107 protein-coding genes, 1 tRNA gene, 1 riboswitch and 2 other annotated features are annotated in these 113,464 nt (G+C 39.0%); of the genes, 13 read left to right on the top strand and 95 right to left on the bottom strand.

What is annotated here, in order from left to right; genetic code table 11:
• The 20 genes from AC1DSK_RS12575 to AC1DSK_RS12480 form a co-directional block, all read right to left on the bottom strand.
• Positions 1-325 (bottom strand): hypothetical protein (locus AC1DSK_RS12575; RefSeq protein WP_477598255.1); only part of this gene is annotated, 325 nt, incomplete at its 3' end.
• A 1,522-nt stretch (positions 326-1,847) separates the two neighbouring features.
• Entirely contained in the window at positions 1,848-3,251 is a 1,404-nt protein-coding gene (locus AC1DSK_RS12570; RefSeq protein WP_477547013.1) for a reverse transcriptase domain-containing protein, read from the bottom strand.
• Positions 3,252-3,686: 435 nt separating this feature from the next.
• A complete protein-coding gene (locus tag AC1DSK_RS12565) occupies positions 3,687-4,280 on the bottom strand; it encodes a recombinase family protein (protein ID WP_477547014.1) in 594 nt (197 codons plus the stop codon).
• A 512-nt stretch (positions 4,281-4,792) separates the two neighbouring features.
• A complete protein-coding gene (locus AC1DSK_RS12560; RefSeq protein ID WP_477598253.1) occupies positions 4,793-5,392 on the bottom strand; it encodes a hypothetical protein in 600 nt (199 codons plus the stop codon).
• Complete coding sequence (locus tag AC1DSK_RS12555) at positions 5,340-5,756, bottom strand: hypothetical protein (RefSeq protein WP_477547016.1); 417 nt, start codon at positions 5,754-5,756, stop codon at positions 5,340-5,342. Before AC1DSK_RS12555 ends, AC1DSK_RS12560 begins: the two co-directional genes overlap by 53 nt.
• 287 nt (positions 5,757-6,043) lie before the next feature.
• A complete protein-coding gene (locus AC1DSK_RS12550; RefSeq protein ID WP_477547017.1) occupies positions 6,044-7,510 on the bottom strand; it encodes a restriction endonuclease subunit S in 1,467 nt (488 codons plus the stop codon).
• Positions 7,503-8,927, bottom strand: coding sequence for a class I SAM-dependent DNA methyltransferase (locus AC1DSK_RS12545; protein WP_477547018.1), 1,425 nt, complete (start codon positions 8,925-8,927; stop codon positions 7,503-7,505). Before AC1DSK_RS12545 ends, AC1DSK_RS12550 begins: the two co-directional genes overlap by 8 nt.
• Positions 8,928-9,058: 131 nt before the next feature.
• The gene (gene hsdR / locus AC1DSK_RS12540) at positions 9,059-12,265 is read right to left on the bottom strand and encodes a type I restriction-modification system endonuclease (protein ID WP_477547019.1); all 3,207 of its coding nucleotides are present in this window, start codon (positions 12,263-12,265) and stop codon (positions 9,059-9,061) included.
• A 645-nt stretch (positions 12,266-12,910) separates the two neighbouring features.
• A complete protein-coding gene (locus AC1DSK_RS12535; protein ID WP_477547020.1) occupies positions 12,911-13,717 on the bottom strand; it encodes a helix-turn-helix domain-containing protein in 807 nt (268 codons plus the stop codon).
• Positions 13,718-14,084: 367 nt separating this feature from the next.
• Positions 14,085-14,561 carry an HNH endonuclease gene (locus tag AC1DSK_RS12530; protein WP_477547021.1) on the bottom strand — a complete coding sequence of 159 codons (477 nt, stop codon included), beginning with the start codon at positions 14,559-14,561 and terminating at the stop codon, positions 14,085-14,087.
• Positions 14,562-15,183: 622 nt separating this feature from the next.
• Positions 15,184-15,540: a GIY-YIG nuclease family protein gene (locus AC1DSK_RS12525; protein ID WP_477547022.1), complete on the bottom strand. Its 357-nt coding sequence runs from the start codon at positions 15,538-15,540 to the stop codon at positions 15,184-15,186.
• 621 nt (positions 15,541-16,161) lie between these two features.
• Positions 16,162-17,133, bottom strand: a complete 972-nt coding sequence (locus AC1DSK_RS12520) for a tyrosine-type recombinase/integrase (protein WP_477547023.1) — start codon at positions 17,131-17,133, stop codon at positions 16,162-16,164.
• Positions 17,134-17,290: 157 nt separating this feature from the next.
• Positions 17,291-17,364, bottom strand: a tRNA-Arg gene (locus AC1DSK_RS12515).
• Positions 17,365-17,435: 71 nt separating this feature from the next.
• Positions 17,436-17,945, bottom strand: a complete 510-nt coding sequence (locus tag AC1DSK_RS12510) for a metallophosphoesterase (RefSeq protein WP_477532741.1) — start codon at positions 17,943-17,945, stop codon at positions 17,436-17,438.
• 12 nt (positions 17,946-17,957) lie between these two features.
• The gene (locus AC1DSK_RS12505; protein ID WP_477547024.1) at positions 17,958-18,554 is read right to left on the bottom strand and encodes an XTP/dITP diphosphatase; all 597 of its coding nucleotides are present in this window, start codon (positions 18,552-18,554) and stop codon (positions 17,958-17,960) included.
• Positions 18,551-19,309: a ribonuclease PH gene (gene rph / locus AC1DSK_RS12500; RefSeq protein ID WP_477547025.1), complete on the bottom strand. Its 759-nt coding sequence runs from the start codon at positions 19,307-19,309 to the stop codon at positions 18,551-18,553. The genes AC1DSK_RS12505 and rph overlap by 4 nt, the downstream gene beginning before the upstream one ends.
• A 100-nt stretch (positions 19,310-19,409) precedes the next feature.
• On the bottom strand, positions 19,410-20,207 hold the full coding sequence (gene racE / locus AC1DSK_RS12495) for a glutamate racemase (RefSeq protein WP_477547026.1): 798 nt from the start codon (positions 20,205-20,207) through the stop codon (positions 19,410-19,412).
• A 10-nt stretch (positions 20,208-20,217) separates the two neighbouring features.
• Complete coding sequence (locus AC1DSK_RS12490) at positions 20,218-20,682, bottom strand: MarR family winged helix-turn-helix transcriptional regulator (RefSeq protein WP_016426748.1); 465 nt, start codon at positions 20,680-20,682, stop codon at positions 20,218-20,220.
• Between the two features lie 76 nt (positions 20,683-20,758).
• Positions 20,759-20,983: a helix-turn-helix domain-containing protein gene (locus AC1DSK_RS12485; RefSeq protein WP_016426747.1), complete on the bottom strand. Its 225-nt coding sequence runs from the start codon at positions 20,981-20,983 to the stop codon at positions 20,759-20,761.
• 62 nt (positions 20,984-21,045) lie between these two features.
• Entirely contained in the window at positions 21,046-21,492 is a 447-nt protein-coding gene (locus AC1DSK_RS12480) for an acyl-CoA thioesterase (RefSeq protein ID WP_477547027.1), read from the bottom strand.
• A gap of 127 nt (positions 21,493-21,619) precedes the next feature.
• On the opposite strand from AC1DSK_RS12480, the gene AC1DSK_RS12475 reads away from it, so the two are divergent.
• Positions 21,620-21,778 carry a hypothetical protein gene (locus tag AC1DSK_RS12475; RefSeq protein ID WP_477598251.1) on the top strand — a complete coding sequence of 53 codons (159 nt, stop codon included), beginning with the start codon at positions 21,620-21,622 and terminating at the stop codon, positions 21,776-21,778.
• Positions 21,779-21,857: 79 nt separating this feature from the next.
• Here AC1DSK_RS12475 and sdhB read toward each other — a convergent pair whose 3' ends face one another.
• From sdhB to AC1DSK_RS12460, 3 genes are read right to left on the bottom strand one after another with little or no spacing between them, the layout of a single operon-like run.
• Positions 21,858-22,631, bottom strand: a complete 774-nt coding sequence (gene sdhB, locus AC1DSK_RS12470) for a succinate dehydrogenase iron-sulfur subunit (RefSeq protein WP_016426745.1) — start codon at positions 22,629-22,631, stop codon at positions 21,858-21,860.
• A 5-nt stretch (positions 22,632-22,636) separates the two neighbouring features.
• Positions 22,637-24,391, bottom strand: a complete 1,755-nt coding sequence (gene sdhA, locus AC1DSK_RS12465; RefSeq protein ID WP_016426744.1) for a succinate dehydrogenase flavoprotein subunit — start codon at positions 24,389-24,391, stop codon at positions 22,637-22,639.
• 51 nt (positions 24,392-24,442) lie between these two features.
• A complete protein-coding gene (locus tag AC1DSK_RS12460; protein WP_477547029.1) occupies positions 24,443-25,054 on the bottom strand; it encodes a succinate dehydrogenase cytochrome b558 subunit in 612 nt (203 codons plus the stop codon).
• A 275-nt stretch (positions 25,055-25,329) separates the two neighbouring features.
• Here AC1DSK_RS12460 and AC1DSK_RS12455 point away from each other — a divergent pair, with 275 nt between their 5' ends.
• On the top strand, positions 25,330-25,743 hold the full coding sequence (locus AC1DSK_RS12455) for a YslB family protein (RefSeq protein ID WP_477547030.1): 414 nt from the start codon (positions 25,330-25,332) through the stop codon (positions 25,741-25,743).
• An 86-nt stretch (positions 25,744-25,829) separates the two neighbouring features.
• On the opposite strand, the gene AC1DSK_RS12450 is transcribed toward AC1DSK_RS12455, so the two are convergent.
• The 14 genes from AC1DSK_RS12450 to zapA all read right to left on the bottom strand — a co-directional run bounded on the left by AC1DSK_RS12450 (position 25,830) and on the right by zapA (position 41,058).
• A complete protein-coding gene (locus AC1DSK_RS12450; RefSeq protein WP_477532048.1) occupies positions 25,830-26,201 on the bottom strand; it encodes a DnaJ family domain-containing protein in 372 nt (123 codons plus the stop codon).
• Between the two features lie 59 nt (positions 26,202-26,260).
• On the bottom strand, positions 26,261-27,484 hold the full coding sequence (locus tag AC1DSK_RS12445; protein ID WP_147640314.1) for an aspartate kinase: 1,224 nt from the start codon (positions 27,482-27,484) through the stop codon (positions 26,261-26,263).
• 103 nt (positions 27,485-27,587) lie between these two features.
• Positions 27,588-27,767: riboswitch (Lysine riboswitch) on the bottom strand.
• An 88-nt stretch (positions 27,768-27,855) separates the two neighbouring features.
• Complete coding sequence (gene uvrC, locus AC1DSK_RS12440) at positions 27,856-29,646, bottom strand: excinuclease ABC subunit UvrC (RefSeq protein WP_477547031.1); 1,791 nt, start codon at positions 29,644-29,646, stop codon at positions 27,856-27,858.
• A 98-nt stretch (positions 29,647-29,744) separates the two neighbouring features.
• Positions 29,745-30,059 (bottom strand): thioredoxin, encoded by a 315-nt coding sequence (gene trxA / locus AC1DSK_RS12435; protein WP_477547032.1) that lies wholly within the window; start codon positions 30,057-30,059, stop codon positions 29,745-29,747.
• A 249-nt stretch (positions 30,060-30,308) separates the two neighbouring features.
• Positions 30,309-31,283 carry an electron transfer flavoprotein subunit alpha/FixB family protein gene (locus AC1DSK_RS12430; RefSeq protein WP_342543301.1) on the bottom strand — a complete coding sequence of 325 codons (975 nt, stop codon included), beginning with the start codon at positions 31,281-31,283 and terminating at the stop codon, positions 30,309-30,311.
• Between the two features lie 37 nt (positions 31,284-31,320).
• Positions 31,321-32,094, bottom strand: coding sequence for an electron transfer flavoprotein subunit beta/FixA family protein (locus AC1DSK_RS12425; RefSeq protein WP_477547033.1), 774 nt, complete (start codon positions 32,092-32,094; stop codon positions 31,321-31,323).
• A 25-nt stretch (positions 32,095-32,119) separates the two neighbouring features.
• The gene (locus AC1DSK_RS12420) at positions 32,120-32,893 is read right to left on the bottom strand and encodes an enoyl-CoA hydratase (protein WP_477547034.1); all 774 of its coding nucleotides are present in this window, start codon (positions 32,891-32,893) and stop codon (positions 32,120-32,122) included.
• A gap of 18 nt (positions 32,894-32,911) precedes the next feature.
• The gene (locus tag AC1DSK_RS12415) at positions 32,912-33,493 is read right to left on the bottom strand and encodes a TetR/AcrR family transcriptional regulator (protein ID WP_477547035.1); all 582 of its coding nucleotides are present in this window, start codon (positions 33,491-33,493) and stop codon (positions 32,912-32,914) included.
• An 88-nt stretch (positions 33,494-33,581) separates the two neighbouring features.
• On the bottom strand, positions 33,582-35,279 hold the full coding sequence (locus tag AC1DSK_RS12410; protein ID WP_477547036.1) for a long-chain-fatty-acid--CoA ligase: 1,698 nt from the start codon (positions 35,277-35,279) through the stop codon (positions 33,582-33,584).
• 217 nt (positions 35,280-35,496) lie between these two features.
• The gene (locus AC1DSK_RS12405) at positions 35,497-35,910 is read right to left on the bottom strand and encodes a DUF350 domain-containing protein (protein ID WP_016426732.1); all 414 of its coding nucleotides are present in this window, start codon (positions 35,908-35,910) and stop codon (positions 35,497-35,499) included.
• A gap of 99 nt (positions 35,911-36,009) precedes the next feature.
• Positions 36,010-38,373 carry an endonuclease MutS2 gene (locus AC1DSK_RS12400; protein WP_477547037.1) on the bottom strand — a complete coding sequence of 788 codons (2,364 nt, stop codon included), beginning with the start codon at positions 38,371-38,373 and terminating at the stop codon, positions 36,010-36,012.
• A 13-nt stretch (positions 38,374-38,386) separates the two neighbouring features.
• Complete coding sequence (polX, locus tag AC1DSK_RS12395; RefSeq protein WP_477547038.1) at positions 38,387-40,087, bottom strand: DNA polymerase/3'-5' exonuclease PolX; 1,701 nt, start codon at positions 40,085-40,087, stop codon at positions 38,387-38,389.
• A gap of 166 nt (positions 40,088-40,253) precedes the next feature.
• Positions 40,254-40,793 carry a CvpA family protein gene (locus tag AC1DSK_RS12390; protein ID WP_477547039.1) on the bottom strand — a complete coding sequence of 180 codons (540 nt, stop codon included), beginning with the start codon at positions 40,791-40,793 and terminating at the stop codon, positions 40,254-40,256.
• A 4-nt stretch (positions 40,794-40,797) separates the two neighbouring features.
• On the bottom strand, positions 40,798-41,058 hold the full coding sequence (zapA, locus tag AC1DSK_RS12385; protein WP_016426728.1) for a cell division protein ZapA: 261 nt from the start codon (positions 41,056-41,058) through the stop codon (positions 40,798-40,800).
• A 90-nt stretch (positions 41,059-41,148) separates the two neighbouring features.
• Between zapA and rnhC the strand changes: the two genes are divergently transcribed.
• Positions 41,149-42,087 (top strand): ribonuclease HIII, encoded by a 939-nt coding sequence (gene rnhC, locus AC1DSK_RS12380; protein WP_477547040.1) that lies wholly within the window; start codon positions 41,149-41,151, stop codon positions 42,085-42,087.
• 150 nt (positions 42,088-42,237) lie between these two features.
• On the opposite strand, the gene pheT is transcribed toward rnhC, so the two are convergent.
• The 3 genes from pheT to AC1DSK_RS12365 form a co-directional block, all read right to left on the bottom strand.
• Positions 42,238-44,649 (bottom strand): phenylalanine--tRNA ligase subunit beta, encoded by a 2,412-nt coding sequence (pheT, locus tag AC1DSK_RS12375; protein ID WP_477547041.1) that lies wholly within the window; start codon positions 44,647-44,649, stop codon positions 42,238-42,240.
• 12 nt (positions 44,650-44,661) lie between these two features.
• Complete coding sequence (gene pheS / locus AC1DSK_RS12370; protein WP_108585314.1) at positions 44,662-45,699, bottom strand: phenylalanine--tRNA ligase subunit alpha; 1,038 nt, start codon at positions 45,697-45,699, stop codon at positions 44,662-44,664.
• 44 nt (positions 45,700-45,743) lie between these two features.
• Positions 45,744-45,978 (bottom strand) — a binding site (T-box leader).
• Positions 45,979-46,029: 51 nt separating this feature from the next.
• Positions 46,030-46,800, bottom strand: coding sequence for a TrmH family RNA methyltransferase (locus AC1DSK_RS12365; protein WP_477547042.1), 771 nt, complete (start codon positions 46,798-46,800; stop codon positions 46,030-46,032).
• A 93-nt stretch (positions 46,801-46,893) separates the two neighbouring features.
• Here AC1DSK_RS12365 and sspI point away from each other — a divergent pair, with 93 nt between their 5' ends.
• Positions 46,894-47,103, top strand: a complete 210-nt coding sequence (sspI, locus tag AC1DSK_RS12360) for a small acid-soluble spore protein SspI (RefSeq protein WP_016426722.1) — start codon at positions 46,894-46,896, stop codon at positions 47,101-47,103.
• Between the two features lie 34 nt (positions 47,104-47,137).
• Here the strand turns inward: sspI and AC1DSK_RS12355 are convergent, their stop codons facing one another.
• The 8 genes from AC1DSK_RS12355 to AC1DSK_RS12320 all read right to left on the bottom strand — a co-directional run bounded on the left by AC1DSK_RS12355 (position 47,138) and on the right by AC1DSK_RS12320 (position 53,127).
• Positions 47,138-47,584, bottom strand: a complete 447-nt coding sequence (locus AC1DSK_RS12355) for a small multi-drug export protein (protein WP_477547043.1) — start codon at positions 47,582-47,584, stop codon at positions 47,138-47,140.
• On the bottom strand, positions 47,584-48,084 hold the full coding sequence (locus AC1DSK_RS12350) for a hypothetical protein (protein WP_477598248.1): 501 nt from the start codon (positions 48,082-48,084) through the stop codon (positions 47,584-47,586). Before AC1DSK_RS12350 ends, AC1DSK_RS12355 begins: the two co-directional genes overlap by 1 nt.
• A complete protein-coding gene (locus tag AC1DSK_RS12345) occupies positions 48,081-48,290 on the bottom strand; it encodes a helix-turn-helix transcriptional regulator (protein WP_477547045.1) in 210 nt (69 codons plus the stop codon). Before AC1DSK_RS12345 ends, AC1DSK_RS12350 begins: the two co-directional genes overlap by 4 nt.
• Positions 48,291-48,427: 137 nt before the next feature.
• Positions 48,428-49,393: an ornithine carbamoyltransferase gene (gene argF / locus AC1DSK_RS12340; RefSeq protein WP_477547046.1), complete on the bottom strand. Its 966-nt coding sequence runs from the start codon at positions 49,391-49,393 to the stop codon at positions 48,428-48,430.
• A 144-nt stretch (positions 49,394-49,537) separates the two neighbouring features.
• Positions 49,538-50,182: a hypothetical protein gene (locus AC1DSK_RS12335; protein ID WP_477547047.1), complete on the bottom strand. Its 645-nt coding sequence runs from the start codon at positions 50,180-50,182 to the stop codon at positions 49,538-49,540.
• 344 nt (positions 50,183-50,526) lie between these two features.
• Complete coding sequence (locus tag AC1DSK_RS12330; RefSeq protein WP_477547048.1) at positions 50,527-51,177, bottom strand: hypothetical protein; 651 nt, start codon at positions 51,175-51,177, stop codon at positions 50,527-50,529.
• Positions 51,178-51,481: 304 nt separating this feature from the next.
• Positions 51,482-52,570, bottom strand: coding sequence for a M42 family metallopeptidase (locus tag AC1DSK_RS12325; RefSeq protein ID WP_016426715.1), 1,089 nt, complete (start codon positions 52,568-52,570; stop codon positions 51,482-51,484).
• Positions 52,571-52,641: 71 nt separating this feature from the next.
• Entirely contained in the window at positions 52,642-53,127 is a 486-nt protein-coding gene (locus AC1DSK_RS12320; RefSeq protein WP_016426714.1) for a dUTP diphosphatase, read from the bottom strand.
• A 99-nt stretch (positions 53,128-53,226) separates the two neighbouring features.
• Between AC1DSK_RS12320 and AC1DSK_RS12315 the strand changes: the two genes are divergently transcribed.
• Positions 53,227-53,613, top strand: coding sequence for a hypothetical protein (locus AC1DSK_RS12315; RefSeq protein WP_016426713.1), 387 nt, complete (start codon positions 53,227-53,229; stop codon positions 53,611-53,613).
• Between the two features lie 171 nt (positions 53,614-53,784).
• Here the strand turns inward: AC1DSK_RS12315 and AC1DSK_RS12310 are convergent, their stop codons facing one another.
• The 24 genes from AC1DSK_RS12310 to citZ form a co-directional block, all read right to left on the bottom strand.
• Complete coding sequence (locus AC1DSK_RS12310) at positions 53,785-54,066, bottom strand: DUF1294 domain-containing protein (RefSeq protein WP_477547049.1); 282 nt, start codon at positions 54,064-54,066, stop codon at positions 53,785-53,787.
• A gap of 268 nt (positions 54,067-54,334) precedes the next feature.
• Positions 54,335-54,694: a 50S ribosomal protein L20 gene (rplT, locus tag AC1DSK_RS12305; protein WP_016426710.1), complete on the bottom strand. Its 360-nt coding sequence runs from the start codon at positions 54,692-54,694 to the stop codon at positions 54,335-54,337.
• Between the two features lie 51 nt (positions 54,695-54,745).
• A complete protein-coding gene (gene rpmI, locus AC1DSK_RS12300; RefSeq protein ID WP_016426709.1) occupies positions 54,746-54,946 on the bottom strand; it encodes a 50S ribosomal protein L35 in 201 nt (66 codons plus the stop codon).
• A gap of 30 nt (positions 54,947-54,976) precedes the next feature.
• Positions 54,977-55,483, bottom strand: a complete 507-nt coding sequence (infC, locus tag AC1DSK_RS12295) for a translation initiation factor IF-3 (protein ID WP_016426708.1) — start codon at positions 55,481-55,483, stop codon at positions 54,977-54,979.
• A 315-nt stretch (positions 55,484-55,798) separates the two neighbouring features.
• The gene (gene thrS / locus AC1DSK_RS12290; RefSeq protein ID WP_016426707.1) at positions 55,799-57,721 is read right to left on the bottom strand and encodes a threonine--tRNA ligase; all 1,923 of its coding nucleotides are present in this window, start codon (positions 57,719-57,721) and stop codon (positions 55,799-55,801) included.
• Between the two features lie 57 nt (positions 57,722-57,778).
• Positions 57,779-58,012: a binding site (T-box leader), on the bottom strand.
• A gap of 59 nt (positions 58,013-58,071) precedes the next feature.
• Positions 58,072-58,815: an ABC transporter ATP-binding protein gene (locus AC1DSK_RS12285; protein WP_016426706.1), complete on the bottom strand. Its 744-nt coding sequence runs from the start codon at positions 58,813-58,815 to the stop codon at positions 58,072-58,074.
• Position 58,816: 1 nt separating this feature from the next.
• Positions 58,817-60,448, bottom strand: coding sequence for an ABC transporter permease (locus tag AC1DSK_RS12280; RefSeq protein ID WP_477547051.1), 1,632 nt, complete (start codon positions 60,446-60,448; stop codon positions 58,817-58,819).
• 73 nt (positions 60,449-60,521) lie between these two features.
• Positions 60,522-61,598: a Fe(3+) ABC transporter substrate-binding protein gene (locus AC1DSK_RS12275; protein ID WP_477547052.1), complete on the bottom strand. Its 1,077-nt coding sequence runs from the start codon at positions 61,596-61,598 to the stop codon at positions 60,522-60,524.
• Between the two features lie 364 nt (positions 61,599-61,962).
• Positions 61,963-62,904 carry a primosomal protein DnaI gene (gene dnaI, locus AC1DSK_RS12270; protein WP_477547053.1) on the bottom strand — a complete coding sequence of 314 codons (942 nt, stop codon included), beginning with the start codon at positions 62,902-62,904 and terminating at the stop codon, positions 61,963-61,965.
• The gene (locus AC1DSK_RS12265) at positions 62,891-64,285 is read right to left on the bottom strand and encodes a replication initiation and membrane attachment family protein (protein WP_477547054.1); all 1,395 of its coding nucleotides are present in this window, start codon (positions 64,283-64,285) and stop codon (positions 62,891-62,893) included. The genes dnaI and AC1DSK_RS12265 overlap by 14 nt, the downstream gene beginning before the upstream one ends.
• A 21-nt stretch (positions 64,286-64,306) precedes the next feature.
• Entirely contained in the window at positions 64,307-64,777 is a 471-nt protein-coding gene (gene nrdR / locus AC1DSK_RS12260; RefSeq protein WP_016426701.1) for a transcriptional regulator NrdR, read from the bottom strand.
• 104 nt (positions 64,778-64,881) lie between these two features.
• Positions 64,882-65,265 (bottom strand): adenosylmethionine decarboxylase, encoded by a 384-nt coding sequence (gene speD, locus AC1DSK_RS12255; protein ID WP_016426700.1) that lies wholly within the window; start codon positions 65,263-65,265, stop codon positions 64,882-64,884.
• A gap of 224 nt (positions 65,266-65,489) precedes the next feature.
• Positions 65,490-66,512: a glyceraldehyde-3-phosphate dehydrogenase gene (locus tag AC1DSK_RS12250; RefSeq protein ID WP_477547055.1), complete on the bottom strand. Its 1,023-nt coding sequence runs from the start codon at positions 66,510-66,512 to the stop codon at positions 65,490-65,492.
• Between the two features lie 126 nt (positions 66,513-66,638).
• Positions 66,639-67,229 carry a dephospho-CoA kinase gene (coaE, locus tag AC1DSK_RS12245; RefSeq protein ID WP_477547056.1) on the bottom strand — a complete coding sequence of 197 codons (591 nt, stop codon included), beginning with the start codon at positions 67,227-67,229 and terminating at the stop codon, positions 66,639-66,641.
• 15 nt (positions 67,230-67,244) lie between these two features.
• Positions 67,245-68,117: a bifunctional DNA-formamidopyrimidine glycosylase/DNA-(apurinic or apyrimidinic site) lyase gene (gene mutM, locus AC1DSK_RS12240; protein WP_477547057.1), complete on the bottom strand. Its 873-nt coding sequence runs from the start codon at positions 68,115-68,117 to the stop codon at positions 67,245-67,247.
• 15 nt (positions 68,118-68,132) lie between these two features.
• A complete protein-coding gene (gene polA / locus AC1DSK_RS12235; RefSeq protein WP_477547058.1) occupies positions 68,133-70,760 on the bottom strand; it encodes a DNA polymerase I in 2,628 nt (875 codons plus the stop codon).
• 143 nt (positions 70,761-70,903) lie between these two features.
• Positions 70,904-71,887, bottom strand: a complete 984-nt coding sequence (gene hflC / locus AC1DSK_RS12230) for a protease modulator HflC (RefSeq protein ID WP_477598245.1) — start codon at positions 71,885-71,887, stop codon at positions 70,904-70,906.
• Positions 71,887-72,846 carry an FtsH protease activity modulator HflK gene (hflK, locus tag AC1DSK_RS12225; protein ID WP_477547060.1) on the bottom strand — a complete coding sequence of 320 codons (960 nt, stop codon included), beginning with the start codon at positions 72,844-72,846 and terminating at the stop codon, positions 71,887-71,889. The genes hflC and hflK overlap by 1 nt, the downstream gene beginning before the upstream one ends.
• Positions 72,847-73,112: 266 nt before the next feature.
• Positions 73,113-74,651, bottom strand: a complete 1,539-nt coding sequence (pnpS, locus tag AC1DSK_RS12220; RefSeq protein WP_477547061.1) for a two-component system histidine kinase PnpS — start codon at positions 74,649-74,651, stop codon at positions 73,113-73,115.
• A complete protein-coding gene (locus tag AC1DSK_RS12215) occupies positions 74,648-75,361 on the bottom strand; it encodes a response regulator transcription factor (protein ID WP_016426692.1) in 714 nt (237 codons plus the stop codon). Before AC1DSK_RS12215 ends, pnpS begins: the two co-directional genes overlap by 4 nt.
• 54 nt (positions 75,362-75,415) lie before the next feature.
• Positions 75,416-75,892, bottom strand: coding sequence for a MaoC/PaaZ C-terminal domain-containing protein (locus AC1DSK_RS12210; RefSeq protein ID WP_477547062.1), 477 nt, complete (start codon positions 75,890-75,892; stop codon positions 75,416-75,418).
• Between the two features lie 110 nt (positions 75,893-76,002).
• Positions 76,003-76,941: a malate dehydrogenase gene (gene mdh / locus AC1DSK_RS12205; RefSeq protein WP_477547063.1), complete on the bottom strand. Its 939-nt coding sequence runs from the start codon at positions 76,939-76,941 to the stop codon at positions 76,003-76,005.
• Between the two features lie 216 nt (positions 76,942-77,157).
• Complete coding sequence (gene icd / locus AC1DSK_RS12200) at positions 77,158-78,426, bottom strand: NADP-dependent isocitrate dehydrogenase (RefSeq protein ID WP_016426689.1); 1,269 nt, start codon at positions 78,424-78,426, stop codon at positions 77,158-77,160.
• A 134-nt stretch (positions 78,427-78,560) separates the two neighbouring features.
• The gene (citZ, locus tag AC1DSK_RS12195) at positions 78,561-79,676 is read right to left on the bottom strand and encodes a citrate synthase (protein ID WP_477531951.1); all 1,116 of its coding nucleotides are present in this window, start codon (positions 79,674-79,676) and stop codon (positions 78,561-78,563) included.
• A gap of 262 nt (positions 79,677-79,938) precedes the next feature.
• Here citZ and AC1DSK_RS12190 point away from each other — a divergent pair, with 262 nt between their 5' ends.
• Positions 79,939-80,898: an AI-2E family transporter gene (locus tag AC1DSK_RS12190; RefSeq protein ID WP_477547064.1), complete on the top strand. Its 960-nt coding sequence runs from the start codon at positions 79,939-79,941 to the stop codon at positions 80,896-80,898.
• On the opposite strand, the gene AC1DSK_RS12185 is transcribed toward AC1DSK_RS12190, so the two are convergent.
• From AC1DSK_RS12185 to AC1DSK_RS12150, 8 genes are all read right to left on the bottom strand, one after another.
• Entirely contained in the window at positions 80,885-81,268 is a 384-nt protein-coding gene (locus tag AC1DSK_RS12185; protein ID WP_477547065.1) for an FxsA family protein, read from the bottom strand. The two genes, AC1DSK_RS12190 and AC1DSK_RS12185, sit on opposite strands and share 14 nt — an antisense overlap.
• A gap of 196 nt (positions 81,269-81,464) precedes the next feature.
• The gene (pyk, locus tag AC1DSK_RS12180; protein ID WP_477547066.1) at positions 81,465-83,228 is read right to left on the bottom strand and encodes a pyruvate kinase; all 1,764 of its coding nucleotides are present in this window, start codon (positions 83,226-83,228) and stop codon (positions 81,465-81,467) included.
• Between the two features lie 21 nt (positions 83,229-83,249).
• Entirely contained in the window at positions 83,250-84,209 is a 960-nt protein-coding gene (gene pfkA, locus AC1DSK_RS12175) for a 6-phosphofructokinase (RefSeq protein ID WP_016426684.1), read from the bottom strand.
• Positions 84,210-84,304: 95 nt separating this feature from the next.
• Positions 84,305-85,258, bottom strand: coding sequence for an acetyl-CoA carboxylase carboxyl transferase subunit alpha (accA, locus tag AC1DSK_RS12170; protein WP_477547067.1), 954 nt, complete (start codon positions 85,256-85,258; stop codon positions 84,305-84,307).
• Position 85,259: 1 nt separating this feature from the next.
• Positions 85,260-86,120 (bottom strand): acetyl-CoA carboxylase, carboxyltransferase subunit beta, encoded by an 861-nt coding sequence (gene accD, locus AC1DSK_RS12165; RefSeq protein WP_477547068.1) that lies wholly within the window; start codon positions 86,118-86,120, stop codon positions 85,260-85,262.
• The gene (locus AC1DSK_RS12160; protein ID WP_477547069.1) at positions 86,117-86,764 is read right to left on the bottom strand and encodes a FadR/GntR family transcriptional regulator; all 648 of its coding nucleotides are present in this window, start codon (positions 86,762-86,764) and stop codon (positions 86,117-86,119) included. The genes accD and AC1DSK_RS12160 overlap by 4 nt, the downstream gene beginning before the upstream one ends.
• 196 nt (positions 86,765-86,960) lie before the next feature.
• Positions 86,961-90,041, bottom strand: coding sequence for a DNA polymerase III subunit alpha (gene dnaE, locus AC1DSK_RS12155; protein ID WP_477547070.1), 3,081 nt, complete (start codon positions 90,039-90,041; stop codon positions 86,961-86,963).
• Between the two features lie 20 nt (positions 90,042-90,061).
• The gene (locus AC1DSK_RS12150) at positions 90,062-90,997 is read right to left on the bottom strand and encodes a DHH family phosphoesterase (RefSeq protein WP_477547071.1); all 936 of its coding nucleotides are present in this window, start codon (positions 90,995-90,997) and stop codon (positions 90,062-90,064) included.
• 94 nt (positions 90,998-91,091) lie between these two features.
• On the opposite strand from AC1DSK_RS12150, the gene AC1DSK_RS12145 reads away from it, so the two are divergent.
• Positions 91,092-91,400, top strand: a complete 309-nt coding sequence (locus AC1DSK_RS12145) for a YtpI family protein (protein WP_477598243.1) — start codon at positions 91,092-91,094, stop codon at positions 91,398-91,400.
• Between the two features lie 45 nt (positions 91,401-91,445).
• Here the strand turns inward: AC1DSK_RS12145 and AC1DSK_RS12140 are convergent, their stop codons facing one another.
• Together AC1DSK_RS12140 and AC1DSK_RS12135 are read right to left on the bottom strand one after the other, a co-directional pair.
• Positions 91,446-92,753, bottom strand: a complete 1,308-nt coding sequence (locus AC1DSK_RS12140) for a DRTGG domain-containing protein (protein WP_477547091.1) — start codon at positions 92,751-92,753, stop codon at positions 91,446-91,448.
• 106 nt (positions 92,754-92,859) lie between these two features.
• Positions 92,860-93,540, bottom strand: coding sequence for a metal-dependent hydrolase (locus AC1DSK_RS12135; protein ID WP_477547072.1), 681 nt, complete (start codon positions 93,538-93,540; stop codon positions 92,860-92,862).
• Positions 93,541-93,647: 107 nt separating this feature from the next.
• On the opposite strand from AC1DSK_RS12135, the gene AC1DSK_RS12130 reads away from it, so the two are divergent.
• A complete protein-coding gene (locus AC1DSK_RS12130) occupies positions 93,648-94,748 on the top strand; it encodes a M24 family metallopeptidase (RefSeq protein ID WP_477547073.1) in 1,101 nt (366 codons plus the stop codon).
• A gap of 404 nt (positions 94,749-95,152) precedes the next feature.
• On the opposite strand, the gene ald is transcribed toward AC1DSK_RS12130, so the two are convergent.
• Positions 95,153-96,271 carry an alanine dehydrogenase gene (gene ald / locus AC1DSK_RS12125; protein ID WP_477547074.1) on the bottom strand — a complete coding sequence of 373 codons (1,119 nt, stop codon included), beginning with the start codon at positions 96,269-96,271 and terminating at the stop codon, positions 95,153-95,155.
• A gap of 182 nt (positions 96,272-96,453) precedes the next feature.
• Here ald and AC1DSK_RS12120 point away from each other — a divergent pair, with 182 nt between their 5' ends.
• Together AC1DSK_RS12120 and AC1DSK_RS12115 are read left to right on the top strand one after the other, a co-directional pair.
• Entirely contained in the window at positions 96,454-96,609 is a 156-nt protein-coding gene (locus AC1DSK_RS12120) for a hypothetical protein (protein ID WP_477547075.1), read from the top strand.
• 329 nt (positions 96,610-96,938) lie between these two features.
• A complete protein-coding gene (locus AC1DSK_RS12115; protein ID WP_016426673.1) occupies positions 96,939-97,388 on the top strand; it encodes a universal stress protein in 450 nt (149 codons plus the stop codon).
• 604 nt (positions 97,389-97,992) lie between these two features.
• On the opposite strand, the gene AC1DSK_RS12110 is transcribed toward AC1DSK_RS12115, so the two are convergent.
• From AC1DSK_RS12110 to sppA, 5 genes are all read right to left on the bottom strand, one after another.
• Positions 97,993-99,192 carry an acetate/propionate family kinase gene (locus tag AC1DSK_RS12110; protein WP_477547076.1) on the bottom strand — a complete coding sequence of 400 codons (1,200 nt, stop codon included), beginning with the start codon at positions 99,190-99,192 and terminating at the stop codon, positions 97,993-97,995.
• A 63-nt stretch (positions 99,193-99,255) separates the two neighbouring features.
• On the bottom strand, positions 99,256-100,185 hold the full coding sequence (locus AC1DSK_RS12105; RefSeq protein ID WP_477547077.1) for a class I SAM-dependent methyltransferase: 930 nt from the start codon (positions 100,183-100,185) through the stop codon (positions 99,256-99,258).
• Positions 100,186-100,294: 109 nt separating this feature from the next.
• Complete coding sequence (gene tpx, locus AC1DSK_RS12100; RefSeq protein WP_477547078.1) at positions 100,295-100,801, bottom strand: thiol peroxidase; 507 nt, start codon at positions 100,799-100,801, stop codon at positions 100,295-100,297.
• 37 nt (positions 100,802-100,838) lie between these two features.
• Positions 100,839-101,432: an RDD family protein gene (locus AC1DSK_RS12095; RefSeq protein ID WP_477547079.1), complete on the bottom strand. Its 594-nt coding sequence runs from the start codon at positions 101,430-101,432 to the stop codon at positions 100,839-100,841.
• A 13-nt stretch (positions 101,433-101,445) separates the two neighbouring features.
• Positions 101,446-102,459, bottom strand: coding sequence for a signal peptide peptidase SppA (gene sppA, locus AC1DSK_RS12090; RefSeq protein ID WP_477547080.1), 1,014 nt, complete (start codon positions 102,457-102,459; stop codon positions 101,446-101,448).
• Between the two features lie 108 nt (positions 102,460-102,567).
• On the opposite strand from sppA, the gene AC1DSK_RS12085 reads away from it, so the two are divergent.
• Positions 102,568-103,368 (top strand): NAD kinase, encoded by an 801-nt coding sequence (locus AC1DSK_RS12085; RefSeq protein ID WP_477533095.1) that lies wholly within the window; start codon positions 102,568-102,570, stop codon positions 103,366-103,368.
• An 88-nt stretch (positions 103,369-103,456) separates the two neighbouring features.
• On the opposite strand, the gene rarD is transcribed toward AC1DSK_RS12085, so the two are convergent.
• The 6 genes from rarD to ezrA form a co-directional block, all read right to left on the bottom strand.
• Positions 103,457-104,371, bottom strand: coding sequence for an EamA family transporter RarD (gene rarD, locus AC1DSK_RS12080; protein WP_477547081.1), 915 nt, complete (start codon positions 104,369-104,371; stop codon positions 103,457-103,459).
• A gap of 129 nt (positions 104,372-104,500) precedes the next feature.
• A complete protein-coding gene (gene mbcS / locus AC1DSK_RS12075) occupies positions 104,501-106,072 on the bottom strand; it encodes an acyl-CoA synthetase MbcS (RefSeq protein WP_477547082.1) in 1,572 nt (523 codons plus the stop codon).
• 249 nt (positions 106,073-106,321) lie between these two features.
• Complete coding sequence (locus AC1DSK_RS12070; RefSeq protein ID WP_016426640.1) at positions 106,322-106,525, bottom strand: alpha/beta-type small acid-soluble spore protein; 204 nt, start codon at positions 106,523-106,525, stop codon at positions 106,322-106,324.
• A 131-nt stretch (positions 106,526-106,656) separates the two neighbouring features.
• On the bottom strand, positions 106,657-107,859 hold the full coding sequence (thiI, locus tag AC1DSK_RS12065; RefSeq protein WP_477547092.1) for a tRNA uracil 4-sulfurtransferase ThiI: 1,203 nt from the start codon (positions 107,857-107,859) through the stop codon (positions 106,657-106,659).
• A 7-nt stretch (positions 107,860-107,866) separates the two neighbouring features.
• A complete protein-coding gene (locus tag AC1DSK_RS12060; protein ID WP_477547093.1) occupies positions 107,867-109,000 on the bottom strand; it encodes a cysteine desulfurase family protein in 1,134 nt (377 codons plus the stop codon).
• A gap of 271 nt (positions 109,001-109,271) precedes the next feature.
• Positions 109,272-110,975 (bottom strand): septation ring formation regulator EzrA, encoded by a 1,704-nt coding sequence (gene ezrA / locus AC1DSK_RS12055; RefSeq protein ID WP_477547083.1) that lies wholly within the window; start codon positions 110,973-110,975, stop codon positions 109,272-109,274.
• Between the two features lie 146 nt (positions 110,976-111,121).
• Between ezrA and hisJ the strand changes: the two genes are divergently transcribed.
• Together hisJ and AC1DSK_RS12045 are read left to right on the top strand one after the other, a co-directional pair.
• Positions 111,122-111,919, top strand: coding sequence for a histidinol-phosphatase HisJ (hisJ, locus tag AC1DSK_RS12050; RefSeq protein ID WP_477547084.1), 798 nt, complete (start codon positions 111,122-111,124; stop codon positions 111,917-111,919).
• A gap of 25 nt (positions 111,920-111,944) precedes the next feature.
• Entirely contained in the window at positions 111,945-112,424 is a 480-nt protein-coding gene (locus tag AC1DSK_RS12045) for a GAF domain-containing protein (RefSeq protein WP_477547085.1), read from the top strand.
• A gap of 515 nt (positions 112,425-112,939) precedes the next feature.
• Here the strand turns inward: AC1DSK_RS12045 and AC1DSK_RS12040 are convergent.
• Positions 112,940-113,089 carry a hypothetical protein gene (locus AC1DSK_RS12040; RefSeq protein WP_477547086.1) on the bottom strand — a complete coding sequence of 50 codons (150 nt, stop codon included), beginning with the start codon at positions 113,087-113,089 and terminating at the stop codon, positions 112,940-112,942.
• Between the last annotated feature and the right edge of the window lie 375 nt (positions 113,090-113,464).

Raw genomic sequence — 113,464 nt, 5'->3', positions numbered from 1 at the left:
GAACAGCAGAATGAAATACTAAATATCTTGGTTCTGCAATATCTACGTAGAGATCAAGCCGTTCTGTCTCTAAGTGAATCAATGATTCTTCATGAGTTTCATGAAGTTTGGTTTCAGAATCAATTTCTTTTGCCCTCGATAGAATTGATTCTACAATCTTGTCCCTTGAAAGTTGTTCTTTAAAGATATGGGTTTCAACGATATAAGACTTGACTGCATTCCGACCATAACTATATTTTCTATTTGACTTAATATCACGGTAATTGTTATTCAACACACCATCCAAATAGTACTCTAACTCTGCACGGGTCAAAATACTTCCCATTTTCCTCACTCCGTTTTTCATGTCTTTTCAATATTATACTTTATTCCCTTTCCTTTTACACCGATTGTTAGAATTAACTATTAATTTAATGGCCCTATAACTGAGAGATTACAACAGTAATCTGTATGATGAAATAAACATTGAGTATGTCCAAACGTCTTATTTGAAGGATGAGCTGCTGTTGAGAACCATTAAAGAATTTTGTCTCCACTGTAACAGTGATTTACAAGGAGAACCAATTCCAGTGAAATCACAAAAAGCGTATGGCGCAACACATTTCACTAGGTATCACAAGTATTGAATCTGATAGGATAATTAAATGGAAATGTCCAGACTGTAACAAAGAATGGAAGGGAGTTTATTAACAATATACTCTTCTGTTACATCAAAACATGCACTCGGTTTCCCATTTCCAAAAACTAGTACTGTTTGAACTATGTGAATTATACGTCGGATGGGGAAAATACAAATGACGTGAACCTCAGTCTACCATGGAACAATCCCTTACCCACGGGGGCAAAGTATGTCGAAATCATCCCCCACCCGCTTCCTGTAATCGAATGTTAAGTAACCCTATGGACATCTTTTCTGAATATTAGATAATGAGCATATCAAGGATTGTAAGATATACTTACATGAAAACTAACTACTTTGTAACTTTAGCTGCGCAAGTTTGACTCATGTTTCTCCATTCCTAATTTTCTTCATACTGTTTTCTCTTGTTATTTTTTTGGAGGTGATGCGTATGAAATCCACTCGCAATCTAACACAATCAATTCTATTCACCTTTAATTCAGCGACATGTGGAATTCTAGGGAACATGGTATTCGCTTGGTACAACGCAGTGAAAGAGGCAGATTCAAGCCTCCTTAGCTAAGGATACAAAACAACGATAATCTTAAGATTGTCGTTGTTTTCTTTGTATTTTCCAATTATAAAATTACTATAACTCGATTAATGAATCGACTCACTACTATTTTAATTAGTACCTTCCACAGTTCGATCTTCCCTAATCATTTAGAAGCAACTTCTTGCCAATTCTATAGTTCCCTTGCTACTTTAATCCTTCACGCTCTAACAACCGATAGAATATCCAAGTACCTATCGATAGTGTCTTACAGATGTACCTCATTGACTAACCTTCCTTATGCCATTCAACCGCTCATGTTGCCTTCTCGGGCTTCTTTCCACCTATTGCAACCTCGATCTTGCGCCCTTTAAACTTTCCCTCTTTCTTTGCAATCTCGATATTTAATGTCAATTCACGTACAAGCTGCACCAAATACCTGAAGATGTTTAGTTAGAAATCATTCATAGGATTCTTATTTGAAGACTCAACCATGACCCTCGTTGACTGACTTAAGAGAACTATCTTTAACAGGTCTTTAGATAATACGGTATATCCTTTTTGGGAATAACAAAAAAGACATCCATTTTGTATTGGATGCCATATCATATAACTAAATGCGTTCTTGAAGTAAGGGCATAGTTACCTAAATTGAATTGTAAAGTTTACGATCCGCTAAGTTTTGCATAGCTTATCTTGAATTTTTCTCCAATGTCTTCTTATCTGATTCTTAATTAGAACTTTTACTGGCAATTCTTTCATTTTGTCATGTGCTTCTAGTGCATAAGATATGAAATTACCATAGCCCTTATAGTTATATCCTAGATGGGTATAAAGTTTATATAATTTCCAACGGTATGTTTTTACCCCTCCTCTCACTATAGTTTTTTCTCTAGAAATCTTCGCTTTTCTATAGGCACGACTGTAGTATTTAAAAACACTCTTCTCTCTTATTTTTATAGTCTCACCGTCTAAGATAAAACCTAAATAATCAATCTTGTCAAACTCGTTTTCCAGATTCTTAATCTTTCCACTTTCATAGATTCGTATCTCTGTTTTCTCTTCTTGGATCTCTAAGTCATTGTATTCTTGTATAATTTGATACACTTCTCTAACCAAATCCTTAATATCTGGTTTTTTGTTTTCCGCAAAAGGAACAACAAGGATTAAATCGTCGCAGTATCTTTTATACAAACCACTCTTATTTTCAGCCCATTTTTTAAGCTTTGCATCAAAATGTATTAGATGGACATTGGAACAGACAGCACTCATACCTGATCCCTGTGGGATACCAAAGTCTTCTTTTTTGAGTACAAGTCCATCTTTCTTGAATTCTCTAAATTCAGTGGGACTCATTACTCTTTTTAGAGTTCCTTGTTTTCTTATCTTCTTGTAGTTCTTTTTTCCATATTTTCTCACCAAGTAATCTTCAATGGAATTCTTATTAACGTAGCTGAACTTTGTTATGCTCTTATACACTTTATAAAAATCCATGGGTAACTCATCTACGGTCAATACTGTTTTGATATTCTCTTTTAATACTTTGTGATTAATAGTATCGAAAAACTTCGTGAAATCAAGTGCTATAATCACCGAGTTTTGATGCTCTAAAATATATTTAAAAACCTCTTTTGCAAAATCAATGTTATTCCTACCTGACTTATTATTCCTGTATGCGATAGCAACTTCATCAATCCCATTTTCTTCTGCGTATTTATTGTATGCATCGTTAAGTCGTTCACCATAATATTTGTAAATATAACTGTCTAAATGCGAAGCATAGAATATCATTCTCTCTTTAGGTTTTTTATACTTAAAGAACTTTTGGTCTTTACATAATCTCATATCCTTAGTAGATATACCTTGTTTAACACTATACTTATTTAACTTTATCTTATAATGAATAAATGGTAAAAAAGCATGTTTCACTACCCAGTTTTCATCCTGAATTTTTTGGTAAACATGCTCAATTTTTATTCTTTTATCAAAATGAAGATAACCTTTTGAACGGTATTTCTTCAAGTCCATCTGTGAAGAGCTGGGGAGGTCATGTAATTGTAGCCTATTACTCTGTTTCATCAGAAAACCTCCCTAGCATACACTTTCTCTCCTGAAAAGATGATAAGTATTAGTAGGCATTAATCTAATCTTAATACCTAAAACGTCTCAGTCATCTATCAGTAGGGCTAACTTCTTTCCACTAATACGGTACAATCTAATTAAACAAATGGTTGTCTATTTGATTGTGGAAGGATTTGATATTATGCTCATTGACTTGCTGATCGACGTGTTGGCGACTTTAGTCTTGAACCTAATTGGTAACATTGTCAACGTTGACAATGCCAAACCTTCTCCTCTCATCACCAGTTTGATAAGACAATCTAATTATACTAAATTATTTCAGTTAACTCAATTCTAAATATTTGTTATATTCAAATACAAACTTATTTTTAAATGTGGATAATTCGTGATACCCCTGCTAGTTTTGTTGAGACGAGTTACTCAAAATAAGATCTATGCCCCTTCATATTCCTTCACTTTTCTGTAAAATGTTGCCTTCGATAGTCCTAAGCGCTCCATGCACTGTACTCCAGTAATCTCATTTGCTTTCCACTGCTTATAATACATATTCCAATCCTTCGGAAACCCTAGAGCTGGACGACCAAACTTCACTCCATTCTTCTTAGCAACTGCTATTCCCTCTGCTTGTCTTGTTCTTATCTCATCACGTTCTTTTTCAGCAAAGCTGCTAAGAAGAGTTAATATGATATCTTGTATAGCCTTTTGTAAAACATCATCTTGCTTCTTAGTATTGATCATAGGTTCTTTAACAAAGCGCAACTGCACTCCATTCTCAACAAACCATGTATACTCTTTTTTCGTCTCATCCATATTGCGTCCCATACGTGAAATTGAATCAAACACCACTGTATCTCCTTCACGTACCATCTGTTTAAGCAATTGATACCTAGGACGATTAAAGTCCTTCCCACTTGCCTTATCTATAAACAAATCCCGCTCGCCTATACCCTCTGCTTTCATAGTTTCAACTTGCCTTGCTTCATTCTGATCTTTTGATGATATACGCACATATCCGAATGTCTTCATAGTCTCATAACTACCTTTCCTGTCTTAGATACCATTATTGTGTACCTTGTGTGTCAAAAAGTCAACAACACTTTTGATACGTACCATAACTACATAATGCACATTTAGATACTAAAGGAAAGCTTATTCTATCATGACCTAATTTTAGTATCATAATGTGTACTTTTTGAAACTAATCATTTTCATCTTAGTGGTATTACAAATTAAAACTGAAACCTTGTTACAATTTGTTGTTTTTGATTGAGGAACAAATACTTAGCAAATGTATACTTATTTCAATAACTCGTATATAAGAAAAAGACATCCTAATTAAAAGGATGCCCTGACGCAATAACTAAAATATCTTCTTTTTTGCTTCTTTCAAGAAATAAGTATTATTCAAATTCTTATTATGTATTGATAAATGCAGAGAAATATTGAAAAAACAATCAAGCGATTAGTTTCTTACTTTGATGAAACTTGAAACTAAAAGTAAATTTGATAACAACGATACTTATCTTTTATATGTATTACTATAATAAATCCTCAACTTTAAAAATTAAATACGGAAGTTTTTTACCGCTCTTCTTTGTAAGAACTCTAAATTCATAATCCTCATAAAACTTTATTGCGTTATCTGTTGCTTCCAATCCTATAAAAGTGCAACCTGTTTTCTCTGCGACCTGTGTGACAGTTTGAAATACTTTACCAATTAGATAATCGCTATATTTTTCTCCAGCCATGTATTTACCTTGGTAATTCTTATCAATAGCAAATTGATGAAGACGAATAGCAGGATAAACTTCAGTATTTTCTAAAGTGTATATTAAAAAGCTTTTATATTCGCTTTTATATTTAAATTTACTCTTCTGGCTAGTACTTATTGAAATTTCCTCATTATATAGCGAGAAGAACCCAATTACTTCATTTTTTACATCATTCAAAAGTAGATAGGTTCTCACAAGCTGCTTTAAATGGTGTGATAATGCTTCATTTTTAAGAAAGTTGTCAATTTTCTCATGATCTCTTATTAGGTCTTCTTGACCTGTTTCATATTTATTGGTAAAACAAGAAAATGATTCAATGATCTCTTCGCTTACTTCTGTTATTGGGAACAACTGCACTTTTATCACCCTTTTTTCTCAATTCATTAAGTATTCTTCCTGAATTCTCATGTGCGGAAAGACCCACTCTGCCTACTCTGCCTGCTCTACCTGCTCTACCTACTCTGCCTACTCTACCTACTCTACCTACTCTTGAAGACGATTTTAGTTTTGGTGTGTGACGGTGTCTACCTTCACCAATAACCTCGACCTCCACTACTTCTCCCGATTCTGTATGATATTGTGGATGGTTGCTATTTTGTGCTAAACGTAACGCTTTTTTCGCTTTACTTATCCCTGTAGAAGAATTATTTGTTCCCAATGCCCAATCTTCAAATTCTTTTTTTTCTTCTTGATTCAGTTTTATTATTGTTGATTTTCGCTTTAAGCTCATCGAATCACCTCCTAAGTTAATATCCCAATAATAACATTTTATGCCATCCATTCCTAATGTTCTACAAAAACTTGTCGTTTAAAAACTATTTAAGGAATTCGGTAACAGTCAATCGGTAACTAAACAAGCACACGAAAATCCGTGTCATTACAGCATTTGATAATTAACGCTAACGTTACCGAATAACCACAGTCTATCAGCAATGTATTATTCTTGCGATAGGAATATTAACCAAAAAGACATCCATTATTTTTAATGGATGTCTTTCTAAACTATATCGATTTTTCTTAAATCATTTCTTTTAATAAGTGAATTGCATTTTCATCATTTGGATCATTTGTTCCAATTTCTCCTCGGAAAGCTTTTGAAAGAATGGATTGTTTAAGAATTTCAAATCTCAAATCTTTGAGAATATCTAATGCATTTTCACCTTTAATTAATAACGAAGACACTAGACTAACGATCTCATTCTGTTCCTTTAAAGTGGGCATTGGTATCGGAATAGATTTTAAAAACTCTTGATTAACAGTTGCCATACCTACAGTTTGTTTGGAGCTATCTAGTATAAGACTTTTTACATAGGGAAGCTCTAAACACCAAGAAATATAATAAGGATTAAATTGTGTTGACAACCTAGCTCTAATATTTTTACTCTCATACACGCATTTAGCAAAATTTGCAGGAACTGGTGCTGATTTGCCAACCAATTCTCTAGAATTAACTCTATTAATTAGTACATCTCCATACTTTAGTCCAAATTCCTCAACTTCTTCATCTGTTAACTTCATATAGTGCATATCATCAAAATTCAATTCACCCTTACGAATGTTATACATCCTTAAGCAAGGTATTCCATTTTCGCTATAATAATCTGCAGATTTATACAAACCATTTTTAAAACTTATTGTTATATCCTCGAGATATACCCATTTCCATTCTTTTGGAATATTAAAGGGATGATTATCCACACTCTTTTTATTTATACTCAATTTACTTTTAAGAAGTGCTTTCTCCTCACTTATTATTTTTAACGATTCCTGTACAGCCTTGTAATCAGTGTATTCAGATCTCCACTTTTTCGTCAAATCTCCCTTAAACGCCTTATCTAAGATTGCTGCTCGACGAAGTTCAAATGTTTCCTTCGCTTCTTCAATCAATCTCTTTGCCTCATCGATTCTTGATAATAAATTTTCTAATTTAACAACTATCCTTTTTTGTTCTTTATAAGGCGGTAGTGCAATAGAACTTGACTTCAAAGTCTTTAAATATATACCTTTTTGAGCAGTCCCTTTAGCGTTAGTTTGGAGATAGTGTTGAAAATATGGGCTTTGAAAGAAATACATCAAATATCTATTATCAATTGATGGTTTTATCAATGAAACACTACGTTGCATAACGAATTTAGGAGCATCTTTTGGTACAATTGTTGTTCTGCCGATAGACCCTACAATATTAAGTAATATATCTCCCATTTCTATTGGTGTACGCTTGAATTCTTTTTTGTAATCATCATCAGAAACATACCTATCTGTATAAAAATCCATTGAACCGTCATGTATATTTTTACCACTAATCATAGGAATACCTACACTTAATTTTGGTGGTGGATTATGTGAACCATCTACTACTAACTTTGTAACAGAATTCAAATTTACCCAAATCCAATTCATAGGTACTTCATATGGCTGTTCATCCTTTAACACGAACGCTTCTTCTAGTAGTTCTTCCGTAGTCAGCTGCTTTTTTTTACTCATTCTTAGCCACCTCAACAGCATGAAGTTCTTCTACTACTTCATTTAACAAACCAATTGCTTGTTGAAGTTTTGCAACTGCTTCTTCTGTTGATACAATTGGATCTGGTAGGTTGTCATATGCTAAAAGTGAATCATCTGCGATTAATCCAATATCTAAGCTATCATCTTTTTTGGCAATTGCTTCACGTGCGAAAACATTCCAACGTTCATTTTCAATAGAAAAACGATCTACTGCATTATAAGCTATAACAAAATCATCAAAGTGTTTTTCGGTTAACGGTTTACGGACACCAAATTTAGACATGTTTGTACGGAGGTCATATACCCAAACGTCTTTAGTGTTATCTTGGTCTGTTGTTCCTTTTGTGAAGAATAAGACATTTGTTTTAACTCCTTGTGCGTAAAATATACCTGTTGGCAATCGTAGAATGGTATGCAAATTACATTTATTCATCAAATCACGACGGATTTGCGCACCAATGCCACTCTCAAACAAAACGTTATCTGGTAAAACCACCGCTGCACGAGCTTGTCCATTGTCCTTTAATGCATTATAAATTAACTGCAAGAAATTTAACTGCTTGTTAGATGTATCAAATGTTAAATCATCACGTGATACTCTATCTCCACCTTTTTTTGTACCAAAGGGGGGATTTGTTAAGATAACATCATAGTTCTTCATCCATTTTCCGTTACTAGATAATGAATCCCCATGTTCTATGCGTCCTTCCAAGTTATGAAGCAATGCATTCATCAATGCAAGACGATGAGTTCCTTGAACAAGTTCCATCCCAGTGAAAGCTTCTTTCTTTTGAAACTCTGCTTCTTTTGGATCTAAGTCAAAATAGTTATCAGTTTGATTTTTTAGATATTGATCTGCTGAAATCATAAAGCCAAATGTTCCTGCCGCTGGATCAACGCAACGTTCACCAACTTTCGGATCAATTAATTGAACCATGACATCTATTAATACACGAGGTGTAAAGTATTGTCCCGCTCCAGATTTTGTTTCACTGGCATTCTTCTCTAATAAGCCTTCGTATAAGTTTCCTAATCCCTCTTCTTTTGCATTGTACCAATCTAGAGCGTCGATTGACTTAATGATTTTCTCTAGGTTCTTTGGTTCTCCAATACTCGTAGAAGAATCACTGTAAATTAATCTTAATTTTTCGTCATCACTACTACCTAGTTCTAGTAATAAACGTTGGTAGAAAACCTTTAACTCCACACCTTCTCGTTCCAATAAGTTATCCCAACGGAAATCCTTCGGGAGAACATTTTCAGTTTCTTGTTCCTTCATCATCTTTAAGAAGAGTAAGTAAGTTAACTCTGTAACATATTCTTGATATGAAATCCCGTCATCACGAAGCACGTTACATAAGTTCCATAATTTTTGTACGATTTCTTGGTTGTTCATTTTTCTACCTCCAGCAATTCTGAGTAATATTATTAAAAAAGTATAGCACTTAACTTATCTATATTTGTGATTAGACTAATTTAACGAACCTTCTTATTATAACGTAAAAAGCACCTCAAAAGAGGCGCTCATTAACTCACATAAAGATTATCATTTATCGTGTAGACAATATTATCAATATGATCACCAAACTCACGTCTTAACATGGTATAACCGCCACTACTTAGAAAAGGCTCTTCTGTAAAAGCATCTTTAGGCATCGGTGCTAGAACAGGTACTTGAAGTAATTGTTTCTCAATACGTTCCAACCATTTCTTTTGCCTTGGTGTCCATTCATGTAATGAATAAACTTTTTGCATTGCATGTTTAATGCGTGATTCATGGCTTATTAGTACTTCACCTAGTGCAGCTTGACGAATAAAGCTAATAATATCCGCTGCAATCTCTTCATTTTTGGATTGTTTCCATGCTGTTTGTAAGTGAGATTGTTTATAACCTTTAATTTCTAAAATGGTGATGAGTTCTCTCAAATCTTTACGTGTTAGGTCTTTTGGTCGTGTACATACAATGTGGAGCGCTGGAATTTCGTTCATATTCTCTTCAATGAAGCGAACAAATCCATTTAAGTAGTCTTCTGGACGACTATTTCCTTCTCCATATCCTCGTACTACTTCCTTAATGCGATCTTCTTTATTGGAGATATACCTTCTCTCTCCCCTTGGTTGGTACGTTTCCATGTATTCAAACAACATCGAATGTTCTTTAGCATCACTTGGAGTATAGGTATGGATATCTCTTGCCCATTCGTCCACACTTTTACCGTTAGACAATTCTTCAAACTTTTGTTTACCTTCATCTTTCAACTTTTGTTTACTTCGCTGTATTTTAGCTACTAGTTGGTCACGATAAAATGTTACTTCATTTTCATCTGTAGCATTGGTTAGTGATTCATATAACTCACCAATAGTGTAAGTTTGGTTTTTAATTACTGGTTTCATATCGGTATAACTTTGTAATTTATCGTAGATACCTACAGCATCGTAGATATTAAAGTGTGTCTTACCAATCTCAGGGCAAAGGCGAGTTGCTCGCCCCAGCATTTGGTCATAGAGAATGCGAGATTTAATTCTTCTTAAAAAAACTATGTTTGTAATAGTTGGAACATCTATACCAGTGGTCAATAAATCTACAGTAACTACTACATTCGGTAACCGTTCATTTTTGAAACGTTTTATTGCATCTAGAGGCTTATATATTGAGCCAGTAATTTTAACAATGGCATCATCCTCGACTTCATCACCACGATCTTTATAAGCCTTTTTCAACAATCGTACAACTAGATCGGCATGATCATTGCTTGCCGCAAATATTAAGGTTTTTTCTTTTCCTGTTGGATCAATGTACTCAGTAAGTTTATTTAACACTACTTGGTTAAACGATTCGGTAATTACCCGTTTATTAAATTGCTCTACATCAAAATGGAGAGTATCTTTTACCTTTTCAAGTTGAACTTCACCACTATCGACATCATAATATTCAACTTCATCATCTTTTTCAAAGTCAATACCCGCTTCTGCTAGTTCTGTTTTGAACAAATAAGGTGGTTCATGATCCACTAAGTAACCATCTAACACTGCTTCGCTATAAGAGTACTTGAAAATTGGCATTCCAAATATATCAGTAGTATGAAGTGCTGGAGTTGCTGTAAGGGCTAAACATGATGCATCAAAATAATCGATAACCCGACGATATTGACTTATATAATCTTCTTGATCACTGAATAGCAGTTCTTCTTCAGACATCTCACGATCGATGGTGTACCCACGATGCGCTTCATCTACAATAATGAAGTCGTATTGTCCAACACTGGGGGGATTTCCATTATTATTAAAAAACAGTCTTTTCACCATTCCTTGGACTGTAGCAATTTGCACTTTGGTGGCAATCTCAGGTGTCATGTCTTCTAAAGATTTAACGTCATATATATCAGAGAAGGAGTATCCTTCAATTTTTGTGTCTTTTAACACATCCTCAGTCTGTTTTCCTAAGGACTTACGGTCAACTAGAAAGAGAATACGACGACACTTTTTAGACTTGATTAAACGATACATAAGAGCAATAGCGGTACGAGTCTTCCCCGTTCCAGTTGCCATGGCAATCAGCATCTTTCGATTACCTTCTTGTAAAGCTCTCTCTGCTTCAAGTACAGCACTTTGTTGATAATGACGTAAGCCGAATTTAGTAATATCTTCATTCTTAAGAATTTTGTTTGCTTCTCGGTCATCTTGACTAATCAATAGTTGCAGATCTTGAGGAGAATGCCAGCCTTCCAGTGGACGTGCATGATCTAAAGGTTTCCGAGCATCCCAAAACCAAATGCCAGACTCTTCTTGTAGTTGCTTCAGGTATGGTCTCCCATTTGTTGCATACAAAAATGGTGTTTTATATTCGCCACTTGTAGGATGAAGTGTCTCATTCTCTATTTGAACAACGTTCTTCGCATATACTTTCGTTTGACTATCTAATGCAGAAGAAATGTTTTTATGTTTTGCTTTCGCTTCAATTAACCCAACAAGCTGCAAGCCGATAAACAATGCGTAATCAACACGACCTCCACTAACCTTCCATTCTGCTATTGCCATGTTTCGATTTTTTACAGGTAAAGTCCCATTCTTCTGATGATTAAGAGTCGGCGTATCAGCTTCCCAACCTACTGCTCTTAATTTTTCATCAATGATGGTTCGAGTTTCAGCTTCTGTTAATCGCTGTCTACGCATAAAGTTTTTCGAGATTTTCTTACGTTCTTCTTTTACATCTGGTTGTTCAGACTCTGCTTGCTTCCGAATTAATTCTAATTCCTCTTCGAGTTTTTGCACTTTATCTTCATAGTCTCGTTGAAGCTTAGTTGTATCGAATTCGGTTTGTAGTTGCGGTTCTGTATATTCAAGTGCATTGAAGTTCCAATCACCGTATACTTCCATGAACCAAATGGATAACCGAAATGCTAAATGCAACACAGCCTTAGCTTCTTCAATTCTTCCGAAATCCGCTTCGTGCATCGCTTGATTTCCTTTGCGACGTAGAGTCTCAAATATCTCAAATAATTCTGGATCAACTAAGCCCTCACGGCGTAATTTGTTAATACGTTCAACCTGCGTAATACCATACACTTCTTGAATGTTTTCTGATGCTAGAATAAACTTCGACAATGTTTCTCCAAACAAACGAAGCTTCATTATCGTAGTATGAGGATCTTGATATAAATTTTTCTCTGCTGTCTCTCCCAAGTTAGCAAGTACATCCCATTTGCCTACGAAAAATGCAAAGTTGCTTGACATTGACATCACCATTTTCTGCAAGATTATATATTCTAATTATACTACAACCATCCAGAAATCGGTAAGCACAAAGGTATTTATTACCATCACACATTCATTCCATCCTAATTACAGCAGCAAAAGACTAATCGAGATTTTGCAGAAAACACCTTGAAAACAGGCTGTTTTACATACAAAAAAAGTCATAAATATCCTTCTCGTATCGGAGAATTGACTAGGCATTTGTGAGTTAAGGTGGTTTAAATTTTGAAGTGATAGTTGGGTTATCTCATCATGAAACTGAGTGTTGGTAGAAGCCACTTCATTTCCAGACCTCGGAACAAAGTTTCTTCTAGACCACACTCTTTGGTTATGTAAGAAGAGTTAAGATACCCGCAGAGAGAAGTTAATTCAAATAAAGAGAAATAATGCAACGCAGGCTGTGGGGAGTGCATGGTACTGGGTCGCTTCGCTTCGCCTCTAAACGAAAGTATTGAAACGATTTTTCTACGAAAAATGGTGATCCCTTGTGTTATAGCAGACAACATAAAGGACGGCTTTATTAGTTTTGTAACAATGTCTTGTATTCCGATCTATGTTTATTTATCCGCTCTAATATAGAAAAGGATAACCCAAATCTGAGTTATCCCTAATAACACTTACTTTTTATAATGACCCTCCTAATAGTGCATTAATATCATCGAGAATTCCATTAGTCTGTTTTTTTTCTTTTCGCTTCAAGCCTTCAGCATAGTCAAAAGATGGTGTTCTCGGTTCATTCATAAATCTCTCTTGACTTTTTTTCTCATTCTTTAATTGGAGCTTTGCATCATCTAGGTTTTTCTGATTCAATCTGCTTAGAATAAGACCTGTTGAACCTTGAGGTAGAGTGTCGATATTTACACCATTCATTGCATTATGAATAGCTTTTACAACTGTTTCTGATCCATAGTCCTCAGCCAATTGGTTAAGCTTCTTTGCAGAGTTATTATTATGTTCACCTCGATAATGAGAAAACCATTTCTCAATTTCAGCATCAGCAATGAACACTTTTTGTCTCGACTCTTTAGGTGTTTCTTTTGCATTAGCTGTTATTGGTTTAGCAGCCTTAACCGAATTAGATGAATCAGCAGTGAAATAGACCTCCAACACCTCAGTGTTAAGATAGTAACAATTTACATTTTTCTCCTTGCCGCCTTCTTTGTACGATCTTTTAACCGTCATTAATCCTTTTTGTTCTAAAACTTGAATATGACTCTTAACGCTTCTTTCTGATTGTCCTGTAATATTTGCAATACTTGAGATAGGAGGATATGCGTATACTTGACCTTGTTCATCTTTTGTATTGGATTGAATACTCATATTTCTAAACGATACCACCGCACCATATACAAGCGTTTCTCCAACCTTTAACTCAAAATCACTCATTAAATTTGTATTAAACTTTATAAATCCTATTTTGCTTTCTTTCATTCACTATGACCTCTTTTTCTTATTTATAAAAAAAGTCATAATGCTTACCCACAAAAGTCTTCATTCCCCTGTTTGAAATAGATAGATAAAAAGAAATAGATTAGAGAGGAGCAAAGCGACTAGGAGCGTAAGCGACCCTGTTTACTTATTTCTCTTATTTATTCCTCTAATACTTCCTCTTATATTGGGCAAATTTCGCACTACCTCTATACAATTTTTGCACTACACTAAGTGTAATTTTTTCACTAGGGTAGTGTAAATGTTGCACACCCTCTATATCATCATAATCAAACCTTACTTATATCAACTAATAAGTAAAACATCCTCTACCTCACGGGAAGAGTGGATCTATTACTATAAATACCATTCACTTGAATTTCACTTCGGTAAACTGCTTTCCATTGATTGTAATTTGTACTTTTTCATATTTAGCTTGTTTAAGTGCAGTAGAAAATTTCTTTAATAACTTTGGTCTTGAAACTACAGGTATCGATAGAATTACTTCTATTAAGAGATGTGTTCCTTTTGAAATATTACAACCTTTACATAGTACCCAAGCATTGTCGACAACACTGGATGTATTAGGCTTACAAATATGTTGTGGAATCTTATGGTCTACTTGCAAGTTACTCGTGCTATTGCATATTTGACAAATTTTACCGTATTCCTTGAAGATTGCCTGTTTCTGATCCTTGGTAAACTCACCACCATTTTCCCTTCGTTTTTTCTCTCGATTATTGTTACATTCCCTGCATGCACAAGTAAGTCCATCTTTTTTATTTCTATCTTTACTGAATTCTTCTACACCCTTATTTCCTTGGCATTTACTGCATTTTTTTAACATTTAATATGCGTAGTGAACAGACTCTCTCTCTCACTCACACTATTTATACTACTCTATCCTCGCTTTCTATAATTTGATTTGGTGACTCCTCTCTTTATACAAACCCAAAAGAGTGAACCCAATGCAAAATACCTCGTTAAAAAGCACACTTACCCCCGTCCAATATTGAATTTGAATTTACCAATCCCTATGAGTACGTCATAGGGTGAATAAGCGTGCTTCCTTATTAGTCAATCGCATAACCTTATACTAACAAAGCCCAAATTCATGAAATTAGGGCTAGAACCGTCATAAAAAAGCTGACGGTTCTCGTCGTCAAAACAGAAAAGTCGTGTCAAGAACTTTTTTTAAAAAAAGATGATTTTTTTATATAGAATGAATTCAGCTTCTATGATTCGCTAATGTTTTACAGGGGAATGTACGAATAGAGATTTTGGAGAATTACATTGGTTCTTTGTGTAAGGCATGGAAAATGTTTGTTCGGGTAAAGTAAGTAGAGTAGAAGAATAGCAACTGCGTCTTGTATCTTCGAATTTAAATACCGCTCGTGTGGATTGAGGTACTCAAACTTCATTCTCTTAATTAGAATATAAAAAGCAACCAAATTGGCTGCTTCTGAAATTCACTTTATGTACCTCATTGGAGCTGTCTGATGAACATTATACTTTGGTTTAAGTTTACGTATTAAGTACGTTTCGTACATATCCAAATACGATTGAAGAATAAATACGTCTTCATAATCGACATAAAAAAAACAAACTTTCTCTATAAAATGCCCTTTTCTTTTACCAGCAAAATGTTCTTTTAAGCGTCTACGAAGGTCTTGTGTTTGTCCAACATACATTAGCTTATCATAATGATTATAGATCTTATAAATTGCACTCTTTTTTTCCACATTCCTGTAATTCAGTATCGTTACCTCTAACTCATCTTTTGGCAATTCCAAAGATAAATTTTTAATTGATTGCCATTCCGTCATAATTACCTTCCCCCTAAATGTAATTGTGTTCCAATTGATCCCATTTAAACTTACCAACTTGGTACTAAATTGGAGATAAACCCATTATGCCCCTTCTCTTTAGTGTATCTTGAAGACCCAAAATCATTATATCTTAAAATCATTTTATAATCAACCGAATATTCTGACATTAAACAAAAGTATTGCAATACCAATGAAATCAAAAATTTAAGTATCTAGATAAACAAATATMTCTTCTTGTATAAATATTTTAATATACTATTATTATTCCACGTGCGATGCAATTTCTTTCTTCCATATATATTAAAATAAAGGCATACTCCATCACATGGCAATGTAATAGGGTATGCCTTTAACTCTAGTCCAAAAACCAATCCCACTTCATTTCGATAGCTATGGTATTAAACGATAATACTTCTGATTCGCTCCATAAGTCAGTGTTAACTACTTATTTTCTATTAGTTTTTATCGTAGGTGATTTCGTTATCATTTTTAATCGATTAAACTGTCCAAGTTAGTCATTAATTGTTTCGGGTAACACATGAGCGCAAACAAGCGTAGTGCTTATACTTGAATCACTCAGAATCTTTTGAAGGGTTCTAATACTGCCAGCCCAGCGCCTCACATAAATGATCGTAAATTAGTAACAACCTCTTCTTCATCTAAGTCTAAGTATTGAGTGGTGACTGCTAAATTCGAATGTCCTAATGCTTTAGAAATTAATGCAAGGTTAGCCCCTTTATTTAGAAGGTCTTTTGCATATCCTCTTCTGATAGCATGAGGATTAATATTAACTAGGTTATATTCTTTACTGTATTTATTTAAACGCTTTGAGATAGCGTTATTGGTTGATTTAGTGTTTAGAGATGTTCCTTTTTGGGATAAGAATACAAATTTATTTCTTTGGTTGTAACTGCTTCTTATTTTCTTATTTTGATCGATTAACACACGAAATAATTGAGCCATTTGATTGTCAATTGGAAGTTGGAGCATTTTATGGTTTTTTAAGATTGCACCGTCCAGATTTAACATCATATTTTCAAAATCAATGTGACGCTCCTCAAGTTGTCCCAGTGTGTTTATTCTTATTCCCGTTTTGTATAGCGTTATAATCGCCACAGCGTCCCGTAAACCGATAAAAGAGTTTAAGTCTAACAAAGATAGTAAAACTTGAATATCGCTGCTCGTAGCACCCTTCTTGACATTTTTATCAACTTTGATATTGATCGTCTTCCAATATCTTTGTTTAACCCAACCATTGTCAAAGCATTTTGAGAGGATTGCCTTCAAACATTTTAGGCGAATTAGTTTTGTCTGATTAGACACTTTCATTGAATCAAGCCAAAGATAAATCAATTCAGATGATATTTCATGAAGGTAAGTCACATTCGTAATTTTACAAAGATGATTCATGTGTAGATTATAGTCTTTAATAGTTCTTTGTCTGAATCCACTAACTTGCATTTGCTTCGTGATTGTAGTTAATGCTTTTTCAATTGTCATTTCTTTTTGTTGTGATTTTTGATCTCCTTCAATTAACTGCTTCACATCAAAGTCAACATTAATATCAAACAAACCTGTTCTTTTTGTCATAAAAAAAATCCCCTAATCAATAAGATTAGAAGATAATTTCAGTCTACCTTTTCAGTAGGGTTAAAATAAGGGATATTCAACAAATTTCGTATCCCCGTTCGTTCCCCTACGTTCGTCAAAAGGCAGTCACATCAAGGCTCATCGCCTGTCTTACATACGTCCCAGGAGGGATTCGAACCCCCGACCGACGCCTTAGAAGGGCGTTGCTCTATCCAGCTGAGCTACTGAGACTTGTGATTTTCAGTTCTTTTCAGAAATGAAGACAATATTTATTATAGAAATGCTTCAGCCAAAAGTCAACGTTATTTTTCGGTAATTTTAAATGTTACTTTTTCAAGCGTTTCATTTTCATTCGAAAAGAATGTTACGGTCCACTGAACTGGTGACTTTTCGATTATTGCATAGCTCTTTTCGAGGCGTCCTCTTGGCAATTCCAAACTACCCGGATTTACAAATACGGTGCCTTCAATCTGTTCAGTACCCAGTAAATGTGAATGTCCGAACAAAACCACATCAGCTCCAAGTTCCTGAGCACGGTAACTAATCGGCAGCATGGTCGATTTCACTTGTAATAAATGACCATGCGCCATAAATATTTTCACACCGTTAATCTCAGCGAATACTTCTTCAGGAAATGAGGAATCCCAATCACAATTTCCTCGGACGACAAAAGCAGATTGCAGCGATGTATGATTTACATCAAGTTCGCTATCCCCACAATGAAATACTGCATCCACTGAACCGACATGTTGTCTTACCTGATCAATCGAATTTACTTCTCCATGGGTATCACTCATTACTAAAATACGCATGTACTCGCCACCTTATTTCAACAAGTTGGGTAATTCCGCTTCAATTTTTTTGATGGCATTTCCACGGTGGGAAATTGCTGCTTTTTCTGAAGGCAGTAACTCAGCCATCATTTTGCCAAGTGTGGGCACAAAGAAAATCGGATCATAACCAAAGCCGTTTGTGCCTTTTTTATCATGTGCAATGACGCCTTCACAAGTTCCGAACGCAGTCTTTGTCTCCATATTAGGACCTGCCAACGCAATGGCACAGCAAAAACGAGCTGTCCGTTTTTCGTCTTCCACACCTTCAAGTTCAGTCAGAACTTTTTGCATGTTTGCATCATCACTTTTTTCTTCTCCGGCAAAGCGTGCAGAATAGACCCCTGGCGCGCCATTTAAAGCGTCAATTGCTAGACCGCTATCATCAGCTATCACGAATGTTTGTAAGCGTTCAGCAAGCGCCTCAGCTTTAAGAACGGCATTTTCTTCGAACGTTGTGCCTGTTTCTTCAATATCCATGTCATTCGCTACATCATGGAGGGTCAAGACTTCAAAACCATAGGGATTGAAGATTGCTTCGAAGTCTTTCGCCTTGCCTTTGTTTTTCGTTGCAATAATTACTTGCTTCATGATAAGTCACCTAGCTTTTTGCCGATCCGGTCAGCCATTTCCCCAAGCACATCTTTCTGAATAGCAATCAACTGCTGAATGCCTTCGTCACCCAGATCAAGCAATTCATTTAACTGCTGTCTTGTAAATGTAGCCTCTTCTCCAGTACCTTGAAGTTCCACAAATTGACCAGAACCGGTCTGGATAATATTCATATCGACATTTGCTGAGGAATCTTCAATGTAGTTTAGGTCAAGAATTGCACCGAGTTCACTATCAATTCCTACGCTCGTCGCAGCAAGGAAATCTGTTACAGGAAATTCAGGGAGCTGTTTTTCATCTTGAAGCTTTGCAATAGCCATTGTCATCGCAACAAATGCACCGGTAATCGAAGCAGTACGTGTGCCGCCATCTGCCTGGATCACATCACAGTCAATCCACAGCGTTCGCTCTCCTAATGCTTCTAGATTGACTACTGCTCGCAGTGCTCGTCCAATAAGACGTTGTATTTCCATTGTACGGCCACCAATCTTACCTTTCGACGCTTCACGTTGTGTTCGTGAACCTGTCGCTCTTGGAAGCATTGAATATTCAGCCGTAATCCATCCTTTGCCTTGCCCCCGTAAAAAATGCGGTACGCGTTCTTCAATGGTTGCTGTACAGATTACTTTCGTTTGTCCTACCGTTATCAATACGGAACCTTCTGGATGTACCAAGTAATCGGTCTCTATCGTCACAGGTCTCAGTTGTTTTGAATTTCGTCCATCTTGTCTCATGTGTTTATTTCCTCCTCGTATACATTCGCGCACTTATCGTATCACATAAGCTTTAAACGAATCAAAACCCGGAAATTCCTTTTACAAGGAATTCCAGGTTTTATTTAAATGATATTTGTTGAATTGTTGGGTTTTCGATTTCAAGCCATTTCGTAATAATGGTCCTGAACATTGGTATGGAACCAGTTGTATAGAAAATGTGCGGTACCTTGCTCGGTTGCTCTCTTTGCTTCTGGTAATAGTTGAGGATAGCATCCACTTCATCGGCTGTTTCTTCGGCTGATGAAAGAACCTTCACATGCGGACCAACCGCTTTTTCAATAAGATTCTGTAATAAAGGGTAATGAGTACATCCCAATATTAACGTATCAAACGATTCTTTTTGCAGTGGTTCGAGTGTCTTTTCAACCAATTCCTTCGCAAATTCGCCTTCATATTCGCCACTTTCAACTAGTGGAACAAATGCCGGGCAAGCAAGTGGAACGGTATGACATGAAGATGATAAAGCCTTCAAAGCCTTTTCGTAGGCGCCACTTTTTATAGTACCTACAGTCCCTAATATACAGACTTCAGAACGTCTTGTTGCTTTTATTGCTGCTCGTGCCCCTGGGAATATAACCCCTACGACCGGGAACGGGCAATATTTTTGTAAGGATTCAAGTGCGACCGCTGTTGCTGTATTACACGCGACAACGAGCATTTTTATGGATTGCGCTTTCAGTGCTTCCGCCATTTGCCATGTGAATTTCCGCACTTCAGTTGCTGAACGCGGTCCATATGGACATCTCGCTGTATCTCCAATGTAGAGAAATTGCTCATTGGGCAATCGTCGCATAAGTTCTTTGACAACCGTTAAGCCGCCAACACCTGAATCGATCACGCCGATTGGTGTATTCACGAGATTCGCCTCAATCCTCTTTCATTTCTACATGAAGTCTTTGAAGAAGGCTCGACAACTGTTGCACTTCTACGGCATCAAAATCAGACAAAATATCTTGCAAATAATCTTGACGCTTTTGAATAACTTCTTCAATCACGCGCTCGCCTTCTTTTAATAAATGAATGCGAACGACACGTCGATCTTGCTCATCACGAACACGCATGACAAGTTGGTTCTTTTCCATCCGGTCGACTAAATCGGTTGTCGTACTGAATGCCAAATACATTTTGGTCGAAAGATCACCAATGGTCATGTCACCATGTTCAAATAACCATTGCAACGCAACAAATTGAGGTGGCGTCACTGTATAGTTACTTAAAATTTGGCGACCTTTTTGTTTGATAATGCCTGATATATAACGAAGTTCTTTTTCCAGAAAAGCTACTTGCTCCTGGTTATGGTTATGTTCATTGCTCGAAATTTGCTCTGTCATGTGCTGAATCCACTCCCTGAATACGATTACTTGTGTATTCATTGTGACGTCTTTTGTCGAAATTGGCAAGACATACTCAGTCTAGTGCTAATTCGCCAAGTCGTAAAAGTTCGAGTATCGCTTGTGATCTGCCTGATACGCCCAACTTTTGGATGGTATTCGAGATGTGATTTCTCACGGTTTTCTCACTGATATTGAGTTGAATGGAAATATCTTTCGTTGAATAATCACGCACTAACAATTGAAAAATTTCTCTTTCTCGTCCTGTTAATAATGAACGATGATGTGCTCGTTCTGACAAAATACGCCCCTCCTATCCACTCTTCCTAGTAACGTATGTCAGAAGACAAAAGGCGGTGACGGCTAATTGGGTAGGAATAACGATTTTTCTTCTTCTGTCCAAGGCGATCCCTTACCAGTTGCCTTGCTTATTTGCACAACTGTTCCCCTACCCGTGAAAACAGTATCCCCTTTTTCGTTCGTGGCATGGTAATGAATATCCACTGATGAAGTACCCACCGAATCAGCTTTCACATGAATCTGAAGCTTTTCATCAAAGAAAACTTGTTTTACATAATCGCATTGTAAATCGGCAACAACTGGAATCGTCTTACCTTTTGGATCCAACCAATCATTCATCAAGCCGATTTGTTTAAGGTATTCAATTCGCGCAAACTCGAAATATGAAAAGTTATATGTATTGTTCAGATGTCCATACATATCCGTTTCACTGAATCGAACTTGAACCGGTACTGAAAAATGAAACCCACTTGCCCATTGCTCTGGGTCTTGGATGTAAGATGCACGCATAGTAGATAGCTCCTTTGATTTATGTATTTTATGAATGGTGATTCATTGTTGATGTCATTGTATCAAAGTTTCTTCTGGAGAGGAAAGAATTTAATGGATATAAATGGAGAAATTTGGAGAGAGATTTGTGTGGATAGGGGCAACTTTAAGAGTTATTGGGGCAACTTCTGCCATTATTGGGGTAACTAACCATTTATCTCCTAATTCTGACGGAATTATTGGATTAAAAAATTGGCTTCGCTTCGATTTTGGAGCAACTTTCGGGATTTCGGAGCGATTTCTGTAACTTAACGCCCCCCGCACACTTCTTTAAACAAAAAAGCAGCCTCTCGCAAAATGCGGGAGGCTGACAAATTAAGCTCTTCTTAGTCAACCATGTGGTCGCTTCCGAAGAAGTTTTTGAACATTTGAACCGTAGTGTCACGGTTTAGAGCTGCGATAGAAGTAGTCAAAGGAATTCCTTTAGGACATGCGACTACACAGTTTTGAGAGTTACCACAGTTTGCAAGTCCGCCATCACCCATGATGGAATTTAGACGCTCGTCTCTATTCATGGCACCCGTTGGATGCGCATTCATAAGACGTACTTGTGATAATGGTGCTGGGCCCATGAAATCTGAATTTGTGTTTACGTTTGGACAAGCTTCCAAACAAACGCCACAAGTCATACATTTAGATAGTTCATATGCCCATTGACGTTTACGTTCAGGCATACGTGGTCCATCGCCTAGATCATAAGATCCATCAATTGGAACCCAAGCTTTAACTTTTTTCAATGAATCAAACATACGTGAACGGTCAACGATTAAGTCGCGTACAACAGGGAATGTTTTCATTGGTTCTAAGCGAATAGGTTGCTCCAATTTATCAACTAGAGCTGTACATGATTGACGTGGACGGCCATTGATGACCATCGAACATGCTCCACATACTTCTTCCAAACAGTTCATATCCCAGTTTACAGGTGTTGTGTGTTTACCATCTGTATTTACTGGATTACGACGAATTTCCATTAATCCAGAAATAACGTTCATATTTGGACGATAATCTAACTCGAATTTTTCCCAATACGGGGTAGAATCCGTAGAATCTTGACGAAGGATCTCAAAAACGACGGTTTTAGTTGCTGTTGCGTTCATGATTATTAATCCCCTTTCGATGAATAGTCACGTTTACGTGGTGGAATTAATGAAACATCTATTTCTTCATAATGAATGACCGGCGCTCCAGTAGCTGGATCAAAATTCGCCATAGTTGTTTTCATAAATTGCTCATCATCTCGTTCTGGGAAATCTGGCTTGTAGTGAGCACCACGACTTTCATCACGTAACAATGCACCTTGCGTAATAACGCGAGCTAAGTATAGCATATTTTTCAATTGACGCGCGAAAGTAGCACCTTGATTGGACCACTTTTGAGTGTCATTAATGTTGATATTATTAAATCTCTCAAGAAGTTCTTGAATTTTTTCATCAGTTGCTTGTAAACGGTCGTTATAACGAACTACTGTTACGTTATCTGTCATCCATTCGCCAAGCTCTTTATGCAAGACATATGCATTTTCAGTACCGTCAAGAGACATAATTTCATCCCATTTTTGTTGCTCTGCAGCCGTGTGTGCATCAAAAATTGTTGATGGCATATCTTCAGCATGAGTTTTTAGTCCACTCATATATTTAACTGCGTTAGGACCTGCAACCATTCCGCCATAAATTGCAGAAAGTAATGAGTTTGCTCCAAGTCGGTTTGCGCCATGTTGAGAGTAATCACACTCACCTGCAGCAAATAAACCAGGAATAGTTGTCATTTGATCGTAGTCAACCCATAGTCCGCCCATTGAATAATGGACTGCTGGGAAGATTTTCATTGGAAGTTTACGGGGATCTTCACCTGTGAATTTCTCATAAATTTCAATGATTCCGCCAAGCTTGATATCCAATTCTTTCGGGTCTTTGTGTGAAAGATCCAAGAATACCATGTTTTCGCCGTTAACCCCAAGTTTTTGGTTAACACACACATCAAAAATTTCGCGAGTTGCGATATCACGAGGTACCAAGTTCCCGTAACTAGGATATTTTTCTTCAAGGAAGTACCAAGGTTTACCGTCTTTATATGTCCAAATACGTCCACCTTCACCACGCGCTGATTCGGACATTAAACGAAGTTTGTCATCTCCTGGAATCGCTGTAGGGTGAATTTGAATGAATTCGCCATTTGCGTAGGTTGCACCTTGTTGATAAACAATTGAAGCTGCAGAGCCTGTATTGATTATAGAGTTTGTTGATTTACCGAAAATAATACCAGGACCACCTGTTGCCATGATGACAGCGTCACCACGGAAAGGACGGATTTCCATAGTTTTCAAGTTTTGAGCCATGATTCCGCGACAAACGCCGTCGTCATCTAAGATTGCACCTAGGAATTCCCAGTTTTCGTATTTCGTTACAAGACCGTCAACTTCGTAGCGACGTACTTGTTCATCAAGTGCATAAAGCAATTGTTGACCAGTTGTAGCGCCTGCGAAAGCTGTACGATGGAACATTGTTCCCCCGAAACGACGGAAATCTAATAACCCTTCAGGTGTACGGTTGAACATAACACCCATACGATCGAATAATCGAATGATTCCAGGTGCTGCTTCTGCCAATGCTTTTACTGGTGGTTGATTCGCAAGGAAATCCCCGCCGTATACTGTATCATCAAAGTGATTGTCAGTTGAATCGCCTTCACCTTTTGTATTTAATGCTCCGTTAATTCCGCCCTGAGCACACACTGAGTGTGAGCGTTTAACAGGAACTAATGAGAATAATTCTACTGTTGTTCCTTCTTCTGCTGCTTTCATTGTTGCCATTAAACCAGCTAGACCACCGCCGACAACAATCAATTTACTTTTTGCCATGATTCTTCTCACTCCTCTTTTTAATAGTAATCAAGCAATTTCAGAAACTTATTACACGAATGCAAGAAGTGCACGAACGCCGATTACTGTCAATGCTAAGAAGATACCGATCGTCACGTAAGTTGAAATTCGTTGTGACCTAGGTGATTGAGTGATACCCCAGCTTACCAAGAATGACCAAATACCGTTAGCTAAATGGAATGTTGCAGATACAACACCAACCACGTAGAATACAAACATTAATGGATTTGCTAATATATCAGCCATCATGTCAAAGTTAACTTCATCAGCACCAATTGCTTTTTGGAATCGTGTCTCGAATAAATGCCATGCGATAAACACGACTAGAATGACCCCGGTAATACGTTGCAAAACAAACATCCAGTTACGGAATGTACCAAAACGCTGTGTGTTATTTTTCGCAGTAAAGGCTATGTACAAACCATAGAACGCATGGAACATCAATGGAATGTAGATGACAAACCATTCTAAAAACAATACGAATGGTAAACTTTCCATGAAGTGAGATGCTTTGTTAAAAGCCTCTTCTCCTCTTGTAGCAAAATGGTTAACAACCAAATGCTGCGTCACGAACAATCCTACTGGAATGATTCCAAGTAAAGAATGTAAACGGCGCAAATAAAATTCACGATCTTTCGACAAGACTGTTACCCCCCTCAGTACTGAAAATAGGCAGACAAGATCAGACCTTCGTATGGAACGAAAGCAACATTGACTGCATATCTCATCATGGTACAATATTATGACATGTTTATTGTACTCCCATCATAAGGGAGCGTCAAGGCAAGGAAGCCCACTACATAAGGCAATTTAAATCAGGTAAATTCTCGGTGTTGTACTATTTTAACTACCTTGTCCATGAAAAATACTTATATTAAAAAAGTTTGAAGGCAATTAAGCTAGAAAGCGGGATTCAGATGACAATGACAGAGACAAAAACGGTACCCACTTTTGGTTACGAATTAATTCGAGATCACGTACTTTCGACAATTTTAGGGAAACACGAAGATGATATTTTATATTGGGCCGGAAAAGATTTAGCCCGCAAGTTCCAGATGTTTTCCATGGAAGAAACGACTTCTTTTTTTCAGGAAGCGGGCTGGGGCATTCTAACACTTGAACAAAGTACAAAAGATGAAGCATTTTATGTATTGACTGGAGAACCCGATGCCCTGCAGATCGAGAAACGATGTTTCCGCCTGGAAGCAGGATTCCTGGCTCAGCAGCAACAAAAACTGGGTGGTTTTATGACAGAATGCTTTGAAGAAAAACAACTGAAGAAAAACTCCGTTCAATTCCATGTGAAATGGGATCTAAAAGAAAAAGTTTAAAGCTTCATAGATTCGATAGTAAAAATCGAGTTGAAGCTGAAAAGAAAGCGGGCAGTCACTTCCAAATGGAGTGTCTGCCCGCTTTTTCAATCCCAATTCAATCTGTTATCCAATTGAGACTGATATTGTTTAAAAACATTACTATTTGTTTTGATTCCTTTTTGCGATAACATACGGTTCAATTGGGTGAGTCTTTGATTATATTGCTGTTCAAGTTCTGTTTTTTCACGTTGTGTGGCTTTTTTCATTTGATGCTGCAAGTCACTCATTTCTTCTTTCACGAACTGAGCTTCATCGTCATGCCCTGAGTTCTTCAAAATGCGCATTACCATACGAATGTCTTCTGGGTAATGGGCAAATTCATCCGGCGGCAACGGCTTCCCGGCTCCCGGCAAATTGTCAAACTGTCCATCACGTTGTGCTTTTTTAATTAAATCCTCCACGATATGCCAGTTCATTTATCTCACTGCCTCTCATGATGATTACGAAACTATTTTCATCATATCATGAAATGTTTTTATACTCGAACAACAGCTAATCCAAATTCATCATGCAATGCATTTGTGGCTTGTAGCATCGCACTTTCAGGTACAACAACCGAAACTTTAATTTCCGAAGTACTGACCATTTTCACCGGAATTCCTTCTTTGCGGAGGCGATCGAACATTTGAGCAGCAACCCCTGGATTTGAAACCATCCCTGATCCAACAATCGACACTTTGGCCAATCCAACTTCAAAATTGGTAGATTGGTATCCCAGCTCCGTTTTTTTACTTTCCAAGACTTGAACAGTTTCTGCATAATCTTCTTTTTTAATGGAGAAAGAAACACTTGGCTGCACGCCTTCCATAATGCTTTGAACAATGATATCAACGTTTACATGATGTTTTGCAAGAGTAGTGAAAATTTTGGCTAGTGAGCCGTTAAAAGGCACTTCATAGCCTACCGTAACCCTTACAATTTCCGGTTCGAATGCGACACCACGCACTATCAAGTTTTTTTCCATAGTAGGTTCCTCCAATAATATGGTTCCTGTATCTTCACTTAAGCTAGAACGGACACTTAGTGGCATGCAATAATTTTTAGCGAATTCCACTGCCCTAGGATGCAAAACCCCAGCTCCTAAGTTAGCAAGTTCCAGCATTTCGTCATAGGATAGCTCCTGCAATTTTCTTGCCCCATCCACATATCGAGGGTCTGACGTATAGATGCCATCGACATCCGTGTAAATATCACACTGGTCCGCTCCTAGCGATGCTGCAATTGCAACCGCCGTCGTATCCGACCCACCACGTCCGAGTGTCGTAATTTCTCCATACGTATCCATCCCTTGGAATCCGGCTACAACAACCACTTTTCCATCCGTCAAAGCCTGCTCCATACGAACAGTATCTATATGTTCGATTCGAGCATTGCGATGAACGGATTCCGTTCCGATTCCTGCCTGCCATCCCGTAAACGAAACCGCATCTTGCCCCATATGTTGAAGTGCCATTGTCAACAAAGCAATTGTTACTTGTTCCCCTGTTGACAGCAACATGTCCATTTCACGTTTTGAAGGTTCTGCTGATAAATCCCCAGCCAGACTCATTAATTCATCTGTCGTTTTCCCCATCGCTGATACGACTACTACGATTTCATGGCCTTTTGCTGTTTCACCGATTATGCGTTTTGCGACATTACGGATCCGTTCAGTGTTACCGACGGACGTACCACCAAATTTCATGACAATGCGACTCAATGTAAACTCTCCCTTATTTCCAAAGAAGCTAAAAAAGACAGCCTTATCTACGGGTAATCCGTGAAAAGCTGTCTCCATGCATGCACGTTCAAAAGAAGCGTCCATGTGAGATAGCCCTCCAGAATCGATTAGATTCTGACAATCCTGCATTTATTCAATGCAAAACCAGCACGACATCTGATACAGGATGTCGAACTTCGGCGAATTTCCCTTTCACTTTCCTTCAATGGATCTGTTCATCCTCGAGAAAGCTACTGTTGATTTCCGCGCCTCTATCACCACTTATTCGATGTTTGTTCAAAAGGAAGCGGATGCTCCTTATTGAACATACATCAGTGATTCAATTTCAGTGAGTCAAGAATATCATATACTCACTCTTTTGACAATGACTCATTTTGAAAATATTCAGACATGGATTCCGCGATTTGCAATGGCAAACCTGATTGTTTCAGCTCTTCCACAGATGCTTCTTTGATTCGTTTTACAGAACCAAAATGCTTCAACAACATTTTTTTGCGTTTCGGACCGATTCCTTCAAACCCATCCAAAGCGGAAGCAATCGTCTGTTTCCCACGCTGTTGCCGATGGAATGTAATCGCAAATCGATGCACTTCGTCCTGAATCCGTTGTAGCAAATAAAACCCTTCACTTGTTCGTTTCAAGGGAATGATCTGTGGGGGTTCCCCATATAACAACGAAGATGTCTGGTGCTTCGCATCCTTGGCTAATCCTGCAATCGGAATAGACAAACCGAGTTCATCTTCGATCACTTCACGGGCGATTTCCATTTGCCCTTTCCCACCATCAATGACAATTAAATCGGGAAGAGGCAATTCATCCTTCAGCACACGCGTATAACGTCTGCGAATGACTTCACGCATGGCTCCGTAATCATCATGACGGGCAGCTGTTTTCGTTTTGTATTTTCGATAGTCCTTTTTATTCGGTCTTCCATCAATAAACGATACCATTGCTGAGACGGCATCAGATCCATAAATATGTGAATTATCGAATGCCTCAATTCGAAGAGGAGGCGCAATATCCATTGCAATCCCCAGTTCTTCCACTGCACCAATCGTTCGTTGTTCCTGTCGGTCTAGGAGCTGGAATTTTTCACGGATAGCGATTTCTGCATTCTTTGTCGCCAGATCAATCATTTGTTTTTTCTGCCCACGACTCGGAGAAGCCACTTTTACTTCAAGAAGCTGGCTTGCCAGTTGCAAATCCACCGCACTTGGCAAATATACTTCTTTTGGTTTGATATGATTCGGTTTATCATAAAACTGACCGAGGAACGTCAGGAATTCATCTTCTGGATCTTGATATAACGGGAATAATGAAACATCTCGCTCGATTAACTTCCCTTGGCGTACAAAGAATACTTGCACACACATCCAGCCCTTATCGATGGCATAACCAAAAATATCACGATCGGTAAAATCATTGGTCGTCATTTTTTGTTTTTCCATAACCGTTTCAATATGTGTGATTTGATCACGGTATTCTTTTGCTCTTTCAAACTCTAAGTTCTCTGCTGCCGATGACATTTTTTCCGTCAATTCTTGTTTGACTTGCTGATAGCCACCGTTTAAGAACCGTGTGATTTCATCAATAATTTTTCTGTATGCGTCTTGCTCGATTGTTTTAACGCAAGGAGCTAGACACTGGCCCAAATGATAATACAAACAAACCCGATCTGGTAATGTCGGACATTTGCGTAACGGGTATAAACGATCTAGTAATTTTTTCGTTTCACTCGCCGCATATGCGTTTGGATAAGGACCAAAATATTTCCCTTTATCCTTTTTAACGATTCTGGTTGTTATCAATTTCGGATGATTTTCACCTGTTATTTTTATATAAGGATACGTTTTATCATCTTTGAGCATGATATTATATTTCGGATCATGCTTCTTGATTAAATTCAATTCCAGAATGAGAGCTTCAATATCTGAAGATGTTACGATGTACTCAAAATCTTCAATTTCCTGGACGAGTCTCTGTGTTTTTCCATCATGACTCCCCGTAAAATAAGAACGCACACGATTTTTTAACACTTTGGCTTTGCCCACATAAATAATAGTGCTTTGGCGATCTTTCATTAAGTAAACACCTGGTTGATCAGGTAAAATCGCACATTTTTGTTGAATTAAATCATTCATCATTTTCATCACCTGTTAAAAAAAACCGGGTGCCCATGGGTACCCGGTTTTAATAATATTTCTTTTACAATATAAGACTAGAACGCCAATTGAAAAGATTATACGTGTTTGTTTACTAATTCAACCAAAGCTTCTTTCGGGTTGAATCCAACTACTTTATCGACAGGTTGCCCGTCTTTGAAAAGTACCAATGTCGGAATTGACATAATCCCGAAGTTGCTAGCTGTTTCTTGGTTTTCATCTACATCAACTTTTACGATTTTTACTTTGCCACTCATCTCAGCATCTAATTCTTCAAGAACTGGAGCGATCATTTTACATGGTCCACACCAAGGTGCCCAAAAATCGACTAAAACTAAGCCGTCTGAAATTTCACTTGAAAAGCTTTGATCTGTTCCGTGTACAATTGCCATATTAAAACATCCTCCTCTAAATACAAACTCTAAACGTAGTATAGCATGTGGTAAATAGTGCTTCTACTTTTTTGCTCAACCTTTTAATAGCTAAAAATGAACATAATGAACACTGCTCATTCGTATGTTAACAATCTATTGCCAACATGGATTTAAGTTGAAGCAGAAATGATTTCTCGTCATCTAGTATTCTTTTTTATTGCTAAAACAAAACTCCGCAAGCTTTCGCTTCGCGGAGTCGTATTTAAATTAGTTAGCTTTCATTTTCTTGAATTCTTCAGTCAGCATTGGAATGACTTCGAACAAGTCACCAACAATACCATAGTCAGCTACTTTGAAAATGTTTGCTTCAGGATCTTTGTTTATTGCAACAATGATTTTCGAGTTTGACATACCAGCTAAATGCTGGATTGCCCCAGAAATACCTGCTGCAATATAAAGGTCAGGTGTTACCACTTTACCTGTTTGACCAATTTGAAGAGAGTAGTCACAGTAGTCAGCATCACATGCACCACGAGATGCACCAACAGCACCACCTAAAAGATTTGCTAACTCTTTTAACGGCTCAAATCCATCTTCACTCTTCACGCCACGACCACCAGCAACGATAACTTTCGCTTCTGATAAATCTACACCTTCAGTTGATTTACGAACAACTTCTTTGATGACAGTGCGAAGGTTCGTGATATCCACAGATAAAGATGAAACATCGCCTGAACGGCTAGCATCGTGAGCTAAAGGTTCAATATTGTTAGGACGGATTGTAATGAAATCAATCCCATCTTTGATTTTCACTTTTTCGAATGCTTTACCTGAGAAAATCGGACGGATAAATACAGCGTCAGCGCCTTCTCCTTCGATATCAGTAACATCAGAAATAAGACCTGATTTTAGTTTACTTGCCACTTTTGGTGACAAATCTTTACCTAATGCTGTATGTCCAAAAACAACTGCATCTGGGCTTTCACTTTCAACAACTGCCATGAATGCCTGACTGAAGCCATCAGATGTATAAGATTTCAAATGTGGATGCTCAACAGTGACAGCACGGTCAGCTCCATAATGAATCATTTCAGTTGCTAATGATTGTACAGAGTCTCCAAGAAGAACTGCTACAACTTCTCCACCGCCTGAAATTTTCTTAGCTGCAGCGATAGTTTCAAAAGATACATTACGTAAAGCACCTTCACGTGCTTCACCCAGTACGATTACTTTTTTTGTCATGATGTGATTCCCTCCAATTACAAATCTTCAGATTCGATTAAATGACTTTTGCTTCTGTACGAAGTAATTGCACCAATTCTTGTACTTGGTTTGAAAGATCGCCTTGAAGTACGCGACCTGCTTCTTTTTTAGGAGGCAAATATATTTCTATTGTCTCCGTTTTTGCTTCTACATCATCTTCATCGATATCTAAATCATCCAATTCCACTTCTTCAAGTGGTTTCTTTTTCGCTTTCATAATACCCGGTAAAGAAGGATAACGAGGTTCGTTCAAACCTTGTTGAGCGGTAACAAGTAATGGTAATGACGTTTCAAGTACTTCAGAATCGCCTTCCACATCACGAACGATATTAACTTGTGTTCCGTTAATTTCTAATTTAGTAATAGTTGTTACATAGTTGATGTCCAACAAGTCGGCAACACGTGGTCCAACTTGTCCAGATCCACCATCGATGGCAACGTTACCAGCTAATATTAAATCTGGGTTTTTATCTTTTAAGTAATCTGCCAATATTTGAGCAGCTGTAAATTGGTCCATTTCATCCAAATCATCTTCAGTGTTAATCAGAACTGCTTTATCAGCACCCATTGCAAGAGCTGTACGAAGTTGCTTTTCAGCTTCTTCCCCACCAATTGTCAATACAGTCACTTCGCCACCGTGTGCGTCGCGGACTTGAATCGCTTCTTCAATTGCATATTCATCGTAAGGGTTAATGATGAATTCAGCGCCGTCTTCCTGAATTTTGCCACCAGAAACGACAATCTTTTCTTCTGTATCAAATGTACGTTTTACCAACACATAAATATTCATGATGCAGACCTCCCAATACTTTTCATTATTTTCCTTTGAACGATGGTTCGCGCTTTTCGATAAATGCTGAAATGCCTTCTTGTGCATCTTCTGAAATGAAAACGGTTCCAAAAGAGTGTGCTTCAGCTTTCACACCTTCATCATAGGCATACGTTTTAGCGAATTGTAACATGTCAATTGCAGCTTTTAATGCAACCGGACTCTTCTTAGCAATTTTAGTTGCCATTTCCATTGTATTGGCCAGCAACTCTTCTTCCGCATAGGCACGGTTCGCCAAGCCCCATTGAACCGCTTCCAACCCGCTGAGTGGTTCGCTCGTAAACAACATTTCTGCTGCTTTCGGCATCCCAACTAAACGTGGTAGGCGCTGAGTGCCCGCAAAACCTGGAATCAGACCAAGTTGTAATTCTGGCAATCCAAGTTTAGCATTTTCAGATACGATGCGAATGTGACAACTCATTGCGAGTTCCAGTCCTCCTCCAAGTGCAGCTCCATGAATGGATGCTATCACCGGTTTTGAGAATCTTTCAACGCGTTCAAAGATTTCTTGTCCACTTGCAGCCAATTCTGAAAACTCTTCCCCTGTATTGATTGAAGTAAACTCTTTAATGTCCGCGCCCGCTGAGAAGAAACGTCCTTCTCCGTGCAAGACGATGACACGAACGCTGTCATCATGTTCAACAGCATTTAGTAATTCGTTTACCTCGAGAATAAGTGCTCGTGATAATGCATTTGCCGGCGGTCGATTAATCGTTACTTTCGCAACGTAATTTTCTACAGTCCAACTCAAAAACTCCATACACGTCCATCCCTTCACTTATGATTTCATACCACTCATTAATAAATGATGAACTTTCGGTGCCAATTTCATCAAATCGTACTTCTGTTCATTCATCACCCAAGTAGTAATCGTCTCATCAATTGTACCAAAGACCATGTGTCTCGCAAGCCGAATATCTAATTCTTCATGAAATTCACCATTTTCCAATCCTTCAATTAAAATATCATCGAGCAACATTAAGTACTCTTTTAACACTTCATTGATTTTCAAGCGAATATCTTTATTGGACTGTCTTAGTTCCAATTGAGTCACGATGGCTAAATGATGATCTGTTGCTAATACGCGAAAATGATTTTCCACCATTTTTAATAATTTTTCGGATGATGTCGTTTCATCAGTTATGATTTTTTTTAGGTTTTCTACAAATAAACCCATTTTTTCGTGGAAGACAGAAATTAAGATGTCTTCCTTGTTTTTAAAGTACAAATATATGGTTCCATCAGCGACGCCTGCTTGTTTCGCGATTTTAGAAACTTGTGCTTGGTGATACCCATTTTCTGCAATCACTACTACGGCTGCGTCAATTATTTGTTTGAATTTCGGTTTGTCTCGTTTCATAGATACCACCACCAAAAAAAAGAAATTATGAATGAGGATTCATTCATAATTTCATCTTAAACTGAAGTACTAACGTTGTCAAGAATTGTTACGACGTTGCACTAGCTTCTCTATATTTATCTTTTTCTGCTTCAACTAAATTACGTCGAAGAATTTTCCCGACTGCTGTTTTCGGTAACTCTTTTCTAAATTCATAGATTCTAGGCACTTTAAACGCTGCCAGATGTTCTCTGCAGAAAGTATTTAATTCTTCTTCTGAAACATGCTCGTTTTCTTTTAGGACAACATATGCTTTCACGGTTTCCCCTCGATAAGGATCAGGTACTCCGACGGCAACACATTCCTGGATGGCTGGATGTTCGTATAGCACTTCTTCAATTTCACGCGGATAAATATTGAATCCCCCTGCAATGATCATATCTTTTTTACGATCTACAACATAGAAGAACCCTTTTTCATCCATATACCCCAAGTCACCAGTTAATAACCATCCATCGCGCATTGTATTTTCAGTATCCTCAGGACGGTTCCAATAACCTTTCATGATTTGTGGACCGCGTACACAAATCTCACCAATTTCATGTGGTGGCATTGGATCAGTTGAATCAACTTGGAAAATTGCTGCTTCAGTATCTGGCCAAGGTACACCGACAGACCCTTTAATTCGTTCATTATCCCATATGAAATTAGCGTGTGTTACTGGAGAGGTTTCGGTTAAACCATAGCCTTCCACAAGTTTCCCACCAGTTACCTTTTCGAACTTTTCCTGAACCTCGACTGGTAATGGTGCAGAACCACTTAAACAAGCTTGAATGGACGATAAATCATATTTTGCGATATCCGGATGATTTAATAGACCAATATAAATAGTTGGTGCTCCTGGGAATAACGTCGGTTTCTGTTTATCTATCGTTTTCAAAGCAGAGTCCACATCGAATTTAGGTAATAATACCATGCGATTTCCAAGCATGACGGAAAGAATCATGACGGCAGTCATGCCATAAACATGGAAAAATGGCAGGATGCCCAAAATCGTTTCCTCGCCTTTTTTGCAGCGATATAACCACGCATCACACATCGAAGCATTGGCTATCAGGTTTTTATGCGACAACATAACACCTTTTGGGAATCCAGTTGTGCCGCCAGTGTATTGCAAAATCGCAACATCCTCTTCAAAGTCAAAAGGAACTTCTATTTCTTCTGCTTTGCCAACCTTCATGACTTCCGGGAACAAGTGATTCATACCTCTATGCTCCACTTTTACTGAAAAACCGTATTGTTTCTTTTGTATAAATGGGTAAACCAAATTTTTCGGGAATGGTAAATAGTCTTTAATACCCGTTATAATGATGTTTTCAATATTCGTTTCTTTAATAACTTTAGAAATACGAGGAAATAAAATATCGAGCGATAAGATTGCTTTCGCGCCAGAATCTTTCATTTGGTAAGCAATTTCTCTCTCTGTATAAAGCGGATTAGTTTGGACGACGATGCCACCTGCGTAAAGAATTCCATAATACCCAATAACATTTTGAGGACAGTTTGGTAACATGATTGCTACTCTGTCACCTTTTTGAATACCAAGTGACCGCAAATAATTAGCAAACTTCAACGAAGATTCATAGAGTTCTCGGTAGGTAATGTCTTTTCCCAGAAAATGAATCGCAATTTTTTCCGGATAATCACGATAAGCATGTGTCAAATATGCTTGAACCGGAATCGGATCGTACGAAAGAGTATGTGGAATCTCCGGTGGATATTGAGCCAACCATGGTTTTGCCGTCATTTCTATTTTCCCCCTTTTTTAATCGTTTGAATATTCCTATTCTTTATTATAAAGAAAAATGAATCCGCTTACAATTAAATAAGAAAAAAGCACGGGACATTTTACACACCCCACGCAACTAAAGTCATTGTAAATATAAATACACGATGCCTACTACGATAAAAACAACGCAAACACCAAGCAATATTTTTGATAATTTTTCCAAATGAATCCGCTCCTAAGAAATACTCGCCCCTATGACAAATGACAGGCCGACCGATATCGATAATGAAATGAATCCCACAGATCGGTTGTCATTCTCAATCTCACGGTCAATATTGAATTTTGGCGTTAAAAATTCAAACAGGAAATATGCAATGATTAGCAATCCGAAACCGTATAAACCCCAGCCTATCATTTCCGGCAAGGAATTATGATTTTCGATGGAGTAACGAAAAATGTTTGCGACACCAAAAATTTTCCCACCTGTCGCCAGAGCGACTGCTAAATTACCTTTTTGGATTTCTTCCCAATTCTTATATTTTGTGACAATTTCAAAAACGATCATGGTCAATATCAAACATAAGATGACCACACTGAAATAGCCGGCTGTTTCAACTAGTGGGTGTTGCCAAAAATCCATCCCTAACATATGTTAACTCCTTTAGACGTTTTGTAGCTTGTACGATTGAAATGGATTTAGGTTTCAAAAAACTTTTATCCGATATGAGATTGAGTTTAAGGATAACGCTTATTTTAATTCCACAACCGTAACGCCGTGTCCGCCCTCTCCTGCTTCACCAAAGCGATAGCTTTTCACGCGAGCGTGATTCTTTAGAAACTGTTGAATCCCTTGTCTTAACGCTCCCGTGCCTTTCCCATGAATAATCGATACTTGATGGTAACTGGATAATACAGCATCATCAATATATTTCTCTGCTCGCAGGATGGCGTCTTCATACCGTTCTCCACGTAAATCTAGTTCCAGTTTCACATATGTGTCGCGCCCTTTTACATGGGTCATTGCAACAGTTTGTTTGGTTTTTTCTGGTTTGATATATTCCAGGTCGGATTCAGGTAATTTCATTTTCAGAATCCCGATTTGAACACTCCATTCGGAGTCGGAAACTTTATCAAGCAGAATACCTTTTTGTCCATAACTTAACACTTTGACTTCGTCGCCAACTGTTAATGTCATTTCTCGTTCTTTAATTTGTTTTTGTTTCTTCAGTACTGAATTTTCCGGTGCCGCTTTTTCAAGTCGCTTGCGCACATCGATCAATTCATGGTCTTTAATTACATGTTGAGCATTTTTTTGCATGCTTCGAAGTTCACTGATAATACTTTCGGCTTCTCTCTTCGCTTCATCCACTAATTTTCTAGCTTTGTCTTTCGCCTTTTGTTCAAGCTTTTCTTTTTGTTCTTCAAGCTGATGCAACTGGCTTGTCAAATCTGCTTGTATTTTTTCGGATTCTACCCGTAAAGCATGTGATTTTTCTGCATCTCTTTCCGACTGCTTGCGACTTTCTTCAAGTGAAGCGATCATTGACTCTACTTCATGACGGTCGGTTCCTGTAAATGATTGCGCATGTTTAATAATGTGCTGAGGCAAACCTAGTCGTTTGGAAATCTCGAATGCATTACTGCGACCGGGTACACCAATTAACAGCTTGTATGTCGGACTTAACGATTCAACATCAAATTCAACACTGGCATTTGCCACACCTGGTCGATTGTATCCATATGCTTTAAGTTCAGGGTAATGAGTCGTTGCCATTACACGAGCGCCTCTTCCGTGCACTTCGTCTAAAATCGAGATGGCCAAAGCAGCACCTTCCTGTGGATCTGTTCCTGCTCCGAGCTCATCAAATAGCACGAGGCTACGTTCATCAAATTTAGATAATATATCCACGATGTTGACCATATGGGATGAGAATGTACTCAAACTTTGTTCAATCGATTGTTCGTCTCCGATATCGGCGAAAATTTGATCAAACACTGTTATTTCTGATCCATCCAATACAGGAATCGGCAGTCCTGCCTGTGCCATTAATGTACACAGTCCCACTGTCTTCAAGGTCACAGTTTTACCACCTGTGTTCGGTCCTGTAATGACAATCGCTGTAATATCGTCACCGAATTCAATCGTGTTGGCTACCGCTTCCTCGATGCTTAACAGAGGATGACGAGCCTTTACTAATCGAATAATTCCACGGTCATTGACAGATGGCTTTGTACATTTGTTTGCTTGTCCGTATTTTGCTTTCGCTAAAATCACATCAATTTCACCTAAAATTTGGACCAGAACAAATATATCATGGGCAACTGCTTGTACCTCGAGGGACAACGCCAACAATATACGTTCGATTTCTTCTTGCTCTTTCATTTTCAGGCGGCGAATTTCATTGTTCGCCTGTACGACAGCATCCGGTTCGATGAACAACGTCTGACCGGATGAAGATTGATCATGGACGATGCCTCCGTAGTTTCCGCGATACTCCTGTTTTACTGGAATAACGAATCGATCATTGCGGATCGTGATGATTGAATCTGATAACATTTTCGATGCATTTTTTCCCCGTGTATAACTTTCCAGTTTTTCACGAACGCGGCTTTCCTGCGCCCGTAATTGCTGGCGGATTGTCCTAAGCTGTGTGCTGGCACTATCCAGAACAGCCCCGTTGTCATCTATACATGCGATGATTTCATGTTCCAGCGCAGTAAGAATCGGCAAAGCTTGTTTTCGTTCCAGGAAGTACGGAATGTTAATATCTTCCGACTCCTCTACGGCTTCAAAAAATTGACGTAATATACGGCTGGCACGAATGGTGCTGGCGATTTCCATCAATTCAGTCGGGCTTAACATGCCACCGATTTGTGCACGTTTTGCATGTCCGCGCACATCAAAAATGCCACCCATCGGAACATTTCCCCGGACACGCAGTACGGATAACCCCTCATCCATTTCGTCCAAAAGTTTCACCACAGTATCAAGCTCAATGGATGGTTCAAGTAAATCCAAATGGGTTTTGCCAAGTGATGATGTACAAAAACTTGCTACTTGGTCTCTCACTTTATCAAATTCAAGTGTTTTCAATGCGCGTTTGGCGATCATTTCAACACCTCCATTACTTCAAATATTTTATCAATTTCTCATAAGACCACGTATTGACGATCGTATCCTGTTTCAACCATGCTTTTTGGGCATATTTCACGCCGATGTCCATGAATCGCAATTGGTCAATGCTATGTGCATCGGTATTAATTGCAATCGGTACATTTAACTTCTGAGCTTCAACTAAATATTCAGTCGCCAAATCCAAGCGATGAGGATTTGCATTCAACTCAAGGATTTTTCCGTACTCAGCAGCCCATTTGATTAACTGGTGGACATCTGGATCATAGCCATTTCGTTGTCCGATTATACGGCCAGTCGGATGCGCAATCATATCAACATGTGGATTTTTCATGGCCGTCAATAGACGATCCATGATCTTTTCCTGCGGTTGGCTGAAGCTTGAATGAATGGATGCTATGACAAAATCGAGTTGTTCCAACAGCTCATCATCAAAGTCGAGAGAACCGTCAGGCAGTATATCCATTTCGGTACCAGCCATCAATTTAATATCAGGAAATGACTTTTGAATTTCTTTAATTTCAGCAATTTGCTGACGCAACCGATCAGCAGACAACCCATTTGCTACACGCAAGTAATGAGAATGATCGGTGATGGCAACATGTGTGTATCCTTTTGCAAGGCAAGCTTCAATCATTTCACTCAATGAATGTGCACCATCTGACCACGTTGTGTGCATATGCAAATCGGATTGAATATCTTTCACTTGAATAAGTGTTTCCAATTCATCTTGTCGGTCAAACTCTCGAGAATCTTCCCGTACTGGTGGCGGAAAATAAGGAAGGCCAAAATGGGCAAAAAAATCTTCTTCAGACTCAAAAGTTTGATTCGAGCCATCTTCTTGCTCCACTCCATACTCACTAATTTTCTTTCCTTGTGCTTTAGCGATTTGACGCAACTTCACATTATGATCTTTCGATCCAGTAAAATGGTGTAACGCAGTGGTATATGCAGCAGGTTCAACCAATCGAAAATCCACATCGATCATTTCTTCATAATCAAGCGTAACGGATACTTTGGTATCTCCAGCTGCGATAATTTCAGATACGGGCAATGTTTTCAATAAAGTTTCCCGAACAGTAACTACATCTGAGGTAGCAATGATAAAATCTAAATCTTTACTTGTTTCTTTTACACGTCTGAAACTGCCAGCCACAGAGAATTTATCAATTTGTTTAATTCCACTTAATACTGCTTCAATTATTGAAACGGCTGATTCCAAACGCCAAATTGGCAAACGGTCCGGTCTAGAATTGAACTGTTCAAGTTCTTTCAGGATTTTCTCTTCCGTTTTTGCTCCAAATCCGGCAAGTGACTGGACTTTCCCTTCGTCACAGGCTTGTTTTAAAGACTCAGCAGAATCTACCCCTAGTTCCTGGTACAGCTTGGCTATTTTTTTCCCACCGAGACCAGGCAATTTCAATAAAGGTAAGAGTCCACTAGGGACCGAAGATTCCAGCTCTTCCAGTACAGTCGAATTCCCCGTTTCAATCAATTCTTCGATAACAGCAGCTGTTCCTTTTCCGATGCCTTTTATTTTCGTGACATCATCCATTTCAGCCAAACTTCTTGCATCCAGTTCAAGGGCTTGTGCTGCTTTTCGGAAAGCCGATACTTTAAAAGGATTTTCTCCTTTAAGCTCCATATATAAAGCGATTTTTTCCAACGTTCGAATGATGATTTTCTTATTCATATATTTTCCCTCGTCCCTGATAATTTGATTTTCACGGGCAATTATATGACCGTGAAATAGCAGAATGAGTTTTGTATTAAATACGAATTTATCGGTTATGAATACTCACAGGCAACGCAAGATTCTGACGCTTTAAAAAAACTTCTCTCGAGAAGAGAGAAGTCACTTATTCAGTATAGATGTACCACCAGTTTTTAACCGTCTCTGATAAAATTGGCGTACTTTTAAGCATGGACTCCGCTAAATTTGAATTCTCGATCAAATTTTGGAACGGACCTATCGGCAATAATGCAATGACGTACATCACGATAAACAACAATATGTAGAATTCGATAAAACCTAAAATTGCACCTGCAATCCTGCTGATGAATCCAAGTACCGGTAAGTAAGAAAGGAAATCAAACATGGATGCAACTAGTTGTAATGCGAATTTCACGACAAAAAAGATGAGTGCAAATGCAATTAATTGATAAAACGTTTGATCAAGATCCAATTTGTCGACTGCAAATGTCAGCCTTGAACTTGAGTCGACAGTAGGATATGGAACCCACAACACAAATTTTTCAGCGAGTGGTTTATAATAGGTATAGGCAACGATGAGTGCAATAATGAATCCAGTCATATGAATCAATTGGACGATTAATCCTCGTTTTGCACCTACAAATAATCCTGCTGCTAATAAAACTAAAATCAGTATATCTAACATGTATTCAACCCTTTAACCTTTTGATTTCTTCTTCTAGTTGTTCTACTTGTTCTTTTAATTTAACATATTCATGGACTGTATTGACCGCTGTAAGAACAGCCAACTTAGAACTATCTAATGAGGGATTGTGCGAATTGATTTCTCGCATTTTATCGTCAACCATAGAGGCAACCAGACGCATATGACCGCTAGTTTCCGAACCTAGCATTTTATACGTTTGTCCATATATATCTACTGAAACTCGTATTTTATGTTGCTCTGACAAAGGTTACCCTCCTCATCAAAAATCCTATAAATTATCATACCATGAAATACCTGCACATGTGAATAAGTAGCCACAGAAAGGAAAGTGTTCATGTCGAACGAAGTTTTGCAACTATCTCCTACACAATTAAAAGAAGTTTTTACTCATTATGCAAATAATAGAATTGAGCGAAACGCACCAGGTGTCGTCTTCGCAGCAAAACTACTAGACACCTCCATCACAGCCTATAAATCTGGCAAAGTATTGTTTCAAGGGAGTGGTTCTACACGGGAAGCGATGCGCTGGGGAACATTAGAGGAGAAAGCAGGTAAAAAAGTGAGTTCCGCAAAAGGAGATACTCTACCTGAAGGTTTTGCTTTAAAATCTGTTATTGGTTCTGACGAAACGGGAACCGGTGATTTCTTTGGCCCTATGACGGTTGCCGCATGTTACGTGCCTGCTGATAAAATCGAACTTATTCAGTTCCTTGGTGTGAAGGATTCCAAAATGCTGACAGATGACCTCATGCGAAAAATAGCACCCGACTTAAAAAGCTCACTGACACACAGCATATTGATTCTTGGCAACGAGAAGTACAATACCGTCCAAGCAAAAGGCTGGTCACAAGGGAAAATAAAAGCCTTGTTGCACAATCAGGCGTTGAAGCATGTGCTCTCAAAAATAGCTCCTGAAAAACCAGAGTTCATTTTAATCGACCAATTTGCCGAACGTGGCATTTACTACAATCATGTGAAAGCAGAAAAAGATATCATTCGTGAGAATGTGCTTTTCTCAACAAAAGCTGAACAATTACATGTATCTGTGGCAGCCGCTTCCATATTGGCGCGTGTCGCCTTTTTGGAGGAAATGGATAAGCTCAGTTTAAAAGCAGGAGTGACTATTCCAAAAGGTGCGAGTTCGAAAGTGGATGAAGTCGCTGCCCGAATTTACTTGAGCAATGGCGAGGAATTTCTTTCATCCATTACGAAAAAACATTTCGCCAACACAGATAAAGCACTGGCTATTGCTAACAAGAAAAGAAGACAATAAGAGCAAACAATCCACCTCTATTATACGAGGAGGATTGTTTTGTTTCCTACAAGGTTTTTACGAATGTTAAAATCTGTCGTATAGTAAATCATTGCCAAAATGAAAAGGCTATTCCCATTCACCAATTGGTAAGTGGAAACAGCCTTTATTTTATCCTCGAAGTTGTGCGTTGCCTTCTTCTTCAAGTGCTTTTAGCACTTTCGAATGAGCCTTCACGACTTCTTCATCTGTTAATGTGCGTTCCGGATCTTCGTAAGTTAGTGAGAATGCAACCGATTTTTGACCTGGTTCCATTTTCTCTCCTTCGTATAAATCGAAGACGCGGATATCTTTCAATAACTTCCCACCAGCTGCACGGATAATCTGTTGTAATTTGCCTGCAGCTTGCGTGCGATTTACGACTAAAGCGATATCACGTGAAATGGATGGGAAACGTGGTACTGGTGTATACAATAATGGCTCTAATGCGAAATTCAGTATTTTCGCCATGTTCAATTCCATTACATACGTTTCTTTCAAATCACGTTTCTTTTGTTCGGTTGGGTGCAATTGACCGACAACACCGATCACTTCATCTGCCAACTTCACTGACGCAGTTCGTCCTGGATGTAATCCATCCACTTGAGCTTGCTCAAATGATACATGTTTTTCTAATCCTAGCTTCGCGAATAGCCCTTCAATGATTCCCTTTAATACAAAGAAATCGACTGTTTTGCGTTCGCCTTGCCAGCTATGGTCAAGCCATTTGCCAGTCATTACTGCCGCCACATGCTCTTCTTCAGATGGAAGTCCTTCTGCTGTTTCGCCAAGGAACACTGAACCCGTTTCAAACAATGTCACCGAATCAGCTTTACGCGCAACGTTGTAGCTTGCTGCTTCCAATAAATGCGGAATTAATGACTGACGCAAAGTGCTGCGATCTTCGCTCATTGGCATCAACAATTCTGTTACTGGAGCCGTTTCAAGAGCAAATCGCTGTGCAAGTTCTTTTGAAGTTAATGAGTACGTAATTGCTTGATGCAAGCCTGCACCTTCAAGGAAGTTGCGAACTAAGCGACGTTGTGCTTGATAAGGTGTTAAACCACCCGGTGTCGATTCCCCTTTAGGCAGTGTTATTGGAATTTCGTCATATCCATATATACGAGCAATTTCTTCTACAATGTCTTCTTCAATTTGAATATCTTGACGACGTGTAGGTGCTTTAATGTAAAGCAAACCATTTGCTGCTTCGAATTCGAATTTCAAACGACTTAATATAGATGTCATATCTTCTAAGGAAATTTTCATGCCTAAACGATTATTAATGAAATCTGGAGATACAACCACTTCTTTTTGTGGTTTATCCAGTTCGTCTACTACTACACTTCCTTGTAGAATTTCTCCTCCAGCAAGTTCAGCAATTAGTTGAGCAGCACGTTCTGCAGCTGCTTCCACACGGTTTGGATCCACGCCTTTTTCAAAACGCGAACTCGCATCACTGCGTAAATTGTGATCTTTAGACGTTTGGCGAACAGAAGCGGGCTTGAAGTATGCTGATTCAATAACGACAGTTGTCGTGCCTTCATGAACTTCAGAATTTGCTCCACCCATCACTCCAGCAATCGCAACCGCTTCTTGACCATTAGTAATGACTAATTGATGTGATGCTAATTCACGTTCTTGCGTATCTAATGTAGTAATTTTCTCACCTTGACGAGCAGCTCGCACAACGATTTCTCCTGTTTGTAAACGATCATAATCAAAGGCATGAAGCGGTTGACCATATTCCATTAATACATAGTTCGTTACATCCACTACATTATTATGAGGACGTACACCAGCAGCCATCAAACGTTGCTGTAACCATAATGGAGATTCACCAATTTTTACATTTTTCACGACTTTAGCGATATATAGTGGGTTTGCATCCATGTCCTCCACACGAAGTTTCAAGACATTTTCAGCAGATTCCGATGATGTTGAATACTTAATTTCAGGATACTTCATATCTTCCGAAAGAATCGCACCTACTTCATATGCTACGCCTAACATACTCATCGCATCTGCTCTATTAGGTGTTAAACCAAGTTCAAGCACGGTGTCATGTAAACCAAGAACTTCAAGTGCATCAGCACCCGCTTGTGTATCCACTGGTAACACGTAAATTCCTTCTGCATAAGCTTTAGGTACAAGCTTCCCTTCAATTGCTAGTTCTTGAAGTGAACAGATCATACCGTTTGATTCTTCTCCGCGAAGCTTCGCTTTTTTAATTTTCATTCCACCAGGTAAAACAGCACCTGGACGGGCAACGATTACTTTTTGACCTTTTGCAATGTTTGGAGCACCACAAATAATTTGAGTTACTTCTTCCCCAACATTGACTTGGCAAATAGATAATTTGTCTGCTTCTGGATGTTTTTCGCATTCTAAAACATGACCCACTACAACATTTGTCATTCCATGAGAACGATCGATAACTGCGTCCACTTCAATCCCAGAACGAGTAATTTTTTCAGCGAGTTCCGCAGGATCTAACCCTTTTGTATCTATATAATCAGCTAACCATTTAGTTGAAACTAACATGTGATCTCCTCCTTACACTTCAGTCCGGTGAAATTGCGAAACGAATCGCACGTCATTCGTATAGAAATGACGAATGTCTTCCACTCCGTATTTCAACATCGCAATGCGCTCTGGTCCCATACCGAATGCAAATCCAGACAGACGTTTTGAATCGTACCCTGCCATTTCTAAGACATTTGGATGCACCATACCGGCACCTAAAATTTCAAGCCAACCTGTTTTTTTACAAACGTTACAGCCGCTACCGCCACATTTGAAACATGAAATATCCATTTCAACAGAAGGCTCTGTGAATGGGAAGAAACTTGGACGCAAACGTATTTCACGATCATCGCCAAACATTTTCTTCGCAAATACAGACAATGTTCCTTTTAAGTCACTCATATTAATGTTCTCGCCAATTACTAGACCTTCGATTTGAGTGAATTGGTGTGAATGTGTCGCATCATCGCTATCACGTCGATACACTTTACCTGGACAAATAATCTTGATTGGCTCTCCACCTTTTGCTTCCATTGTGCGAGCTTGAACTGGAGATGTGTGTGTACGAAGTAAAATATCTTCAGAAATATAGAATGAATCTTGCATATCTCTTGCTGGATGACCTTTCGGCAAGTTCAATGCTTCAAAGTTATAGTAATCTTTTTCAACTTCAGGACCTTCAGCAATTTCGTATCCCATGCTGATAAACAAGTCTTCAATTTCTTCTACCACACGTGTTAATGGATGGTGATTTCCAGTTTTTGCTGGACGACCTGGTAATGTTACATCGATTGATTCATTTTCAAGTTGTTGTTGAATTGCCGCGTCTTCTAGTAAAACTAAACGCTCATCCAAAACTGACGTTACTTCTTCACGAACTACGTTTACAAGTGCACCCATTTTAGGACGTTCTTCAGCAGGTAGTTTACCCATTCCTTTTAACAGATCCGTAATCGGTCCTTTTTTACCTAAATAGGCAACTCGAACATCTTGTAGTTCTTTCACATTTGAAGCGGCTTCTATTTTGCCAATTGCTTCTTGTTTTAATTGTTGTAATTGTTCTTGCATGTGTATATCCTCCCTCTAAAAAATTAAAAAAACCCCGCCCCTAAAAAAGGGACGAGGAACATTTTCGCGGTACCACCCTGATTACTACGCTGAGAATCCAGACGTAATCACTTCATTGAATTAACGGCTCTTCACCGGCGCACCTTTACAGCAATTGCTGGTCCTGATGGCAGCTAACGGGGTGAACTTCGATGAATCTTTACTATTTGCACTCACAGTCTCGGTGCAAACTTCCTGAAATAAAGGGTTTCATGTACTCTTCCCGGTCACAGCTTTTGAATGTATCAAATTAGATACTATTATACGCTCGAATTACGGTTTCATCAACATTCAATTTGATTGAGGGATTAATGTGTATAAAAGAATACCTGTCGCGACCGCTACGTTTAATGATTCAGCTTGTCCTAGCAATGGAATTTTCAAATTCGTATCTGTTTGAACAAGAAGTTCTGGCGAAAGCCCGCTTCCTTCATTGCCCATAATCAATGCAAATCGCGCTTGAGGTTTCACTTGGTTATATAGTACTGATTCGTCCAATGATGTTCCGTACACAGGTATTTCCTGCTCCTTGCAGATTTGAACCCATTGAGATAAATCGCCTTTGACTATCGGAATATGAAAGTGCGAACCTTGACCGGAACGAACCGTTTTCGGATTATAAGCGTCTGCCGATCCTTTTCCTAAAACGACGGCATCCATTCCGGCAGCATCAGCTGTGCGAATCATTGTCCCGACATTCCCTGGATCTTGAACAGCATCAATAAAGAGAAGTTTTTTCCAAGTTTGTTGTTGCTTCTCTGTTGCCACTTGTTGACTACAATATGCGTATATTCCTTGTGAGTGCTCTGTTTCGGCAATTTCTTTCGCAATATCCATTGTGACTTCAATAATGTCTACATCATCTACATTCCAGCCAGTTGGAATTGTTGTTCCTTCTCTTACAATCATGGCTAACACATTCGACTTGTTTTTTAATGCCTCTTCAACCAAATGGAAGCCTTCGACTAAAAATTCTCCAGATTTATCACGTTCTTTTCGAACGGAAACAAGCTTTTTCCAATGTTTCACTTGTGAGTTTTGTGATGATTCAATACGTTTCATCGATTGTACGACCGCCTTTTTCTTTTAAGTGTATCAAATTCATGTATAAGTGGCGATAGTAGCGGACAAAATGAGGTGTGAGGAGGAGAGATTATGAACTTTCAAATTCGAGATGCAATCACCGCCAACATGGTTGGCAATAGTGCTACAGAAATTCGTGAAGTAGTTGAAGATGCCATCAAACGTGGCGAAGAACATTTACTTCCTGGACTTGGTGTGTTTTTTGAAAAATGGTGGAAAACAGCTGGTGAACCTGAAAAAGAATCAGTATTAAGACACTTGGAACAATCTTTCCAAGGATAAGTAAAGTCTCCGTATTGCACGGAGACTTTTTCATTTATATTTCCCGCACAAAGAAATCAAAGCCGAGTGCCGTTAAAATTCCGAATACCAATGCCCACAAAGCAATGCTGATGGCAGACCATATGGTCGTCTGTTTTTTGCTCCCACCCAATGTCATCGCGATAAATGCAGCAATGTGGGTCCCAATCAGTATGGGTCCAAGCAACAACATTCCAGGTAGCCCATATTTATTCCAAATCCTTTTTGCACGTTCACTGCGCTTGGATTCTTTCTGTACTTTCCCCTCGCGTCTTTTCACTAACCATATTTTAAATTTATTGTATCCGATGATTAATGCCAAGACCGTTACCATATTCCCGATAAAGCCAATGACGACTACCCAAAAAGGATTTAATCCCGTTAAGATACCTAGTGGAATTACCACGGCCATTTCAAGCCATGGAATGGCCGCCCCTAAAAACACTAAAAAATATTCCCACATTATTCTTCTCCCTCTACCAAATRTTTTCGTACTTCAATGTAATAAATTAAATATTGCATCCACGCCAAGATCAATATACCGAAAATCATCCAGAATCTAGATAATTCAAATACTAGGAAAATCGTTGCCATAAGCGGCAGTGCCCACACAAAGAATGTGTAAACTTTTTGAGCAGCTCTTCTCGTAATGTACATCATGCCTTCATCTTGCTCCAAGTATTCCAATGGTCGTATCTGCCACAGTGATAGTTTTTGGGTTGGATTTTGCTTGTTATGTTTAGAGATTTTCATCGAAAAAATTGTGATCATCAAAACTGTAATAAAAAGAGCACCCAACAATAAAAATGATTCCAATGCATCGAGCTCTACGGAAAAACTTAATTCTTCAGATGTTTTGTATAGCTCTGTGGAGGCACCTGTTAAACTAAATGCTATAAAACCAAACAATACAATAAACGCCATTTGCCATAAAGGATACTGCACGCGTAAATCTTTTTTCATAATGGTTTATCCCCTTCTAACCAAAATAATTGGTCTACACTTATTTCAAACTCTCGTGCCAGTTTTAATGCCAATGTTATCGATGGTGAAAAATCTCCTTTTTCGATAAATCCAATGGTTTGTCGTGTAACACCCACTCTTTCACCCAGTTCACCTTGCGAAAAACCAAATCGGGCACGAAGCTCTTTGACTCGGTTATGGAGCATGCCTTCCACCTCTTCATGTTAAGTATTATATTCATAATGTAAACTATAGTTAACATTAAGTAAAGTATCATTAACAAATTTAATGTAATTTTTTCCATAAAAAAGCTCCTGAAAAATTAATCAGGAGCTTTTCTACTTTATGACAGAATCGATGCTAATATGGCTTTTTGAGCATGGAGTCGATTTTCTGCTTGTTCAAATACAGCTGAATGCGGACCATCGATGATAGATGTTGCGACTTCTTCCTCACGATGCGCGGGCAAGCAGTGCAAGAATAAATAATCCGTTTTGGCGTGTTTCACGAGATCTTCATTAATTTGATACTCTTTGAAAGCATCAAGTCGCGCGGCTGTCTCTTCTTCTTGCCCCATACTGGTCCAGACATCTGTATAAATGACATCCGCACCCGATACAGATTCAATTGGATTGTTAGTCGCCAGGATGCTTGAACCATTTGAAGCGGCTAGTTTTTGAGCCTTGTTAAGAATCGTGGAATCAATTTCAAAACCTTTAGGCGTTGCAATGGATACATCAATTCCTAAATGGGCACACGCAATAACGAGAGAATGTGCTACATTATTCCCGTCCCCCACGTAAGCAAGTTTTAAACCTGCTAAATAGCCTTTCACTTCATGAATCGTCAGGACATCGGCTAATGCCTGGCAGGGATGGAAAAGATCTGTTAAGCCATTGATGACAGGAACACTCGCAGCTTCAGCTAATTCTTCGACCATTTTATGTGAATGGGCACGAATCATAATGCCGTCCATATAACCCGATAATACTTTTCCAGTATCTGAAATAGGCTCCCCACGTCCGATTTGCAAGTCTCTTGCATGCATATACATTGCATGACCACCTAATTGATTGATTCCAACTTCAAATGAAATACGCGTTCTGGTTGAGTGTTTTTCAAATATGAGACCAACCGTTTTTCCAGCCAGTAGTGGAGGGTGCACGTTGTTTTTAGCCAACTTCTTCAGATTGGTTGCTAGTTCCAACAATTGTTTTACTTCCATTGAAGTATAGTCGAGCCATGTTAACAAGTCTTTATTTTTCACACTTTCCACTACTTCAAGATTTACGAATTCAAGTAATTTCATAAATATTCACTCCTCGTTATAATTATGTATAATTATTATATATTTGAATATTTATAATTACAAGTGAATATTTATTAATTAATTCAAAAGAAAGTGTCTTATTTTCATAAGACACTTCAACTTTCTTTACACCCATTCTGCGAACTAGTTAATTCTTAGAGCAGCCAATGTGTTTTGTCCGAATAAAAATACATCTCTGTTATTATTCAGGCGTTGTACGAAAACTGTATAAGTTACATTTTTGTTTTCATTTGATTCGAATTCCACATGTGCAAATGGCACTTGAGTAAGATCGTCATGTCCAGGTTGATCGATTTCGAAAATTTGTCTGTAGATTGTACGTTCGCTACCTGACTGAGTTGTTCTTACAATTGTTAACTTAATAACAGCAACATCATTACCAATAACATCTGTGTCATTGTCAAAACCAACAATTCCGCTTAACCATACTTTGTCATTCTCACAGATTTTATTGAATGTAACCTGAAGTACTTGAATCGGTTCTTCGAAAATTTCATCGTCTAAAAATGATATGTCTGATTGGAATTCTACTTTGTCTGTTTTGCCCGTGCATTTTTCACAGTCGTGTTTTTTCTTGTCGTGATTGTCCTTCTTATCGTGATCGTCTTTCTCGCATACTACTTTAATGTTAACGTCACCACACTTAGGACATTCCTTCTTATCCCAGTCGTGTTTATGGTCACACCATTCTACTTTCGTCTCTGCTTCACGACATTTGAAACAGTCACAGCCCTCTATTTTTTCCCACGTCTTTTTGTTATATCTCATATTTGATTGCACCTCCTTCCTTTTGGACCGATACTAGAATCCATGTTTCGGTTTCTCTCAATCCGTATTTGCCTTACATCTATAACATATTAAAAGAGAGAAAATTGCTCTAGGCAGATTGGAAACTAATAGTTTTTTCTATCGTTTCATATTTTTGGACATAAAAAAACGTAGTCACTTGGACTACGCTTCACTCTATTTATAGTATTCAAATAGTTTTATAATTTCATAAGCATTCATACTTCATTATAATTATATGTGAATATTTATTATTATAAGTTAATAATAAAAAATAAAGTGTCTTATTTTCATAAGACACTTCAAATTTACATCCATTTCGTGAACTAGTTAATTCTTAGAGCAGCTAATGTGTTTTGTCCGAATAAAAATACATCTCTGTTTTCATTTAGGCGTTGTACGAAAACTGTATAAGTTACATTTTTGTTTTCATTTGATTCAATTTCCACATGTGCAAATGGCACTTGAGTAAGATCGTCATGTCCAGGTTGATCGATTTCAAAAGTTTGTCTGTAAATCGTACGCTCACTTCCTGACGCAGTTGTTCTTACAATGGTTAGTTTAATCACAGCAACATCATTACCACAAACATCTGTGTCATTATCAAAACCAACAATTCCACTCAACCAAACCTTGTCACCTTCACATATTTTGTTGAAAGAAACCTGAAGTACTTGGATCGGTTCTTCGAAAATTTCATCGTCTAAAAATGATTTGTCTGATTGGAATTCTACTTTGTCTGTTTTACCTGTGCATTTTTCACAGTCGTCTTTCTTTTTCTCATCGTGATTCTTCTTATCGTGATCTTCTTCTTTGCATACTACATGGATGTTAACATCACCACACTTAGCACATGTACATGCATCTTTTTTATCCCAATCGTGGTTTTTTTCACATTTTTCTTTGCTTTCTGTTTCACGACATTTGAAACAGTTACAGCCCTCAATTTTTACCCATGTCTTTTTGCTATTTCCCATTATTAATTTCACCTCCTACCGTTTGGATTGTTAGTAGACTCCATTACGCGTTTCCACTCAATCCTTTTTCCCTTACATCTATAACATATTAAGTGATAGAAAAATGCTCTAGGTAGATTGGAAAACAAAATAGATTTTTTAATAATTTCTCACTTCAACATTTATTAGACATAAATAAAAGCGTAGCCACTTGGACTACGCCTTCACCTTTCAATTAATGATTGATATGACAACAATCTATCATGCATTAAATACATGGAGTATCAAAAAAGCATCGCCTCAGCGATGCTTTCTGATTTCCTTATTAGTCGAAGATAATTTTGTTCACTGTGTCACGATCTAGTTTTTTGATTACCGCCACAATCAGTTTGACTGCATTTTCATAATCATCACGGTGTAAAATACCTGCATGAGAATGAATATAGCGAGTTGCGATCCCGATAGCCAATGAAGGAACACCGTTCGCCGTCAAATGAATCGCTCCGGCATCTGTTCCGCCTCCAGGAATAGATTCAAACTGATAGGGAATATTATTTTCTTCTGCAGTATCTACCACTAAATCTCGAAGTCCTTTGTGAGAAACCATTGAAGCATCAAACAATACCAATTGTGGACCTGCTCCCATTTTGCTTGTAGATTCTTTTGCTGTAATCCCTGGCGTGTCACCAGCAATACCGACGTCAACTGCAAAACCAATATCCGGCTTGATCTTCGCTGCTGCTGTGCGTGCTCCACGTAATCCAACTTCTTCTTGGGCAGCTCCCACACCATATACAATGTTTGGATGTTTCTCATCTTTTAATGCTTTCAGGACATCAATTGCGATTGCACAACCAATACGGTTATCCCACGCTTTTGCCAGAAGCATTTTTTCATTGTTCATAACAGAGAATTCGAAATATGGTGTTACCATATCTCCTGGCAATACGCCCCACTCCATAGCTTCTTCTTTCGAAGAGGCACCGATATCAATAAACATGTCTTTGATATCAACCGGTTTATTGCGTGCTTCAGGTGATAAGATATGTGGTGGTTTCGATCCAATGACACCAGTAATAGATTCACCTTTACGCGTCACAATAGTTACACGTTGAGCAAGCATAACTTGTGACCACCAGCCACCAACGGTTTGGAACTTTAAGAAACCTTTATCATCAATTTGAGTAATCATGAATCCGACTTCATCCAAGTGACCGGCAACCATGATTTTCGGGCCTTCCGCGTCGCCTACTTTTTCTGCAATTAAGCTACCCAGATTATCTGAATCCATTCGGTCAGCAAATGGCTCGATGTATCTTCTCATAACATCTCGTGCTTCACGTTCATTCCCAGGTATGGCCTTTGCATCTGTTAAATCTTTCAGCATCGTAAGTGTTTCATCAAGTTTCGTCATTATTTCGTCCTCCTAAATATGCTCTAACTATATTATTATAATGGAAACGTATTCAGTTTTCAAAATATTCGTTAATAACCAGAGCGTTGACGTTCGTAATTTTTTTCATTCTTGTCAATATATGCTTTTACGATTTGAAGATGTGTAAAACCTAGTGATGATCCAACGGCTCCATACCATTTCCACACATCTTCATATAGCGGTCTGGTTGGTTCATGGAGAAATTGTTGAATAGATGCATGGGTATTTAGAAATAAATGAGTCAGAGAACCTGCTTTTTCCTCAACTGGCCAACTATCTAAATCGTCCAATTGTTTTTCAATGCCGAGAGACAGTAAGAAATGAATGGAATCTACGTATTCTTCTAAAATCGTTTCCTTATCGGATGGCCCTTTTGCACTCCAAAATTTGAAGCAACGTGTTTCATTCGCCAATTCAGCTAGTTCAACTAATAACGCTAACCCTTTTTCAAGAAATACATCATGAGATATATTTTTCTCCGATTGAATATATCTGTCGAGAGCTTTTTGCATCGTAAATAACTGCTGTAATTCCATATCAAATACCTCCAGAAAAAAATTTGAACAATCTTGAAACCAAAGTATTTGTTCATCCGTATACCATAGTAACACGTCTGCCCAAAGGGAGGTTCCATTATGATCATCGTATTGATCCGATTTCTTATACTCGCACTTGTTGTCTATTTGTTTTACCGTGGAATTATTTACTTAATGGATCCCAAGCGAAAACTTGATGACGCTTACGAAAAGGGTGCTTACTATTTTTACGATGATGTGAAAAATGTGAGGAAAAATTTCTTCATTTCATTTAAAGGGGCACTGTTTGAGGGCGAGAAATATCTTGGTACTACTGGTGATGCATTCGAAGTTGTGTCCATATTTGTCTGGGTCAAAGATACAATGAAACTGCAAGGCTTTACACGGGACGATTTTTTATTCCTGGAAAAAGAAATCTTGATGAACTATCCAGAAGCGGATATCAGCTGGAAAAATCCAATCGAAAAATTGATGAAAAACCAATAAGAAGAAACCCGACACGAAAAATTAGTGTCGAGTTTTTGATTTAGTTATTGGATTATGAGATTTTTGAAGGTATTCGCGTAATTTGAGGTCCTATTCACGCTTTTCACTCCTCTATTCGCGTTCACAACGAATCTATGCGTGGACTGAGAATCATCCAATAACTGCTTTTTTTCATGACCACTCTTTCAACAATGGAGCCGCCCATATGATTAAAGCTACCTGTAGAATCGCCAGTAATGTAAAGCCAATTCGGAAGGACATATGTTTTGTCTTATGGCGATAGAGAATCATTCCTAGGTACGCTCCCACTCCACCGCCAAGTATCGCAAGGTTCCATAGAGTACGTTCTGGCACTCTGCGTTTATGCGCTTTTGCTGCTGTTTTATCATGGCCCATAGTAAAAAACGAAACGATGGACATGATAATGAAAAACCCGATAAGTATGAGATGCATACTAAAATTCCCCCTAATAGATTGACGTGATTAGTCTCAACTAGTTTAGCTGCCTCTGAGAACACTTTGAACGATAAACGCTTCAGTTTGAGCGATAAATTCATATTTTGATCGACAAATACCTTAGTTTGAGCGATAAATCTCTCAGTTTGAACGATAAATTTTTCACAATCTATTTCCATTATCTTCAGAAGCTCAAAATTACTATGTATGAATTAGTATAAAAAAAGACTGATGGAAAATCCATCAGCCTTTTGAATAAGTAAAATTACTTGTTCATTGATTTTTTAGCAGCTTCTGCTAATTGTGTGAATGCTGCTGCGTCTGTAACAGCTAGGTCAGCTAACATTTTACGGTTAACTTCAATACCAGCTAATTTCAAACCGTGCATTAAACGGCTGTAAGAAAGACCATTCATGCGAGCTGCTGCATTGATACGTGTGATCCATAATTTACGGAAGTCACGTTTTTTGTTACGACGGTCACGGTAAGCATAGTTACCTGATTTCATAACTGCTTGGTTTGCTACTTTATATAGTAATTTTTTAGCACCATAATAACCTTTTGCTAATTTTATAACTTTTTTACGACGCTGGCGCGTCACTGTTCCGCCTTTTACGCGTGGCATAATACATTACCTCCTGCTTTTATTTCGAATGTTTAAGTTTCGAGTATTAACTTACTTCATGTAAGCGATAAGTGATTTGATGCGTTTGTAGTCACCAGAAGAAACTAGTCCACCTTTACGTAACTTACGTTTAGCTTTAGTAGACTTATTTGCGAATAAGTGACTGCGGTATGCAGATGCACGTCTTATTTTTCCAGAACCAGTCTTTTTAAAACGCTTAGCCGCGCCGCGGTGAGTTTTCATTTTTGGCATGTCGAATTCCTCCTAAACTGTTCGTCAATCTTACTTTTTCTCGTTCTTCGGTTGAAGAACCAAGAACATGCTACGGCCTTCCATCTTCGGTTTTTGTTCAACCGTCGATACTTCAGCACAAGCTTCTGCAAAACGATCTAACACGCGTTGGCCAATTTCTTTGTGCGTAATTGCACGGCCTTTAAAACGGATAGAAGCTTTGACTTTGTCTCCTTTTTCAAGGAACTTGATTGCATTTCGTAATTTCGTTTGGAAATCATGTTCATCGATTGTCGGGCTCAAACGAACCTCTTTCAATACGATAATCTTTTGATTTTTACGAGTCTCACGATCTTTCTTTTGCTGCTCAAATTTGAATTTACCATAGTCCATGATACGAGCGACTGGTGGCTTGGCTTGAGGGGCCACAAGGACAAGATCCAAATTAACACGAGCGGCAATTTCTAACGCTTCAAAACGCGTTTTAACTCCTAATTGATCACCATTTTGATCGATAATACGAAGTTCACGAGCGCGAATGCCATCGTTTACATACATGTCTTTGCTAATAGTAATCCACCTCCAGGTAGTGTCGCGAATACATGGTTTGGGCATATCGTTTATCGAAATGCTCAATAAATCGGTTACGCCGTTCCGGACCAATAAAAAAACGAGCGGACATTTACATAAGTAGATGTCCGCCCGCCGATATATGCAAGTACAACGCTGTACGTTACGTTCAATCGTGTGCCGACCTGTCAACTACATCTAGTGTCAATCAGGTGAGAAGCGGGCAGCCTCTTCTTATACCACAAACTTTGTATTCATTAACCTTAATAACAATACCATAGACAAAAATCGTTGTCAACAGCTTTAGTTAATTTCTTGTTGAATGCGTGAAAGGAACTCGTCAAATGGAATGCTTTCCGAATTCTGCTCACCGTACTTGCGCACATTCACGAAGCCGCTTTCCAGCTCCTTGTCACCTAGGACTAGCATGTATGGAATCTTCTGCATCTGTGCTTCACGAATCTTGTAGCCAAGTTTTTCATCGCGTTCGTCCATCTCAACACGCAAGCCTGCTGCCTGGAGTTTTTCGATAACGCCTTTTGCATAATCGAAGTGGACCTCATTAGAAACCGGGATGACTTGAACTTGAACAGGTGCCAGCCAAGTCGGGAATGCACCTTTATACTCCTCGATTAGGAAAGCAACGAAACGTTCCATAGTTGATACTACTCCACGGTGGATGACAACTGGGCGATGTTGTTTGCCGTCTTCACCGATGTAGGATAGATCAAATTTCTCAGGCAATAAGAAATCAAGTTGAACAGTGGATAACGTTTCCTCTTTACCTATTGCAGTTTTGACCATTACATCCAATTTAGGGCCATAGAACGCCGCTTCGCCATCAGCTTCGTAGTAGTCCAAGTTTAACTCATCCATTGCTTCTTTCAGCATGCTTTGTGCTTTGTTCCACATATCGTCGTCATCATAGTACTTTTCTTTATCTTCTGGATCACGGTAAGACAAACGGTATGAGTAATCATTAATATCAAAATCTTTATAAACACCAATAATCAATTGAACAACACGCTTGAACTCATCTTTGATTTGATCTGGGCGGACGAAGATATGCGCATCATTCAATGTCATTCCCCGTACACGCTGAAGACCACTTAAAGCACCGGACATTTCATAACGATGCATTGTACCAAGCTCAGCAATGCGCATAGGCAGGTTACGGTATGAATGAATGCCATTTTTGAAAATCATCATATGATGAGGGCAGTTCATCGGACGCAATACTAGATCTTCATTGTCCATACTCATTACCGGGAACATATCGTCTTGATAATGATCCCAGTGGCCGCTTGTTTTGTACAGTTCCACACTGCCCATTACTGGCGTGTAGACATGATCGTAACCCAGCTTCACTTCTTTATCGACAATATAGCGTTCGATGATGCGGCGGATTGTTGCACCTTTAGGTAACCACATCGGCAGTCCTTGACCTACTTTTTGTGAGTTCATGAATAAATTAAGTTCTTTCCCGATTTTACGGTGGTCACGCTCTCTCGCTTCTTCAAGCATTTTCAGATGTGCAGCCAATTCTTCTTTTGTGAAGAAAGCTGTTCCGTAGATGCGTTGCAACATTTTATTGTCGCTGTTACCTCTCCAATATGCACCTGCAATACTTAGTAATTTAAATTCTTTTAACTTACCAGTAGACGGAACGTGCACCCCACGACATAAGTCGAAAAATTCACCTTGTTCGTAAATGGATACTTGATCATCTTCAGCAATTGCTTCCAACAACTCAATTTTATATTCATCCTCTTTAAACTTGTCAAATGCTTCTGCACGAGACACGTTGTGACGTACAATTTCAAGATTTTCATTGATGATTTTCTTCATTTCTTTTTCAATAGCCGTCAAATCTTCTGCAGTAATTGGTTGTGGTGAATCGATATCGTAATAGAATCCATTTTCAATTACTGGGCCTACGCCTAATTTCACATCTTTGAAAAGACGCTTTACTGCTTGAGCCAATAAGTGAGCTGTACTATGACGCAACACTTCCAGCGCTTCATCTGAGCCTGCAGTAACAATGGCAATTGCACCATCTTGCTCAAGTGGTGCTTTCAAGTCTACAAGTTGGTTATCCAGTTGACCAGCCAACGCTTTTTTACGAAGGCCGGGACTGATTGATGCTGCAACATCTTCGGTTGTCGTGCCTTTTGGGAACTCCTTTATCGCGCCGTCTGGAAATTTCAGTTGAATTGTTTCTGACATTTACCCCACTCCTTCGTTTTTATTATTAAAATTGAACACAAAAAAACCCCGTCCTATGAAAGGGACGAGGTTTGAGTTCGTGGTTCCACCCTTCTTCCTTCTCTTCAGTCCAGGACTAAAAAGATGAAGCTTTGAGCCGGCTAACGGGCCGTTACCGTCAACAGTTACTAACGATTTCACTGTTGCTGCTCCGAGGTGGTAAATTGAGTGTCGTACTTAAGAAGCTTTCAGCCAGGGCTTCTCTCTCTAAAAAGTCGTACAGACAAGTATTGTCCTCTTCTTGGCATTTCTTTATTCTTATGTTGACATTTTACTCTTGCATGAAATCAAATGCAACTGAAAATTTAAAATTATACACTCATTAATTCTCGTGCTTCTTGTTCCGGTACGAATTGTGGCGTTGGATGGGGATGAATCCCGAGCAAATCACAAGGACGACCGATTAAATCAATGCAACCATCTTTCAGCTTAACGATACGATCCGCTAATGCATGGGCATCATTTTCGTCATGTGTGACGAAGATGGACGTAATATTCGCTTTTTTAATAATTTCACGTAAGTCTTTACGAATTTTCACTTGCAGTTCTGCGTCTAAATTACTGAAAGGCTCATCCAATAAAATCAAGTGTGGGTTTGGCGCAATAGCTCTTGCAATCGCCACACGTTGTTGTTGACCTCCACTAAGTTGATGCGGATAACGTTTCTCATAATCCTGAAGTTCAACTAATTCAAGAACTTCCGCGAGGCGTTTTTTCTTTTCTGCTTTTTTCATTTTAAATAAACCGAATATGATATTCTCTCCAACCGTCATATGGGGAAACAGCGCATAATCCTGAAACACCATTCCTATGCCTCGCTTCTCAGGTTGCAGAAATGTTTTGTTATCAAAAATCACTTCATCCTGAATCGTCAATGTACCTTGAGTTGGCTTTTCAAGTCCAGCTAGGAGACGCAGTATCGTGCTTTTTCCACTGCCGCTTCGACCTAATATTGAGATGACTTCCCCTTTTTCAATATTCATTGAAAACTGGTCTAGTGCAGAGCGATTTGTATTTGGATATTTGAAACAAACATTTTGAATGGAAATAAACATGTCAATCCGGCTCCTTTTCGAGAAACTTATAGAAAATAACAATGGCAAGGGCACTAATACCGACAATTAATAACGAAGCTTGTGAAGCTTCCATAATTTTTTCATCACTTGCATATTGGAATGCTTTTGTTGAAAGCGTATCAAAATTGAATGGACGTAATATTAACGTTAAAGGTATTTCTTTTAATATATCAATGAAAACTAAAATATATCCGCTGATAATTGCGCCTTTCAGCATCGGTACATCTACTTTGAAAAACGTTTTTGTCGGCCCGACACCTAGAAGTCTTGAAGCGTCCCTAAAGTCTGTTCCAATTTTATCGTATCCAGATTCAATGGAATTATAACCAATTGCAAAGAAGCGGATGATATAGGCGGAAATCAACATCGTTAAACTTACACTTAGAACAAGTGTTGTCCCAACACCGAGCATTTGATACAAAGGTGCAAGAAAACGATCGAGTGCAATAAATGCAGTAACAACTGCTACGGAAATCACCGCTCCTGGTATAGAGTAACCGAGAATTGTTAACTTAGGAAACAGTTTCGCTACTTTGCTATGTACCAAACGACTGAAGTTTCCGACAATCAAAGCGAAAACAATTATCACAAATGCACTGATGCCTGCTACTGTTACTGAGTTCTTAACGTAAGTCAGAAATTCATCCATCGGGATTGTCCCAAACGTCAGGAGCATCCAATCAATCAGCTGGGCTATTGGAATGAAGAATCCTAGACTTAATATCAACAACCCGTAACCAGTTGCAAGAAACGCTTTCATGCCTCTCAACTGAATAAGCGGCAATGGCCGCACTTTGGTGGTGGAATAACTGTATTGCCTTCTTCCACGCAATATTTTTTCAATCAATAGAATCAAGATGACAAACCCCATAAGGGATGCGGCAAGTTTAATTGATGATTCAATATCACCTAAACCAAACCAAGTTTGAAATATTGCCGTCGTAAATGTCTGGATGCCAAAGTATTTCACCACACCATAATCATTTAACACTTCCAGCACAACTAAACTTGCTCCACCAATAATGGAAACCCTTGAAATAGGAATGACGACTTGAAAAAACGTGCGCCAAGGACCTTTTCCGAGCACTCTTGCACTTTCAATCAATGAAGCAGATTGCTGGGATAAGAATATTCGGGTAATTGTATAAACATAAGGATATAAAAAAATCGTATAAATAAAAATTGCTCCGGGCAGATTCATGATGTCAAAAAATGAAGGATTCAGCTCCATATCGAATCGATCTCTAAGAGTCTTTTGTATTACTCCTGTGTAATTGACAATCCCGTGGTATGTATATGCACCAATAAAAGGTGGGATGGATAGAGGCAAAATAAGAGCCCATTTTAGAAATTTTCTCAAAGGGAATTGATATTGAGCAATCAACCATGCCAGACTCAACCCTATGAATATCGTTAGTATAGCGGTAGTGCTAATTAAAATCAGTGAGGTTTTAATGAAAGAGCCTAGAACAAATTCTTTCATATGTGCCCAGTTTTCATTGGCTGGAGAAAAAACGCCCATGACAATCGTTAAATTCGGTAAAAACAGGAGAATCATAATGATTGCCGCTGCTACCGTCCACATATTCACACTAGCCAATCTTCTTTGCACGTCACCAACACCTCTTATCCAATCGCAAGAAATCCCTTGTTACGTTTGAACGTAACAAGGGCATTTGATTTGTTTATTTCCAACCAACTTCGTTGAAGATTAAAATTGATTTTGCATTGTTGTCACCAAGAGCAGATAATGGGATATCTTGTTCTTTGAATTCGCCCCATGATTTAAGTAATTCAGTCGGTTCAACTGATTCATTTACTGGGTATTCATAATTTGCTTCGGCAAATGTTCCTTGAGATTCAGGAGATGATAGGAACTCAAGTAATTTGATCGCATTGTCTTTGTTCTTCGCCGTTTTTACGACACCGGCACCACTTACGTTAACATGAGTACCTGTCGTTTCTTGGTTAGGGAAGAACAAGCCTAAGCCTTCTGCAACTTTAACTTCTTCTGGATCTTCAGAGTTCAGCATTTGACCAAAGTAGTAAGTGTTCATGATTGCTACATCGCCAACACCTGCAGCAATTGCTTTCGCTTGATCACGGTCTCCACCTTCAGGATCACGCGCAAAGTTCGATACTAATCCAGCAGCCCACTCTTTCGCTTTCTCTTCACCATTGATTTCAATGAAAGAAGCTAACAAAGATTGATTATACACATTTTCAGAGCCACGAATCAAGACGCGACCTTTCCATTGGTCTTCAGTCAACGCTTCATATGTTGATAATTCTTCAGGTTTCACTGTTTCTTTGTTGTAGACAATGACACGAGCACGTTTTGTTAAACCGTACCACATTTGATCTTTATCTTGGAAGTTGGCTGGAACTTGTTCATCCAGAACATCACTTGATACCGCTTGCAGTAACCCATCCTCTTTTGCACGGTATAAACGTCCAGCGTCGGCAGTCAAGAATAAATCTGCCTCAGTTGCATCACCTTCGCGTTTAATACGCTCAAGTAATTCGTCAGCTTCACCTTTGATTACATTTACTTTGATGCCAGTTTCTTCTTCGAATTTTTTGTAGAGTTGGTCGTCTACATCATAGTGACGAGCTGTGTATAGGTTTACTTCTTTGCTTTCGTTTGTTTCGTTTGTTTCTTTTGTTGCTTTGTTCTTTGTATCCTTAGAAGTAGTATCGTTGCCACATGCAGATAATACGACTAGAGCAAAAGCTAAAACAATAAATAATGCTTTTTTCACTGAATGTCTCTCCCTTTGTATATGTAGTGAACCATTGAAAACGATTCTCACTCTCAATTATAGACATGTAATTGAGAATGTCAATCACCCTCTACATAGCGTTTAATATTTCTATTATTCTAAAAATAAGGGATTTATTAACTATCAAGGTTGATTTTACAAAAAGGAATCTTTGCCCTTTCCGCAGACGAACCAGCAAGCGCAAAAACAACCACACCATTTAATAGAGCAGAAAATAAAAAAAATATTATTTCTCATTTTCAGTTGGATTTTATGTCTGGTTTAAGATGCAAGTCTTCTGTCATTTACATTTCCCCATAAAAAAACTACCCGGCTGAAACAGTCAAGGTAGTCACACTTTTCTTTATCCATCTCGTCTATTTTTCCCGCTCAGTCGCATCGGAATTGTTATCGAACGTATACGTTCCATGATTCGCGCTGCTTTCACTAGTTCCCGTTCGCCTTTTCCAGAGTACGCTAAATGCTCTTCGAGTCCGTCATAGTCAAAGTTCGATGTAATGAAAGTTGGTAAGTTCTCTGCCATACGATAATGCAACACAGTCCCAAGGATTTCGTCTCTCGTCCAGCTGGATAATGTTTCAGCTCCTAAATCGTCGAGCATAAGTACAGGTGCTTTCTTTACATAGTCCACTTTTTCCTGTAGCGACTGATCCTGTATGGCGTGTTTCATTTCACGTAAAAATTCCGGCACGTAGACAAGAACTGTTTTTATTTTCTGTTCAGCAAGTTCATTTGCCAGGGCGCCTAATACATAGGATTTACCAACGCCAAATTCGCCAAAGATATAAAAGCCTTTTGCAGGTAAATTCCCTGTCGTTTTGACTTCTTCCATAAATGCATTTGCTGCCGTACCTAGATTCACACGGGTATTATGATCGTATGTAACGGTCGCAAGTGTTGCCTGCAACACATCCTTTGGCATATGCATGCTCGATATCATTGCAGACACTTGACGACGTTCATCTTCAATCGTTTTTTGTCTGCATCTTGTGTAATCAAGGTCTATAGATCCGCGGACTATTGTCAATTTCGGCACGTAGCCTTTCATGACATTCTGACAGCTGGCCACATTTTCACAGGTTTCACAGTCATGGTTTTGAGAAGTATATTCATATAGTTTCCCGAGTCCACGATCTACCATATCTTTGTTGACAAGCTCTGCGTTCTCCGATAAAAACGCTTGAACTCCACGATCTTCAAGAATTTCATTTTTCATTTTTTCATAACGCTTCGAAAATTCAGGTGCATTCACGACGCGTTTTAACGTTTCACTAATTGGTTCCATTCGTTTTCGCCTGCCCCTCTGTTACACCGAGTTTTTCAAGCAATTGCTGTTTTTTTGCTTCCCAATCTTCTGTCACTTCATTTTCAACCGTTTTTTTCGTTGAACGATTTTCTTTCGCTTTATAGAACCATTCCGGCACTTTTTCATCGCGCACATTTTTTCGCTTATATGAAGTTGTCTTTGATGAATTTTGCCAATCCATATACTGGTCATGTTCTTTTCGTGAAATTTCAATTGCCTGTTCGCATGTCGAAATGTTTTCACGTTGCCAGTGCGCTGCAATTTTGTGCACATAATTTTTGTTCAGTTTCATTTTCGCTCGGATTAGAACGAATTGTAATAAGACATTGACGACTGCGGGTGGAAAACCATATTTAAATATAAGTTCATTGGCTAAATCAACTTCTACAGGCAAAGGCTCCTTACCGTTCGATAAATCTCTTAACACTTCCAGTGGTGGCGTTTCTTCGAGATATTTAATAAGTGATTGATCTTTGGAAAGTTTCACTTCCTGAGAAACCACTTCACGCTGCACACCAGCCTTAGGCATCAACCTTGGAGGTTTAGAAGAAATAGAGAGCTTGTAATAATCAGCTGCTGTTTTTTTCAAACGATCTTCCGTAATGCGATTTTGATCATCAATAGCCATCATCAACACTTTTTGCATATCGATTGCATTTAACGAGTATAGAAAAGCTACTTTTGCAATCAGTTCCTTTACAGATAAAGTTAATACACTGGAAGGAATCATGACTTCAGATAACCCTGATTTCAATAAATCAAAATCAAAATCCATCGAATAGAAAGGAATCTTCTTCGGCCGTTCGGAAGTTTGCTCAATTTGTCCTGGTTCAAATATATGCCCCAGTTTATTGTAATCATGGTTGCTTTTAAAAACGTCCTGCAGGTCACGCGATACATTCTCATACCCGTTTAAGATTGGTTGCTTTTTAACGAAGCGCTCTCTTATACGTATATACGCTTTTTCGTGTATGACGCTATATAAAGATGTGGCCAAAATCGGTTCACTGAAGAACGAAGCTGCATCCAGGGGTGCTACTACCTCGTATATGAACAGACGTTTTTCGTCATCATCTTTTTTCCACGTTTTCATCAGTCCAATGGCTTCGAGTGACACACGGGCATCAAATATTTTCTTTAATGACATATTCAACACATCCATTAAATAATAGTGTGTCAATTGTTCAGTTGTTTCGCCCTCTGATTCGGCCCATAATGTACAATACAAACTCATCGCATCTGAACCAATGATAGGTTTATACAACATCGTCACAAGCTGGCGATCCTTGTCCGTCAGTATATTGGGCATTTGGATGATGAAGCTATCTACCGGCTGAAGTTCTTTAAATAATAGTTGCACGCAACATCGTCCTCCTGTCCCTTATTTTTTGTCTTCTGGACTTTTCTTCAACAAGTCTTTTAATTCATCTATAAACACATTAATGTCTTTAAATTGTCGATATACGGACGCAAAGCGCACGTATGCTACTTCATCGATGGTTGCCAGACGATCCATGACCATTTCGCCAACATCCTCTGACTTCACTTCGGAATTGCCGATTCGGCGTAAATCTTTCTCAATTGAGAATACGACATTTTCAAGAGATTCAAGCGTCACAGGGCGTTTTTCACATGCGCGAATCAGGCCTCTCAATACTTTTTCATGGCTGAATTCTTCGCGTGACCCACCTTTTTTCACTACGATCAACGGCATTTCTTCTACTTTTTCGAAAGTAGTAAAACGAAAACCACAGTCTTCACATTCTCTTCTTCTGCGGATCGCTTTATTATCGTCTACCGGTCGTGAATCCACGACCCGCGTTCCATTAAATTGGCAAGCTGGACATCTCATAGTTTTATCTCCTGAATTCGTTTAGTGTTCCTATTATATCAAAAAAAGTCCATTAAAATCGAAAAAGCAGAGGAATTTCTCCCTCTGCCTACTCAGTTTAGTTGTTATGCATGTGCTGTTACGCGCGCTTTACCCGCAATAACAGGACCCATACCACGTGGAATTTCTGTCATTTCACGAGTCTGAGATCCAAGTGCATCAGCAATATATTTAGCAGCAATTGTTGGATCTAAATCGCCGCATGTATATACATCAATACTTGCGTAACCGTGTTCTGGGAAGCTGTGGATAGTTAAGTGTGATTCAGAAATGATCACGACTCCACTTACACCTTGTGGTGCAAATTTGTGGAATGCTACTTCACGTACTTCTGCTCCTGATTTAAGTGCTGCCTCTACAAACGTACGCTCGATGTATGTTTCATCGTTCAATTTGTCAAATTCGCACTCCCATAGTTCTGCGATAACATGACGCCCCATTGTTTCCATGGTTCGTTTCCCCCTTTGATAAGTTTTTTTATAGTTTGTTGAATCATCAAAGTCGACTACCACGGGGGAAAGTTAGTCCAGAGAGGTCCTAACCCTTTAAGCAGTCAGTTGGTACAATAAAAGTACACGATTCACATTATATGTTGTAATCTCAAACAATGCAAGTGTTCGAGAAAAAAATAATTCCTCCCTACTTTTGAAAGCATGTAGGGAGGAATATTTTATTAGGCAATTACTGTGTCTTTCAGTGCTGCGCCTACTTTTTTTGTCAAATCTACTACACGTGCTGAGTAGCCCCATTCATTATCATACCAAGCGAGAACTTTTACCTTACGTGTTCCCATAACCATTGTCGTTAAACCGTCAATGATCGCTGAATGTGGGTTTGAATTGAAGTCAATCGACACAAGTGGTTCTTCAGTTAATCCAAGAACCCCTTTCATTGAACCTTTTGAAGCTTCAATAAATGCTGCATTTACTTCTTCTGCCGTCACATCAGTTTGTAAATCTACAACAAGATCCACTAATGACACATTTGGAGTTGGTACGCGAAGAGACAAACCATGAAGTTTACCTTTCAATTCAGGTAAAACCAATGCCAATGCTTTCGCTGCTCCTGTAGATGTCGGGATGATGGACTGTGCACAAGCACGGGCACGACGTAAATCTTTATGTGGATTATCTAAGTTCTTTTGATCATTTGTATACGCATGGATAGTCGTCATAAGACCGTTTTCGATGCCAAACGTGTCATTCAGTACTTTCGCAACTGGCGCTAGACAGTTTGTTGTACAGCTGGCATTTGAAATGATGTCATGTTTTTCAATATTCAATTGATTATCATTTACACCCATAACGATTGTTATGTCTTCATTTTTACCAGGAGCAGTCAAAATTACTTTCTTAGCTCCAGCTTGTAAATGCAATGCCGCTTTTTCGCGGTCATTAAATTTTCCAGTTGCTTCGATAACGATATCAATGTTCATTTCTTTCCATGGTAACTTCAATGGGTCACGGTCACTTACAAGTTGAACTCGCTTACCATTTACAATTAAAGCGCTTTCTTCTATGACAATGTCACCAGAAAACGTTCCATGATTTGTGTCATACTTAATCAAATGTGCTAACGTTTCAGCAGGATAACTTGCATTAATTGCCACCACGTTTAAATCATCTTGAAGAATTGCCTGGCGAAATACCATACGACCAATACGGCCAAATCCATTAATAGCGATAGAAGCTGACATAAAAAATCCTCCTACAAGTATGTTATACTGTTAATCTTTTACCTGAAATTAGTATAACACATTTTGAACTAAGTTAAACACTTTGTTGGCAATGTAGAAATGTTCTATTTTTCAGAAAGTGGGACATTATACGTCCCACTCAGCTAGTATACGCTCTAATTGAACTTTTGATTGTTCGATTGACCCATTATTATAAATGACCGCATCGGCACCTTTTTCTTTTTCGGAAAGTGGTAATTGGGACTGAATTCTCGCCTTAGCTTCTTCCTCAGACAACGAATTACGCTGCATCAATCTCTGTAGCTGTGTCTCTTCCTTTACGGAGACAACCAGTATTTTATCAACAAAATGTTGGAGTCGACTTTCAAAAAGAAGCGGGATATCCATAATCAACGTTTCTTCCCCACTCTCAAAAAGTTCATCTCTTTGGCGCAGCATTTCTGCACGAATGGCTGGATGCATCAAATCGTTGAGTTGTTTCCTTTTTGCTGGATCATGAAAAATGAGCTGCCCCAGTGCTTCTCGGTTTAATGTGCCATCCTCATTCATTACCTCTTTGCCAAATATGCATTCAATGTCTGACAATGTTACGGTACCAGGTTCTACGACTACTCGAGCTACAAGATCCGCATCAATAATGGGATAGCCTTTTTCTTTCAACATTGCTGAAATTGTACTTTTTCCACTCGCAATACTTCCTGTTAATCCAATAATCATCTATTGTCCATCCTTCTATCGTTGACACGAAGGACAATACCAAGAGTTTCGTCCTCCAAGTACAACTTGTTTTGTAGGAATCAAGCAATTAGGGCATTGTTTCTTGCCATACATGGACAAGCGATTTTGCATGCCCCCTGCTTCCCCATTAATATTCCGATAATCTGAAATGGAGCTTCCTCCTGCAGATATGCTTTCGTTCAACACATCGACAATCGTTTGAAAAAGGAGAATAAGTCTTTTTTGACTAACACGCTTCACTTTTCTGCCCGGATGTATATGCATTCGAAATAAAGCTTCAGTGGCATAGATGTTGCCACATCCAGAAATAACTTGTCCATCCATGATTGTTTCTTTTATGGACTTATTTTGATACTTAGAGAGCGAGGACATATCAATAAAATGGTTTAATGCGGACTCCGCAAATGGTTCGGGTGCCATTAACAATAATGGAGGAAATTGATCTTCTGAATCCAGTAAACGCATTTCGCCGAATCTCCGAATGTCTGCATATACCAAAAGCATGCCGTCATCTAATGTTAATACGACATGAATATGTTTTCTGAACTTATCTTCTGTGATGTCTGCAGTTTCCTGGACATAAAACCATGCACCGGTCATTCCCAAATGATTTACTAATAGTAAATCTTGTTGATCTTTAAGTAAGTGAAAATAAATATATTTAGACCTTCTTACGATCTGAGTGATTTGAGCATTTTCGAGTGCTTGCTTGAAGTGTTTAAGCTCTGAGCCTTTAACAATGGCTTGTTTTCCCGCCTGTCTTGAAACCTCTAGAACGGCGGATAGTTTTACAGATTCAATGGTCTTCCCGGTAGCTACCGGTTTGAGGGAGTTAACGACTCCCTCTACTTCAGGTAATTCAGGCATGATGATTTTGCCCCCTTACTTCGTATCGTACCAAGTCAGACCATATGCATAATCCACTTTAAGTGGCACTTTTAATTCAATAGCGTGTTCCATTACTTCAGGTACGATTTTTTCTAAAATCGCAATTTCTTCTTGAGGTGCTTCAAAAATCAATTCATCGTGCACTTGAAGAAGCATTTTCGCTTGCAAGTTTTCTTTCTCTAAACGATCAGCCATATCTATCATTGCTTTTTTGATTATATCCGCAGCACTTCCCTGGATAGGCGTATTCATCGCCGTACGCTCAGCAAAGCCACGTAAGTTAAAGTTTGAGCTAGTAATATCCGGTAAGTACCTTCTTCTATTTAAAATGGTCGTGACGAATCCCTTTTGCTTCGCTTCCCGTACAATTTCATCCATGTAAGTTTTCACACCTGGGAAGCTTTCCAGGTAACGCTCGATAAACTCAGCCGCTTCTTTACGGGAAATCGATAAGCTTTGAGAAAGTCCGTAGTCACTTATTCCGTAAACAATACCGAAGTTTACTGCTTTAGCTGCGCGTCGCATATCTGACGTCACGGCATCTGCTTCAACATGGAAAACATCCATTGCAGTTTTAGTATGAATGTCCAGGTCATTTCGGAAAGCTTCAATCAGCTCTTCGTCATCAGACATATGTGCTAAAACGCGTAACTCAATTTGAGAGTAATCAGCCGCAAATAAAATCCAATCTGGTTGGGATGGGACAAATGCCTTTCTGATTTTCCGGCCTTCTTCCAAACGCACCGGAATGTTCTGTAAGTTTGGATTCGTAGAACTCAAACGACCTGTTTGCGTCAATGCTTGCTGGTATCTCGTATGAATTTTGCCGTCGTCCTTGTGAATTTCTTTCAACAATCCTTCAATATACGTCGACTGCAATTTGCCCAACTGACGATACAAAAGGATATGGGAAATGACTTCATGCTTCCCTTCCAATTTCTCCAAAACGTCTGCGGCCGTTGAGTATCCTGTCTTCGTTTTTTTAAGAGGTGGAAGCCCCAGTTTTTCAAACAAGATCACACCTAGTTGTTTCGGTGAATTAATATTGAAGTTTTCACCTGCTGCATGATAAATGGTTTGTTCAATCTCCGTCAACTTCCCGGCTAAATCCTCACCGATATCCACCAGTGTTTGACGATCGACTTTCACACCATCTGACTCCATCTTCCCGAGGATTGTAGCTAATGGTAACTCCAAATCATGATAAAGTTCATATTGCTCGTTTTCTTTCAGCTGATCATCCATCACTTTACGCAGTTTCCATACGGCCATTGCTTTTCTAACTACATGTTCTCCTAGTTCGGCGTCGCTAGGAACTGATTTCTTAGCACCTTTGCCATACACTTGCTCATTCGTTAATACTTCACTGTAACCAAACTCCCGCGATAACACAGCTACATCATCAGATGTAATCCCTGGATTTACAATATAGGCAGCAAGGACAAAGTCGAATTCAACACCATCGAGCAGTACCCCATTGCGATGGAAAGCTGCAAGTGCCGCTTTGGAATCTACCAATTGTTTCTTTTTCGACTCATCAGCCAGCCACGTACGGAATGATTCACATGCAAACGCATCCTCAACTTTCATAAAAAACGCATTTTTGTCATCAACAAGAGCGACACCCAACATATCTGCTGTATGATACTGCTCGTCATACAATTCCAGATGAACAGCCATTTCTTCTGAAAGTTGATTTGTCGTAATTTCTGATAAGTGAATGAAGGAAATATCTGCTTTCGTTTCTTCCACTTGTGAATAGGTTGTTTTTTCTAATAGAGATTTGAAGGCCAGCTCCTGCCAAATTTTAATGACCTCATCCATATCGGGACCATTATAGGACAAATCTTCTAAAGAAATAGTGATTGGAGCTTGTGTTTCAATGGTTGCCAACACTTTACTCATTTTTGCCTGTTCTTCATTGGCCACCAGTTTTTCTTTTAATTTTGCTCCTTTGACACTCTCAAGGCCTTCGTACACACCATTAACCGAGTGATGTTCAAGTAATAGTTTGATTGCTGTCTTTTCACCGACACCAGGAACTCCTGGAATATTATCTGATGCGTCCCCCATTAATCCTTTCATATCAATGATTTGATCAGGGGTTAAGCCATACTTTTCCAGTATGTGCTCAGGTGTATACTTCTCGATATCAGTCATGCCTTTACGTGTGATATAGACAGTCGTCGAGTCCGAAGAAAGCTGTGTAAGGTCTTTATCACCCGAAACAATAATCACTTCTTCTCCCTTTGCTTCTGCCTGTTTGCTCAACGTCCCGATTATGTCATCCGCTTCATACATCGGAAGCTCATATTGCGGGATTTGATATGCGCTTAATAGTTTTCGCAAATATGGAAACTGTTCAGAAAGCTCTGGTGGTGTTTTTTGACGGCCACCCTTATACTCACCGAAAGTCGTGTGCCTAAATGTGGTTTTCCCTGCATCAAATGCCACAAGCATATGTGTTGGTTGTTCTTCATCCAATATTTTTTGTAGCATCATTGTAAAACCATATACTGAATTTGTGTGGATCCCATGTTCATTCGTCAGTAATGGGAGCGCGAAAAATGCTCGATACGCTAAGCTATTTCCATCTAATAATAAAACTTTATTTTTGCTCACAGATTTTCCACTCCTCTACGTAAAAAAACGTCATCTTCCTTCATATTACCATGTTGGCAAGATGAAAGGAAAATGACGTCCTTTGAAATAAACAGTGTTATTGGTTTTTCAAATACAGCTTATGAAATGTCACTCCTAATAATCTATTCCAAGTAACCTGAAAGAATTTTTGCATAAGGAGAATCCGATGGCAAAATAATCATTGTATCATCACCAATTGTTTTCTTGTAGGATTCTAATGTTCGATATAAAGCATAAAATTCAGGGTCTTTCGAGAAAGATTGATTATAAATCTTGGCCGCTTCCGATTCACCTTCAGCCGCAATGATGGATGCTTCTTTTTGGGCAATTGCAACCATTTCCTGTACTTTGYGATCTGTAGATGCTTCAATTGTACGCTTATCTGCATCCCCCTCAGACAAGTACTTCTGTGCTATGGATTGGCGTTCGGAAATCATGCGTGTATAAACGGATTGTTCGTTTTCTGGTGGGAGGTCCGTACGCTTCATTCGGACATCAATTACTTCTACTCCGTAATCATCGTCTTTCAGCAACTCATTTACGCGTGCGGTCACGCGGTCATTCAAGCTTCCTCTCGATGTGTTTTCATCATTGATGATTTCATCATAGTTCAGCTGTCCAAGTTCTGTCCGTACGACAGAGTATATAAACTCTTCCATTCGCGCTTCTGCATTCAACAACGTTCCTGCACTCGTAATCATGGCTTTAGGATCGCTAATACGCCATACAGCGTAGTTATCAATGATAATTCGCTTTTTATCCTTAGTATTGATTTCCGCTTCCGAAACGTTATACGTCATCTGATAACGCGGCAAAGTAGAGACACTTTGGACAAACGGGATTTTCATATAAATTCCAGGCTCAAATCGAATATCCACCACTTCACCAAATTGGCGAACAACACGGTACTCATTTTCTTTAACAACATATATATTAGCGAGCAGGATAATTAGAGCGGCAAATACGATGGTTAATGTAATAATGGTCTTCATATGTTTTTTTATATTTATAGGCTCTCGTGTTTTTGTTATTTTATTTTTATTATTGAATTGTTCATTGAACTTTTGTTCCAGGCTTGCGAATGGGTTCGGTTTGTTCGTGTCCATTATTTGCCGCCTCCTTGCTCAGTTGTAACTGGTGGAACTTGTGTAGGCTGTTGTAATGGCAAGTACTTCACCGTTTCACCTGAATCATTCATGATGTAAATTTGAGCATTCGGCAAGACCGACTCCAATGTCTCAATGACTAATCGTTGTCTTGTGATTTCCTGATTGTTTCGATACTCTGCATAAAGCTTATTGAAGACAGCTACTTCACCTGTTGCCTGCTGAATACGTGCTGTGCGTTGGCCTTCAGCACGGGACTTAATGGCAGCAATCTCACCAATCGCTTCACTTTCACGCTGATTTTGATATTTCTTCGCTTCATTTGTTTTCGTGTTTTTCGTTTCACGCGCATCGGTTACGGCTGTAAAAGCAGAACGGACCTCTGCATTCGGCAATTCTACATCTTGTAGTTTTACACCTAAAATGGAAATACCAATATCATATTTTTCGATAAGCGTAGCAAGTAAGTCCCTCGTTTGAGCTTCAATATCTGCTTTTCCTGATGTTAAAGCTTCATCAATCATCGAACTCCCGATGATTGAACGGATAGATGCTGAAGTGGCATCATGCAAAATTTCCTGTGGGGCTTCTGAATTAAATAAATACTTTCCTGGGTCTGTGATTTTCCACTGTACAACCAAGTCAGTTAATACAATGTTTTCATCCCCTGTAATCATTTTTGTTTCGTTATCATATGAATCAATTTCTCCATCTTCTGATTGCTTGTAGCCGAATCGCAGACTGAATGTCTCCTTCGATAGAATTTCTACTTTTTGCATGGGCCATGGCAATTTGAAATGCAATCCAGAATCTAATATTGGCTCCTCTGCTTTCCCAAATGTAATGACGACCGCTTGCTCTGATTCATCCACTGTATACCATGTAGTTAATATGGCAATAAGTGCAATGATTCCAGCCAAAGCCAAAGATGCAGTCGTTAAAATGCGCTTAACACTCATCTATGTATCCCTCTTTTCTTTTCACTCATTCTTTCTACGATTAGCTCAATATAAAGTTTCATAAAGTTGACTTTTCATTGGAATTTTTCAGGACCCTCGATCCCAATCACCCATTCGAAACGAAATGAACAATTTTTTACACATGAAAAAAGAACCCTTGAAATAGGGTTCTTTTTCCTGCCAAATGCGGTAATAGGGGGTTTCATAAATATCTTAACAAAGCATTATGAATCCACTGTGTAGAGCTTGTAAAGAACTTGTTAAGTTTATTGTTTTTTCGGAATGAGAATCTTAAATTGCGTCCCTACTCCAGGTTCGCTTTCAACAAATATTCGTCCATGATGAGCCTCGATTAGATGCTTGACTATAGCTAGTCCCAAACCGGTACCACCAGAATTTCGACTTCTCGCACGATCAATTCGATAAAAACGCTCAAAGATACGTGGGATTTCTTTTTTATCCATCCCCATCCCTTCATCTCGAATGATAATGATTCCATGAGTTTCACTTTCATGAAGGGATAAATGAACAGTTGTGTTTTCCGGCGAATAAGTAATGGCATTTGTCAGTAAATTCATAACCACTTGAATCAAACGGTTCATGTCCCCATCCACAATGACCTCATGATTTATGTTTGAGATAAACGTCATGTGTTTCTCATCAAGACGAGGACTTGTCATCTCAGCAGCACGCCTCATGACTTCACGTAAGTTCGTTTGAGCAAACTCTACGGAGAACCCATGTTGTTCAATTTTCGAAAGTTCCAATAGGTCTTGGATTAACATTTGCAGACGATTGCTTTCTTTATGGATGATTTCCAAAAAAGAAAGTAACGTCTTTTCGTCATTCATGGCCCCATCCAATAACGTTTCCGAAAAACCTTTAATCGATGTAATCGGTGTTCGCAGTTCGTGGGAAACGTTCGCCACGAAATCTTTCCTGATTTGCTCAAGACGCACAAGATCGGAAATGTCATGCATGACGATAACAACACCTAGCCATCGACCATGTTCACCGATAACTGGGGCACCATAAACTTCCATATGGCGTATTTCCTGCTGGATGACGATTGCCATTTGCTTACGTGAAGAAGATTCCATTAAAAAGACGTAGTCGATGAACTTTTTCAATTCATCAGGTAAGTCCACTCTTTTAAAAAGTTCATCCTGAACATCTTGTGCGCTGAATTCAAACTGATCAACAAAAGTCTTGTTGACAATACTGATTTGACCTTCCCGGTCGATCATCATTAAGGCACTGCCCATATTTTCAATAAGTGTTTTTAATCGTTCCTTTTCCATTTCTCGTACTTTGAACAATTCCTGCAAATTCCTTGCCAGGATATTGATGGAAGTGCCGAGCTGCGCCGTGGTTGCAAAGTCGTCTTCGTATGCCCTCGCCCGATAATTGCCTTTGGCAAGCTCAATGGCAACTTCGGTCACATTATCAATTGGTCGTGCGTAGCGTTTCGTCAATCGATACGAAAATATAATGGCAATGACAAATGCTCCTAGCAAGACTATCACTATGGTTTTCCAAAGTTGTTGCCGAGTATCAATAAAGTCACTGCTAATACGGTCACTTGAGAGCACATCCATAATTTCCGCTTTTTGTGAGTCATTGATTGCACCATTTGATTGTTCAATAATCTGTGAAATTCCCTCCACTTTTTCAATCGAATTGCTTCGAACAGATTCCTCCACGTAAACAGGAAAAAGCTGACTGATGATAATACCCAAGCCAGCTAAAATCGAACCTACCAAAAGTGTAAATGACATGACGATTTTTCCGTGGAGGGATTTCATACCGTTTTTGGCTCCTCAAATTTATACCCCAGTCCCCTAATCGTTTTAATAAATATAGGTTTACGGCTATTGTCTTCAATTTTATCCCGTAAATGACTGATGTGAACGTCAACGATGCGAGTGTCGCCTGCAAAATCATAATTCCAGACGGCACTTAACAATTGGTCACGTGTCAGCACTCGATTTTTGTTTTCCATCAGATATACAAGCAGTTCAAATTCTTTCGGAGTAAAGTCCAAAGTATCCTCACTTAAAAATACTTCAAAACGTTCGGGATACACACGTAATGGACCAAATTCAAAACCTTGGTCATTTCCTTTTTGGGACGTTTCATCAACTGACGCAGTAAATCTCCTTAAGACTGCTTTGACACGTGCTGTTACTTCTCTCGGACTAAATGGTTTGGTCATATAGTCATCCGCACCCAATTCAAGACCCAGCACTTTATCAAACTCATCATCTTTAGCTGTTAGCATGATGATGGGCGTATTGATTTTTTGAAGGCGCAAGGCTTTGCAAACTTCCATGCCATCCATTTTGGGCAACATAAGATCAAGTATAATTAAATCTGGTTTTTTTTCTAAAACAGCATCATAACCTTCTTGTCCATCACTCGCCGTCTCAACAACAAAACCTGCTTGTTCCAAATTATATTGAAGTAAAGTTGCGATTGAACTTTCATCATCTACTACGAGAATTTTCTTTGACATGTTTTTGGCCTCCACCTTCGATTTAAAACCCCCATCTTAAACCGAAAGAGCTCTCTAGAAATTATCCATTGATTGTGCTGTTAATTTGTTTTCCAAACGTGGAGGGGTAGACGTAATTTTGCCTTCAATCACTGTCTCACCCGCTTCATTTGTTGCAGTTACTTCAATTTCAACTAAGTTTTTTTCGACATTCACAGAAATCACTTGAAGTAAGAAATCAATTGTTGCGTAATGGTATACCGGTTTCGGAAAAGTTAAATGCTGTTCCACGATGTGTGATCCTGGACCAGGCAAATACTTTGAAACGGCTGAAGTAACAATGCCCGTCAGCATAATAGCAGGTACTATCGGTTTTTCAAAAACCGTTTGTGAAGCGAAATCATGTTGAATATACAATGGGTTCCCATCGTTAGTTAATCCTAAATATAATAGTAAATCTTTATCTTCGATCTTTTCAGTCAGTTTTAATTTTTCTCCAACTGACATTTCTTCTACTTTTCTGCCGAGTTTACGTTTTTTCCCCAATAACATGTGATGTCCCCCTCTGTTCCTGTTATCTCTACATTAACATAGTATCAATACCTACCAAAAAAATCGAGCGGGGAAATCCCGCTCGATTCTTATTCGAAGCTTTTCGTTAATTACACAAGAATTTCCATAACGTTACGTACTGAAGCAGCTGATTTTTCCAAATCAGCTTTTTCAGATTCTGTTAAATCAAGTTCGATTATCTGTTCAATTCCACCAGCACCTAAAATTGTCGGAACGCCAAGGTAAATGCCTTCTAAACCATATTCGCCTTCCAGGTAAGCGATTGATGGCAATACACGACGTTGATCTTTCAGGATTGCTTCAGCCATTTCAACTATAGAAGCAGCGGGTGCATAGTATGCAGAACCGTTTCCAAGAAGGTTGACGATTTCTGCTCCACCTTTACGTGTGCGTTCCACTATTTCAGCCAAACGATCTGCAGGAATCAATGTTTCCAATGGAATTCCTCCTGCATATGAGTAGCGTACCAATGGTACCATATCGTCACCGTGGCCACCCAGGACGAAACCTGTGATGTCTTTAACGGACATGTTTAATTCCTGAGCAACGAAAGTACGGAAACGTGCTGAATCGAGTACTCCAGATTGGCCAATAACGCGCTCTTTAGGGAAACCAGATTCTTTGTATACTGTGTAAGTCATTGCATCAACTGGATTAGTTAATACAATAATCGTTGTGTTTGGAGAATGTTTAATGATTTCACCCGTAACAATTTTCATGACTTTTTGGTTTGTTTGGACCAAATCGTCACGGCTCATACCAGGCTTACGAGCAATTCCAGCGGTGATGATAACGATATCTGAGTCTTTCGTATCTTCATAGCTAGAAGTGCCGATAATGTTTGCATCAAATCCTTGAACAGGACCAGCTTCCAACATATCTAACGCTTTCCCTTTAGTTGAGTTTTCCATTTGTGGAATATCAACTATTACAACGTCTCCTAGTTCTTTTTGAGCTAATAGGAATGCCGTTGTCGCACCTGTAAATCCAGAACCGATTACTGAAATCTTTTTACGCTTCAATGTCATCAGAAAACTCTCCTTTTGTATAAAGCTCTTTTAAATGAAACTAATGATTAAAAATCAACAGTAATATAACAAAGCTTGTATAAAAAAGAGGGCCTAGGCCCTCTTTCTAAAAATAGTGTTTTACTATGCAATTGGTTGAGTTAAGTCGCTAATCGTAATGTCTAGCTCCGAAGCTCAGCTCGCACCTAAGCTTGAGTAGGCTTCTACACTTTTCTCTTAAAGATTTTTGATTAATTCGTCAGCGAACTCAGAACATTTAACTTCAGTTGCACCATCCATTAAACGAGCGAAGTCGTAAGTTACAACTTTAGAAGAAATTGTTTTTTCCATAGAGTCCATAACTAATTTAGCCGCTTCATTCCAGCCAAGGTGTTCAAGCATTAATACACCTGAAAGGATAACTGAAGATGGGTTTACTTTATCAAGACCAGCGTATTTAGGAGCTGTACCATGAGTCGCTTCGAAAATAGCATGACCTGTCAAATAGTTAATGTTTGCTCCTGGAGCGATACCGATACCACCAACTTGTGCAGCTAGTGCATCAGAAATGTAGTCACCGTTCAAGTTCATTGTTGCAACAACATCAAATTCGCTTGGACGAGTCAAGATTTGTTGTAGGAAGATATCAGCGATTGAATCTTTCACAAGAATTTTACCAGCAGCTAATGCTTCTTCTTGTGCTTTGTTCGCAGCTTCTGTACCTTGATCAGCTTTAATTTGATCGTATTGATTCCAAGTGAATGTTTTATCAGCAAATTCTTGTTCTGCCACTTCATAGCCCCAAGTTTTGAAAGCTCCTTCAGTGAACTTCATGATGTTCCCTTTGTGAACAAGTGTCAATGACTCGCGGCCTTCTTTGATGATGTAGTTTAATGCAGCACGCACCAAACGTTTAGTTCCTTCTTCAGATACTGGTTTGATCCCAATACCAGAAGTTTCAGGGAAACGGATGTTTTTTGTACCCATTTCATTTTGTAAGAATTCGATGATTTTTTTCACTTCATCAGAACCTTTAGCAAACTCGATACCTGCATAGATATCTTCAGTGTTTTCACGGAAAATAACCATATCTGTATCTTCAGGACGTTTAACCGGTGAAGGTACTCCGTCGAAGTAACGAACTGGACGTAGGCAAGTATATAAATCCAATTCTTGACGCAAAGCAACGTTTAAAGAACGAATTCCGCCGCCAACTGGAGTCGTAAGAGGTCCTTTGATTGCGATTAAGTATTCACGGATTACGTCTAAAGTTTCTTCTGGCAACCATTCACCCGTTTTGTCGAATGCTTTTTGTCCAGCTAATACTTCTTTCCAGACGATTGATTTTTCACCGTTATAAGCTTTTTCTACCGCTGCTTCTAATACACGCTCTGAAGCTGCCCAGATATCAGGACCGATTCCGTCACCTTCGATATAAGGAATGATTGGGTTGTTAGGTACGTTTAAAACGCCATTCTCAACTGTAATTTTGCCACCGTTTGTCATAATAATTTTCCTCCTATAGGCATAATCATAGGGCTAGCACTTTTTAAGGAAGTGCAGAAAGTAACATGAATGCCATTTTCTGAACGTAACCGCTCTTTAAAAAGTACAGCCCTTCATATGTGTAATTTTAAAAATTAACGCTCGTTCACTGGTACATATTTTTGCATACCAGGTCCTGTATATTCAGCACGTGGACGGATTAGACGGTTATTAGAATATTGTTCTAAAATGTGAGCTAACCAGCCAGAAACACGTGATACAGCAAAAATTGGTGTAAATAAGTCATGATCGATATTCAATGAATGATAAACAGAAGCTGAATAGAAATCAACATTTGGTGGAAGATTTTTTTGACCTGTTACAATATCGTCAATTTTAATTGACATGTCGTACCATTTCTCTTCTCCACGTAGTTTTGTTAATTTTTGAGACATTTCACGTAAGTGTTTCGCACGTGGATCACCTTTGCGGTATACGCGGTGACCGAAGCCCATGATTTTTTCTTTGTTAGCAAGCTTCTCGTTGATATATGAATCAACATTTTCAACTGACCCAATTTCCATCAACATTTTCATTACTTGCTCGTTCGCTCCACCGTGTAGAGGTCCTTTAAGAGCACCAAGTGCTGCAACAACACCTGAATAAACATCTGAAAGTGTCGCTACACAAACGCGAGCTGTAAATGTTGAAGCATTCAACTCATGGTCAGCATGTAATACTAAAGCTTTGTTGAAAGCTTCTTCTTCGATTGCTTCAGGGATTTCGCCATTAAGCATGTATAGGAAGTTAGCAGCAAAACTTAAGTCGCTCTTAGGTGCGATTGGTTCTTGTCCTTTTCGAACGCGAGCAAATGCAGATACTAAAGTAGACATTTTAGCTTGAAGCTGAATTGCTTTCATGTAGTTAGCTTCTTCAGACATATCTTCAGCTTTTTCATCATACAATCCAAGCATAGATACAGCAGTACGAAGAGCCGTCATTGGGTGAACTTTATCAATTGGATACGTTTTGAAATGGTTCAATACCTCTTGAGGTACTGCCATATTATCCGCAAGTTGTTGTTTCAATTCAGCTAATTCTTCAACTTTTGGCAGGCGTTTGTGCCATAGCAAGTAGATTACTTCTTCAAAACTTGCGTGATCTGCCAAGTCATCAATATCATAGCCAACGTATGTAAGTGTGTCATCAATGATTGAACTGATAGCGGATTGAGTAGCTACCACTCCTTCAAGACCTTTTGTTGATGTCATGTATATCGCTCCTTCTTGTTTTTAAAATCCATCATTCCACACAAAAAAACGCAGAATGATGGCTCATCTGCTCAATATGAACCTTTTATTTATATGGCTTACATTGACATTATAATCAATTTTGACGTCTTTGTGAATGAAAACGCTCGATTTTCGATAACTTTCGCAAAATTCATGATATCTTGTCACAAAGCAGAAATATTCTGTCTAAACGATATAAATAAACATAACAGCTATACACACTGCATTTGGAGGTGGAAAAGTGTATGAAAACATAGTTGCATTCATGAAAAAATGGTTTCCGGTTGCATTCATTTTACTCATTACCTGGCTGATTTATCCTGTTACCATTGCCATATTACTCGCTTATTTTCTACACCCAATTGTGAAGTGGATACATAAAATTACCCATTTACCCCGCTGGATAACCGTATTGATATTCGAAAGTGCCTTGCTTGGATCAATTATTTTGGGTTTTACTTTGATGGTAAGAGAACTCCTTGAAATACTTTATCCTTTTAGATTTCACTTGGAAGAATTGCAGTTGTTGATGAAGGAGAACAAAACGAATTGGCAATCAGTCATTGAAGCCCTTTCCATGGTCAGTGAAAACTTACTTAAAAAAATATCATTATTTATTCAGCATCTACCGGCACAATTTGTTGAAACCTTTGTCTTTTTAGTAGCCTTGTTTTTTGCCTTGCAGGAATCTTTGAAATCAAGAACCTGGTTCTTCATCTATATCCCATCTAAGACGAGACAGACAATTAAACCATTATTTTTAAAAGCAACCAAGCTTTTCGAAAAATTTACGATTGTGGAAATTAAGTTATTCCTGATGACATTCGTTCAATTAATGGTCGGGTTTTATGTCCTGAAATTCTCGTCTCCTATAGGACTGGCTTTCCTGATTTCTTTTGCTGATTTAATGCCCTTTTTAGGGACAGGCATCATATTAATCCCGATGGCTGCTTTCTTCATTTTAGCGAAGCAAACGACCCTCGGGATTATCATTCTCTTGCTCTATGCATTTATTTTACTGACACGTCAATTATTCGAGTCTTACTTGTGGGCAAACACCATGCACATTCGAGCTGTGCATGTATTTTTCATCAGCGCATGTTCTTTGTTGCTGTTCGGCATACCCGGGATATTACTAAGCCCTTTCTTATTGCTTGCAGCCGTTCATTTCAGTAAACATCATTGGTTTACATCACAATGATTTGTCCTTTTTTCATTTTCGACTTAATCCATTTGTAAACAATTGGTTTAAATAACTGTCTGGTCGGAGAAAACAAAAATAAAAATCCAAATAGATCTGTCACAAATCCTGGAGATAATAATAAAAGACCACCTGCAAACACGAACAAAGCATTTACCATGGCATCTCCTGGAGCTTGAAAATTCTTCATCTGGACTTGGACATCCCTGATTGCTTTCAATCCTTGCTTTTTAGCCAGGAATGCTCCGAGTATTCCCGTGCTGAGAATAATCATGATGGTAGGTATCAATCCAAATGTCTTACCGGACCACAATAAAATCCCAATTTCCAGTGCAGGAACTACGATAAAGATTAATGCCAACCATTTCATTTCGAACATCCCCTTATTTCGTTTCTTTTTGTGTTACCGATTACTTAAAATTTGATTTGTGATTATTATAAAAGGTCTGTTAAATGTTGTTGATATTCCGCAAAAACATCGTTTCATAAAGCTTCAACTTTTAATTTCTTACGATTCACTTTAAAAAAATTGCCCCAACACTCCAGTGTTGAGGCTTTTTTTATAATTACAGGACACTACTCGCATGCCCATGATAGATGACACCTGATTCAGCGTCCATCGTGACATCCTGACCGTTTACAATTAATTTAGTGGCATCTTTGACCCCTACAATTACCGGAATCCCAAGACTTAGACCCACTACTGCCGCATGACTTGTCAAGCCACCTTCTTCCGTAATAAGTCCAGCACATTTATTAATGGCCGGCATCATATCACGATCTGAACCAATGGTAACGATAATCGAATCGGTTGTATCAATATTTGCTAAGTCATCTGCATTATTCGCAACAACCGTATGTCCGAATGCAACAGATTTACCAATTCCTTGTCCTTTAGCAACAATATCACCAATTACATGAACTTTCATCAAGTTTGTTGTTCCTGCTTCACCGACTGGTACACCTGCCGTAATGATAACAAGGTCACCATGTTTTACGTAATTATGTTTTAAACTTTCTTCCACTGAAAGGTCCAAAATCTCATCAGTTGAACCTACTTTTTCACCAACAATCGGATAAACGCCCCACACAAGAGTCAATTTACGTGATGGTCGTTCAGTAGAAGTTACAGCAATGATTGATGCACCTTGACGATACTTCGAAATCATTTTCGCTGTATGGCCACTTTCAGTAGGTGCAATAATTGCTTTCGCTTTTAAGTTTATGGATGTATGGGCAACTGCTTGACCGATTGCATCCGTCATTGTGACATCTTTGCTTTTACTCTTTGCAGAAACAATTGCACGATAATCCAAAGCATCTTCCGTACGGATAGCGATTTTATCCATGGTCTTTACGGACTCAACCGGATACATTCCTGCTGCTGTTTCACCCGATAGCATGATTGCATCTGTTCCATCAAAGATTGCGTTTGCTACATCACTCGCTTCCGCACGAGTCGGGCGGGGATTACGTTGCATGGAATCCAACATCTGTGTTGCTGTAATGACTGGTTTACCCGCTTCATTACATTTACCAATTAAGCTTTTTTGAACCAAAGGCACTTCTTCGGCAGGAATTTCAACGCCTAAATCTCCGCGAGCAACCATCAGTCCGTCCGATACCAACAGGATGTCATCAATATTATCGACGCCTTCTTGGTTCTCGATTTTCGGGATGATTTGAATATGCCCACCATCATTCTTCTCAAGCAATTCGCGAATTTCCATGACATCTTTTGCACGACGCACAAATGATGCAGCAATGAAATCAACGTCTTGATCAATACCAAATAATATATCTTGAGCATCTTTGTCAGTTATTCCTGGCAGTTGTACAGAAACACCTGGTACGTTAACGCCTTTTTTATTTTTCAACGTTCCGGCATTATACACAACAGTATGAATCAAGCCTTCAGTTTGATCTACACTAGAAACGCGAAGTTCAATTAATCCATCATCGAGTAAGATGACAGAGCCTTCACTTACATCTTCAATTAAGCGGTCATAGGTGATAGAAAACATGTCTTTTGTCCCTAACACTTCAGTCATTGAAATCGCTAAAGATTGACCTGATTCCAATTCGATCGCATCGTTTTCCATTTGATGCGTGCGAATTTCAGGTCCTTTTGTATCCAAGAGAATACCGACGATTTTCCCGGTTTTCTTTGACGCTTCACGAATACGCTTAATACGTTCTCCGTGCTCTTCATGATTTCCATGTGAAAAGTTCAAGCGAGCGACGTTCATCCCTGCTTCGATTAATTTTTCAAGCATTTCAGGTGATTCACTGGCTGGTCCGATTGTACATACGATTTTTGTTTTTCTCATTGTTGTATCCTCTCCATTACACTAAATGGCTAATTCTTTTGATAGTTTATACATAGTTAAATCTGCTTCATGCTTTCCGTCGAAAGCCTCAGTCATAGAATAGTCTACCACTTGATGATTACGCATGCCAATGGCAAGTCCTCCGGCACCTTCCATCAACTTTTCAACAGCCCGAGCTCCAAAAAGACTCGCTAATACGCGGTCTCTTGCAGTCGGAGAGCCTCCTCGCTGAATATGCCCGAGAACAGAAACTCGTGTTTCTATCTGCGCATGCTCTTTCAATAAATCGGCAAATTCATTGGCATTCATGACACCTTCAGAGACAATAATAATGCTATGTTTTTTTCCGCGTTCATGTCCACTGCGAAGGCGGGAAAGTATATCTTCTAGATCAAACGGTTCTTCCGGAATCACGATTGTTTCAGCCCCACCGGCTAAACCTGCCCACAAAGCCAAATCACCCGCATCCCGGCCCATCACTTCTATAATGAAAGTCCGCTCATGAGAAGTTGCCGTGTCACGAATTTTATCTATTGCTTCAATCACCGTATTGAGTGCTGTATCAAAACCTATTGTGAAATCCGTACCCGGAATGTCGTTATCGATGGTGCCAGGCACACCAATGCATGGAAATCCTTGGGATGTTAAAGCCATTGCTCCGCGATAAGAACCATCTCCACCAATGACAACAAGACCTTCAATGCCATGTTTTTTCATTTGGTCGATGGCTTTCAATTGTCCTTCTTCGGTTATAAACTCCAAACAACGTGCAGAATGCAATTTCGTTCCGCCTCTTTGAATAATATCCCCTACTGAACCCAGGTCCAACTGTACTATCTTGCCATCAATTAAACCTTGATAACCATTATAGACACCCATGACTTCCATGTCATGATAGATTGCTTTTCTGACAACTGCACGCAAGGCTGCATTCATTCCTGGTGCATCGCCACCACTTGTTAAAACACCGATTCTTTTCAATTGGATGTTCCTCCTTTGCCAAACCATATGTTCACATTAACATGTTTGAACGCTCATTGTCAGTGAAAAAAAATAAGGATGCGATATACGCATCCTCATTCAGCAAATTCCCCGATGGATTTGAATTTCTCATAACGATTATCGACCAATTCTTCTTTACTCAGTTTGCTGAGTGTATCGATTGAACGTTGAAGTGCTTCTTTCATATAGATGGCTTGTTGCTTTGGATCACGATGTGCGCCACCAACTGCTTCTTGAATGATTTCATCAACAATGCCCATTTGTTTTAAATCGGGTGCCGTGATTTTCATTGCTTCTGCCGCTTGTTTAGCCAGAGCAGAATCTTTCCATAAAATCGACGCTGCCCCTTCAGGCGAAATAACAGAGTAAGTAGAGTTTTCGAGCATATGAACGTGGTTTGCAACTCCTAAAGCCAAAGCACCGCCACTTCCACCTTCTCCAATCACTACACTTATGACAGGCACTTTTAGCCCGGCCATCTCTAGAAGATTTCTTGCAATCGCTTCGCTTTGTCCGCGCTCTTCTGCAGCTTTTCCGGGATAAGCTCCTTTTGTATCAATAAAACAAATAATGGGCCGATTGAACTTCTCTGCTTGTTTCATCAATCGTAATGCTTTCCGATAACCTTCCGGATGCGGCATGCCAAAATTGCGGCGGATATTCTCTTTCGTATCTTTGCCCCTTTGATGCCCGATTACAGTAATCGGGCATCCATTAAACGCTGCAATGCCTCCGACAATGGCTTCATCGTCTCCGTACGAACGGTCTCCGTGAAGTTCAATAAAGTCCGTGAAAATTTCACGAATATAATCCAATGTCGTTGGACGTTCTGGATGTCTTGCGACTTGCACGCGGTCCCACGGCTGCATGTTGTCATAAATATCTGTTTCCAGTTTTTGAAGTCGATCTTCTAATTGCTGAATTTCTGTCGATAAATCAACTTCAGCAGTTGAAGTGAATTCTTTTAACTCACTGATTTTATCACGTAATTGAATAACGGGTTCTTCAAAAGGAAGAGTCTTTACCATATTAGTTGCCTCCTTTCGAATGAAGCTTCACTAGTGTAGATACGGTTTCTTTCATCGAAGAACGATGGACCACTGCATCCAATTGTCCATGTGCCAATAAAAACTCAGCAGTCTGGAAATTTTCAGGTAGTTTTTCCCGTACAGTTTGTTCAATAACACGTCGGCCTGCAAAGCCAATCAAAGCTTTAGGCTCAGCTAAATTGATGTCCCCAATCGACGCAAAACTTGCAGATACCCCACCCGTTGTAGGATGTGTCAGGATGGAAATAAATAGTTGTCCTTTTTCGCTATGTCGATTTAGCGCCACGCTTGTTTTCGCCATTTGCATAAGCGAAAGTACGCCTTCTTGCATGCGGGCTCCACCGCTGGCTGTGAAAATAATAAAAGGCACTTCTTTCTTCGTTGCTTCTTCAATAGCGCGGGTGATTTTTTCACCCACTACAGATCCCATCGAACCCATGCGGAAATGCGCATCCATAATAGCTACAACGATTTTACGTCCGTTCAACATTCCTGTACCAGTCAAGACAGCTTCGTTCAATCCTGTTTTCTCACTATCCGACTTGATTTTATCCGTGTACCCTGGGAATTTAAGTGGATTGACTGTTGCTAAATGATCGTCCATGGATACAAATGTTTCTTCATCCAAGAAAATTGCTACACGTTCATGAGCCGTCATTTTGTAATGATGATCACAAGCTGGACAAACTTTTTTATTTTTGATTATGTCTTTCGTCAACCCGATATGTTTACATTCCGGACATTTTGTCATTAAACCTTCTGGAACATCTGTTTTTGATGCATTTGAAGGAATCGTTACATATTTATTTTTACGATTTCTTGAAAATATATCACGAATCATGTGGTTTCTCTCCCTTGTGTTAACCATCTTGTCCAAGCAGTATATGAGCGAATTGCTTCATCAATTTTCCCATCTATAATGGCTGTCAATAATTGTTGAATATAATTATTTTCTTCAATTTCAGAGTGTCCTTGGTATGGTTCTTCTCCATATTGCTTCAAAAGAAACCACATTTTCAGTGACAATCGATTATTACTTGAAATGAGTATTTCCCGAATCATATCCTCGCGCACAATGGTTCCTACTTCTTGCAGTTGTTTGAGTAAACTCGCCCATACCGGCAGTTTATTCAGAAGAGGAGATCCTGCGACTATACGGATGGCTTCTTTTTCGTGTATTTCACGCGTAACATGTATATCCACAATGGACTTCGAATCTTGCAAAATAAACGTCGACAAGACTTCAACTAATTTGTGCTTTCGAAAATCTGTCAGAAAAGTACCTTCTCCACGTTTAGTTTCAATTAATCCTAATAGCTCCAGACTGCGCAGTGCTTCTCGAACGGTCGATCTCCCTACTTGAAGTCGTTCCGCCAATTCACGTTCAGATGGAAGTTTCCCCCCAGGTCGTATGTTTTCCGATTGAATAAGAAGTCGAAGTTCACGAACGATTTGCAAATACATTTTTGTCGTTTGATTTGTCATAAAACGCCCTCGACCTTCCATAATTTTCAAAGTGGTCTGACCACTCAATGAACCTATCATACAAAAAAATTGTCATCCATGCAATGGCAAATTCAAAAATCACATTCCGGAATAATCAAAATGTTTAAGCATGAGTGATTCAGAAAAATCTACAGAACAAACGCAAAAAACGACCTAAAGGATTAACGTTAGGTCGTCATTTCGACAGCGTTTGCATATTTTTCACAATGATTTGTGGCTTACCTTGCCGCCATTCCACAGTGCCTTCGATTTCTAAAACATGCTGTTCTTTAATGACAAGATTGTGAGAAGCATAGTCTTTCGGAAATACCGTACATGAAATATCTGACGTCTCATCCTGCACGGTTACAAATGCCATCGACTCACCTTTTTTGGTGCGAATTCTACGGATTTCTTCAATCATGCCGACAATGACCACTGCCCGACCATTACGTGCATATTTGATTTCTTGAATTGGAGTTGCATTAATGGTCATTTCTTTTTTCAATCTTTCTACCGGGTGATTGGACATATACAATCCAAGCGTTTCCCTTTCAAACTGAAGTTTCAGCATTTCCGGCATGTCCGAGTTTTTCACATACTTGGGCTTGCCGAATGTCGTGACGTCTCCATCAAATAAATCCTGTTCTGCTTTCGGTCTGACGAGTTCAGCGTATTGTACTGCCGCATCAAGAGTTGCAAGCAGTGTCGCTCGATCTTGACCGAAGCCATCAAGAGCACCCGCTTTAATTAAAGGCTCTATTTGTTTACGTGAAAACTGCTCTGCCGATAAACTGACGGCAAGTTCGAAAATGTCTTGCCACAGTGGATGCGCTTGTTTTCGTTTTTGCAACAAGTCCCGTAAAAAGATATTGGAAACTCCTTTAACTGCAGACAATCCAAATCGAATCGCACCATTTTCTACTTGGAACGTCAACCCGCTTCTATGTATGGACGGAGGAAGTAAGGCAATATTATGCTGTTTGACTTCTTGAATCAGGCGCATGATTTTTTCATGGTTACCCATTGATGCTGTCAATAACGATGCGTAAAAGTAAGCAGGATATTGAACTTTTAAATAGGCCATCTGATAGGAAATCATGCTATAGGCTACTGCATGACTTTTCGGAAATCCATAATCTGCAAATCTGACAATCAGATCATACACTTCATTTGCTTCTCGCTCAGTAAATTGATTTTTCTGTGCCCGTTCTACAAACTGTTGGCGCTGCTCGTCCAATACTTGTCGATTTTTCTTACTTACTGCACGTCTTAAAATATCGGATTCGCCAAATGTAAATCCAGCCATTTTCGAAGAAATTTGCATGATCTGTTCCTGGTAAACAATTACGCCATGCGTTTCTTTCAATATTGGCTCAAGCATCGGGTGGACATATGTCGTCTTCTCTTCCCGGTGTTTTCTGCGTTTATACGTTGGAATATTATCCATTGGACCTGGACGATACAGGGCGTTGACTGCCACAATATCCAGGAAATGAGTCGGCCGGATATCACGCAGGGCTTGTCTCATTCCATCTGATTCCAATTGGAAAACCCCGGTCGTATCCCCTTGTTGAAGGAGCTTGAACGTGCCTTCGTGATGAAGCGGGATTTTTTCGAAATCAAGCCACTTATGTTGATCGAACCAGATCATGGTACGGATTCTCTCTAAAATGGTTAAGTTTCTTAATCCGAGAAAATCCATTTTAAGCAACCCACTCTGTTCCACTTCTTTCATTGGCCATTGGGTTAAATAAATGCCGTCTTGTCCTGCTTCAATCGGCAGTAGCTCTACCAATGGAACAGGTGATAAGACAACTCCTGCCGCATGAGTTGATGCGTTTCTCGGCAAGCCTTCGAGCTCCTTAACGGTGTCAAACCATTTTTGATGGGTACGATCCATGTCAATCCATTTTTTCAGGTTTTCAGAGCTGTTCACTGCCTCTTCAAATGAAATGCCGGGTTTATTCGGCAATTGTTTGGATATCATCTCTAGAACAGAACTATCAAATCCAAAGACACGTGCCACGTCTCTAGCAGCTGCTTTTGCCGACAAAGTTCCATATGTTACGATTTGAGCCACGTGGGTATGTCCATATTTTTCAGCAACATACTGGATGACTTCATGTCTTCGGTGATCGGCAAAATCGATATCAATGTCCGGCATTGTGATTCGTTCAGGATTCAGGAAACGTTCAAATAATAAGCCGAATTGAAGAGGATCGACGTGTGTAATGAATAACGAATACGCAACGAGGGAACTAGCAGAAGATCCACGACCGGGACCAGTCAATATTTGCTTGTTTTTCGCATACTCCATAAAGTCTGCCACAATTAAAAAATAATCTGCATAGCCCATTTGATTAATTACATTCAGTTCCATTTCGAGACGCTCTTTATATGACTCATCAAATATTGCCAAGCGCTGACTAAGGCCGGTCATACATTTTTCACGCAAAACATCATGTGTCGACACATTTTCAGGTACCGGGAATTTTGGCATATGGTATTGATCAGTGACAATTTCAACAAAACAGCTTTTTAGTAGTCGTTCTGCTTCTTCCAGCCACTCTGGCTGATCGGCAAACCATTCGATCCATTGTTCTCGAGTTGGCAAATAGTGATGCTCGTGCTTTGGTTTCACTCGCTGTGAGTCACTAAGCTTCACACCGTTTGCAATGGCTTGAGCCACTTCATACGCAAAGGCATCACTTTGAGAAACATAATTTGCCTGATGAGTTGCAATTAATGGGATTTGTCTTTCGATACAATTTCCAACCATTTCATTTTCACTGTCAGCAATATATCCGCCTGGTCGTTCTATTCCAACCTTCAGACCAGAACCTAAGCAATCCTTTAAGGCATCCAATATGGATTCAACTGTTTCTAGCACTGCGATTTTGGAAAGCGGTACAACTACAAAACAGTCTTCTTTATAAGCACGGAGCCATTTTAATGGCAGTGCAGAAAGTGCTTTGACTTCTAGTGCGCTACTGATTTTCAATAAGTTCTGATAGCCCAGGTTGGTCTTGGCATACAGTTGGACTTCAACAAGTGTCTCGTCAGTCAGTTCAATAAGACAAGTTAAACCGATTACTGGATGTAAACCGGCTTTCTTGACAGCTTGATAAAACGGCATCACACCGTATAACCGTCTATTGGTAATGGCTACCGAAGACGCCTGTTGTTTTTGAAGGAAAGGAATCAATGCTTCCAAGCGAATCGTGCTATTAAGTAAATCTGCAGATGTCCCTACTTGTGGATACACTGGATTCATTGGTCCTTCCCCCTTTCAACTTACTCACATAATTTGTTTAGTTTGGCAATTACTTCATCAGCAACTTTCCAGGAATAGACGGATGCTCCTGAAGCAAGCGGATGCCCTCCGCCGCCATACTGCTTGGCCAATTCATTGATTATAGGACCTTTAGAGCGAAGTCGCACGCGAATTTGATCCTCTTCTTCGATGAATATTATCCACGCTTTAATTCCTTTTACGTTGCCAAGAGAACCGACAAGTAACGATGTTTCGCTTGCAGTCACACCGAATTCTTTCAACGTTTCAAGCGGTAGTTTAACGTAAGCCGCCCCGTTGTCATTCATGACAAAGTGTTGGTAAATATGACCTTGTAAATGCAATAGATTACGTTCCACTTCGTACATGCCATTAAATAATTCAGTACGATCAAAATTATATTTGATTAATTCGCCTGCCGTGTCAAAAGTCTTTTGACTTGTACTTGAGAACATAAATCGTCCGGTATCTCCGACGATTCCTGCAAATAGAACACGTGCGGCTGCATCAGACATTTGCCAATTTGCACTAGTCTTGCCTTCTTCGTAAAGATCATAAATCATTTCACTTGCAGAACTTGCTTGCGTATTGACCCATAATAAATCACCGTAGGCATCATCATTCGGGTGATGATCGATTTTGATTAAAAAAGCACCCGATAGGTATCGTTGATCATCAATTCGTTCTGTATTTGCTGTATCTGTGACGATAATAAGTGCACCTTCAAATTGGGCGTCACTCACTTGGTCAGGCTCGGCAAGAAAGCTTAATGTTTCATCATGTTCCCCTGTAACATACACCTTCTTGTCAGGGTAACTTGCTTTGAGAATTTCTTTTAAGCCAACTGAAGATCCGTAAGCATCGGGATCTGGTCTAACGTGCCGATGAATAATGATTGTTTCGTAAGCCGATATTGTGTCAATGATTTGACGTTTCATGATTTTTCATCCGACCTTTCGTGAATACCATTCGCAATTCTGTAAAAATGTCGATACAATAATGACAGTTTCATTTAATAACAGGAGGTTTACGATGATAAATGCTGTATTTATATTTCTGATTGTAATTTCATTTGCGTTTTATTTTTATTTTAAAACGAAGCAATTTCGCAGTGAGTTACCGATTGCCAAAAAGTGGTATTCGAATCGTGCTTTAATAGCACTTGGTAGCTTGTTATTTTTCTTTGGTCTTAACCAATTATTCTTATTTCCCACAACATTAACGTATGTTATCTCAGGGTTATTTATTGTTATTGGTTTGTTCACCATGGTTAATTATTATCGTGTGGCCAAACATTACGRTCAATTTGTAGAAGAAGAATTTAATTTGAACAAAAAGTGATGCTGTCCAGCATCACTTTTTTTATTGCCATTCTGAGGTTTGACCCTATCTTTCAAGCAACTGGAACATCATCATAGCCTTCCCGACTAAAAGAGTACCATGGAACACATCAAACTCCATTTTCACAAACTTCCGACTCATGTCCAATATACGTGGACGTACCGTCAACACACTATCCATCTGAACCGGTTTGATAAAATAAATCGTCATGTTCTCAGCGACACTATCTCCACGTTTTCTGTTTTTCATCGCGTAATTGCCCGCTTCAGCTAACAGGGTGGTAAATGCCCCATATGAAATTGCCCCAAATTGATTCGTCATTTGCGGCGTCACGGTAAACTCGACTGCGAGTTCATCTTCTTGAAGGACTTTCATTTGATTTTTGACAATATCATCAATCGTTTCACCATGTTGCGGCTGTCGTTGCGCCAGCTGCAATGCTTTTAAGACATCCTGGCGACTGATAACCCCTTCGAGAATGCCGGAATCATTGACCACCGGCATTAAGTCGATGCCTTCCCAAATCATCCGATGCCCAGCAGTAGCAACACTCGTTTTCATCGTGACTGTGATTGGATTTTTTGTCATGACCTTTTCGATGGATTCACCATAATTTTTCCCTATAACGTCTCTTGCCGTAACGATGCCAACATTTTTTTGATTGGCATCCACCACTGGAAAGCCTCCATGCCTTGTTTGTGCATTTTTGTTATGATACGCTTTCACGTCGTCGGCTGCACGTAAGAAATCGGTTTCCTGAAACGGCACATAAATATCTTCAATGAATAAAATTTCTTTTTTAATTAATTGATCATAAATGGCACGATTAATCATCGTGGCAACTGTAAATGTGTCATAGCTTGTGGAGATAATCGGCAATTCTAATTCATCCGCCACTTTTTTCAAAGACTCCGAGGCTTCAAAACCACCCGTTATCAATACAGCCGCTCCTGCTTTCAAAGCAGTAAAATGGGCTTTCGCCCGGTTTCCGACGATTAGTAGACTGCCTGCATCGGTGTATCGCATCATGTCCTCTAATTGCATCGCACCAATAACAAACTTGGTCAGCGTTTTATGCAGACCATTCTTTCCACCCAATACTTGGCCATCCACAATATTTACAACTTCCGCAAAAGTCAGACGTTCGATATTTTCTTTCTTTTTCTTTTCAATACGAATAGTCCCAACCCGCTCAATCGTGCTGACATACCGCTGAGTTTCAGCTTCTTTGATAGCACGATAAGCAGTACCTTCACTCACTTGAAGTTCTTTTGCTATTCGTCTGACTGAGATTTTATCTCCCACGGGTAAAGACTCAATATATTGTAATATTTGTTCGTGTTTTGTAGCCATGAATTCACCTATTTCCCAAACAATCGTTCTGTTCATAGTGTATCACAAAGCCGTCTTTTTAATTAAATAAAAAAACACAGGAAGTCAGTGACTTCCGTGTTTTGGATTACAATTCTACTCCGTCCCCAGCATTCAGGATATGGACCACGGCATCTTTGACAGCTGCCTTAAAGTCTTGAGGATCTTGTTTGATTGGCGGGAACGTATTAAAGTGAATCGGCACGACAGCTTTTGGTTTCAATAACTCGACCGCATAGGCTGCGTCATCAATACCCATCGTGAAGTTGTCGCCTATTGGTAAAAATGCCAAGTCAATAGGATGTCTTTCTCCAATCAATTTCATATCACCAAATAATGCAGTATCTCCTGCATGGTAGATCGTTTTCCCTTCAGCCATAAATAAAATTCCTGCTGGCATTCCGGTATAAATAATTTCTTGATTTTCCGTTTCATAGGATGACCCATGGAATGCCTGAGTAAATTTAACTTTCCCGAATTCAAATTGTCTTGCTCCTCCAATATGCATTGCATGTGTTTTCACACCTTGCCAAGACAAATACTCTGCAAGTTCAAATGGAGCAACAACCAACGTGTCATTCGCTTTTGCAATCGCTACCGTGTCCCCTACATGATCGTTATGACCGTGCGTCAATAAAATGACATTTGGCTTTTCATTTTCTGCTATTAAATCAGTCAAGTCGTTTCCTGTAATAAATGGGTCAATCAATATCGTATAATCACCCGTTTTTATTTTGACAACTGAATGTCCGTGAAATGATACATACATAAGCTTGAACCTCCTTTATTTTGCTATTTGATAAGTATACGATAAAAATGTCGAATCTCCTTTTTTTTGATATGCTAGAGGAGAGAAAGTTATAAAGGAGTGCTTATATGAGCAAAATCAATCAAATCTCTTCGTATTTAAAACAAAATAATATAGACGCTGCATTTGTTACGACACCCGACAACGTATTTTACGTATCGGGTTTCCACAGCAATCCCCATGAACGTTTGTTGGGTGTTGTGGTATTCCAAAATGCAGAACCGTTGATGATTTGTCCTAAAATGGAAGTGCCTGACGCAAAAGCAGCAGGTTGGTCTTTTGATACTGTTGGCCATCAGGATACAGACAATCCTTGGCAACTATTAAAAGAGGCCATCGAAAAGAAAGGAATCACAATCTCCCAACTTGCCATTGAAAAATCGCATATGACGGTTGAACGCTTGGAAGCACTTCAGGAACTGTTCCCACAAACATCGTTTGCGCGATTGGACGACCAGTTGAATGCCATGCGAGTGGTCAAGGATGAAAAAGAATTGGAAATCTTACGTCAAGCAGCTGCTTATGCAGATTATGCAATCGAAGTGGGTGTCAGCGAAATTGCTGAAGGCAAAACGGAGCTTGAAATTCTGACAGCGATTGAACTGGCAATGAAGAAAAAAGGAATTTCCCATATGTCATTTGATACGATGGTATTGAGTGGTCCAAAAACCGCGTCACCACACGGTAAACCAGGTGACCGTAAAATTCAAAAAGGTGATTTCGTCCTGTTTGATTTAGGCGTCATTTACAAAGGATACTGTTCAGATATTACCCGTACTGTATCGTTCGGCGAGCCATCTGACGCTCAAAAAGAAGTGTATGAAACTGTAAGAAAAGCAGAGCAAGATGCAGTGGATGCTGTAAAACCGGGTGTTCGTGCGATGGATTTAGATAAGATTGCACGTGACGTGATTACGGAAGCAGGATACGGTGAATTCTTTACCCATCGCCTCGGACATGGTCTAGGAATTTCTGTACATGAATTCCCTTCTGTAACAGGAAATAATGAAATGGAATTGATCGAAGGCATGGTCTTCACAATTGAACCTGGAATCTATGATCCGAATATTACGGGCGTTCGTATAGAAGATGATGTTGTTGTCACTAAAAATGGCGTCGAAGTCCTTACGAAGTATCCGAAAGAATTGGTTATCATTCCGACAGCATAAATACTTATATAAAACATAAAAGACCTGTATCGCGTTTGGAGTGATACAGGTCTTTTATGTTGGATTGAAATCAAGAAACAACTATATAGATCTTTGCAATAAATCATTATTATCAAAAAGGCTCTGTTAAACTATATTGTTGATTTCTGTTCCAATTTGGATGAATGGCCAATATCCTTCCGACGAGTAACCACAGGAGCACATGATTTCGCCGCCTTCCACTACACTCACCAAAGAGAACAGTAAGAGATATGGAGCATCACTGCAACGAGTAATCGCAAGAGCAAAATAGTCTTGGCTATCACACTAGGTAAGCGTAGCTGTTTTGCGGAATATCAACAGCAACAATTAACATAGCCTACAAAAAAGCCCCTTCTCACTTTGCAGCTAAAAGGGGCTTCATCTTATTTATTTAATAGTTGTTCAACGGCAATGTATGGAAGTCCTTGTGCGTCAGCAACTGCTTGATAAGTTACATGTCCTTCAAGTGTGTTAATACCTTTTAGAAGCGCACTGTTATCTAAACTAGCTTGTACATAACCTTTGTTGGCAATTTGAACAGCATAAGGAACTGTTACGTTCGTCAAAGCCATTGTCGATGTACGTGGAACTGCACCCGGCATATTCGCAACTGCGTAATGAACTACACCATGTTTTTCATAAGTTGGTTGGTCATGCGTTGTAATACGGTCAGAACTTTCAAAAATTCCGCCTTGGTCAATAGCAATGTCGACTACAACTGAACCAGGTTTCATTGATTTGATCATTTCTTCTGTTACAAGTTTCGGAGCTTTTGCCCCAGGAATTAATACAGCACCAATTACAAGATCAGAATCTTTAACTGATTCCGCAATGTTGAATGGATTTGAGATTAATGTTTGAACATCACGACCGAATAAGTCTTCCAGTTGGCGAAGGCGATCTGGACTTAAATCGATGATTGTCACATCTGCGCCCATTCCGATAGCTACACGTGCAGCGTTTGTTCCTGCAATACCGCCACCGATGATTGTTACTTTACCACGGGATACACCAGGTACTCCACCTAGTAAAATTCCCATACCACCATGGATTTTCTCTAAGAATTGTGCACCAATTTGAGTGGACATGCGACCAGCCACTTCACTCATTGGTGTTAACAATGGCAATGAGTTGTTTGGAAGTTGAACAGTTTCGTATGCAATTCCAACGACTTTATTATCGACCAAAGCTTGAGTCAATTCAGGTTCAGGTGCTAAATGTAAGTAAGTGAACAAGATTAACCCTTCACGGAAGTAACCATATTCAGAAGCGATTGGTTCTTTTACTTTCATGACCATATCTTGAGACCAAGCTTCTGTTGCGGTTGCAACAATTGTTGCCCCTGCATCTGAGTAAGCTTCATCTGTAAATCCAGAACCAAGTCCAGCTCCTGCTTCGATAAATACTTCATGACCGAAAACAGATAAGTTAACAACACCTGCAGGCGTCATTGCTACGCGGTTTTCATTATTTTTTATTTCTGTTGGCACTCCAATTCTCATTGAAAAACCCTCCTAAGTCATTTATGTAAAATGAATAATGTTATTAAGTCGAATGAATCGACATTTTTAAAACTGATGAAAGCAAATCCATTCTATCAGATATAATTGAAATTTGCTTCAAAAATATTTCAATTACATATTATTGGACTAATCAGAAAAAAGGAAGATGGTGTAAAAAGAATATGGAAAGGTTAAATACTGGCAATTTTGAACAATATGGACTTGAGGCTGTCCCATCTTCCCACAAATTATCGACATGGAAAGAGTACGCAATTATTACGTGTGCCTTTTCAGTCAATGCTGGAATTTTTTTGGTACCTGCATTGGCAGTTACCTAACTTCCTTGGGTAGCCGCTTTTTTAGCGGTATGGATTAGGGCTCTCCTTAAATTTCAGAGGAAAAGTTACTGCAGGTCTTTATTGGCTTGTACAAAGTAAACCCATTATTACCTTTTCAACGATGAGCTTTGCCTACTTGCTCATTCCTAAAGACCTCTCACCTGGCATGATGGTTTTTGTCATCAGTTCCATTGTCTATCTTGTTCTAAATAAATCATTTGTCACAAAATAGACGATACTTGTCGAAGATCTTTCGTTAAAAAGCAGGAATTACACCTCCTTTAAAGAACTATATTAACGACAGACAAAAATTTGAAGGAGGATTTGACATGACACTTTCATACAATCACATCTTAGTTGCAGTGGATGGTTCCAAAGAAGCGGAATGGGCTTTCAAAAAATCAATTGGAGTTGCACAACGCAATAACGCCACACTGAATCTCGTTAATGTTATTGATACACGCTCATTTGCTGCAATCGAAGCTTATGACCGATCCATCGCAGACCGTGCACAATCATTTGCGGAAGAACTACTAGGCAATTATAAGAAGCAAGCAGAAGCGGCTGGCGTGACAAAAGTAAATGTGTTCGTTGATTACGGTTCTCCTAAAACATTGATCGCAAGAGAAGTCGCAGCCAAAGTGGAAGCAGACCTTATCATTTGTGGAGCGACTGGCTTGAGCACAGTTGAACGTTTCCTAATCGGCAGCGTTTCTGGACATATCGTTCGGGCAGCAAAATGTGACGTACTCGTCGTTCGTACTGAAGATCATGATTAACCAATAAAACCCAAAGGCTCTTTGCAGGAGTCTTTGGGTTTTTGAATTATTGATTTGAGATTGTGAAAAATTTATCAATCAAACTGAGTAGTTTATCAATCAGAATCGAACATTTATCGATCATCCTGAGGATTTATCGCTCAAACCTCAACATTTATCAATCAAACTCGTCTCAAACACTAGTCTCCTTGGTTATGAGATGAGACGAAACCTCACCGGAGCCTAAAATTCAAAATAATTCATAACTATATACCTCTTAATTCCTCTGTCTCATTCCGTATACAGTTTTATCACAGTTGATTTCTTCTTATTCCGAGATATGGAGCAAACAGCGGAGACTCCAGCGGGAAAAGCGAAGTGTCGAAATCCACTCGAACGATCAGTTCGAGTTAGTTCGGCGCAAGCCCGCGGAAAGCGCAGCTGTTTTGCGGAATATCGATATTCACACCTAGTAAGTGTCAGCATTACTTTGCTTCGCTCTTTCCGTTGTTCGGTTATGGTGCCTCGAAGTGTAGCCCTTCAATGCATCGTAGGTCCTGATTTTGCTTTCGTGACATGCCTATCTAGTAGTCAACGAATGTAACGACTTTTTCAGTTTAGCGTGTCAAAAACCTTGTAAACCAGACAATCTCACTGTATCCCTTGCAATCATCACTTCTTCGTTCGTCGGGATGACAATGACTTTTACCGGGGAATGTGGGAAGCTGATAAATGCTTCTTTTCCGCGAATTTTGTTCAAGTCTGGATCCATGTAGACGCCCATGAATTGAAGACCCGCCAATACTTTTGCACGAATTATTTCACTGTTTTCTCCGATGCCAGCCGTGAAAATGATGGCGTCGACTCCATTCATGCGTGCTGCGTAAGAACCGATATATTTATGAATGCGATTTGCAAACACGTCAAGAGCCAATTGAGCACGCGGATTATTTTTCGATGCTTCCATTTCTATGTCGCGCAAATCACTTGAAAATCCTGATACACCAAGCATTCCAGACTTTTTGTTCAAGACATCCAATACTTCTTCTGCACTTTTTTCAGTCTTTTCCATCAAGAAAGGAATAAGCGCTGGATCCAGATTCCCTGAACGGGTCCCCATCGTGACACCCGCTAAAGGTGTGAAACCCATCGATGTATCGATTGAGCGTCCCCCATCGATTGCAGCGATACTGGCTCCGTTACCTAAATGACAGGATATCAGTCGAATGGTCTCTACTGGACGATTCAGCAATTCTGCAGCTCGTCCTGTTACATATTTGTGCGAAGTTCCGTGAAAGCCATACTTCCTGATGCCGTATTTCTTATAATAATCGTAAGGAATTGAATATAAAAAAGAACTCTCCGGCATGGTCTGATGAAATGCGGTATCAAAAACTGCCACGGCAGGCACATGCGGTAATGCTTTTTTAAATTCAATGATTCCGGCAATATTTGCGGGATTATGGAGTGGTGCCAAATCCGATAGTCTTTCAAATGCTATAAGGGCTTCATCATCAATTAATACGGAATCGCTATACTCTTCACCACCATGTACCAATCGATGTCCGATGCCATCGATATCCTGTAGCGAATTCACTGCTTTCTGTTCTACCAGATGGTGCAGGAGTAATTGAACTGCGTCCTGGTGATTTGTAATTTTTTCGATGAATTCGACTTTCTGCCCATTCGTTGTCATGGAAAAGATAGGTTCTTTCAATCCAATACGCTCGATTAATCCTTTAGACACAACATGTTCTCCAGGCATCTGAAGCAATTGGAATTTTAACGATGAGCTTCCAGCATTGATTGCCAATATATTAGTCATAAAAAAACGCCCCTTTTCCACTTATACAGTCATTGTACAGGTGAAAAAAGAGGCGAACAACTATCAGTTCGTATTTTCTTGATGCCACATTTTAACTTTTTCGAAGAACAAAGCCATGGCTTCTTTATTTGACATATTTGGAACTTTTGCCAGTAACACTTCTTTTGGCTGTTTCAAGTCAGCTGATTTCTTTTGGAGCACCAATAGACTCTTTGCATGTGCTTCATTTTTGAATAAGTTCACAGGTAATTGCACAACTGCCTTAATCCAAGCATGGTTGGCAAAATAAGCGTGAAGTTCTTTCGCTTGTGGTGATTCAAAAATCCCTTGAGGAACAAGGAATACTAAGTATCCGCCGTCAACCGTGTGTCTGATAGATTGTTCGATCATTAAGTGATGTGCAAAAGACATGCCTTCCTTCGCTTTCAACTCATAACCCGCAGCAGTTTTATCATCGGGATAGTAACCCACCGGCAAATCACTTATGACAACATCGGATGGATCAATCAATAAAGGTTGTAACGCATCTTGTCGGTATAGTGTTACTGGTTGCTGCAACAAGTCACCAGTAGAAGCTGCAAGACGAATCAACATATCATCAATTTCGACAGCAGTTGCTGTGGCTTTATCCTGCAAAAAGTTCATTACAGTAAATAATAAATTGCCCGTTCCTGCCGCTGGATCCAAAATCGTGACTTGCTGTTTATCCTTCGTCAATTGATCTACGAAATAGCCAACAAGCAGACCAAGCGAATCAGGGGTCATTTGATGATGTGCCTGAACATGTTCTTTCATGCCTTTTAAAATAGCAAGTTGAATCGCTTTTCGGATGTCTTCTTTCTGGAGGGTCGGGATTTTCGGTTCTATATCACCATCCAACCACATTTCTGTCGATTCCAAAACACCTTCAATATACGTTAAGTCTTCTGCTGTTTGCATTTTTTTTGCATGTTCATCGATAAATGTAAATAACTGTTCCATCGAACTGTTCATGAAGTTCTCCTTTTAGACAAACATATCTTGCACGTATGCTGGCGCAAAATAATAATATTTTTTTGAGCAAATGGGAAACCCACTCTATAATCGAGTGGGTTTCTGGATTTTACTTTTGTGCTGCTTTAACAGCGGCGATTGCTTTTTCATAATCAGGATGTTCAGTTGCTTCAGAAACATACTCAACATATGTTACTTTGTCATTGCTATCTACTACAAAGATTGAACGAGCCAACAATCTTAATTCTTTTATTGCCACTCCATATGCTTCACCAAACGATAAATCACGGTGATCGGAAAGTGTTTGTACTGAATCAATTCCAGCAGCTGCACACCAGCGTTTTTGAGCAAATGGCAAATCATTCGAGATCGTCAGAATGACAACATCGTCTCCAAGTTCAGCAGCGCTTTCGTTGAATTTACGCGTCTGTGTATCACATGTACCTGTGTCCAAAGATGGTACCACACTGATTAATCTTGTTTTCCCTTTTGAATCTTCCAATGTAACCGGGCTAAGATCGTTAGCTAATACTGTGAAATTTGGCGCCGTGTCACCTACTGTTACTTCTTTGCCAAGTAATGTTACGGGTTTTTGCTTAAATGTAATTTGTGCCATGATAACGCCTCCCTTTCCTTCATACTCCTACATCTTACTAGAATGCATTTGGCGGTTGCAACTGACTTGATTCGGAAACAGGCTGGTAAGTAGTGATAACCTTCTTTTCATACGTTTGCTCGTGGATAACCATCGTATCTGCTATGAAGTCATGCAACCCCTGTTTTTTAGGTGTAAAACCGACTACCCAGTACAATGGCAAGATTGTTGCCGAGAAAAAGCGGCCAATCCATTCCCTGAACAAAATGGTGCTTAAAGACAGTGATTCGCTTTGCAATGCGATGACACGCAACCCAAAAATCATTTTGCCTACAGTTTGCTTGAAAAACTTCATCATTAGTACGAAATATAAATAGAAAATAAACCCTGTGATGAACCCTATCGGTGCATACCATGTTGTCCCTTGAACATCCCATCCGAATATATGGAACAACGGATAAATGACAATTGAAGTAACGGATGAAATGACAAGTAAATCTATTAAATATGCCCAGAATCGAATCCAAAAGCCAGCGGGTTTCAGGATAAACTCTTCACTATTCTGAACTGTATAATTTGGATTCGGTGAAACAGAATTTACAGCTGCTTCAATTGATGATTCATGTTCAATCGGATCATGTCGATCAGTCATTTACTATTCCTCCTCACTTCTCACCGTATAAATACATCATACGAGGTGCGTTATAATCCGAAAGTAAACGGCCAATCAATTGTGACTCCGCATCTCCACCTAACAATGATTGAGCTTTCATAGAAAATAGACTGGAGAAGCCTTGAGGGTATTCATACTGAATCACTTCTGCATCTTCTAAATCAAAGTCTTTACGAACAGCTTCAATTACGTCTTCCAAATATCCATATTCATCCGCAAGACCGGCTTCAATTGCCTGACGCCCATTCATAATGCGTCCATCTGCAACTTTCTTCACTTCAGCTTCTGTCATGCCACGGCCTTCTTCAATAATATCTACAAATGATTCATAAGATTCATTAATCATGTCCTGTAGCATCGCACGCTCATCTTCCGTCATATCACGGGTTGGGCTCATAATATCTTTATACGGTCCTGTTTTAATCGTAACAAAATCAACACCATATTTTTCAGCCAGTTTGCCGTAGTTGACACTTTCCATAATGACGCCGATGGAACCTGTCAGTGTTTCTTTATTCAAGAAAATTTTATCTGCAGGCGCAGAGATATAATATCCGCCTGATGCAGCCATGCTGCCCATCGACACGTAAAACGGTATGCCAACTTCTTCTTGTACTTCTTTAATTTTATCATAAATTTGCGCAGACTCGACAACCCCGCCACCTGGCGAATTCACTTGCAAGACCACGGCTTTGATTGTATCGTCTTCTTTAATCATTTCCAGTTGGTCCATGAAAAACTGGTGATCGTAACCGGCTGTTCCAAAAAGTGAAGTAGCCTCGCCAGTATCCTGAATGACTCCGTCCACTGTTAATACAGCGATACGTTTAGATGTATCCCCAACTTCCAGTACACTCTCGGAATATTCACTTTCTGGCAAAGCCAGCATGTTTTCAAAATTAGATGTCCAATCATTGCTAAAAGCAAAAAATGCCATATTAATGATGGTAGACAAACCAAATAATAGTGCTGCAGCACCTAAAGCAATCCAACGTTTTGCATTCAATTTGATGTTCCTCCTTTTTCTACTCTTAACGTAATACGAATAACATGCCGTAATGTTTCAGAACATGCTAAAATAACGACAAGTATTAACGGAAAGGTCGTGACAGTATTGTCCGAGCGTACACACATTTTTATTTATTCGAAACACGATGAAAGCTCCTTGCAACAAAAATCAATTCTTACGGAAATGATTGCACAACATGGATTCACTACGGTAGATGATGCGAAAAATGCAAACATTATCGTAAGCTTGGGCGGAGATGGATCTTTCCTTCAAGCCGTTCGCAAAACCGGTTTTCGTCAAGATTGTTTGTATGCCGGAATTTCTACCACTGGTTCGCTGGGTATGTATTGTGATTTTCATTTCAATGACATGGATACAGTGATTCAGGCTGTTCAACATGCGGAAATTGAAGTACGTCGTTATCCTATTTTACAAGTTATAGTGGATGACAATCCACCTTTTTATTGCTTGAATGAATTTAGTATCCGTTCAAATATTATTAAGACATTTGTTCTTGATGTAGAAATTGATGGATTGCATTTTGAAACATTCCGGGGAGATGGCATGATCATCGCTACCCCAACTGGTAGCACGGCTTACAATAAGTCGGTCAATGGTGCAGTGGTGGACCCTCTCCTTCCTTGTTTCCAAGTATCTGAACTGGCATCTGTGAACAGCAACAAATACCGCACTCTTGGCTCATCATTCATTTTAAGCGGTCAGCGTCAATTAACATTACGCCTGCAGCAAGACGGAAATGACTTCCCGACAATGGGCATGGACAATGAATCGCTAAGTATTCAACATGTACAATCAGTTAATATCGAGTTGAGTAACCGCATCGTGAAGACCGTTAAGTTGAAAAACAATTCCTTCTGGGAAAAAGTGAAACGCACGTATCTTTAATTTGGACTCGTTAGAACCTTCAACTGGACAACAACAAAAATCAACCCATTCAATAAAAGCAGACGAGATATTCCTTCTCGTCTGCTTTTTATAATTTCGCCAATTTAAGTTTTCTTGTGCGTGCTTCCATAACCTTGGAGACAGTAAAGAGAATCAGCGCCAGCCAGATTAAGGAAAATGACAGTAAATCAATGGGATTGAACGTTTCGCCATAAATAATAACACCTAGAAACAACATACAAGTCGGTGCAATGTATTGTAAAAACCCAATCATGTATAACGGCATTTGTTGCGCTCCCTTTGCGAATAGCACGAGAGGTACAGCGGTTGCAGCACCTGTAAGAATCAACAATACATCCGTCTGGAATGAATCATGAAAAAGGACAGCACGGTCGGATAGAAATAAATAAATGTAATAAATAAACGCAAATGGCACAATAAACAATGTTTCGATTGTCAATCCGCGAACTGCATTTAAAGGTATTGTTTTTTTCATTAATCCGTAAATGGCAAAACTGATGGCAAGAGAAAAAGCAAGCCATGGGAAACGGCCATATGAAATGGTTAAGATGATAACACCGATGGTCGCAATGACACAGGCGAGTTTTTGAGACGTCGTCAAACGTTCCTTTAAGAAAAAGATGCCCAGCAAGACAGAAATCAGTGGGTTGATATAGTATCCTAAACTGGTTTCCACTAAATGGTTATTATTTACTGCCCAGATATACAAGAACCAGTTTCCCGAGATTAATGCCGAAGCACAAAATAAGCTCCAGAAAGCTTTTTGATTTTTCCACAATGATATTAAATCTTCAATTAGAAGCTTGGTGTTTCGTGTAATCAGGACGAATAGTAATGTAAATATAAATGCCCAAAGGACTCGGCTTGTTATGATTTCATCACTCGGAACATGATGTAGCCACTTCCAATAGATTGGGAGAACTCCCCAAACAAGATACGCACCGATTGCCCAAATAACACCTTGACGTTCATTTTCTAGCATAGCTTCACCTCATTAGTTTGACTCTCGAAATATATCTCATTATAGAATCCTTTTGAGAGAAAGTAAACGACAAAAAACTATTCTTATAAACCTTTTTATTAAAGGCTATAAGAATAGTTTTTTGAGTTTTTATTTAGAAATTTCCTGATTTCTTAGTTCAATTCTTCGTATTTTACCAGAAGCTGTTTTTGGCAGTTCTTCGATAAACGTTATATCACGAGGATATTTGTACGGTGCTGTTAAAGTTTTTACATGGTCCTGTAGTTCTTTTACAAGCTCTGGTGATGCCACCGCTGAATCAACCAATACAACATATGCTTTGACGATATGCCCACGAATTTCATCCGGACTGCCCACTACAGCACATTCTTTAACCATTGGATGTTTGACCAAAGCGTCTTCTACTTCGAACGGTCCTATTGTGTATCCAGAACTAATGATAATATCATCACCACGTCCTTCAAACCAGAAGTATCCGTCCTCGTCTTTTGAAGCCTTATCTCCGGTAATATAGTAAGTTCCTCTAAATTGCATTTTTGTTCGTTCCGGGTCTTTTAGGTATGACTTAAATAAAGCAGGTGTATCGGTATGAACGGCAATATCACCAACTTCTCCTGGTGCACAAACTTCGCCGAATTCATTAATGATGTCCACTTGGTTGCCAGGCGTAGGTTTACCCATTGATCCTGGACGTGCTTCCATGCCCTTCATTGTTCCTACCAACAATGTATTCTCGGTCTGTCCATATCCGTCACGCACTTCCAAACCGAATTCCCGTTTGAATGTATCGATAACTTCACGGTTTAACGGTTCCCCAGCAGACACTGCACTATGCAGTGAAGTAAGATTATACGCTGATAGTCCCTCTACTTTCGCCATTATCCGATACTCGGTTGGTGTACAACAAAGAACGTTTACTTGATATTCCTCAAGCAGTGATAAATACGTTTTCGGATCAAATTTTCCGTGATAGACAAAACCGGTCGCCCCACTTCCGAGAGTTGCAACAAATGGACTCCAAATCCATTTTTGCCAACCTGGGCTTGCAGTTGCCCATACAACATCACCTTCATGAATGCCTAACCAATGTTCAGCTGATGTACGTAAATGCGCGTATGCCCAACCATGTGTATGGACTACACCTTTAGGATTGCCTGTCGTACCACTCGTGTATGACAAAAATGCGATGTCCGTGTTTTTTGTGTCTGCTCCAGTAAATTCAGTAGAAGCTTTGGTAAGTTCTTCAGACAATGAAACCCAGTTTCCTTTTCCTTCTCCGATAACGAATTGAGTCAGTCCATCCAATTTTTCAACTTGATCAAATTGGCTGATAAATGGTTCATATGCCACAATCGCTTTCGCTTCACTATGAACTAAACGGTAATCAATATCTTTTGCTCTCAGCATTTCCGAGCTTGGAATAACGACCAGCCCAGCTTTTAAGGCACCTATGTAAGTGACATAAGCTTCAATTAATCTTGGTACCATGACCAAAACAACATCACCTTGTCTCAATCCACTACTTGTAAAAACATTTGCTGCCTGATTTGCCAGTTGCATCAATTCTTTGTATGTAATTTTTTTCGTCTCGTCCTTTTCACTTTTCCAAATCAATGCTAAACGATTTTCATCGGTTGCATATTTTTCGAATTCCTGGACCAAATTATACGTTGACGGTGCCAATAAATTTTCACGATTCAATTTAGTTCCCCCTTTGTTCAGTGAGCCATCCCTCTTTATTATAGCTACATAATACTGATTTTTCAAAAAGAAGTTTTTATTCAGTCAATTAATTAGTCTCTGATGACTATGATCCCTCTGTTTTCTGTTCAGACGTGAAGTCCCATTTTTTCAGACGTCACGGCCAAAAACTCAGACTGAGCGAAATCTTATCGCTCTTCATAACACAAAAAAACCGGCAGCTTTCGCTACCGGTTCGTTTATTTTAAATTATTTTTGGTAACCGCCGTTTAATTGTTGCTCTGCCATTTGCACTAAACGCTTAGTAATTTCTCCGCCAACGGAACCGTTAGCACGCGCTGTCGCATCTGGTCCAAGCTGTACACCGAACTCTTGTGCAATTTCATATTTCATTTGGTCTAAAGCTTGTTTAACACCTGGAACGACTAGTTGATTTGAACTTTGATTTGCCATGTCTGTGTCACCTCCTTGTTGAATATAGAATGTGCCGGATGGACAAATTCATGCATTCACAAGAAGTAGTAATATATGGGATTATCTTTTATTCAAAAACAGCTATGCGTATCTAAACCAAGCGTTAATTTTTATAATAGATCGGAGAATTTATCTTGTTTCTTTTTAGGGAACATCATAATTTCACGTTCACTGACTGCTTCAGTTATCATATCATCGAATGTTTTGAAGCTTTCATAATACTCCACTTTTTCAAGCTTTGGTTTTGTTTTTGGGCTTGCAGGAGTGAAAATTGTACAGCAATCTTCATACGGTCTGATCGAGACTTCATAAGTATCGATTTGTTGGGCAATCTCAATAATATCTTGCTTGTCATATGAAATAAGTGGACGTAATACAGGCGTATTCGTCACGGCATTTATAGCTGTCAAGCTTTCTAAAGTTTGACTTGCCACTTGTCCAAGACTTTCACCAGTGATAATTGCCAAAGCTTGCGTTTCTTCACGTACTAAATCTGCAATCTTTAACATCATTCTCCGAGTTGTCGTCATTGATACATTGTCTGGAATTTGTTTTTGAATTTCTTGCTGTATCGCAGTGAATGGAATGATATGCAATTTCACAGAAGCACCAAAGCGACTTAATTTATCAGCTAAATCCATAACTTTTTCCTTCGAACGTTCACTAGTGAATGGAGGACTGTGAAAATGAATGGCATCCAGGCGTACGCCACGCTTTAACATTTGGTAACCAGCAACAGGACTGTCAATACCACCCGAAAGCATCAAGAGTGATTTTCCGTTAGATCCAATCGGTAAACCGCCTGCACCAGGAATGACTTCTGCCATCATATAAACAGCATCTCTTCGTACTTCTACACGTAGTTCAATATCCGGTTTCTTCATTTGAACCTGAATTTCAGGGAATGTACGAAGCACATTGGCTCCAACGAACTGTTGCAGTTCATTTGTTTCCATCTCAAATGGCTTATATGAGCGTTTAACAGTTACTTTAAACGTTTTATCTTTGCGATCAATTGACTCCACTACTTTAATGGCTGTTTGTTTGATATCTTCCAGGTCGTGACTACAAGATGCAACTGGACTGAAAGACTGAATGCCAAAAATTTGTGGCAGTCGCTCTATTAACTGTTTCATGGTTTCCTGTTCATTTGGTCGAATGAACATACGATCCCGTTCTGTTTCAATTTGAAACTTGGGTAAATCAGCAAACGCGTAACGAATATTGTCTCGTAATCGACCTGTAAACGAGCTTCGGTTTCTTCCTTTTGTAGATAACTCACCATATCTGATTAATATTTCTTTCCATTCCAACATGTTTTTAATCTCCTTTAACTTGCTTGATGATTGCCGTGAAATTTTCTATAAAATGATCAATTTGCTCATTGCTATTGCTGGTTCCCATACTTATGCGAATCACACCTTTTGTATAGTCATCGGGTAAACCGATTGCTTTTATTACATGGCTGATTTTCGTTTGTTTAGAAGAACATGCACTCGATGTTGTTACAATGATGTCCCTTGCTTGCAAGGCATTGACCAGCACTTCTCCTTTAATATTCCGGACACTGATTGTCAGGATGTGTGCAGCAGCATCATCTGGGGATAATATGCGTATATCCTTGAAACCACTAATAAAGTTTCTCAACTTTTCGTTCCACATTTTATATGTCTTGTGCATGGATGCTTGATTTTCGAATGCCATCCTCATGGCTTTAGCGAAAGCAACTGCCTGAGGAACAGGTACCGTTCCACTTCTAAGCCCAAACTCTTGTCCACCACCTACAATGGTCGGTTCAAATGAAACATGACCTGTCCAAGCGACAATCCCGGTTCCTTTTAAACCATTGAATTTATGCCCTGACAGTGTCAGTACATCTGCTCCAAGAATGGGAAAAGACACTGGATATTTACCAAAACTTTGAACTGCATCTACGTGAAATAATGCTCGACTATGTTGATGAATGACTTTTGCTAATTGTTCAATTGGTTGAATGCTTCCAATCTCGTTATTGATATGCATCACACTTACCAAAATCGTATCTTTACGCAATCGCTCTTTTACATCTTCAAATGAAATAATGCCTTTATCATTCACTGGTATAATATCGACTTCAAAGCCTTGTTTCTCCAATTGTTTCATCGATTCTAACACGGACGGGTGTTCAATATTTGATGTGATGATATGTCTTCCGCGAGACTGCAGACTTCTAGCAAGACCATGGATGGCAAAATGATTGGATTCTGTTCCGCCTGAAGTGAAAACCACTTTGTTTTCTTCTGTCTTTAACATATCTGCAATTTGCTTTCGAGCACGGGAAAGGAGCATATGTGAATCCACACCCATTTCATGCAAAGATGCAGGGTTTGCATAATACGCCTCATTCACCTTTACAAAAGTATCCAATACTTCTTTATGTGGTTTCGTCGTTGCACTATGATCGAAATAATACATTGTTGTACTCCTTTTCATTAGAAAACCACCAGCACGTGGGGTGCGGTGGTTTCAATTGCCCTTATTACATAAAAGTATACCATACTGATATTCTTTAATGTCTAGCTTCAAGCACTAGCCCGCACCTCAGCTTGGGCCCACAGGATGTGGGTTATGAAGGTGTTACCTCAGGTCTCGGTGGCTTTAGCCTTACTACCGATGCGAAAGCAGGCTTTCGCTTAGTTCTTCCATCGCCGATATCAGGTTAAAGTAGTGCTTTACGCTTTTCTTGTTATGAACGCCACGCGTCCTCTTTGACAAGAACTTCGATTCGCTTCATCGCACCCGGTTCCACTTCTTCTACAGCCGTAGCTGCTTCTTCAAGTGCTTTGGAATATCGAAGCTGACGGAATGCCGCTTCAGCCTCCAATAAACGCTGATTCATCCGTGGATGACTCGCACGATAACGGTTGCCGTATTGAATGATACGTTCAATCAACAATACATTTTCAAGCATTTCTTTTGATTTAGCATGTACTTCATGGATACATTTATCCGCTTTTGCCAAATAATTGTCTACCAATTTCATATTCAGTGGTACTTCTTGCAAGCTTTGCATCACCAAGTAAATATGTTCTTCGGCTTCTTCCAAACGAACATCCATTTCTTCAGGTATCCCCGGCATATTCGCTTTATGTACCATACGGTCGGTTTCATGTAGCAAACGCTTCAGTTCATCTAAATTAGTTCGAGCCCGGTTTTCATCAATACGTAAATTTTTCAGGCTATTAGAGAAACGATCTTGCTCTTCATATAAGCTTTCCAAATCAGTCGAAATCAGTGTAAGTTCATCCTGAAGGCTTGAATAAGCTAATTGATCTTCACTTGCACGTTGTGCGAGTAAATCATAACGTTTTTGCAAGGTTTCGATTTGCTTCAGACACACAAGAGGAATTTCTGCTTCTTTCTCTGGTAAACGATAACTTTGTTGAACATATGCAGCTTCATCACTTGTTTGACGTGTGATGGTCGTAACTTCAGCCAATCGACGCTCAGTAGGGTGACGATGTTTATCAACATAACGTTTTGCCATTACTTCTTTTTCCAGCATGTCATAGAACGCTTCAATTTCATCCTTCATTTGCTCAACACGAATTTTCACGTCTTCAATCTCAAGCTGAATGATTGATTCTTTCATTAGTACCAATTCGTCATCCAATTTGTCCAATTGATCCGTCATTTCAAGATGCTCTAAATAATAGGATTGTTCTTCCATTTCACGTTGTCCACTACGGAGATCATGAATACTTAAGGGAATCTTGTTTTGTACGTCCGTTAACAGCGAAGGAATATCTTGCAATAAGTTAAATACATGCTGGGCTTCCTGATCCAGTCCAATGACAATTTCACGTGCTTGCAAATAGTTGCCGTTTTCAGTTAGTCGATCATATTCTTCAAATTGAGGACCGAATTGCTCCAATTTCTTCTCAAGTGGTACAGCCGCCGCTCCAAAAGAATGTTGATGCGCGAGTAAAGTTTTACGTGCTGCACGATATTGCTCTTTCAAGCTATCCATTTCCACTCGGTTTTTCTCTTCGCTTCCAATCAGTTGCTCAAGCTCTTTTAAAATTCGGGACATTTGTTCATCACTTTGCAGAATACGTTCTTGAATTTCTTGTTCTATCGCTGTAGCACGTTTGAAACGGAATTTATCAATACTATCTTCAGCATCAAACAGCAATGAATCGATTTTCGGCATATGGACATCCATAACCTGCGTCCAAGTGTTTCGCCAGCTTTCAAACATTTCTTCCGTTTGACCATTCATATTTAGCTGCTTAACTTTCGTCATTTCTTCTAGTATCGGTTTGTTTTGAATTTGATGTTTTTCATGTTCAAGTCTTTCAATTTCACTGTTATGTTTACGACGGATCATAAATCCGACTACGATTAATGCAATTAGTACGATGATTGCAATGATGATATACTTAGTCATCGTAAGCCCCCTGTTCCAAAATCACGGTCTATGCCAGTTTATATATGTAATACTACCATGAACAAACGAGAATGTAGACGAAAATCGAAGAATTTTGCCGAAATTATGTAAAATGTCCGATTTACACGTTGGAGGTGCCTATATTAATGAAAAGAGATGCGCATATTCATAGTCCTTTTTGCCCCCATGGAACGAAAGATGAATTCGAATTATATATAGAAAAAGCTATAAATAACGGCTTTACCGATATCTCATTCACAGAACATGCACCTGCTCCTGAAGGATTTATTGATACTGTCCCTACTAGGGATAGTTTCCTAGATGTAAACTCACTTGAACCTTATATAAACAAACTGCGCCAATTAAAAAAACAATACGCTTCCGATATCTCAATCAACATTGGTCTGGAGTTCGATTATATTGAAGGATACGAAAAAGCAACTGCCCGGATGCTCAATGAAATTGGTCCTACCTTAGATGATTCTATTTTATCTGTCCATTTCCTGCTTTTTGAAAATAAATATACTTGTATAGATTTCTCGGCAGAATCATTTATTGAGTTTGCAGGGCAAGTAGGTTCTATTGAAAAAGTCTATGAGCTTTATTACAAAACTCTCCAGGCCTCCATACTAGCTGATTTAGGAAAATATAAACCGAAACGAATTGGACATCCGACATTAATTCATAAGTTCCAACATGCTCATGGATTCAAAGTCGATGACCATAATTTCATTATGTCGACATTACAATTAATGAAAGAACATCGTTATGAAATGGACCTCAACAGTGCGGGACTGGCTAAAGAATTTTGTTTGGAACCCTATCCCCCACAACGTTACGTAACAACTGCAAAAGATATGGGAATTCCTCTTGTGTTCGGGTCCGATGCACACAGGGTCCAAGATTTGCATCAATATTATGAGAAAGTTTATACTGATTCGTAAGTTTCTAATTTTAAGAGGTGATTTCATGTTTGAAAAAGCAGCATATGCAGGGAATACAGAACAACAATACAACATGTTAGGAAAACAACTGGACGCTTTACTAAGCGGTGAGTCGAATGTCATGGCTAATTTAAGCAATGCTTCTGCGTTACTGAACCAATTTTTCGATCGAATCAATTGGGTTGGTTTTTATATGATGGATGAAGGAGAACTTGTTTTAGGACCTTTCCAAGGTTTGCCTGCTTGTGTCAGAATTCCTGTTGGTCGAGGAGTTTGTGGAACGACAGTTGCAAAGAAAGAAACGATGGTTGTACCTGATGTACACGCTTTTCCGGGACATATCGCTTGTGATGCGGCTTCCCAATCAGAAATAGTAGTACCAATGATTAAAAATGGTGAAGTGATTGGTGTTTTAGACATCGACAGTCCGGAAAAAGATCGATTCCATGAGGAAGATCGACAAGGACTTGAACAGTTTGTTTCTATATTAATGAAACACATTTAAAAGGACGAGGTGATGATTAATTAACCCGTTCAGTTATCTGGTACAAAATCTAAATTAAACATCAAAAAGAGCCCAAATTCGCATATGAATTGGGCTTTTTTAAAATGCCTAAATTCAGGCTTTGTTAATGATTAATACTTACTATATTCACCGTTTTAGCAGACACACAATTTTAATTGTTATTTGTTAATATGTACGCTAAAAGTGTTACTAAATGTCTGCTTATTGCTTGAATGGAAATATAAAAAAAGATAGTAAATGTAAATACCGAACGTTTAAACATCCTGTCAAAAAGGCTGAGTGTTCGTACCTAATATTTATAAGTCTTATTAAACTAAAGCACCCGTTAGTTGAATAAGACTTATTGAAGTGTTGACATATAAGGTGTTGAACCAGAAGAAAAATGTCCACTGATAGATAGGAATTTGCAATAACGCAGCGATATAAAATGCACAAAAAAACAGCCAATAAAACGTTGGCTGCTCTTTCTACTAATAATTAAAATTATCTTCAATTTAGTCATTGTCATAACAAGGCTTATTTCCACTGCATCCTGTCCAAGGCCCAAAATTTGTATCACTTACCCCGCCTGCAGATACGCTTGGTGCAACGAAAACTACTGAAAGGCATAAAGCAGATACAAAAAGTTTAATTTTCTTTGTCATATTACGATCCCCCTTTCTGAATATTAAAATAATTATATCCCATTCGAAATGGAAATAATAGGTGATTTCTACCTAATTTGTAATTAATAAACCTGTAAATTGCAAAACAGTTAATAAATGGCGATTTACTCAGATTATATAAGGAAACAAGAAGTATCGTGCGAGCAAAATGTGTCTCACAGTTCAACCATACTACGCTTCTTCAACTAACCTGCCCCGTTAGTTCAATAAGAAAAGAGTTGCTTAAGCAACCCATGTTCTTTAACTAAAGCATCCGTTACTGTAAGTGTAATACTTCACAAAGTTAGTAATGAACAATAAATAAAAACACTCCTATGAGATACCACTATTGATGGTACTTTTTAGGTGGTATAG

The sequence above is a fragment of the Paenisporosarcina sp. P4_B8 genome (genome assembly GCF_056402175.1).
The sequence above is the reverse complement of the archived record's forward strand: the minus strand, read 5'-3'. Positions and strand labels throughout refer to the sequence as shown.

Bases quoted from the DNA above. Each gene is read 5' to 3' on its own strand.
- AC1DSK_RS12570 (WP_477547013.1), bottom strand. From the start codon at position 3,251: ATGAAACAGAGTAATAGGCTACAATTACATGACCTCCCCAGCTCTTCA.
- AC1DSK_RS12565 (WP_477547014.1), bottom strand. From the start codon at position 4,280: ATGAAGACATTCGGATATGTGCGTATATCATCAAAAGATCAGAATGAA.
- AC1DSK_RS12555 (WP_477547016.1), bottom strand. From the start codon at position 5,756: ATGAGCTTAAAGCGAAAATCAACAATAATAAAACTGAATCAAGAAGAA.
- AC1DSK_RS12550 (WP_477547017.1), bottom strand. From the start codon at position 7,510: ATGAGTAAAAAAAAGCAGCTGACTACGGAAGAACTACTAGAAGAAGCG.
- AC1DSK_RS12545 (WP_477547018.1), bottom strand. From the start codon at position 8,927: ATGAACAACCAAGAAATCGTACAAAAATTATGGAACTTATGTAACGTG.
- hsdR (WP_477547019.1), bottom strand. From the start codon at position 12,265: ATGTCAAGCAACTTTGCATTTTTCGTAGGCAAATGGGATGTACTTGCT.
- AC1DSK_RS12535 (WP_477547020.1), bottom strand. From the start codon at position 13,717: ATGAAAGAAAGCAAAATAGGATTTATAAAGTTTAATACAAATTTAATG.
- AC1DSK_RS12530 (WP_477547021.1), bottom strand. From the start codon at position 14,561: ATGTTAAAAAAATGCAGTAAATGCCAAGGAAATAAGGGTGTAGAAGAA.
- AC1DSK_RS12525 (WP_477547022.1), bottom strand. From the start codon at position 15,540: ATGACGGAATGGCAATCAATTAAAAATTTATCTTTGGAATTGCCAAAA.
- AC1DSK_RS12520 (WP_477547023.1), bottom strand. From the start codon at position 17,133: ATGACAAAAAGAACAGGTTTGTTTGATATTAATGTTGACTTTGATGTG.
- AC1DSK_RS12510 (WP_477532741.1), bottom strand. From the start codon at position 17,945: ATGCGTATTTTAGTAATGAGTGATACCCATGGAGAAGTAAATTCGATT.
- AC1DSK_RS12505 (WP_477547024.1), bottom strand. From the start codon at position 18,554: ATGAAGCAAGTAATTATTGCAACGAAAAACAAAGGCAAGGCGAAAGAC.
- rph (WP_477547025.1), bottom strand. From the start codon at position 19,309: ATGAGACAAGATGGACGAAATTCAAAACAACTGAGACCTGTGACGATA.
- AC1DSK_RS12490 (WP_016426748.1), bottom strand. From the start codon at position 20,682: ATGACAGAGCAAATTTCGAGCAATGAACATAACCATAACCAGGAGCAA.
- AC1DSK_RS12480 (WP_477547027.1), bottom strand. From the start codon at position 21,492: ATGCGTGCATCTTACATCCAAGACCCAGAGCAATGGGCAAGTGGGTTT.
- sdhB (WP_016426745.1), bottom strand. From the start codon at position 22,631: ATGAACGCAACAGCAACTAAAACCGTCGTTTTTGAGATCCTTCGTCAA.
- sdhA (WP_016426744.1), bottom strand. From the start codon at position 24,391: ATGGCAAAAAGTAAATTGATTGTTGTCGGCGGTGGTCTAGCTGGTTTA.
- AC1DSK_RS12455 (WP_477547030.1), top strand. From the start codon at position 25,330: ATGACAATGACAGAGACAAAAACGGTACCCACTTTTGGTTACGAATTA.
- AC1DSK_RS12450 (WP_477532048.1), bottom strand. From the start codon at position 26,201: ATGAACTGGCATATCGTGGAGGATTTAATTAAAAAAGCACAACGTGAT.
- uvrC (WP_477547031.1), bottom strand. From the start codon at position 29,646: ATGAATGATTTAATTCAACAAAAATGTGCGATTTTACCTGATCAACCA.
- trxA (WP_477547032.1), bottom strand. From the start codon at position 30,059: ATGGCAATTGTACACGGAACAGATCAAAGCTTTTCAAGTGAAATTTCA.
- AC1DSK_RS12430 (WP_342543301.1), bottom strand. From the start codon at position 31,283: ATGACAAAAAAAGTAATCGTACTGGGTGAAGCACGTGAAGGTGCTTTA.
- AC1DSK_RS12425 (WP_477547033.1), bottom strand. From the start codon at position 32,094: ATGAATATTTATGTGTTGGTAAAACGTACATTTGATACAGAAGAAAAG.
- AC1DSK_RS12420 (WP_477547034.1), bottom strand. From the start codon at position 32,893: ATGGAGTTTTTGAGTTGGACTGTAGAAAATTACGTTGCGAAAGTAACG.
- AC1DSK_RS12415 (WP_477547035.1), bottom strand. From the start codon at position 33,493: ATGAAACGAGACAAACCGAAATTCAAACAAATAATTGACGCAGCCGTA.
- AC1DSK_RS12410 (WP_477547036.1), bottom strand. From the start codon at position 35,279: ATGACGGCAAAACCATGGTTGGCTCAATATCCACCGGAGATTCCACAT.
- AC1DSK_RS12405 (WP_016426732.1), bottom strand. From the start codon at position 35,910: ATGTTAGGGATGGATTTTTGGCAACACCCACTAGTTGAAACAGCCGGC.
- AC1DSK_RS12400 (WP_477547037.1), bottom strand. From the start codon at position 38,373: ATGATCGCCAAACGCGCATTGAAAACACTTGAATTTGATAAAGTGAGA.
- polX (WP_477547038.1), bottom strand. From the start codon at position 40,087: ATGAATAAGAAAATCATCATTCGAACGTTGGAAAAAATCGCTTTATAT.
- AC1DSK_RS12390 (WP_477547039.1), bottom strand. From the start codon at position 40,793: ATGTTAGATATACTGATTTTAGTTTTATTAGCAGCAGGATTATTTGTA.
- rnhC (WP_477547040.1), top strand. From the start codon at position 41,149: ATGTCGAACGAAGTTTTGCAACTATCTCCTACACAATTAAAAGAAGTT.
- pheT (WP_477547041.1), bottom strand. From the start codon at position 44,649: ATGTTAGTTTCAACTAAATGGTTAGCTGATTATATAGATACAAAAGGG.
- pheS (WP_108585314.1), bottom strand. From the start codon at position 45,699: ATGCAAGAACAATTACAACAATTAAAACAAGAAGCAATTGGCAAAATA.
- AC1DSK_RS12365 (WP_477547042.1), bottom strand. From the start codon at position 46,800: ATGAAACGTATTGAATCATCACAAAACTCACAAGTGAAACATTGGAAA.
- sspI (WP_016426722.1), top strand. From the start codon at position 46,894: ATGAACTTTCAAATTCGAGATGCAATCACCGCCAACATGGTTGGCAAT.
- AC1DSK_RS12355 (WP_477547043.1), bottom strand. From the start codon at position 47,584: ATGTGGGAATATTTTTTAGTGTTTTTAGGGGCGGCCATTCCATGGCTT.
- AC1DSK_RS12345 (WP_477547045.1), bottom strand. From the start codon at position 48,290: ATGCTCCATAACCGAGTCAAAGAGCTTCGTGCCCGATTTGGTTTTTCG.
- argF (WP_477547046.1), bottom strand. From the start codon at position 49,393: ATGAAATTACTTGAATTCGTAAATCTTGAAGTAGTGGAAAGTGTGAAA.
- AC1DSK_RS12335 (WP_477547047.1), bottom strand. From the start codon at position 50,182: ATGAGATATAACAAAAAGACGTGGGAAAAAATAGAGGGCTGTGACTGT.
- AC1DSK_RS12330 (WP_477547048.1), bottom strand. From the start codon at position 51,177: ATGGGAAATAGCAAAAAGACATGGGTAAAAATTGAGGGCTGTAACTGT.
- AC1DSK_RS12325 (WP_016426715.1), bottom strand. From the start codon at position 52,570: ATGACGAAACTTGATGAAACACTTACGATGCTGAAAGATTTAACAGAT.
- AC1DSK_RS12320 (WP_016426714.1), bottom strand. From the start codon at position 53,127: ATGGAATTACAGCAGTTATTTACGATGCAAAAAGCTCTCGACAGATAT.
- AC1DSK_RS12315 (WP_016426713.1), top strand. From the start codon at position 53,227: ATGATCATCGTATTGATCCGATTTCTTATACTCGCACTTGTTGTCTAT.
- AC1DSK_RS12310 (WP_477547049.1), bottom strand. From the start codon at position 54,066: ATGCATCTCATACTTATCGGGTTTTTCATTATCATGTCCATCGTTTCG.
- rplT (WP_016426710.1), bottom strand. From the start codon at position 54,694: ATGCCACGCGTAAAAGGCGGAACAGTGACGCGCCAGCGTCGTAAAAAA.
- rpmI (WP_016426709.1), bottom strand. From the start codon at position 54,946: ATGCCAAAAATGAAAACTCACCGCGGCGCGGCTAAGCGTTTTAAAAAG.
- infC (WP_016426708.1), bottom strand. From the start codon at position 55,483: ATGTATGTAAACGATGGCATTCGCGCTCGTGAACTTCGTATTATCGAT.
- thrS (WP_016426707.1), bottom strand. From the start codon at position 57,721: ATGTCAGAAACAATTCAACTGAAATTTCCAGACGGCGCGATAAAGGAG.
- AC1DSK_RS12285 (WP_016426706.1), bottom strand. From the start codon at position 58,815: ATGTTTATTTCCATTCAAAATGTTTGTTTCAAATATCCAAATACAAAT.
- dnaI (WP_477547053.1), bottom strand. From the start codon at position 62,904: ATGGAACCAATTAGTGAAACGTTAAAACGCGTCGTGAATGCACCTGAA.
- nrdR (WP_016426701.1), bottom strand. From the start codon at position 64,777: ATGAGATGTCCAGCTTGCCAATTTAATGGAACGCGGGTCGTGGATTCA.
- speD (WP_016426700.1), bottom strand. From the start codon at position 65,265: ATGGAAACAATGGGGCGTCATGTTATCGCAGAACTATGGGAGTGCGAA.
- AC1DSK_RS12250 (WP_477547055.1), bottom strand. From the start codon at position 66,512: ATGTCAGCTTCTATCGCTATTAATGGATTTGGCCGTATTGGTCGTATG.
- coaE (WP_477547056.1), bottom strand. From the start codon at position 67,229: ATGATTATTGGATTAACAGGAAGTATTGCGAGTGGAAAAAGTACAATT.
- mutM (WP_477547057.1), bottom strand. From the start codon at position 68,117: ATGCCTGAATTACCTGAAGTAGAGGGAGTCGTTAACTCCCTCAAACCG.
- hflK (WP_477547060.1), bottom strand. From the start codon at position 72,846: ATGAGTGTTAAGCGCATTTTAACGACTGCATCTTTGGCTTTGGCTGGA.
- pnpS (WP_477547061.1), bottom strand. From the start codon at position 74,651: ATGAAATCCCTCCACGGAAAAATCGTCATGTCATTTACACTTTTGGTA.
- AC1DSK_RS12215 (WP_016426692.1), bottom strand. From the start codon at position 75,361: ATGTCAAAGAAAATTCTCGTAGTAGATGATGAAAGTTCAATCGCAACT.
- AC1DSK_RS12210 (WP_477547062.1), bottom strand. From the start codon at position 75,892: ATGTTATTGGGGAAAAAACGTAAACTCGGCAGAAAAGTAGAAGAAATG.
- mdh (WP_477547063.1), bottom strand. From the start codon at position 76,941: ATGACATTGAAGCGTAAAAAGATTTCAGTAATCGGTTCTGGATTTACA.
- icd (WP_016426689.1), bottom strand. From the start codon at position 78,426: ATGACAAACGGTGGCAAAATTACAGTTGAGAATGGCGTTTTAAACGTA.
- citZ (WP_477531951.1), bottom strand. From the start codon at position 79,676: ATGACATCAACAAAAGGTCTTGAAGGAGTGGTAGCTACTCAATCCGCT.
- AC1DSK_RS12185 (WP_477547065.1), bottom strand. From the start codon at position 81,268: ATGAAATGGTTGGCATTAATCTTTATCGTAGTTCCTGCACTGGAAATT.
- pyk (WP_477547066.1), bottom strand. From the start codon at position 83,228: ATGAGAAAAACAAAAATCGTATGTACAATCGGACCAGCCAGTGAATCA.
- accA (WP_477547067.1), bottom strand. From the start codon at position 85,258: ATGGTAAAGACTCTTCCTTTTGAAGAACCCGTTATTCAATTACGTGAT.
- accD (WP_477547068.1), bottom strand. From the start codon at position 86,120: ATGATTCGTGATATATTTTCAAGAAATCGTAAAAATAAATATGTAACG.
- AC1DSK_RS12160 (WP_477547069.1), bottom strand. From the start codon at position 86,764: ATGACAAATCAAACGACAAAAATGTATTTGCAAATCGTTCGTGAACTT.
- dnaE (WP_477547070.1), bottom strand. From the start codon at position 90,041: ATGAATCCAGTGTATCCACAAGTAGGGACATCTGCAGATTTACTTAAT.
- AC1DSK_RS12150 (WP_477547071.1), bottom strand. From the start codon at position 90,997: ATGAAACGTCAAATCATTGACACAATATCGGCTTACGAAACAATCATT.
- AC1DSK_RS12140 (WP_477547091.1), bottom strand. From the start codon at position 92,753: ATGGCTACAAAACACGAACAAATATTACAATATATTGAGTCTTTACCC.
- AC1DSK_RS12135 (WP_477547072.1), bottom strand. From the start codon at position 93,540: ATGTATGTATCATTTCACGGACATTCAGTTGTCAAAATAAAAACGGGT.
- AC1DSK_RS12130 (WP_477547073.1), top strand. From the start codon at position 93,648: ATGAGCAAAATCAATCAAATCTCTTCGTATTTAAAACAAAATAATATA.
- ald (WP_477547074.1), bottom strand. From the start codon at position 96,271: ATGAGAATTGGAGTGCCAACAGAAATAAAAAATAATGAAAACCGCGTA.
- AC1DSK_RS12120 (WP_477547075.1), top strand. From the start codon at position 96,454: ATGGAAAGGTTAAATACTGGCAATTTTGAACAATATGGACTTGAGGCT.
- AC1DSK_RS12115 (WP_016426673.1), top strand. From the start codon at position 96,939: ATGACACTTTCATACAATCACATCTTAGTTGCAGTGGATGGTTCCAAA.
- AC1DSK_RS12110 (WP_477547076.1), bottom strand. From the start codon at position 99,192: ATGACTAATATATTGGCAATCAATGCTGGAAGCTCATCGTTAAAATTC.
- AC1DSK_RS12105 (WP_477547077.1), bottom strand. From the start codon at position 100,185: ATGAACAGTTCGATGGAACAGTTATTTACATTTATCGATGAACATGCA.
- tpx (WP_477547078.1), bottom strand. From the start codon at position 100,801: ATGGCACAAATTACATTTAAGCAAAAACCCGTAACATTACTTGGCAAA.
- AC1DSK_RS12095 (WP_477547079.1), bottom strand. From the start codon at position 101,432: ATGACTGATCGACATGATCCGATTGAACATGAATCATCAATTGAAGCA.
- rarD (WP_477547081.1), bottom strand. From the start codon at position 104,371: ATGCTAGAAAATGAACGTCAAGGTGTTATTTGGGCAATCGGTGCGTAT.
- AC1DSK_RS12070 (WP_016426640.1), bottom strand. From the start codon at position 106,525: ATGGCAAATCAAAGTTCAAATCAACTAGTCGTTCCAGGTGTTAAACAA.
- AC1DSK_RS12060 (WP_477547093.1), bottom strand. From the start codon at position 109,000: ATGTATTATTTCGATCATAGTGCAACGACGAAACCACATAAAGAAGTA.
- ezrA (WP_477547083.1), bottom strand. From the start codon at position 110,975: ATGACTAAGTATATCATCATTGCAATCATCGTACTAATTGCATTAATC.
- hisJ (WP_477547084.1), top strand. From the start codon at position 111,122: ATGAAAAGAGATGCGCATATTCATAGTCCTTTTTGCCCCCATGGAACG.
- AC1DSK_RS12045 (WP_477547085.1), top strand. From the start codon at position 111,945: ATGTTTGAAAAAGCAGCATATGCAGGGAATACAGAACAACAATACAAC.
- AC1DSK_RS12040 (WP_477547086.1), bottom strand. From the start codon at position 113,089: ATGACAAAGAAAATTAAACTTTTTGTATCTGCTTTATGCCTTTCAGTA.